The organism is Verrucomicrobiia bacterium, assembly GCA_036268055.1.
Taxonomy (GTDB): Bacteria; Verrucomicrobiota; Verrucomicrobiia; order Limisphaerales; family Pedosphaeraceae; genus DATAUW01.
Genome location: DATAUW010000036.1, coordinates 57,672 through 146,831, shown reverse-complemented (window position 1 = coordinate 146,831; position 89,160 = coordinate 57,672). Strand labels below are relative to the sequence as shown.

77 protein-coding genes and 1 tRNA gene (1 of these 78 cut by a window edge) are annotated in these 89,160 nt (G+C 55.8%); 38 read left to right on the top strand and 40 right to left on the bottom strand.

Annotated elements, in window-relative coordinates:
- Positions 1-520 precede the first annotated feature (520 nt).
- The 4 genes from VH413_18905 to VH413_18890 all read left to right on the top strand — a co-directional run bounded on the left by VH413_18905 (position 521) and on the right by VH413_18890 (position 11,217).
- Complete coding sequence (locus VH413_18905) at positions 521-2,044, top strand: terminase family protein (protein HEX3800771.1); 1,524 nt, start codon at positions 521-523, stop codon at positions 2,042-2,044.
- 744 nt (positions 2,045-2,788) lie between these two features.
- Positions 2,789-2,965: a hypothetical protein gene (locus tag VH413_18900; GenBank protein ID HEX3800770.1), complete on the top strand. Its 177-nt coding sequence runs from the start codon at positions 2,789-2,791 to the stop codon at positions 2,963-2,965.
- A 286-nt stretch (positions 2,966-3,251) separates the two neighbouring features.
- Positions 3,252-8,990, top strand: coding sequence for an immunoglobulin domain-containing protein (locus tag VH413_18895; GenBank protein ID HEX3800769.1), 5,739 nt, complete (start codon positions 3,252-3,254; stop codon positions 8,988-8,990).
- Between the two features lie 1,243 nt (positions 8,991-10,233).
- On the top strand, positions 10,234-11,217 hold the full coding sequence (locus VH413_18890; GenBank protein HEX3800768.1) for a hypothetical protein: 984 nt from the start codon (positions 10,234-10,236) through the stop codon (positions 11,215-11,217).
- A 25-nt stretch (positions 11,218-11,242) separates the two neighbouring features.
- Here VH413_18890 and VH413_18885 read toward each other — a convergent pair whose 3' ends face one another.
- The 7 genes from VH413_18885 to VH413_18855 are packed head-to-tail and all read right to left on the bottom strand — an operon-like array spanning position 11,243 to position 15,970.
- Entirely contained in the window at positions 11,243-11,566 is a 324-nt protein-coding gene (locus VH413_18885) for a hypothetical protein (GenBank protein ID HEX3800767.1), read from the bottom strand.
- 5 nt (positions 11,567-11,571) lie between these two features.
- Positions 11,572-11,976: a PEGA domain-containing protein gene (locus tag VH413_18880; GenBank protein ID HEX3800766.1), complete on the bottom strand. Its 405-nt coding sequence runs from the start codon at positions 11,974-11,976 to the stop codon at positions 11,572-11,574.
- A gap of 43 nt (positions 11,977-12,019) precedes the next feature.
- A complete protein-coding gene (gene miaA / locus VH413_18875) occupies positions 12,020-12,952 on the bottom strand; it encodes a tRNA (adenosine(37)-N6)-dimethylallyltransferase MiaA (protein HEX3800765.1) in 933 nt (310 codons plus the stop codon).
- Positions 12,953-12,983: 31 nt separating this feature from the next.
- Positions 12,984-13,763 (bottom strand): prolipoprotein diacylglyceryl transferase, encoded by a 780-nt coding sequence (gene lgt, locus VH413_18870; GenBank protein HEX3800764.1) that lies wholly within the window; start codon positions 13,761-13,763, stop codon positions 12,984-12,986.
- A 54-nt stretch (positions 13,764-13,817) separates the two neighbouring features.
- Positions 13,818-14,807: a DUF3106 domain-containing protein gene (locus VH413_18865; GenBank protein ID HEX3800763.1), complete on the bottom strand. Its 990-nt coding sequence runs from the start codon at positions 14,805-14,807 to the stop codon at positions 13,818-13,820.
- Between the two features lies 1 nt (position 14,808).
- Entirely contained in the window at positions 14,809-15,315 is a 507-nt protein-coding gene (locus VH413_18860; protein ID HEX3800762.1) for a hypothetical protein, read from the bottom strand.
- A gap of 43 nt (positions 15,316-15,358) precedes the next feature.
- Complete coding sequence (locus tag VH413_18855; protein ID HEX3800761.1) at positions 15,359-15,970, bottom strand: sigma-70 family RNA polymerase sigma factor; 612 nt, start codon at positions 15,968-15,970, stop codon at positions 15,359-15,361.
- Between the two features lie 386 nt (positions 15,971-16,356).
- Between VH413_18855 and glnD the strand changes: the two genes are divergently transcribed.
- From glnD to VH413_18840, 3 genes are all read left to right on the top strand, one after another.
- A complete protein-coding gene (glnD, locus tag VH413_18850) occupies positions 16,357-19,110 on the top strand; it encodes a [protein-PII] uridylyltransferase (protein HEX3800760.1) in 2,754 nt (917 codons plus the stop codon).
- Between the two features lie 242 nt (positions 19,111-19,352).
- The gene (locus tag VH413_18845) at positions 19,353-20,471 is read left to right on the top strand and encodes an aldo/keto reductase (GenBank protein HEX3800759.1); all 1,119 of its coding nucleotides are present in this window, start codon (positions 19,353-19,355) and stop codon (positions 20,469-20,471) included.
- Between the two features lie 2 nt (positions 20,472-20,473).
- A complete protein-coding gene (locus VH413_18840) occupies positions 20,474-21,556 on the top strand; it encodes an aldo/keto reductase (GenBank protein ID HEX3800758.1) in 1,083 nt (360 codons plus the stop codon).
- A gap of 182 nt (positions 21,557-21,738) precedes the next feature.
- Here VH413_18840 and VH413_18835 read toward each other — a convergent pair whose 3' ends face one another.
- Positions 21,739-21,903, bottom strand: coding sequence for a hypothetical protein (locus tag VH413_18835; protein ID HEX3800757.1), 165 nt, complete (start codon positions 21,901-21,903; stop codon positions 21,739-21,741).
- Positions 21,904-21,991: 88 nt separating this feature from the next.
- Positions 21,992-23,833, bottom strand: a complete 1,842-nt coding sequence (locus tag VH413_18830; GenBank protein HEX3800756.1) for a sialidase family protein — start codon at positions 23,831-23,833, stop codon at positions 21,992-21,994.
- Positions 23,834-24,042: 209 nt separating this feature from the next.
- On the opposite strand from VH413_18830, the gene VH413_18825 reads away from it, so the two are divergent.
- Complete coding sequence (locus VH413_18825; protein HEX3800755.1) at positions 24,043-25,224, top strand: DUF262 domain-containing protein; 1,182 nt, start codon at positions 24,043-24,045, stop codon at positions 25,222-25,224.
- Here the strand turns inward: VH413_18825 and VH413_18820 are convergent.
- Positions 25,221-25,409 (bottom strand): hypothetical protein, encoded by a 189-nt coding sequence (locus tag VH413_18820; GenBank protein ID HEX3800754.1) that lies wholly within the window; start codon positions 25,407-25,409, stop codon positions 25,221-25,223. The two genes, VH413_18825 and VH413_18820, sit on opposite strands and share 4 nt — an antisense overlap.
- A 55-nt stretch (positions 25,410-25,464) precedes the next feature.
- Here VH413_18820 and VH413_18815 point away from each other — a divergent pair, with 55 nt between their 5' ends.
- Positions 25,465-25,830 (top strand): hypothetical protein, encoded by a 366-nt coding sequence (locus VH413_18815; protein HEX3800753.1) that lies wholly within the window; start codon positions 25,465-25,467, stop codon positions 25,828-25,830.
- A 417-nt stretch (positions 25,831-26,247) separates the two neighbouring features.
- On the opposite strand, the gene VH413_18810 is transcribed toward VH413_18815, so the two are convergent.
- Entirely contained in the window at positions 26,248-26,901 is a 654-nt protein-coding gene (locus tag VH413_18810; GenBank protein HEX3800752.1) for a S24 family peptidase, read from the bottom strand.
- A 92-nt stretch (positions 26,902-26,993) separates the two neighbouring features.
- On the opposite strand from VH413_18810, the gene VH413_18805 reads away from it, so the two are divergent.
- Both VH413_18805 and VH413_18800 read left to right on the top strand, forming a co-directional pair.
- Positions 26,994-27,668 carry a hypothetical protein gene (locus VH413_18805; GenBank protein HEX3800751.1) on the top strand — a complete coding sequence of 225 codons (675 nt, stop codon included), beginning with the start codon at positions 26,994-26,996 and terminating at the stop codon, positions 27,666-27,668.
- Positions 27,669-27,757: 89 nt separating this feature from the next.
- Positions 27,758-28,318: a host-nuclease inhibitor Gam family protein gene (locus VH413_18800; GenBank protein ID HEX3800750.1), complete on the top strand. Its 561-nt coding sequence runs from the start codon at positions 27,758-27,760 to the stop codon at positions 28,316-28,318.
- A 3-nt stretch (positions 28,319-28,321) separates the two neighbouring features.
- Here the strand turns inward: VH413_18800 and VH413_18795 are convergent, their stop codons facing one another.
- Positions 28,322-28,807, bottom strand: a complete 486-nt coding sequence (locus VH413_18795) for a GNAT family N-acetyltransferase (protein HEX3800749.1) — start codon at positions 28,805-28,807, stop codon at positions 28,322-28,324.
- Positions 28,808-28,910: 103 nt separating this feature from the next.
- Positions 28,911-30,680, bottom strand: coding sequence for a sigma-70 family RNA polymerase sigma factor (locus VH413_18790; GenBank protein HEX3800748.1), 1,770 nt, complete (start codon positions 30,678-30,680; stop codon positions 28,911-28,913).
- Between the two features lie 162 nt (positions 30,681-30,842).
- On the opposite strand from VH413_18790, the gene VH413_18785 reads away from it, so the two are divergent.
- The 3 genes from VH413_18785 to VH413_18775 all read left to right on the top strand — a co-directional run bounded on the left by VH413_18785 (position 30,843) and on the right by VH413_18775 (position 33,790).
- Positions 30,843-32,459: an excinuclease ABC subunit UvrC gene (locus tag VH413_18785; protein ID HEX3800747.1), complete on the top strand. Its 1,617-nt coding sequence runs from the start codon at positions 30,843-30,845 to the stop codon at positions 32,457-32,459.
- Between the two features lie 137 nt (positions 32,460-32,596).
- Positions 32,597-33,250 (top strand): D-alanyl-D-alanine dipeptidase, encoded by a 654-nt coding sequence (gene ddpX, locus VH413_18780; GenBank protein HEX3800746.1) that lies wholly within the window; start codon positions 32,597-32,599, stop codon positions 33,248-33,250.
- A 129-nt stretch (positions 33,251-33,379) separates the two neighbouring features.
- Positions 33,380-33,790 (top strand): hypothetical protein, encoded by a 411-nt coding sequence (locus VH413_18775; GenBank protein ID HEX3800745.1) that lies wholly within the window; start codon positions 33,380-33,382, stop codon positions 33,788-33,790.
- Here VH413_18775 and VH413_18770 read toward each other — a convergent pair whose 3' ends face one another.
- Positions 33,791-34,582, bottom strand: coding sequence for a glucosamine-6-phosphate deaminase (locus tag VH413_18770; protein HEX3800744.1), 792 nt, complete (start codon positions 34,580-34,582; stop codon positions 33,791-33,793).
- A 283-nt stretch (positions 34,583-34,865) separates the two neighbouring features.
- Here VH413_18770 and VH413_18765 point away from each other — a divergent pair, with 283 nt between their 5' ends.
- The 5 genes from VH413_18765 (at position 34,866) to VH413_18745 (ending at position 39,711) form a co-directional block, all read left to right on the top strand.
- Positions 34,866-35,852 carry a hypothetical protein gene (locus VH413_18765; protein HEX3800743.1) on the top strand — a complete coding sequence of 329 codons (987 nt, stop codon included), beginning with the start codon at positions 34,866-34,868 and terminating at the stop codon, positions 35,850-35,852.
- A gap of 73 nt (positions 35,853-35,925) precedes the next feature.
- Positions 35,926-36,837, top strand: coding sequence for an SDR family oxidoreductase (locus VH413_18760; protein ID HEX3800742.1), 912 nt, complete (start codon positions 35,926-35,928; stop codon positions 36,835-36,837).
- A 227-nt stretch (positions 36,838-37,064) separates the two neighbouring features.
- Positions 37,065-37,439 carry a BlaI/MecI/CopY family transcriptional regulator gene (locus VH413_18755; protein ID HEX3800741.1) on the top strand — a complete coding sequence of 125 codons (375 nt, stop codon included), beginning with the start codon at positions 37,065-37,067 and terminating at the stop codon, positions 37,437-37,439.
- A gap of 118 nt (positions 37,440-37,557) precedes the next feature.
- The gene (locus tag VH413_18750; GenBank protein ID HEX3800740.1) at positions 37,558-38,694 is read left to right on the top strand and encodes a DUF3300 domain-containing protein; all 1,137 of its coding nucleotides are present in this window, start codon (positions 37,558-37,560) and stop codon (positions 38,692-38,694) included.
- A gap of 39 nt (positions 38,695-38,733) precedes the next feature.
- Entirely contained in the window at positions 38,734-39,711 is a 978-nt protein-coding gene (locus VH413_18745; GenBank protein ID HEX3800739.1) for a DUF2950 domain-containing protein, read from the top strand.
- Between the two features lie 3 nt (positions 39,712-39,714).
- On the opposite strand, the gene VH413_18740 is transcribed toward VH413_18745, so the two are convergent.
- From VH413_18740 to dnaK, 9 genes are all read right to left on the bottom strand, one after another.
- Complete coding sequence (locus tag VH413_18740; protein ID HEX3800738.1) at positions 39,715-40,047, bottom strand: DUF5615 family PIN-like protein; 333 nt, start codon at positions 40,045-40,047, stop codon at positions 39,715-39,717.
- On the bottom strand, positions 40,048-40,260 hold the full coding sequence (locus VH413_18735) for a DUF433 domain-containing protein (GenBank protein HEX3800737.1): 213 nt from the start codon (positions 40,258-40,260) through the stop codon (positions 40,048-40,050).
- A gap of 86 nt (positions 40,261-40,346) precedes the next feature.
- Positions 40,347-40,682: a toxin-antitoxin system HicB family antitoxin gene (locus tag VH413_18730; GenBank protein HEX3800736.1), complete on the bottom strand. Its 336-nt coding sequence runs from the start codon at positions 40,680-40,682 to the stop codon at positions 40,347-40,349.
- The gene (locus VH413_18725) at positions 40,679-40,873 is read right to left on the bottom strand and encodes a type II toxin-antitoxin system HicA family toxin (protein HEX3800735.1); all 195 of its coding nucleotides are present in this window, start codon (positions 40,871-40,873) and stop codon (positions 40,679-40,681) included. Before VH413_18725 ends, VH413_18730 begins: the two co-directional genes overlap by 4 nt.
- Before the next feature lie 128 nt (positions 40,874-41,001).
- Positions 41,002-42,654 carry a chaperonin GroEL gene (groL, locus tag VH413_18720; GenBank protein ID HEX3800734.1) on the bottom strand — a complete coding sequence of 551 codons (1,653 nt, stop codon included), beginning with the start codon at positions 42,652-42,654 and terminating at the stop codon, positions 41,002-41,004.
- Positions 42,655-42,683: 29 nt separating this feature from the next.
- Positions 42,684-42,977: a co-chaperone GroES gene (groES, locus tag VH413_18715; GenBank protein ID HEX3800733.1), complete on the bottom strand. Its 294-nt coding sequence runs from the start codon at positions 42,975-42,977 to the stop codon at positions 42,684-42,686.
- A 94-nt stretch (positions 42,978-43,071) separates the two neighbouring features.
- Positions 43,072-43,740: a hypothetical protein gene (locus tag VH413_18710; GenBank protein HEX3800732.1), complete on the bottom strand. Its 669-nt coding sequence runs from the start codon at positions 43,738-43,740 to the stop codon at positions 43,072-43,074.
- Between the two features lie 13 nt (positions 43,741-43,753).
- On the bottom strand, positions 43,754-44,434 hold the full coding sequence (locus tag VH413_18705) for a hypothetical protein (GenBank protein ID HEX3800731.1): 681 nt from the start codon (positions 44,432-44,434) through the stop codon (positions 43,754-43,756).
- Positions 44,435-44,469: 35 nt separating this feature from the next.
- Positions 44,470-46,422 (bottom strand): molecular chaperone DnaK, encoded by a 1,953-nt coding sequence (dnaK, locus tag VH413_18700; GenBank protein HEX3800730.1) that lies wholly within the window; start codon positions 46,420-46,422, stop codon positions 44,470-44,472.
- Positions 46,423-46,994: 572 nt separating this feature from the next.
- On the opposite strand from dnaK, the gene VH413_18695 reads away from it, so the two are divergent.
- From VH413_18695 to VH413_18675, 5 genes are all read left to right on the top strand, one after another.
- Positions 46,995-47,543: a YcxB family protein gene (locus tag VH413_18695; GenBank protein HEX3800729.1), complete on the top strand. Its 549-nt coding sequence runs from the start codon at positions 46,995-46,997 to the stop codon at positions 47,541-47,543.
- Positions 47,544-47,938: 395 nt separating this feature from the next.
- Complete coding sequence (locus tag VH413_18690) at positions 47,939-48,616, top strand: helix-turn-helix domain-containing protein (protein HEX3800728.1); 678 nt, start codon at positions 47,939-47,941, stop codon at positions 48,614-48,616.
- A gap of 40 nt (positions 48,617-48,656) precedes the next feature.
- Positions 48,657-49,829, top strand: a complete 1,173-nt coding sequence (locus VH413_18685; GenBank protein ID HEX3800727.1) for an efflux RND transporter periplasmic adaptor subunit — start codon at positions 48,657-48,659, stop codon at positions 49,827-49,829.
- A gap of 11 nt (positions 49,830-49,840) precedes the next feature.
- Positions 49,841-53,026: an efflux RND transporter permease subunit gene (locus tag VH413_18680; GenBank protein ID HEX3800726.1), complete on the top strand. Its 3,186-nt coding sequence runs from the start codon at positions 49,841-49,843 to the stop codon at positions 53,024-53,026.
- Positions 53,027-53,400: 374 nt separating this feature from the next.
- Positions 53,401-54,807, top strand: coding sequence for an efflux transporter outer membrane subunit (locus VH413_18675; GenBank protein ID HEX3800725.1), 1,407 nt, complete (start codon positions 53,401-53,403; stop codon positions 54,805-54,807).
- 434 nt (positions 54,808-55,241) lie between these two features.
- On the opposite strand, the gene VH413_18670 is transcribed toward VH413_18675, so the two are convergent.
- The 4 genes from VH413_18670 to kdpA all read right to left on the bottom strand — a co-directional run bounded on the left by VH413_18670 (position 55,242) and on the right by kdpA (position 60,161).
- Positions 55,242-55,466, bottom strand: a complete 225-nt coding sequence (locus VH413_18670) for a DUF433 domain-containing protein (GenBank protein ID HEX3800724.1) — start codon at positions 55,464-55,466, stop codon at positions 55,242-55,244.
- Positions 55,467-55,674: 208 nt separating this feature from the next.
- Positions 55,675-56,244: a potassium-transporting ATPase subunit KdpC gene (kdpC, locus tag VH413_18665; GenBank protein ID HEX3800723.1), complete on the bottom strand. Its 570-nt coding sequence runs from the start codon at positions 56,242-56,244 to the stop codon at positions 55,675-55,677.
- A 27-nt stretch (positions 56,245-56,271) separates the two neighbouring features.
- Positions 56,272-58,356 carry a potassium-transporting ATPase subunit KdpB gene (kdpB, locus tag VH413_18660; protein HEX3800722.1) on the bottom strand — a complete coding sequence of 695 codons (2,085 nt, stop codon included), beginning with the start codon at positions 58,354-58,356 and terminating at the stop codon, positions 56,272-56,274.
- Positions 58,357-58,382: 26 nt separating this feature from the next.
- The gene (gene kdpA, locus VH413_18655; GenBank protein HEX3800721.1) at positions 58,383-60,161 is read right to left on the bottom strand and encodes a potassium-transporting ATPase subunit KdpA; all 1,779 of its coding nucleotides are present in this window, start codon (positions 60,159-60,161) and stop codon (positions 58,383-58,385) included.
- A 579-nt stretch (positions 60,162-60,740) separates the two neighbouring features.
- On the opposite strand from kdpA, the gene VH413_18650 reads away from it, so the two are divergent.
- The 3 genes from VH413_18650 to VH413_18640 all read left to right on the top strand — a co-directional run bounded on the left by VH413_18650 (position 60,741) and on the right by VH413_18640 (position 65,758).
- Positions 60,741-61,439: a response regulator gene (locus tag VH413_18650; GenBank protein HEX3800720.1), complete on the top strand. Its 699-nt coding sequence runs from the start codon at positions 60,741-60,743 to the stop codon at positions 61,437-61,439.
- A 334-nt stretch (positions 61,440-61,773) separates the two neighbouring features.
- Entirely contained in the window at positions 61,774-63,321 is a 1,548-nt protein-coding gene (locus VH413_18645) for an ATP-binding protein (protein ID HEX3800719.1), read from the top strand.
- Between the two features lie 115 nt (positions 63,322-63,436).
- Positions 63,437-65,758, top strand: coding sequence for a PAS domain S-box protein (locus tag VH413_18640; GenBank protein HEX3800718.1), 2,322 nt, complete (start codon positions 63,437-63,439; stop codon positions 65,756-65,758).
- A 122-nt stretch (positions 65,759-65,880) separates the two neighbouring features.
- Here VH413_18640 and VH413_18635 read toward each other — a convergent pair whose 3' ends face one another.
- Entirely contained in the window at positions 65,881-67,905 is a 2,025-nt protein-coding gene (locus tag VH413_18635) for a PAS domain S-box protein (protein ID HEX3800717.1), read from the bottom strand.
- 149 nt (positions 67,906-68,054) lie between these two features.
- Positions 68,055-68,828 (bottom strand): SDR family oxidoreductase, encoded by a 774-nt coding sequence (locus VH413_18630; protein ID HEX3800716.1) that lies wholly within the window; start codon positions 68,826-68,828, stop codon positions 68,055-68,057.
- A gap of 320 nt (positions 68,829-69,148) precedes the next feature.
- Between VH413_18630 and VH413_18625 the strand changes: the two genes are divergently transcribed.
- A complete protein-coding gene (locus VH413_18625) occupies positions 69,149-70,021 on the top strand; it encodes a hypothetical protein (protein ID HEX3800715.1) in 873 nt (290 codons plus the stop codon).
- A complete protein-coding gene (locus VH413_18620; protein ID HEX3800714.1) occupies positions 69,993-71,042 on the top strand; it encodes a DUF481 domain-containing protein in 1,050 nt (349 codons plus the stop codon). Before VH413_18625 ends, VH413_18620 begins: the two co-directional genes overlap by 29 nt.
- Positions 71,043-71,776: 734 nt before the next feature.
- Here the strand turns inward: VH413_18620 and VH413_18615 are convergent.
- The 4 genes from VH413_18615 to VH413_18600 form a co-directional block, all read right to left on the bottom strand.
- Positions 71,777-72,316, bottom strand: a complete 540-nt coding sequence (locus VH413_18615) for an HAD-IIIA family hydrolase (protein ID HEX3800713.1) — start codon at positions 72,314-72,316, stop codon at positions 71,777-71,779.
- Between the two features lie 486 nt (positions 72,317-72,802).
- Positions 72,803-73,858 (bottom strand): family 16 glycoside hydrolase, encoded by a 1,056-nt coding sequence (locus VH413_18610; protein HEX3800712.1) that lies wholly within the window; start codon positions 73,856-73,858, stop codon positions 72,803-72,805.
- A 643-nt stretch (positions 73,859-74,501) separates the two neighbouring features.
- Positions 74,502-75,110, bottom strand: a complete 609-nt coding sequence (locus VH413_18605; protein ID HEX3800711.1) for a DNA-processing protein DprA — start codon at positions 75,108-75,110, stop codon at positions 74,502-74,504.
- 178 nt (positions 75,111-75,288) lie between these two features.
- Positions 75,289-76,332 (bottom strand): hypothetical protein, encoded by a 1,044-nt coding sequence (locus tag VH413_18600; protein ID HEX3800710.1) that lies wholly within the window; start codon positions 76,330-76,332, stop codon positions 75,289-75,291.
- 157 nt (positions 76,333-76,489) lie between these two features.
- On the opposite strand from VH413_18600, the gene VH413_18595 reads away from it, so the two are divergent.
- Positions 76,490-76,744, top strand: a complete 255-nt coding sequence (locus VH413_18595) for a recombinase family protein (protein ID HEX3800709.1) — start codon at positions 76,490-76,492, stop codon at positions 76,742-76,744.
- Positions 76,745-76,751: 7 nt separating this feature from the next.
- Complete coding sequence (locus VH413_18590) at positions 76,752-77,105, top strand: hypothetical protein (GenBank protein ID HEX3800708.1); 354 nt, start codon at positions 76,752-76,754, stop codon at positions 77,103-77,105.
- A gap of 343 nt (positions 77,106-77,448) precedes the next feature.
- Here VH413_18590 and VH413_18585 read toward each other — a convergent pair whose 3' ends face one another.
- The 3 genes from VH413_18585 to VH413_18575 are packed head-to-tail and all read right to left on the bottom strand — an operon-like array spanning position 77,449 to position 79,571.
- Positions 77,449-78,132, bottom strand: coding sequence for a phosphoribosyltransferase (locus tag VH413_18585; protein HEX3800707.1), 684 nt, complete (start codon positions 78,130-78,132; stop codon positions 77,449-77,451).
- Positions 78,133-78,142: 10 nt separating this feature from the next.
- Positions 78,143-78,895, bottom strand: a complete 753-nt coding sequence (locus VH413_18580) for a DNA-processing protein DprA (GenBank protein ID HEX3800706.1) — start codon at positions 78,893-78,895, stop codon at positions 78,143-78,145.
- A gap of 7 nt (positions 78,896-78,902) precedes the next feature.
- Positions 78,903-79,571 carry a DNA-processing protein DprA gene (locus VH413_18575; GenBank protein ID HEX3800705.1) on the bottom strand — a complete coding sequence of 223 codons (669 nt, stop codon included), beginning with the start codon at positions 79,569-79,571 and terminating at the stop codon, positions 78,903-78,905.
- 222 nt (positions 79,572-79,793) lie between these two features.
- Here VH413_18575 and VH413_18570 point away from each other — a divergent pair, with 222 nt between their 5' ends.
- From VH413_18570 to VH413_18560, 3 genes are all read left to right on the top strand, one after another.
- Positions 79,794-80,474 carry a hypothetical protein gene (locus tag VH413_18570; protein ID HEX3800704.1) on the top strand — a complete coding sequence of 227 codons (681 nt, stop codon included), beginning with the start codon at positions 79,794-79,796 and terminating at the stop codon, positions 80,472-80,474.
- A 12-nt stretch (positions 80,475-80,486) separates the two neighbouring features.
- The gene (locus VH413_18565; protein ID HEX3800703.1) at positions 80,487-81,023 is read left to right on the top strand and encodes a hypothetical protein; all 537 of its coding nucleotides are present in this window, start codon (positions 80,487-80,489) and stop codon (positions 81,021-81,023) included.
- 138 nt (positions 81,024-81,161) lie between these two features.
- Complete coding sequence (locus VH413_18560; GenBank protein ID HEX3800702.1) at positions 81,162-82,319, top strand: acyltransferase; 1,158 nt, start codon at positions 81,162-81,164, stop codon at positions 82,317-82,319.
- 5 nt (positions 82,320-82,324) lie between these two features.
- On the opposite strand, the gene VH413_18555 is transcribed toward VH413_18560, so the two are convergent.
- Genes VH413_18555 through VH413_18545 form a run of 3 tightly spaced genes read right to left on the bottom strand, consistent with a single transcriptional unit; the run spans position 82,325 to position 85,303 of the window.
- Positions 82,325-83,632, bottom strand: a complete 1,308-nt coding sequence (locus VH413_18555) for a hypothetical protein (protein HEX3800701.1) — start codon at positions 83,630-83,632, stop codon at positions 82,325-82,327.
- 4 nt (positions 83,633-83,636) lie between these two features.
- On the bottom strand, positions 83,637-84,425 hold the full coding sequence (locus VH413_18550) for an ATP-binding cassette domain-containing protein (GenBank protein ID HEX3800700.1): 789 nt from the start codon (positions 84,423-84,425) through the stop codon (positions 83,637-83,639).
- Positions 84,425-85,303 carry an ABC transporter permease gene (locus VH413_18545; protein HEX3800699.1) on the bottom strand — a complete coding sequence of 293 codons (879 nt, stop codon included), beginning with the start codon at positions 85,301-85,303 and terminating at the stop codon, positions 84,425-84,427. The genes VH413_18550 and VH413_18545 overlap by 1 nt, the downstream gene beginning before the upstream one ends.
- 328 nt (positions 85,304-85,631) lie before the next feature.
- Between VH413_18545 and VH413_18540 the strand changes: the two genes are divergently transcribed.
- Both VH413_18540 and VH413_18535 read left to right on the top strand, forming a co-directional pair.
- A complete protein-coding gene (locus VH413_18540; GenBank protein HEX3800698.1) occupies positions 85,632-86,165 on the top strand; it encodes a ribonuclease H-like domain-containing protein in 534 nt (177 codons plus the stop codon).
- A gap of 72 nt (positions 86,166-86,237) precedes the next feature.
- Positions 86,238-86,313, top strand: a tRNA-Arg gene (locus VH413_18535).
- On the opposite strand, the gene VH413_18530 is transcribed toward VH413_18535, so the two are convergent.
- On the bottom strand, positions 86,292-86,543 hold the full coding sequence (locus tag VH413_18530) for a hypothetical protein (protein ID HEX3800697.1): 252 nt from the start codon (positions 86,541-86,543) through the stop codon (positions 86,292-86,294). The genes VH413_18535 and VH413_18530 overlap by 22 nt on opposite strands.
- 114 nt (positions 86,544-86,657) lie before the next feature.
- On the opposite strand from VH413_18530, the gene VH413_18525 reads away from it, so the two are divergent.
- Both VH413_18525 and VH413_18520 read left to right on the top strand, forming a co-directional pair.
- Positions 86,658-87,812, top strand: coding sequence for a four-carbon acid sugar kinase family protein (locus tag VH413_18525; GenBank protein ID HEX3800696.1), 1,155 nt, complete (start codon positions 86,658-86,660; stop codon positions 87,810-87,812).
- A gap of 715 nt (positions 87,813-88,527) precedes the next feature.
- Positions 88,528-89,160 carry the beginning of a DUF6600 domain-containing protein gene (locus VH413_18520; protein ID HEX3800695.1) on the top strand. 1,455 nt of this gene lie beyond the right edge of the window, so 633 of the gene's 2,088 nt are visible here — the first part of the coding sequence; the start codon lies at positions 88,528-88,530; the stop codon falls past the right edge of the window.

Here is an 89,160-nt window from a genome sequence, read left to right as displayed (position 1 = left end):
AATTTTCAACTCAAACTCCATGTCGGTAACAGCCCCCACCTTCAGCTTGCCCGCATAAAATATGAAGATTATGACCACCCTTTCAATTATAGCTGGACACGAGTGCGCTGCCGCGCAGCCGTCCCAAGTCCCGCAGGGACGACAGAAATTTGCCCACCACTTTAGTGGTGGGTTTACATCTCATCCAACTCAAGTCCCGACCGGGACGACAGAAATTCCTAAATGGAACCATCCCTTACCCACTCGCCCAACGCTTCTCATTAACCCCCAACTTCAGTTGGGGGGGAAATCCTCAAAAAGCCATCTTATCTATATCGAGCAACGCGAGGCGAGCCCCAGCGAGCATCTCCGCCTCACATAAAACCAAAATATTCATCACCGCATCCACCTTACCATCCCCAATTCCGCACTGCCCCGTTCCCGCTGAAACTTGAAACTAAAAACTTTTCCCCCAATTTTCAATCCCCCTCTGCGCCTCTGCGTCAAAAGATAAAACCCACCGCTCACAAAGTAGAACCAAATGAACCTCTCACCAAAAAAATCTCCTCGCCCCATCTCCGCGCCTCCGCGCCTCCGCGGTAAAAAGCAGCCTTCCCCAAAAGTCATAGCCATCCACTTCCGCCCCTACCAACAACCCATCTTCGACGACCGCACCGCCGGCGTCATCGTCCTCCACTGGTCGCGTCAAATCGGCAAATCCTTCATCCTCGCCGCCTGGGCCGTTGACCGCCTCATGACCCGGCCCGGACGCCTCGTCACCGTCCTCTCCAACTCCCGCGATAACGGCGCCGAATTCCTCAACCAATGCAAAGAAATTTGCCGCCTCAACAACACCGCCTTTGAAGACATAGACAATTCTTTAAATCTCGACTTTGAAGGCATGCGACTCGAACTCCGCATCCGCGTAAAAAAGAAAACCAGCCGCATCAAAGTCCTCGCCGCCAACCCCCGCACCGCCCGCGGCTTCTCCGGCGACCTCATCCTCGACGAATTCGCCTTTCACGAAAACAGCGCCGAAATTTGGGAAGCCGCCGAACCCATCCTCGCAAGCAATTCCGATTTCCTCTGCCGCATCGCCTCCACCGGCAACGGCAAACACAACATGTTCTACCGCCTCGCCGCCCCGGCGAAAGACGGCGTCAACCACCTCGGCCTTGGCCTCAGCCAAAGCGGATTCGTCCTCAGCCGCGTCAGCCGCACCCTCGCCTATTCGCACGCCACAAAAATTTTCGATCCCGTCACCCGCGCCGAAATTTCCCCTGAAGCCGCCCGCGCCGCCGCGCTCGATAAACGCGCCTACGATCAAAATTACGAATGCTCCTTCGCCGATGAAAACCTCACCCTCCTCTCCCACGAACTCATCAGCGCCGCCGAACACGACGACACCGGCGAAATCGCCGAACGCGATTGGACACCCTCCCAACTCGCGCGACTCCACGCCGCCACCGGCCAGCTTTATCTCGGCTTCGATGTCGCCCGCAAATCCGACCTCTCCGTCATCACTGTAATAGAAAAATCCGGCCAGACTTTTTTCATCCGCGCCATCCTGCGCATCCGCGACATGCGCCTGCCCGACCAGCAACTGCGCCTCGGCGAAATCTGCCGCCTGCCCAAATTCCACCGCGCCGCCATAGACATGACCGGCCTCGGCTTGGGATTATTTGAATACGCCCAAAAAGAATTTGGCGTTGGAAGAATCCACGGCATCAACTTCGCCACCACCGTCCCCGCCACCCGCGCCATCCAGGCCGAAGGCAGAAAACACGAAACCGTCCGCGTCACCGAAGCCCTCGCCCTCGAACTCCTGCAAGCCTACGAACACCGTCGCATCCACCAACCCGCCGACGCTCTGCTCCGCGACGACCTGCGAAAACCCGAACGCATCGTCACCCCCGGTGGTCGCGTCAGCATCGCCGCCACCCGCGACACCACCGGCCACGCCGACCATTTCTGGAGCCTCGCCCTCGCGATAGAAGCCGCCGCCACCTCCACCGGCCCCTTCGCCTACGAACCCCTAACCCTCCGCCGCCCCAACTCACTTTAAAAGGGAGGGCGAGCGTACCCGCGAGCCGTGACCTCATTTCGGCATAAATACCGTCAAAACCAAAACACCTCCCAACGCATTCCATCCCTCTCTTCCCCAAAACTAACCTGGCAGGACGGATCTGCCACCCCGCCGCCCGCAGTCCCGCAGGGACAACCGAAAATCCAGCGCAAGGTAGGGCTGCGCTGCCGCGCAGCCGTCCCAAGTCCCGCAGGGACGGCAGATCTTAGCCCAGCAATTTATTGCTGGGTTCCTCTCCGTCGCAATTCGAGTCCCGCAGGGACGAAAGAAATCACCGATTCAACAAACGCCTTTCCTTCGTCAATGCACAATCGTCAACCGAACGCACTCGGCCCCTCTCGCCCCACGACAACGTGGGGAGAGAGCCGGAGAGAGGGGCATCTTATCCCATAACCATCACGTCAAAATGACAGAACTACCGCTCCGCCGTCCCCGTGAGTCCCCATCTGAAAACCTCAAAGAGGTTTCGCAACAAAGCCCAGGGTTGGTTCGTCCCCGAACCAACCCTGGGTCACTCACAAAAAATCCCCCCACTATATAGAGCGAAGCGAGTCGCGTCCCAAGCGCGTTACCGCCTTCCTCCCGCAAGCGCCTCAATTTTTCCACCACATCCATCATCTCACCGCCTAACCCATCACCCATCCGAATAATTGACACGCTTCTCTCCGCGACTAATGTCTATCCTCGATGGGAATAGAAAACGCATTAAACGTCGTAAATCAAATGCAAAGCCAAATAATGGACAAAATGCTGGCACTAAAAAAAGCCCGCCGCGCCGAACTCGCCGCTTTGTCCTTCACCGAAAAAATCGCCATCATCGAAAAAATGCGCGACCGCAGCCTCCAACTCGCCAACAACCCCCTGCGCCGCCGCCCCGCACCCAACGCGCGTAAATCGTAAATCGTAAATTCCCCCGTTCCGTCGCCTTTTCTTACACTTTTGTAAAACCTGCTACCCCGCCTTCTCCTCCTAAAAATCCGCCCATCAATCTGATTCTCAAATATTTAACCGCCTTTTCCTTCTTCCCGCCCTTCCCTCGGCAACCATCCTGCTCTCACCCACGTATATAAGAATGCCGGTCGCTGACGTTTCCCAAACCAGGAAAACGCCGCGCCAATTTTTTATCGCAATATGACTAAATCTCGAATCTTCAGCAATTCGTGATACAGTAACGCGCCGTTTCACGATGATGACGTTGATCCAACGCCTCTGTTCGCCGCCTCCCTCGCGCGGCCGATTTTTCTCCCCTGCGTTTTTCAGCCTCCTGTTTATTTTCCTCTGCCACATCGCCACCGCCCAAACCACCGACACCCACAAAATCCAAACCTCCAATCCCGCCCTCGCTCGCCAACTCGAATCCCGCGGCGCCCGCCTCATCGCCGATTACGGCAGCTATAAACTTTACGAATCCTCCCAACTCACCGCCGCCGACCTCACGAACGCCGCGCTCGAACTCCGCGATTCCTATAACGAAATTTCCCTCCACGCCGCCCGTCTCGATACCCGCCGCGCCGAAGTCCGCGCGCTGCGCCAGGCCGGCGGAAATTTTTCCGGCCGCCACCTCCACCTCGTTCAATTCGCCGGTCCCGTCCAAAATGATTGGCGACAGGAACTCCTCGATGCCGGCGCGCAAATCGTCACCTACATCCCCGAGAATACCTACCTCGTTTACGCCGATGCCTTCGCACTCGCGCAAATCCAAACCTTCGCCGCCGTCAAACCGCATTACCAATGGGAAGGCGCCTATCTCGCCAACTACAAAATCCATCCCCTCGCCCGCACCACCGATTCCTCCGGCAACCCGCGCGTCATCGGCACCGACCTTTTCGACGTCCAACTCGTCGCCGACCCCAACGCCAACCCCGCCACCCTGCAACTCCTTGACCGCCTCAAGCTCGCCCCCATCAAGCGCCGCCTGGAAGTCATGCAATACCTAAACCTCGTCGTCCCGCTGAACCCCAAAGACCTTTCCCTGCTCGCCGCGCAACCCGACGTCGTTAGCATCCTGCCCTTTTTTCCGCGCAAAGAACTCGACGAACGCCAGGACCAAATCGTCGCCGGAAATCTCACCGGCGGCATTCCCAACGGCCCCGGCTACCTCGCGTGGCTCGAAAGTCTTGGTTTCAATCAATCGCAATTTACCAACTTCGTAGTGGACGTCACCGACAGCGGCCTCGACAACGGCTCGACCGCGCCCAATCACTTCGGCCTCTACGCCGGCGGCGATCCCGCCAATCCCAGCCGCGTCGCCTACGCGCGCGTCGAAGGCTCGCTCAATCCCGGCGGCACGCTCGAAGGTTGCGATGGCCACGGCACCATCAACGCCCACATCATTGCCGGCTACGATGACTTCCCCAATTTCCCCTTCGCCGACAGCAGCGGATTTCATTACGGCCTCGGCGTGTGCCCCTTCGTCAGCGTCGGCTCCTCCGTGATCTTCGATCCAAATTACACCTTCCCAAATTTCACCAACCTCCAGGCCGATGCCTATCAAAACGGCGCGCGCGTCAGCAACAACAGTTTCGGCGCCGGCGCTTCCCAAGGCATCTACGACAGCGAAGCCCAAGTCTATGACCTCCTCGTGCGCAATTCCCACTCCCCCGGTTCCACCGAGCCGGGCAACCACGGCATGGTCATCGTCTTCGCCGCCGGCAACGACGGCCCCAACCCTCAAACCATTGACAGTCCCGGCTCCGCCAAAAATGTCATCTCCGTCGGCGCATCCGAAAATGTCCAACTCTTCGGCGGCTCAGACGGCAGCGACATCAGCGACGGCCAAGCCGACAACGCCAACGACCTCGTTTATTTTACCAGCCACGGCCCCTGCGCCGATGGCCGCTTCAAGCCCGACCTCGTCGCCCCCGGCACGCACATCAGCGGCGGCGTTTTTCAAGCGCTGGACGATTCCGTGGATTTTCCTAACGGCCTCGCCGATTCCTGTTTCAGCGGCAACGGCATTTCCGGCGGCCCATCCGGACCCTTCTGGCCGTTCAATCAGCAATTCTACACCGCCTCCTCCGGCACCAGTCATTCCACCCCGGCCGTCGCCGGCGGCGCCGCGCTCGTCCTCCAATATTTTTACAATCAGTTCACCAACTTGCCCAGCCCCGCGATGACCAAGGCGTTCCTCATGAACTCCGCCCGCTACCTCACCGGCCTCTATGCCGGCGATACTCTCCCCTCCGCCTCGCAAGGCATGGGCGAAATGAATCTCGGCCTGGCCTTCGACGGAACCCCGCGCATCCTTCGCGATCAACTGCCCGCCGACCTCCTCACCGCCAGCGGCCAATCCCGCACTTATCTCGGCACGATTCCCAATTCCACCAACGGCTTCCGCGTCACGCTCGCGTGGACCGATGCCCCCGGCAATATCGTCGGCAACGCCTACAATAATAATCTCGACCTCACCGTCACCATCGGCGGCGCGACTTATAAAGGCAACGTCTTCAACGGCGCCTACTCCGCGCTCGGCGGCTCGGCCGATGTGAAAAACAATGTCGAAAGCGTTTTCCTTCCGCCCGGCGTCACCGGAAATTTTTCCGTCACCGTCACCGGCACGAGCATCAATTCCGTCGGCGTGCCCAATCCCAGCAATTCCCTCAGCCAGGATTTCGCCCTCGTCATTTACAACGCCAACCTCCTGCCCGTGCCCAACCTCATCGGCGCGGGCTATCAAGTCGCCGCCGAAAATTGCTTCCCCACCAACGGCGCCATTGATCCCGGCGAACTCGTCACCGTGAATTTCTTTCTCGAAAATATCGGCACCGGCAGCACCTCGAATCTCGTCGCCACGCTCCTGCCGAACAGCGGCATCCTCCTGCCCGGTGGCGCGCAATCCTACGGCGTTATTCCCGCCGATGGCTCGATCATTAGCATGCCGTTCACCTTCACCGCCGGCGGCACTTGCGGCGGCAGCCTCACCGCCACGCTGCAAATCCAGGATGCCACCGGCTCGCTCAGCAATATTAATTTCACCCTGCCGCTCGGCCAGCTTGTCTCCTTCACCAATTTTTCCGAGAGCTTCGATGCCTTCCCCGCGCCATCGCTTCCCGGCGGCTGGGTCACGAGCAGTTCCGGCGCGCAATCCCGCTGGATCACGTCCACTACCAACAAAGATTCCCTGCCCAACGCCGCCTTCGCGGGCGATGCCTCGGGCATCGGCGAAGCCGATTTGATTTCACCGCCCATCGCCATCGTTTCGACCAACGCCCAACTCACTTTCCGCAATGCGTACAATTTGCAGAGCAGCGGCAGCGCTACCGGCGATGACGGCGGCGTGCTCGAAATTCAAATCGGCTCGGGCGCCTTCACGGACATCATCACCGCGGGCGGCAGCTTCGTCACCGGCGGCTACGTCCGCACCATCAGCAGTTCGCGCAGCAGTGGCATCGCCAACCGCCGGGCGTGGAGCGGCAATTCCGGCGGCTTCACCACCACCACCGTCACACTGCCCGCCGCTGTCGCCAGCCAAACCATTCATCTCAAATGGCGTTGCGTGACCGACGTCAATACTTCCGCCAGCGGCGGCAACATCGGCTGGTTCATTGATACGATTTCCCTGCTCGACAATATGTATGTCTGTTGCAACGACACCGCCGATGTGGCCATCAGCCAGCAAGCCTCGCCCGTCCCGGTCGCCGTCGGTTCCGATTTGAATTTTAATCTCACCGTCACCAATTCCGGCCCCATCACCGCCACCAACGTCATCGTGTCTGACACCATTCCCTCCGGCACATTCGTCATCGCAAGTCCCGGCTCAATCACCAATGGCGCGAGCATCTCCTGGAACCTTGGCGATCTTCCCGCGGGCGCGGCCACTATTCTCACGCTCACCGTCGCGCCCGAAAACCCCGGTCTCATCATCAACACCGCTGCCGTTTCGTCATCCACGTTCGATACGAACTCGCTGAACAATACCTCCACCGCCACCAGCATAGCGCAGGATCCCGTCGTCCTCACGGGTTTCGCCACCAACCAAACCGTCAACGCCGGAGCAGATGTTCAATTCGAATTCACCGCCACCGGTGCGCCCGTGATTTCTTACCAATGGTATTTCGCGAATGACCCGCTCCTTGGACAAACCAACGCCACGCTCAATCTCTTCGACGTTCAATTCACCGACTCCGGCGCTTACACCCTCGTCGTGTCGAACCTTGTCAGCGCCACCAACGCCACCGTCAACCTCACCGTCTTCGCGCCGCCCGGCATCAGCACGCCCCCGGCAAATCAAATCGTCAACGTCGGCGACAACGCCACTTTCCAGGTCACCGCCAGCGGCGCCACGCCCTTGTCTTATCAATGGTACTTCGGCACCAATCTTTTGGTCGGTGAAACAAATTTCTCGCTCACTATTTTCGACGCCCAACCCGCTCAGGCCGGAAATTATTTCGTCGTCATCTCCAACTCCATCACCAGCATCACCAGCGCGCCCGTCAGCCTCACCCTCCTCGTCGCGCCCGCCATCATCGCGCAAACCACCAACCAAATTGTCGTCGCCGGTTCCGACGCCACCTTCCAGGTGAGCGCCAGCGGTTCAGGCTCACTCAACTTCCAGTGGTATTTCGGCACCAATCTCCTCGTCGGCGAAACAAATTTCTCGCTCACCGTCTTTGCCGCCCAACCCGCTCAAGCCGGAAATTATTCCGTCATCGTTTCCAATTCAGTTGGCGTTGCGATAAGCGCGCCCATAAATCTCACCGTCCTCGTTGCGCCCTCCATCATCGCGCAAACCACCAACCAAACCGTCATCGCCGGTTCCAACGTCACCTTTCAGGTGAACGCTCTCGGCTCCGACCCGCTCAATTTCCAATGGTACTTCGGCACAAATCTTTTGGTCGGCGAAACAAATTTCTCACTCACAATTTTCTCTGCCCAACCCAGTCAGGCGGGAAATTATTCCGTCATCGTTTCCAATTCAGTTGGCGTTGCGCAAAGCGCGCCCATAAATCTCACCGTCCTCGTCGTGCCCACCATCATCGCGCAAACCACCAACCAAACCGTCATCGCCGGTTCCAACGTCACTTTCCAAGTGACTGCTCTCGGCTCGAGCCTCAGCTTCCAATGGTATTTCGGCACGAACGCCTTGTTCGCGCAAACGAACGCCACCCTGAATCTCTTCACCGTTGATCCATCGCAAGCCGGAAATTATTTCGTCATCGTCTCCAACCCCGTGAACGCCGCCACCAGCGCGCCCATCAATCTCACTGTCCTCGTTTCTGCCAGCATCACTACCCAACCTACGAACCAAATCATTCCCCTCGGCTCCAACGCCATATTCCAAGTCACCGCCGCCGGCACGTCGCTGAGTTATCAATGGTATTTCGCTGGCACAAATATTTTCGGCGCGACCGATCCCACCCTGTCCATCACCAACGCGCAAACCAATCAATGCGGCAGTTACTACGTCGTCATCACCAACACCGTTAATGTGATCACCAGTTCGGTCGCCCGCCTCATTGTCGTCACGCCGCCCGCCATTCTCACCTCGCCCACGAACCTCACCGTCTTCGTCGGCAGCAACGCCGCTTTCCAAGCCACCGCCGGCGGCATCCTCCTCAGTTACCAATGGTCCTTCAGCGGCACGAATATTAGCGACGCCACCACCAACACTCTGACCCTCACCAATATTCAACCCGCCCAATCTGGGCCGTACACTTTAACCGTAACCAACCTCGCCGGAGCCGCCACCGCCACCGCCCAACTCATCGCCACCCTCCCGCCGCTTAACATCACCGCCACCAACGGCGCCATAAACATTTCCCTCCCCAGCCAGCCCGGCCTCACCTACACCCTCCTCTACAAAGACAACCTCACCGACCCCGCCTGGACCCCGCTCTCCTCCATCCCCGGCACCGGCGACCCCATCACCCTTCAAGACCCCTCGCCCTCCACCACCGCCCGCTTCTACCGCGTCACCACCAATTAATTCCCCCCGCTCAAAAGCCGCAGGGACGAAAGAAATCGAAATCACTCCACCGGCGATGCCACCCTCCCGGCATCCTCAACCAAGGGAGGGCGAGCGTACCCGCGAGCCGTGACTAATCAAAAACCTGCACCCCTGCAAGCCGCAAAACAAAACCAAACGCATTCATCTCCCGCCCACGCGGTGCGACCGCGCAGCCGTCCGAAGTCCCGCAGGGACGACAGAACTTAGCCCAGCCATTTATGGCTGGGTTTGCATCCGTTCCACCCAAGTCCCGCAGGGACGAAAGAAATCGCAAGCACTCCACCAGCATGCCACCATCCCGGCGCCCTCAACCAAGGGAGGGCGAGCGTACTCGCGAGCCGTGACTAATCAAAAACCTGCGCCACAGCAAGCCGCATAACAAAACCAAACGCATTCATCACCCTCCCTCGCGGTGCAACCGCGCAGCCGTCCGAAGTCCCGCAGGGACGACAGAACTTAGCCCAGCCATTTATGGCTGGGTTGAATCCTCCTTCAACCAAGTCCTGCAAGGACGAAAGAACCGCTCGCCTTTTTTCCAGATCATCCACAGAATCCAAAACTTCTCATTAACCCCTAACTTCAGTTAGGGGAATAACGCCCCCAAAACCTCCCTCTCTCTATCGAGCGCAGCGAGGCGAGCCCAGGCGAGCATCTCTGGGCACCCCGCCGCCACCCAACGAACCCGCCCCTATCCATCACCCAAAGAAAAAAATTCATCACCCCTTCCGTGTTCGCTCCGTGTTCCATCCGTGGCTAAGAAAAATCCTTCTCCTAATAGCCGTCCGCAAGAACCTCCGTGTCTCCGCGGTTAAAATCCACCTCCACTCCGCAGCAAAACCACCCTCCCCACAATTATCAAAAATAATTTCTTCACCCCTCAAAATTTCCCCACTTTTTCATTCATCAAAAATCCCCCGCCAACATTGCCCCAAACCCACATTCCTCCTCTCAAAAATCGAAAATAAAAAAATCGTGTCAATCCTTCCATAGGTTACAAATTCGCGACTCCTTTTTGAGATAACAGGAGCATGACAAAACGTCATAACGTGAGAGTCGAAAGTCAGACGCCCCCGCCGGGCGCCTCCTCCGCCAGCCCTTCGCTCCCGCGTTTTTCCACCGCGCCGGACGGTGCCCATCCCACCCGGGTCCCCACCGAGTCCGCCCTCCCGACCAACCCCGCCCGCCGTCCGGCGCATTCAATTTTTCAATAACCACTCATCCCATGAACGTCCCCCAACCCACCGACCTCATCACCCCCGAGCGCATTCAACTCAGCATCCGCGCCCGCTTCAATCCCATCCCCTCGCTCACGCCCCAACTCCTCAGCGCCTACCTCGAATCCTTCCGCGTCGGTTTCTTCCGCAACATCGCCCTCACCTGGGACGCCATCGAACGCCGCGACTACAAAATCCAGGCCGTCGCCCCCAAGCGCAAAAAATCCGTCGCCCGCAATGGCTGGGAAATTCTCACCCTCGACAATTCCCCCGCCGCCCAGCAACAAAAAGCCGCGCTCGAATATTTTTACAATCACCTCACCGCCACCACCGCCCTTGAGGAAAACGAAACCGGCGGCTTGACGCCCACTTCCGCGAACGTGGAAACCGCGCCGTATCTGCCTTTCCCTTACACCGGCTTGACGCCCAGTGTCGAAGGCTCCGTGTGGCAGGTAAGCGAAGATCATTATATCCACACCGTGACCGATCCCAATTTCGGCATCGTCGTTACCGTGGATGTCCAACTCTCGAATCAATACACACTCACAATGCTTGAGAGTGATACCGACGATTTGCTTGCGACAATTGATGTCAGCCAGGTTAATTGGTTCACCCTCGTCAGCACACAAAATGGCGCGCTCGACGATCCCACGCGCCTGCTGCCCCCGCAATACACCTACGGCCCATCGCAATTCCCCGGCCCGGTTTCCATTCCGCAGTTGGGCGCGGCCGCGTGGTCCGTGCTCGTGCCCGAGCCAGTCGGCAACACCACCTGGATTCCGAACGTCTATGCCAAAGCGGTCGGCTATTTCGCGATGGCGGGAAATTATTGCGAAAAAACCTTCCTGCTGGATTACAACGGCGCGCCACTGAGCAATTCCTGTTCAAGCGGCGTGGGCACTTGCGCCGGCGAATTTATGGTTCAACCGCCGCCGCTCACCGATAGTGAAAATGCCTACGTGCTCATCGTTCCGAATTGCGTCTGTGGTTGATGCGGCACTTTAAAACTTTGTGGTGCTAATGCACTGCGCGTTTCATTATGATATCGTCGTTGGAAATCCCGGCAAACTCATAACCTTCCTTAGCTAGCGCGTTCATGGTGACATTCATGTAGAAAGAGCGATCGTCCACACGGTCAGGCTTCTTTAATTTTGCGAGTTGCGGGCCAATAAATTCAACCTGGCCGCTTGGCCTGATTATATAGCTGTTATCACGCCCGGACCATCTTATGGTGGCATACTCTGAATTTTGCCGGGGAGCTACATCGGCAGCGTCGTCTTCTTGAATGAAGCCGAGGCAAATAATCGCTGTAAAAAGGAAGGCCAATAAATACTTTTTCATTTTCTTCAATGAGTGATCTGTGCGGGTTGGCTAAGGTTGATTTGATCGGTCTTCAAATGCATATCAAAAAATACCTTTTCGGGAATATGGTCGCCTTGTTGAAAAAAGGCGCTTGGCCTAAAAAGTTTTCTTTGTACGAAGAGGTTGGTTTCTTGTGCTGAAGGCGTGGCAACTAATTCGATCATCGAGCCTTGCACCCAGCTTCCATTAAAGGAACGGTCGCCATTTCCAGCGATGGTATAAGATGTTGGGGTCTTACCGATATATTCGTTATTGATTTCGATTCTGGCTCCTTGCGGATCAGAATCTATTGCCATTTGGAATTTTTGAAGCCCGCCGCATCCGGAAGCAACTCCACAGAGTAGGCCTGAAAAGAATAAAGCAACAATTTTTGGGTGGGAAAGCGCCATCCCCTTGTATAGCCAATGAGAAAATATTCGCAACGAACATTTTCTACTGGCCGTGCGGAAAATCTTTCAGTGCAATCATTCTACTCGCGACTGCCTCCGCCGTTTCCCGCGCTTCGCACTCAATCCAATTCATCGGCAACTGCCGCCGAAACCACGTCAACTGGCGCTTGGCAAACTGTCGCGTGCGGATTTTCACCAGTTCGATGGTTTGCGCCAGGGAATGTTCGCCGCGCAAATGCTCTACCACTTGACGATAACCAATCGCCTGCATCGCGGCGCGGTTTTGTTCCAGGCCTTGCTCCAATAATTTTTTCACTTCGGCGACGAGTCCGTGCTCGAACATCCCATCCACTCGTTCGTTGATGCGCGCGTGCAAGTCCGCCGGCTGGCGCGCCAAACCCCAGATCATCGGCGGCGCTTCGCCAGTTTTATTTTGCTTTGGCCATTCGGAGCGTTGCGCGGAAAACGGTTTGCCGGTGAGCCGGATGACCTCCACGGCGCGAATCACGCGGCGCGGATTTTGCCGGTCAATTTTTTCAAACGTCGCCGGGTCTTTCTGCGATAACTCATCGAGCAACTCAACCAGTGGCGTGGCTTCCAGTTTTGCGCGCAGCGCGGCATCCGCGGGCGGCGCTTCGCCGAGGCCATCGAGGAAGGCTTTGAAATAAAGTCCCGTGCCGCCGCAAAAAATCGGACGACGCCCGCGCGCCTGAATTTCTTTCACGGCTTCGTTGGCTGATCGAACAAATTGCGCGGCATCAAACGGCTGAGTGAGTTCTGCGACATCAATCAAATGATGCCGCACGCGGCGTTGGTCGGCGGCATTCGGCTTGGCGGTCCCGATGTCCAGCCCGCGATACACCTGCATGGAATCCACTGAAATGATTTCGCCGTGGAGATGTTCGGCGAGGAGAATAGCGACCGCAGATTTACCCGTGGCCGTCGCGCCGGCCAGCCAAAGCGGACGTGTGCTCATGCGCAGATTGCGTGTTGCGCCGCCACGCGGTTCACGCCGGTTGTCCGGGTTTGATCATCACGCGCGGCAGGAAATATAAAAGCAGCAAGCCGCCAGTCACGATGCCCAGGCTGATGACTTGCGCGGGAGTCGCCACGCCCCAGAGATAATGAACCGGGTAATCGCCGCGAAAATATTCCACGAACGAACGGAGGATCGCGTAACCGACGAGATAAATCGCAAAGATTTGCCCGTCGAATTTCCGGCGATAAAACAGCCACGTGAGAAAAAAGAAAAATAGAAAGTTCAGCGCGGAATCATAAATCTCCGTGGGATGCACCGGCAGACCGTGAGTCTCGTGGTCGGCGGGAAAACGGATCGCCCACGGCAGGCTGCAAGCACGTCCGTAGCAGCAGCCATTCATCAAACAGCCGATGCGCCCGAACGCGGAGCCCAGCGCAATGCTCGGCGCCATGATGTCCGCGATCGTCCACACCGGAAGTTTTTTGCGGTAAAGATAAAACATTCCGAGCGCTATAGCCCCGATCAATCCGCCGTAAAAAACCAGTCCGCCATGCTGAATCATGAAAATTTCCGGGAAGGGATGTTCGGCGAATTGTTCGTGCCAATAGGAGATGACGTAAAGAATTCGCCCGCCAAGGATGCCGCCGACGATGAGCCACGGGCCGAAATCATAAATCACTTCGGGAGAAATTCCGACGAAGCGCGCGCGCCGCGCCGCCGTCCAAAGGCCCGTCAAAAAACCGATGGCCACGAGAATGCCGTACCAGTGAACGGTCAGCGGGCCGACTGTAAATGCAATGCTATGCACGGGCTCAACTTAATGACGGTCCCGCAGGGTGACAAGGGCGATTCGGCGAATTCTTCACGGCGAAGAATTTGTGACTTCCACGGTGCTGGCCTGCATGGCTGAGCGCGGCGGCATGGGGGGAAAAATCATTCCGGGCGGCAGCGGCGGCGAAGGCGGAAGCCGATGCACCAGACTGCGCCAGGCGTCGCGTTCGGCGGGAGATAACTCGCGCCAGCGTTCGGCTTTCTTCATGAACTCGGCGCGATCGGCGTCGCTCATGCTCGACAACCTTGCCAGCGCGTGAAAGCGTTCGGCACGATCCGCCGGGGGCAAATCCTTGAACGAGCGCAGCAACGCGGCCATTTGTTCGCGCTGAGTGTCCGGCAGCAAACCCACGGCCTTTTGTTTTTCGGCATCGGTCAACTCGAAGAAACGCTGGAAGCTCCCATACATCTGCTGGCGCTGTTCGGGCGGCAGTTGCAAAAAATTATCGAGGCTCTTGAGCGCGCCCGGCGGCATGGGCGGCAAAGGCGTATTCAAAATATTGGTGGCCGCGAGGTGATGAGTCAGGCTTTGGTCCACGAATTGTTCCATGCTCTTTTCGTATTTCAAAATATCCTTCTGCTCATCCGCTGGCAATTTGTCCCACTGCTGCAAGCGATCAATAATGGGCTGGCGTTCCGCGTCCGGCACGGCGGCAAGCGTGTTCGTGCGCATGCCCGGCGGTTGATTCATGAGCGAGAGCAGAAACCAGCGAAGCTCCGTGACGCGCAACCGCGAATCGCGGTCGTCAGGCTTCATCGCCGCATATTCCTGGAGCTTGGCGAGAATGCGTTTGCGAATTTCCGGCGGACGTTTCGACAGTTGAAGCTCACGCTCCTCGGGAGTCATCGCTAGCAATTTCCGAAACACATCCACCGGCGAAGTCACGCTCGGCATGGGCGGCAGAGTGACGGAAGCCGTGGGTGAAGGCGGAGCGGGCGGCTGGGCTTCGAGCAGCGGGGCGAATCCCGTCGCGGTGAGCGACACCAGCAGCAAAAGCAAATGGCGAACCCGCGAGGTCATTTTATTTCATCAACGCGATCAACTCGACGTCCGCCTTCGGCTGGGCATCGCTTAGTTGACGGATGGGTTCGATGTCGCCAATCGCTTCGGGATCAGACGCCGCCACGGCTGCGGTGAATTCCACGGCATTTTTCGCCAGCGCGGCGTGCGTGTTGACTTCGTGCATGTGATAACTGGCAATGCCTAAAGTAATGGCGAGCGCGGCGACGGCGGCCTTCGGCAACCAGCTTCGCAAATAGTCCCAGCCAAACCCGGCCCGCCCATTCGTGCGTTCCCGCGCCGCCTTTTCCAAGGCTGCCATCTGCAAAACGCGCGCGGTGAAATTCGATGACACCGCTGGCGCCGATGGCAAACGCTCCATCAGCCGGTTCAAGGCCGCGTCATTCTCCCACTCCTCGCGCGCCGCGGGATGCGCCGCCCAATACTTCTGCAACTCAGCGGTTTCGCTTTCCGTGAGGGGACGCCTCCAACCGCTCTCGCGTAATTGGTTGTAATCCTGTTCGTTCATAACGTCTTAGATAGGTAAAACCAGTGGGCCGACAAAGTTGCGTTCAATTTGGCGTTTTTTTCCAATCGCCGCTGCGCAGGTAAGGTTTTAGTTTTTGTTTCAGCGTCTCGCGCCCGCGATGAATCAGCGATTTCGTGGCCGAAAGCGAGGTTCCGAGCACCTTGGCGATGTCCTCGTAACTCAGGTCGTCGCGGCGGCAAAGCAGGATGGCCGTGCGTTGCAGCTCGGGCAATTCCGCCAGCGCCTGCTCGATTTTGTTTTCCAATTCCGAGTGCAAAAGATTTTCCGTCGGCAGAAAATTTTTGGTGTCCTCGAATTGCCGCGCTGGCTGGTCCTCGGATTCCGAATGCGGGGCTTCAATCGAATCGGCCGGATGACGGGACCGGCGGCGGATTTCGTTGAGGCAAAGATTTCGCGCGATGGTGAAGAGCCAGGTGGAAAAGCGCGCCGTCACTTCGTAGCGATGCGCGGATTTATAGACCTGCAAAAAAACATTCTGGGCGAGGTCCTCGGCTTCGGTGGCGTCGTGGAGGATACGATACACGAGGTTCATGACCGGCTGCTTGTATTTCTCCACCAATTCGGCAAAAGCAGTATCATCCCCGCGCTTGACGCGGAGCATGAGGGCGGCATCGGGGTCTGGCTCGTGTGCCATGCGTTCGGTGACTCTAGCAAACACCGGCAGCGCCACAAGGTTTTGGATTATTTGGAAGTATAACCATTTGAAAGTTTCCGAAGGTAGTGCGCTCTATGAGCGCTGAATTCCTGCGGACCGCGGGTCTATGACCCGCAGCAAGGTCCATAAGGTCAAGCCGCTCGGACTCAGCCCACTGCAAAATCATGAACTTTGATTTTAAATATGTGTGCTAACCGAAAGCGGCGATCTTTGCGAGAGTTGCTGCGGGTCATGGACCCGCGGTCCATAGGGAGGCGCTTTTTGTGCCGTGAAAATTCCCTAAGTCGGCGGCGGAATGCGCCCATGCTTGCCTTCAAACTGTTTTCGCACCACTCTGTGTCAGGATGCCTACGTTGATTGAAAGAATGGAAGCCAACGCCGCGGTGCGGCTCGCTTATCCAGCCGGCCACGTTCCAAACGAAGAACTCGCGCGCTTCAAAACTTTTTTGAAGGTCGAGACGCATCGTTTGAAAATCCTGCACCGGGCCGGCGCGGGCGGCCTCGAAATTTGCCGCGCCCGCGCCGCAATGCTCGACCTCATTTTACGCCGGATGTGGGATTCCATCGTACTGACTTTCAGTCCCGAATCGCAAAAAAATTTCCCGCCCATCGCCCTTATCGCCATCGGCGGCTATGGGCGCGCCGAACTCAATCCGCAAAGCGATATTGATTTCATGTTCCTGCACGAAGGCCAGGTTTCGGCCGGGAACAAGCCCCTGCTCATTCTTTCGCGGATGATGGACGGCATTCTTTATCCGCTGTGGGACCTCGGCCTCAAGGTTGGTTATTCGGTGCGCAATATTGACGACTGCGTTTCCAACGCGCAGGAGGACATGCTGTCCAAGACGGCATTGATCGAGTCGCGCCTGATCGCGGGCAGCGAGGATCTTTACAAGAAATTGCAGAAGACGATTGTGCGGAAGCTCGTCGAGGGAAACGAAAATAAATATATCGCCGCGCGGCTGGAAGACCAGGCGGCGCGCCATACGAAATTTGGCAACTCGCCCTCGATGCAGGAGCCGAACATCAAGAATGGCTGCGGCGGTTTGCGCGATCATCAGAATCTATTGTGGATGGCGTATTTCAAATATCGCACGCGCACGCTGGCGGAATTGCAGGAGCGCGAACTCATCACCGAGTCCGAGCGCAAGCAGCTTGAAACCGCTTACGATTATTTATTGCGCGCGCGCAACGAATTGCATTACCACGTGGGCCGCCCGGTGGATGCGCTCAGCAAAAATGTGCAGCCCGCCGTCGCGCACAATCTTGGCTTTCACGATCGTTCGCCCAGTGTGCGACTGGAGAAATTCATGCGGCAGCTTTACACGCACTTCCGCAATATTTACATCATCAACCGCACGCTCGAACAGCGCCTCGCCCTGTTGCCGGCGCCGAAGCGATTGCAATTTTTTCGCGGGTTGATCGGCCGCAAGAAACGCGAACTTGAGGTAAACGTCGTGGATGGTTTTAAGTTCATTGACGGTTATATCCACGCGGCGAATCCGCGCGTCTTCCGGGATCAACCGCGCCGCCTGATGCGCGTGTTTCTGCAAGCGCAGCAGCGCGGTCTTCAGTTGCACCCCGATCTGGCGCAATTGATCCGCAGCCAGCTTTCGCTTGCCGATCGCGCGTTTCTTTACGACGAACACGTGCGCGAAACTTTTCTGACGATTCTCAACCAGCGCGGCAATGTCGCGCCCGTCCTGCGCCAGATGCACGAAGTCGGTTTGCTCGGCAAATATATTCCCGAATTCGGCCGGCTCACCTGCCTCGTGCAGCACGAATTTTATCATCAATACACCGCCGATGAGCACACGCTGATGTGCCTCGAAAAACTTGACCGCATCTGGGAGGCGAGCGAGGAGCCGTATGCGCATTACGCGCAACTTTTCCAGGATCTCGGCCAGCCGTTCCTGCTTTACCTCGCGCTGCTGCTGCATGACGTCGGCAAATCCGATGGCCACGGCAAACACGCGGTGATCGGCGCGCAACAAGCCACGCGCGTCGCCAAACGCCTTGCGCTCGATGGTGCGACGACTCATTCGCTGCGGCTCATCATCGAAAACCATTTGACGATGGCGAACATTTCGCAACGCCGCGATCTTGACGATAACGCTGTCATCCGCGCATTTGCGAAGGAGATTCAAACTCCCGCGAATCTCGCCATGCTCACGCTGCATACGTTCGCGGACTCGATGGCCACGAGCGATAAATTGTGGAACGATTTCAAGGACGCGCTGCTGTGGACGCTTTATCGCAAGACGGTGCATGAGCTGGCCGGCGGCACGGACTTCATTCGCGCCGAGGCGCGCCAGCGCGAATTGCTCGCCGAGGAAATCGGCCGTTCGCTGCCGGGGCGGATCACGGCGGAAGAATTGCATGCCCATTTTGGCGCGTTGCCGGGACGCTATTTCCAGATTCACACCGCGCCGGAAATCACTCGCGACCTCGTGCTCTCACATCGGTTTTTGCATGTGCAACTGTCCGATAACAATCATCCGCTCGAGCCGATTGTGGATTGGCACAACGAACCCGATCGCGGTTTTACCGTCGTGAAAATTTGCACGTGGGACCGCGCCGAGTTGTTCCATCACATCGCCGGTTCGCTAAGCGCCAGCGGTTTGAACATTCTCAGCGCGCAGATTTTCACGCGCTCGGATGCCATCGTGCTCGACACTTTTTTCGTGACCGATGCCCGCACCGGCGCGATGGCGAACAAGGAGGAGCGAGAAAAATTCGAGAAACTGCTGGCGAAAGTTTTGACCGGCGGCGACGTGGATTTTCCCGCGCTGGTGGCGAAACAAAAAGGCAATCGTCCGCCGTATCAATCCTACGAAGGCGACCGCATGCCCACGTGCATCCGTTTTGACAATGAAACGTCCGACAGCCGCACCGCGATTGAAATTGAAACGGAAGACCGCGTCGGTTTGCTGTATGTGATTTCGCTCGCGCTGGCGGAACTGGATCTGAACATCACCGCCGCAAAGATCGTCACCGAGCGCGGCGCGGCAATTGACACGTTCTACATCAATGAACAGGATGGCGGCAAAATCCTGGATGCGGGCCGCCAGGAATTCATCGAGCGCAAGATCCGCGACTCCATTCAAAAGCTGGGTTGAGGCCGAAAGAGATAAGGGGTGCTGCCGCGTTACCAAATTCCACCAAGGCGGCAGAAAACTTATCCACCTCTGAATCCGTCTCGCGCATTTTGCATACTCTTATTCGTTGGTTGTTGCATAAAACGAGAATCAGTTCTTATCCGTTCGCGAGTTCTGCATCCCCCGGCAAAAACTGGCGGCGGCATATTTGCTGCTGAAATTGGCTGACATTCGGCTGCGTTGAGCGCTGTCGAGATGCACCTATGAATTTCGCCGCTGCTAATCCGGCTTTTGCCCGCCGTGATTTTTTGAAAACCGCCGGGCTTCTCAGCCTCGGCGCCGCCATCAATGCCGGTGCGCAAACCAATTCACCCGTTTCGACAACGAACCTTCCGCCCGCATCCGTACCCGGCACCATGCCCATGCGCAAGTTTGGCCGCGCGGACACACAAATCTCCGCGCTGGGCTGTGGCGGGCATCATCTCGGCGATTTGAAAAGCGTGGATCATGCGATTCGCCTGGTTCAAGAGGCGGTGGATGGAGGCATCACGTTTTTCGATAACTGCTGGGAATATTGGAATGGCAAAACGGAAAATATTCTCGGGCGCGGGCTGGAAGGCCGGCGCGATAAGGTTTTTTTGATGACGAAGGTTTGCACCCACGGCCGCAGCGCGAAACTCGCGATGCAAATGCTCGAGGAATCCTTGCGCCGCCTGCGCACCGACCATTTGGATCTCTGGCAAATTCACGGCGTGGTTTATGACAATGATCCTGATCTGGCTTACGCCACCGGCGGTGTGCTGGAAGCGCTGGATCAGGCGAAGCAACAAGGCAAAACGCGTTTCGTCGGTTTTACCGGCCACAAAGATCCCGCTATTCATCTGCGCATGATCCAAATGGGTTACGCGTTTGATGCCGTGCAGATGCCGCTCAATCCGTTCGATGCGAATTTTTTTAGTTTTGAAAAAGTTGTTTTGCCCGAAGCGATCAAACGCGGCATCGCCGTTCTGGGAATGAAGCCCATGAATGGCACCGCCGAGGCGGTCAAGAAAGGCGTCTTCAAGGCGGAAGAAATGTTGCGCTACGCGATGAGCCTGCCAGTGGCAACGACCATCAGCGGCATGGATTCGCTGGAGTTGTTGCACAAGAATCTTCACGCCGCGCATCATTTTACGCCGATGACAGAAACGGAGATGGAAGATTTTCGGCGCCGCTGCGCCGATCCCGCCGCCGATGGCCGCTTTGAACCTTATAAAGTTTCGTTGAAATTCGACAACCCCATGACGCGCATGCCGCATGGCTTTCCGATTGATAAAGAGCAGAAGGAAGTCAAAGACATGTTCAAGAAAGGCAACGGCGGATGGGAACCGATCGGAATGTGATTATGAATTCTGTTGAAACCGTCACCGGAAAAAATGCGGGCGCCAGCCGCCGCAATTTTCTGCAAACCAGTTTGGTCAGCGCGGGTGCGGTTCTCGCGGGGCCGTTTCTACGCAACGCCACCGCAGCCGCGCTCGCACCGCTTGAGATGATCACGACCGGTCCGGACAGCATCCCGCGCAAGCCGCTTGGGAAAACCGGCGAACATATTTCTGTAATCGGCATCGGCGGATTTCACATCGGGACCATGGACTCGGCCAAAGACGCGGCGCGCCTCATCCATGAAGCGATAGATGCCGGCGTGAATTTTTGCGACAACGCCTGGGAATATAACGACGGCAAAAGCGAGCGCTGGATGGGCGAAGCTTTGCGCGGATACCGCGACAAAGTTTTTCTCATGACCAAAGTCTGCACGCATGGCCGCGATAAAAAAGTTGCGATGCATCAGCTTGAACAATCGCTCAGCCGCCTCAAAACTGACCATCTCGATCTCTGGCAGGTGCATGAGTGTGTTTATTATAATGACCCCGAGCGGCACTTCGCGGCAGGCGGCGTCATCGAGGCGCTCGACGAAGCAAAACGCCAGGGCAAAGTGCGGTTCGTGGGATTCACCGGCCACAAAAATCCGTCCATCCATCTTAAGATGCTTTCGTATAATTATGCGTTCGACACGGTGCAGATGCCGCTGAATTGTTTCGACGCAACGTATAAAAGTTTCGAGCAACAAGTCCTGCCGGAAGCTCTGCGCCGGGGCATGGGCGCGCTGGGAATGAAAAGTCTGGGCGGCGATGCCCAGCCGATTCTGCATGGGGCAGTGACGGCGCAAGAGGCTTTGCGATACGCAATGAGTCTGCCGGTTTCAACGACGATCAGTGGCATGGATTCGATAAATGTATTGCATCAAAATCTGGCTATCGCGCGCGGCTTCAAACCGATGAGCGCCGAAGAAATGCAGGCGCTTCGTGAGCGTTGCGCGCCGCTCGCCGCCGACGGCCATCTCGAACTTTACAAGTCCACGAAGAAATACGACGCCGACGTCGGCCGCGAACAACACGGCTATCCGTCCATGGAAGAACTTCCAATTTAAAAAACATTTTAACCGCGGCGCGGACGCGCGGAGAAAACAAAAATTTTAGCCACGGATGGAACACGAATAAAACACGGTTAAGGAAATTTTGTTCCGTGTTCCATCCGTGGCTTTTCTCTCATTCGCCCTCCGTAAGGACCTCCGCGCCTCTGCGTCTCCGCGGTTCAATTTGATTTAGCGCCTTACCGGGAGACGAGCGTGATAAATTTTTTTGCGGCAGATTCCACATCGCGCGGAATGGCTCGCTCGCGCAGGTTCAGCGCCCAGCGGAAGGTGAGTGGCAGGTCGTGTGGAGAGCGCGGGTCCACTCGTTGCACGGCGCGCAGAAATTGATCTTTTTTGGACATGGATAACTCCTTTGTTCAGGCGGAGTTTCCAACCAGGCGTGGGACAAAGCATGTCCCAGTGAATAAGTCGTCGGGAGAACGGAGAACTTCAAAACACCGTAAACACGCCGGAGAATGCCAGCGGCATCCATTGGCCATTGCCGATGTATTGCAATTCGACGCTCGAATATTGTTTGCCCATCAACACACCGTTGGTTCCGACAGTAGTCGCGGCAATGGACGTGTAGAGAGTGCCGTTGTTGACCGCAGCGACGAGCCGCGAGCCATCGCCGGATGAGGTGACTGCATCCCACGCTTTCGTCAACGAACCAAAACTGTTAGTGCGGATTATCCAGGTCTGCCCGCTGTCGCTCGAAGTATAAAGATATCCGAGGCTGGAGGCCGCCGCGAGGTTCACGCCGCTTGCGGAAGACGTGACGCACGTCCACGCGTTATTCGTCGTGCGCGCGGTCCACGTCGTGCCGGCGTCGCCGGAAGTGTAGATTGCGCCGCCGTTTATCGTGGCGACTATTTTGTTGCCGTCCGCCGAGCAGGCGATGGCGCTATAGGAACCGAATGGGCCGTTCGTCGCCCACGTCACGCCCGAATTTTTGGAAATGTAAAGCGGCGCAAAGCCGCTCGCGCATGCGGCCAGCGTTGTTCCGCTGGCTGATGACGCGATGCCCGTCCAGTTCTGTCCGTTCGTGCGCGAAATCCAATTTGTGCCACCGTTGTTAGAAGTATAAATCGCGCCACTCCCGCTGCCGACCGCGACGGCCAAATTGATCCCGTCCGCCGATGAAGCCGCGCAGCTATACGATGTGTTCAGCAATCCGTTGATCTGGCCGACCCAATGCACGCCACCGTTCGTGGAGGTGAAAACGTATCCGCCCACCGCGCCGCCACTCGGAGCCGCCAGCATGTGCAAACCATCCACCGAACTCGCGAGGCCCTTCCAATTTAAGCCAGGCGCATCGCTCTTTGTCCACGTGACCCCGCCATCCGCCGAATAATAAATGAAACCCAGCCCGCCGTAACCCGCGATCAGGCGCAGCCCATCGCTCGACGAAGCCAGGGTCTGCCACTCTTGCGACGCCATGCTATTCGACGACCAGTTTTGTCCCGCGGGCAAGCCCAGCGGACTGACGATGATGGATTGACCTGCCGTCTGGCCAATCGTCCAGCCATTCGCCCCCGAGCCGGAAAAGCGCAAGGTACTCCCGGCCGTTACGCCCGTGGCGGGCAGGAGCAGCGTGACGCTGGCGCTGTTCGTCGTGAGATAATTATTGGCGACGACCGCCTGTTGCGTCCCCGCTTGCACGAGTTGGAAATTCGGATTGCTCTGCACCACGCCAACGAGATTCGTGATATTCAAGTTCGTGATCAATCCGCCGTTGCCGATGAAGGTTCCGGTATTCGTGCCGGCCGTAACGCCGTTGAACATCCCATTGAATCCGCCGATGGCCTGGGAAAAAACGACCTGGTTCGTGAACGTCACTGTATTCGTGAGGGTGACGATGTTGCTCGAAAGTTGCGCATCGGAAATTGTGCCGTTGAAATTCGCCGCGGTGAGCGCCTGCACCGCGTAAGGCGCGGAAGTGATGAGTTGATAAGGGGCGAGCGCGGTGAACGCGCCGGTGCTGCCGTTTGGCCGCACGCCGATTTCCAGATAAAGCGGGCTTATCGGAAAAGTATAACTGAAATCCACAACGGTGGTGAACAAGCCATTGGTCACGGCGACGGCAGTATTCGTGATCGTATTGGCAACCTGATTTGTCAGTCCCAGCGCCGGATGGAGCTTGAATTGAAAATCATACACGCCGCTGGTGGTGGCGCCGTTCAAATTCAGGTTCCCCTGATACGTGAACGCGGTTCCCTGGGCGAAGGTGGAATTCGGCGCTGTGAGCCAGCACAATACCCCCAAAACAATTAACCAGATACGACACTTCATGATCTATTGACCGCCGGTGTTACGACAAAAACTTCGCGCCGCCGCGTCATGGCCCCGGCTTGCCAACCGTGATTTAGCGACTCGTCCAGCTAAACATATTTGCCGCCATTGGCGAGAAAAAACGGTAGTGTCCTAATTTGGAAAAACGGCAATTTCTGCCTAGCGAATGCGTTTGACGCAGGGAAAGGTGGTGATGCATGATTCGCCGCGTGAAATTCTCCCTAAGCCAATGGAAAATCGAACAACTTGTTGGATCGTTTAACGACGAGGTTATTGATTTAACGCCGCCTTTCCAGAGGGGGCGAGTTTGGCCTTCAAAACTGCGCCAAGGTTTGTTGAAAAACATAATTGAGGGAAAGCCTGTTCCTGCCGTTTTTTTATACAAAACGCCCGTTGGCTCAAAAAACAATTTCGTTATTCTTGACGGAAAGCAAAGGCTTGAAAGCATATTGCTTTTTATTGGACACGACCGAGACGATTTGAGAATTCCTAAATGGACGTCCTATATCCACAGTCGAAAGGACAGAAAGCAGGTGGGTTTTAAAACGACGGTCGCGGGGAGCCAAAAAAGCTTAAAAGAGCTTTCCAATAGCGAAGTGATAAAGTTTAGAGATTATCCATTATCAATTATTGAAATTGATTTTGATGACGAGGTAACTCTCGAAGAAATCATACAGCTTTTCGTGGACATCAATCAGTCTGGAATCAAAGTAACTCGCTTTGACATCGTAAAAGCACTTTATCTGAAAGACGCTTTTTTCAAGCAGCTTTTCCATTTGATTGCCATTCAAGAAAAGCGAGGTAGGGACACAAACATAAAAATAAAATCGTCTTCGTTTTCGAGGGTGATGAAGCATTTAGACATAGTCAATCGGGTTGATGATGCGCAGAACCGCGTAGATGTTATGTGGGAAAGACTATGTGAATTCGCTTTGTTTGCCGCCACTTCGCAACATCGCAAACCGAGCCAAATTCTTAAAGATTTGATAAGCCGCAAACAAAGCCGCCCCAAAACCCCCAAATTGACATCACTCCAGGTTGATCAAATCAGCCGCGTTTTTTCATTTTTGGAACGCGCTTACAAAAGTTCTAATCTTGGCAAAACCAGATGGGCTACAGATCAAACGCATTTCTATATTTTGGTCACCGCATTAATTGAGGAGATTCGACATGTTTTGCCTATAAATTATGTGACGGCATTTCCCCCTGCGCGCGTTGATAATTTGATTAAATTTGATGCTGCTATTACAGGAAATAGTCCTTACGGCATCACCCCCACAATAGCAAAAAAGATTAAGAGCTATATTGACCTTTCGGAAAAGCAAACGACAGACGCCGCAAAAAGGCAGGATAGAGTAAAATTGTTTAAGGAAATCGTAAGTACGATTTAATGCGAAATCGCCGCATCAATAAGAGTCTTTCTTGCCCATTCTGAAATATCCTTACCCGCTGATTTAGCGGCATTTTCAAAGGATTTGTATTCAGACGGAGTGACGCGAGCGCGAATCAGCTCACTTTTGGCTTCCCCTTTGGGGAGCTTCGGCCTGCCCATTTTTTTATTTTGTTTTTGTGCCACAAATAGTATTTGACAAATATACTTTCTGTGGCACAACAAGTCCAGAATAAATTTTATGGCAAACAACCTTGAAACCGGAAAGAAAGTAATGGCGGTATCCATGCTGGCAGAAGGCAACAGCATTCGCAGCATTGAGCGCATGACGGGAATTCACCGCGATACGGTGATGCGTTTGGGTGTTCGCGTCGGCGAAGCGTGCGCCAAGATTCAAGATGAAAAGATGCGCGGCTTGACCTGCCCGCAAATCGAAGTGGATGAAATTTGGGGATTTATCGGCAAAAAGAAAAAAATGCCAGCGCACTCGAAGCCATTGACAGTATGGGCGATGTCTGGACGTTCATTGCGATGGATGTCCCTTCCAAGCTCATTCCCTCGTTCGTTGTCGGCAAGCGCGATTCCTACCACGCCAAGACGTTTATGAGTGATTTGGCGAGCCGCATCACCAAATAAGCCGCAAATCACGTCCGACGCAATGGCGGCGTATCCAGAAGCGATTGACCAAGCGTTCGGTGCCGAAGTGGACTACGCACAATTGATTAAAACCTACGCCGTCACAAATCTTAATAAACATGCTGCCAGCCGTTATAGTCCTGCGGACGTGGTTAAGACAGAGCGCAAGCGGGTAGTGGGAAGGGGTGGGCGGCGCGGTTGCGCCGCGAGGGTGGGAGATGAATGCATTTGGTTTTGTTATGCGGCTTGCGGGGGCGGGGATTATTGATTAGTCACGGCTCGCGAGTACGCTCGCCCTCCCTTGATTGAGGGCGCCGGGAGGGTGGCATCGCTGGTGGAGTGCTGCGATTTCTTTCGTCCCTGCGGGATTGCCATACAGCGTGTGTTTTTATCGCCACACATTTTTTGTCACCTGCGCCACTGGGTAAATCCAAATGAAATCGTCCTTCTTGCATTCCATGACGGGATAAACCGGATTGTAACTCGAAAGCCGGAAGATTTTGCCGTCGTTGGACTGGTGGAACAACTTGAAGAACACGCCTTCGTTTTTCAATTTGCAAACGACCAGACAACCGTTGCGCGGCTCGACGTTCGGCATCAGGATTGCGATGTCGCCCGCGCCATATTTGGGCTCCATCGAATCGCCCTCGATGATCACGGCGAAACAATTTTCGTCGCGGCAAGTGGTGGCGGTGTATTCGTGCCACGAGGCGTCAAGGTCGGTGTAAGCCACCAGTTCGCCGGCGTGCGCCCACGCCACGATGGGAACCTCGCGAATTTCCGCGCGCGAAGAAGCGTTGGCCGGGGGCGCGGTGTTGTCATTGCCAAGCAGGTAATCAATCGTCACGCCAAGTTTTTTGGCCAGCACCGCCAGTTTCGTAGGCGTCGGTGAATTCTGGCGGCTCTCCCAATTCCCAATGGCGCTCAGCGAAAAACCGGTCAATTTAGCGAGTCCCTGCTGAGTCAGGCCCAAGCGCAGGCGGCAAATTCTCAGCCGTTCTGATAATATTTGCTCTAAAGATGCTTTTTTTGGTTGACGCATAGGCATTAATTCCCTAAAGATAGCTTCAGTATGGAGGTTTTGGTGCCAAACGCAAGGAGATATTCCCAGCAATGCTGTCTTTACAAGCTGCCATGAAGCGACATCGCACCATTCCACTTGGCCAATGCCAAACCGCCCGCCGCCGGGGACGCCCGCCGCGCCCGGTCGTCGCGCCGATTCCACGTCCGTTCGATTTTGGTTTCACGGCGAGGCGTCCGCTGGTTCCAATGCCCGCCGTTTGCATGTTCCTGAACAAAAAACCGCGCGAGGTGCTGGCCTTGATCGAAGATGGACATTTGCGCTGGGCGTTTGATATTCGCCGCCCGGACGCCGAGCGGCGTGAGGTGCGGGTGCTACGCCAAAGCTTATTTGAGTACACGGGTCTTTGGGCTCCGCCGCAAAAACCGCGGCGTGATGAAGCGGCGGAATTCGCTGAGATCATCGAAAGGATTTTGCCGGCGGGCATGGTGGTGAAACCCAACGTCGCGCCCGGAAAAGATTTTCGCGCGCGCAGCCAGGCAGCGCGTCAGTTTCAAATCAAGATGCGGCTTTCAGCGGCGACTTTTCGCCAGACACTTTTTCCGCACGAGCCGATTTTGCGCGGCACGGAGATTGCCCAATGTTTTTCGTGCCTGAGCCAGCATGTCGTTAATTTGCTGAAGGCCGGGGCGTTCGCGGCAGTTAGTCTGCGGCGTGGTCCGAAGGCATCGCCATTGATCACGCGCGCGAGTGTCGTGGAATTTTTAAAGCAACGAAGAATGGCATAATCTCCTGGTAGCGGCGGTCTATGAGCGCCGAATCCGGGTCAACGCAAGGAAGAATTTTTCAAACAAAAACCAACCCGCCGCACTTATGTGTGGCCAGCACGAAAGGCTCCATGAACAACCGCATCAAACTGAAAACGCCCGTCCTCAAAACCCGCGCCGAAATGGAATTGCTCATGCGCGAAATCGCCGGTCTGAAACTCAATGAAACCTTGCTCGCCGCGAATATGGATGCCGAATTACAGGGTGTACGCGACAGTTATGAGGGACGCCTCGCTTCGCTCGCGCAAGTGTTGGAAGAAAAAACCGCGACTGCGCGCGAATGGGCCGAGGCGAACCCGGCGGAGTTCGGCCAGCGAAAATCCATCGAGTTCACGCACGGCATCGCGGGCTTTCGCACGGGCACGCCGAAGTTGAAAACGGTTTCCAAATGCAAGTGGGATAGCGTGTTGCAAACGCTCCGTGATTTGGCGTGGGGCCACGCCTACATCCGCGTGAAAGAGGAAATCAATAAGGAGCAGATTTTGGCTGACGTCGCCGCGCAGATTTTGAACGAGGCTGATTTGCGGAAGGCCGGCGCGCAAGTGGTTCAGGAGGAGTCGTTTTTCGTGGAACCGAAGTTGACGCGCGTGGATGCGCGCGAAGTCGCGTGAATGTCACGAGGTGCGCTTGAAATCGCGTTTCGGCGAAATTGTTTTGCGCAGGAGAAATTCGGAAGCGCCCGCGATGACGTAGTCCTTGAGTTCGCCGACGCGTTCGTAGCCGAGCCGGGCATACAATTTTTGCGCGCGCAAATTGAAATCGGACACGCACAGGAACACATTTGGGCTGTCGCGAAAAATCCGTTGCTCGGCAAAATGAATGAGCGCCTCGCCGATGCCCTGGTTCCTCCACGCGGGCGCGACGGCGATGGTCTGGATGTAACCCGCGAACGCGCCACTCATGTTGATCTGAATGTGCCCGGTGAATTCGCCGTTGAGGCGCGCAAGATACACTTCCGTCGTTGGCCCATTGAGCACGGCCACCACGGCGGCGTGATTGAATCGAAGCGTAAGCCACGGTTCGGATTCCGCCATGAGCGTGGCGCACGCCTGCGCTTCCTCCGGCGTGCGCAGACGTTCAATCATCGGTTGCGCGGACACGAGTCGTGTATGGGCAGTGGCGCAAATTTTGTCAACCGGATTGATAAAAACCAAGGGGCAGGGATACGCCAGATGTGCCTGAAAGATTAATTTGAGTGCGAAATTATTTACCGGTTTGGGCGGCGGACTTTGAGGGGTATTGGGCGATGATTCGCTGAAGCGCCGCTTTTTGTTCGGGAGTGGTGATATAAGGCATCAAGCCAGCCGGGTCTTCCGGTTCTTTTCCGTTGTTTTGATCAGCGTAGGCTTTTAGCGCGGAGCCTAATATAATCACATCCGATGGCGGACGATCGGCGGCCATTTGGTTCAAATATTTTTGCACGGTCGCCGCGTCCACCGTCCGGGAAAGATAAGAAGTTATTTGTGAAGGGTCAGTAGGCAGTTGGCCATTGTTATCGCCAGCATACGCAGTCGCGGCGGTTTGAATGGCTTGCTGAACCCGGTTGAATCCGCCGCCCCATGCGCCGTTGATGGACATGCCGTGGTTTGAATCGTAGTCGGGATCCGTTTCGCCGGTGAGTTCCACGAGGGCGGCCGCATTATCCACCTTGCCAGTTTGAACCAGCTTATAGCGCTGCAACATATCGTCCGTGACCGGCACATCGAAGAATGGCTCAAGCTGAAGCAGGCTCGCGGGCAAAATGTCATTGTTGGCCGCGAGATATTTTTTCATCGCCGCCTTCATCATCTCATTCAGGAACGTGTTCTCGGCCATGCCGCGCAGGTTGCTCAAGGCCACGCGGATTCCGTCCTCGGTATCGAAATCCGCGTCCCACGAGGCGTCGCCCCAATCCTTCTCGGTCAAAAATTGCATCTCGGGAACCCGCTTGTCGGGCCTCTCCTGGAGAATCTTTTTGAGCTTCACGATTTTGTTGAGCCAAATTTTTTCCGCAGCCGCACTTGGCTCACTTGATGCCCCTGTTAATTGCGTCACCTCGCCGCGAAGCTTGAGCAACTCCGCATCGTTGCGCCGGTTCTTCGCCAGCTCACCCGTCAACGATGCGATCCGGTTGGAGGCGTCGGCGCGGTTGTGTTGTAATTGCTCGAGTTGACTGGCGAGCAATGCCTGTTGTTGTTGGAACGCTTCATTTTGTTCGCGCAACCGCGAGTTCAGCCGCACGGCGAAAATTCCCGCGCCGACGATGGAGACGACGGCCGCGGTGATGATGGCTTTTTGCAGAGTGGTCATGGCAATGACTTTGGTCGCGGTGAAAATGGACGTGGCAGCTTCAGAAAATGCGGCGGCAGAAATCGTGCCCGCAAGCGCGGCGGGCGCGGCCTGGATGGAGTTAGTGGAAATGGCTCCGGCGATGCTGGCCGCGCTCGAAACCACGCCGCGCTTCGTGAAAAACTTTCTCAACTTTTCCAGCGCGCGACTCACCCGCATCTTGGCTGCGTCTTCGCTTACGCCCAGCGCGACGCCGACGTCCTTGAAATTGCGGTTCTCGAAAAAACGCAGCACGACGGCGTCGTGATGTTGCTGGCCGAGCTGGTCCATCGCGGCATCGAGCAGCGGGGCGATTTGCTGCCAGGCATCGTGTTCCGGCCCGGGTTCGTTCAACCGAGATTCCATATATGCCTTCTGTTCGCGATGTTGCCGCCGCCGTTGAAGAGTGAGCGCATTGGCCGCGACATTTCGCGCGGTGCGGCAAAGCCAGCCCGGTAAAATGACTTTCGATCCCAGTGAATCGGCCTTGCGCGCGAGCAGGATGAAAACCGCTTGGGTGATTTCCTCGGCGAGATGCGGATCGCCTGTTTGCCGCAGCGCCACTGAATAAACAAGATTCACATAGCGTGTGACGAGCGCGGCGAAGGCATCCTCGGAACGGTCCCGGGAATAATCGCGCAGCAAGGTTAGATCGTCATTCGACATTTCACTCCATATATTTACGCGGTGGCTTAAAGGTAACAAATTTTTTTGCGGGCGGGCGTTTAATCCGATAAATTTGTCGGGCTCGCCCCAAGCCTTCCCATTGGCGAGGATTGTATTACTTTAAAAGCGGGTTACATATATGGATTCGTCCGTTTGAAGAATATGTCCACGCCAGAATCGTTGCGAAAAAAATTGCAGGAGTTACCGCATAAGCCGGGGATTTACCTGATGAAGGACCGGTTCGGCACGGTGATTTACGTGGGCAAGGCGCGGGATTTGCGCAAGCGCGTCAGTTCGTATTTCCAACCGTCGCGGCGGTTCGGCTGGGACTTGAAATTCAAGGCGCTCGTGGAAGCGATCCACGATCTGGATGTCCACATCGTGCGTAGCGAACCCGAGGCGCTGCTGCTCGAAAGCAAACTCATCAAGGAATTTCATCCGCGTTACAACATCAGCTTCCGCGATGACAAACGCTTTCTCATGCTCAAGTTGAACCTGAATGATCCCATCCCGCGTTTCGTCCTGACGCGTTTCAAGCAGGAGGATGGCGCGCGCTATTTCGGGCCGTTCGTGCATGCGTCGGCCTTGCGCAATACGCTGAACATGGTGCGCCGGCAATTTCATTTGCGCGGCTGCCGTCCGCTCACGCCGACCGAACGCGATTACAAACATTGCCTCTACGGCAATTTGAAATTTTGCACCGCCCCATGCATCAACAACGTCACGCGCGAGCAATATCTCGAGCAAGTGAAGGCCGCGTGCGATTTTCTCTCCGGCCAATGCGAGGAGATGCAGGAGCAACTCACCGACGAAATGCGCAAGGCGGCGGCGGCGCAGGATTATGAGAAGGCCGCGATGTATCGGGACGCCATCGCGGATTTGAAACAGACGACGAGCCGCACCAATAAATTTGAGCGGCTGCCTTACACGCTGCCGGTGGCGATTGAACCCCAACGCGATCTCGCCGAGTTGGGGCAAGTGTTGAATCTGCCCGGACCGCCGATGCGCATTGAGGGTTTCGACATTTCAAATATCAGCGGGACATTCGCCGTGGCGTCCATGGTGAGTTTCAAAAATGGGCGGCCCGACCGCTCGAACTATCGCAAGTTCAAGATGAAGACTGTGGTCGGGCAAAACGATTTTGCGTGCATGGCGGAAACGGTGCGACGCCGGTACTCACGTCTGTTGAAAGAAGGCGCGCCGCCGAAAATTTCTGAAACGCAAACAACTTCTCCAGGCGCCACCGGAGAATTGCTTCCCGTCATCGAAGAAACAAAAAAAGGAAAAGAAAAATTACCGGCGCAACTCAATCCCGTGCCGCGAAACATGCCGGACTTGATCTTGATTGATGGCGGCAAAGGACAGTTGAACGCGGCGTGTGAGGAGTTGGCGAAACTCGGCTTGAACGCGATTCCTATCGTCGGGCTGGCGAAGGAATTTGAGGAGATTTATCAACCGGGAAAGAGCGAGCCGTTGCGGCTTTCGCACGACACGGGCGCGCTGAAATTGTTGCAACGCGTCCGCGATGAATCGCATCGGTTCGCGAATACCTACAACGCGGCATTGCGGCTGCGGAAAATTTCGGAGAGCATCCTGGATGAATTTCCAAGCATTGGCGAACGGCGCAAGGCGGCCTTGTTGAAAAAGTTTGGTTCAGTTCAGCGGCTTCGACTGGCCACCGTGGAACAAATCTCGGAAGTGCCGGGCTTTGGCGGCAAAGCGGCAGCGGAGTTGAAGACATTTCTGGAAGCGCGCTCGGTGACGGGGGAGAAGCAATGAAGTGCGGAATGCGGAATGCGGAGTGCGGAATAAAGACGCGGCGTGATGCTCTTGCGTTGTCACCGGCTATAACGCCGCGCCCCATTGGCAGGACGATCGTTCACGCGAGCCCTCTTTTCAAACTCCGTGTTTCGTCCGTGTTCCATCCGTGGCTGAAAAATCTGCGCCGCGAATTTTTGGTGATGGCGGGATTTTTATTGCTGCTCACCGGTTGCGCAACGGCTCACAAAAATGCGGCGGACCTCGTGGATGTAAAAGCCTACGTTCCCGGTGTGGTGCTGGATATTCGTTACGCCACGACGAATAATTTCACCGGGCAACAACTTTATCCCGTGGCGCGCTGCTGTCTGCGACGCGAGGCGGCGGAACGATTGCGCGAAGTGGAGACGGAATTGCAACCGCTCGGTTATAAGCTGAAAATATTTGACGGGTATCGGCCGTTGTCGGTGCAGAAAAGGATGTGGGCGATTTATCCGCACCCCGGGTTCGTGGCCGACCCGGCGAAGGGCTCGCGGCATAATCGCGGCGCGGCGGTGGATTTAACTTTGATCAGACTTGATGGCTCGGATGTGCCGACGCCCACGCCGTTCGACGACTTCACGGAGCGGGCGCATCGCGGTTACATGCATCTACCGACGGAGGCGATTCAAAATCGGGAGTTGCTGCAACGCGTGATGACGAAGCACGGTTTCACGGGACTGCCAACGGAATGGTGGCATTTCGACCTGAACAACTGGCGTGAGTACCCGATCATGGACGTGGATTATTCGCAAATCAAAGCGGTGCAGTGAGGCAAATTTTTTGGGTACGGATCGAACTCGGATTTTGAAAAAGTAGGCTCGCGAAACGCTCGTCTTCCCATTGACCGCAGGCGTTCGCTAAAGCTCGCTTTCGGCGCGAAGCCATATTAAACTTCCGACATGGATATACAAATCGCGGTGGTGTGCGACGCCGCCACGGACAGCAACGGACGGCTGAATCTGCTCGGCGCTTTCGATACCATCCACGCGGCGCAGTTGCCGGTGGTGCATCCGCATTGCTCGATCGTGTTGCGGATGACGTTCAGCAAGGTCGAGGAAGGCGAACACAAGTTGCGTTTGAATTTCGTGGATGAGGACGGCAAATCCATCATGCAGGGGACGCATCTGCCCGACCTGCCGTTTCAAGTGCGCGTGACGGATGACACGCTGTTCATGACGACGAATTTTATCGTCAGCATCCAGCAGTTGCGCTTCGACAAGGCGGGCCACTACTCGATTGATGTGGCGGTGGATGGGCGGCAGGAAGCGAGCATTCCGCTGCTGGTCAAGACCGTGACCGTGAAGGCCTGATCAGAGCAGGCTGGTCGAATCGGTATCCACCAGGAGCGTCGCGTGCGGGTACCGTCGCAGGACGGACGCCGGACACGCCGTGCTGATGGGGCCGTGCAACGCGGCTTTGATGGCGTGGGCTTTGCGTTTCTCGGGAGAGATACAAATCACTTTTTTCGCAGAGCACAGCGTAGGAATGGTAAGCGTCAAGGCGTATTGCGGGACGGCATCGAGTCCGGGGAAATGGCCTTCGCCGACTTGCTGCTGGCGGCAGGCGTGATCCAGTTTCGCGATGGTGACGGTACGCGCATCTTCAAAATTTGCGATCGGCGGATCGTTGAAAGCCAGGTGACCATTTTCGCCAACGCCCATGCAGCATAAATCAATCGGCTGCGCGCGCAGCAATTTCGTGTAGCGATCGCATTCGTCCATCGGCAGCAAGGCATCGCCTTCGAGATAATGAAACGCACGCGGCTTCACGAGGCTGGCGACGCGTTCGCGCATGTAACGGCGGAAGCTCGCCTTGTGGTCGCCGTTGATGCCGAGATATTCGTCCATGTGAAAGAGCGTGATCTTCGACCAATCCACTTGACCCAGGCGAATCAGAGCCTCGAGAAATTTGATCTGCGAATTTCCCGTGGCCAGGATGGCGGCGGCAGAGCCTTGCTTCGCGAGCACTTCGAGCAAATATGCGTGGACAAGCCGCGCGGCGTCCTCGGACAAATCTGCCTGGCTGGCATAAACCCGGATGGGCAGGGCGTCCACTTGAAAAGTTTTAATCGGCGCGGCGGCCACGGAAGATACGTTGCTCATGTGAATCATTTAAATAACCGGGGCAGTCTAAGTAACTCGGCTGCGGGATGCAACCTTGGGATGGAACATAGATTAGAATTCCTCGGATTATCTCGTGTCATTCGAGGATTGATCGCTCAAGATGGTCCGTGGCAGCGGAGAAAGACCGATGCAAAAGGTGGAAAAACACCGCAAAAAGACTTGCAAAGTTATGGGGGAGGAAGAGAGTCACTGGAAGCAGCGCACGGGGCGCTAAGGCAAGGTTTTTCGATGGTGAATGTCGTTTCAATTCGAATTCAAACCCATGAACTCACTCCTGTTTTTATCACGCAAATTGCGTTGGGGATTTCTCACTGGCATTCTTTGGTTTTCCACCACCGCAGTTTTTGGCCAGGCGCCGATCTTCACCAATGCCGCGATCGTGGGTGGATTTTTTCAGGTGCAGATATTGATCAGTTCAAACACCACTTTTACCATCCAGACCTCCACGAATCTTGCCACCGGCTGGACTTCGGTGGGTTCCATGAAGGCCACAAATAATTTGATCACCCTGATTGACAATCGCGGGATGGCGGGTATGAATCGGCAATTTTATCGCATTTTCCTCGGCAGCACGGCTTCGTTCGATTTCAATTTTCTTGAATTTGCCGACGCGGGTGGTTTTGGGGGCAACTTCACGCCGAGCGTGACTTTTCCAGTGGCGCTGGACAATTACTCCGCAAATTTTGGGGTGAAGGGTGACACCAATTTGCCTGCGGCCCCGAATGTCTTTTTCACCGGCCCCGCGGGTTCGGGTCTCGCCAATTCGCCGGCCGACCCCGCCAACTCAAGTACCAATAGCGATCACGGAAACGGGGGCAATTATCAATCTGCGATCATCTCCAGTCCCGCGATTGCGCCGGGCGGCACTTGGACGGTCAATTATAAAGGAAGCAATGTGATGTTCAGCGTGCCCGATCCGCAGGCCGCCAGTCATCTGGTGATTCCTTTTCCGACCGCCACCGTATCGAGTGGAATGTTGCAAAGTGTGAGCTGGGTTTATCGCGATGCGACCACCGGCGCGACGCTCGCCGGGCCGCCCGTCTTCATGACCAGCATCCAGCTTCAAGTCCATGGCAACAGTTCGGCCAATGAACTTTTTGATTCAGATAATCTGCCACCCGGCACAACGAACAGTGCAGTGACTTCTTCGGTAACGTGGTCGGATGTTTCTGGCGTCAGCATGGCTTATAACGATTCGCTGGGTAACAATTACATCATCAACTTTGTCGGGCCTATCTTCGGGCATTAAGGCAGACCGCCTGCGTGGGATAAATACGACTTTGAAGATGGCGTGGAGTGGTTTGCCCGGTTAAGATGCCCGGATGCGCATATTGATCGTCGGTTGTGGATATGTCGGAGTGCCGCTGGGTGCGGAGTTGGTGCGGCTGGGGCATGAAGTCCACGGTATGCGCCGCTCGGCGGAGGGCGAGGCGGAATTGAAAGCGGCGGGAATCAAATTGGTCGTCGCAGATGTGGCGAAAACTTCAGACCTCGCGGCATTGCCCGGACCTTATGATTGGGTAGTGAATTGTGTGTCTTCGACGCGCGGCGGGGCGGAGGAATATCGCGCGGTGTACTTGCAGGGCGCAAAAAATCTCGTTGAATGGCTTGCGGCAGCGCCGCCGAAGAAATTCGTCTATACGAGCAGCACGAGTGTCTATGGGCAGACAGATGGTTCGCAGGTCAAGGAGACAAGTCCGGCCGAACCGGCCAATGAGACGAGCCAGATTTTGGTCGAGACGGAAAAAGTTTTGCTGGCGGCGGCGCAGGAGAAAAAATTTCCCGCAGTGGTTTTGCGCGTGGCGGGAATTTATGGGCCGGAGCGGGGGCATCTGTTTTTGCAATATCTGAAAAATGAAGCGAAGATTTCCGGCCAGGGTGAGCGATTGATCAATATGATTCATCGCGACGATTTGGTGGGAGTGATCATCGCGGCATTAAAGAATGGGCGCGCGGGCGAGATTTATAATGCGGTGGACGACGAGCCGATCGCGCAGGTGCATTTTTTCCGCTGGCTTTCGGAAACACTGGGCAAATGGATGCCGCCGTTCGCCACCGAGGAGGAAACCGCCGGGCGCAAGCGCGGGCTGACGCATAAAAAAGTGCAGAATCGCAAGTTGAAGATGGAACTCGGCTACCAGTTTAAATATCCGAACTTTCGCAAAGGTTACACGGCGGAAATCCAGCGGCTGGATGAAGCGGGGCAGTTAAACATCGAGCCGGAGCCGAGGTGAAAAGTGATTGGCGGCATTATTATTCCCGTCGGACCGCGGGTCTATGACCCGCAGCAATACGCAAAGAAGATTGCCGCGCAAGGCTAAGCCGGGAGCGGCTTGACTGGATGGACCTTGCTGCGGGTCGCAGACCCGCGGTCCGTTAAGAATGTTTTTATTTTTAAGCTTGCATTAATTGACTACTGTTGTAGGTAGTAGTGTGTTGTTTTTAATTTACTGAAATTGACATGGCGCGAGTCCCGGTAATATCCGAATCGGAATGGAAGGTGATGAAGGTCCTCTGGGCCCGTTCACCCCTGCCCGCGATGGAGATCATCGAGGCGCTGTCGGGCACGGAAGACTGGCATCCGAACACGGTGAAGACGCTGCTGAGCCGTTTGCACAAGAAGAAAGCGCTGGGAGTCGAGAAGCATAAGAATCTTTATTTATATCGCCCGCTGGTTTCGGAAGCGGATTGTGTGAAGACGGAGAGCGAATCTTTTTTGGAGCGCGTGTTTGGCGGCGCAGTAAAGCCGTTGCTGTTGCATTTCGTGGAGAAGCAGCGGTTGTCATCGCAGGACCTGGACGAATTGCGCAAGGTTCTGCGGCAAAAGCAAAAGTAGTTTTTTTATTCGGCCTTGGAGGTGGGTGTGGGGATGACAGGTGATTAACGGAGGAGCTTTGTCTTTATCTGCTTCGCCGCTATTGACCGCGGGACAAAGTCGCGTCATGGTGACGCTAATGAAGAAAGCTCTTGTCACTGCCTTGCTGATGGCTGTGGTCAGCAGCGCCGGCCTGGCTCGCGCGCAATACGCCACCCCGCCGCCCGCGCCCAATGGGCAGATACTCGACGGCGACCAGCTTAATCAGCTTCTCGGCCCCATCGCGCTTTATCCCGACCCGCTTATCGCGGAAATTTTACCGGCTGCCACGCAACCTTCGCAGATTGCCCTTGCGGAAAATTACGTTTCACAAAACGGAGACCCCAACGGAATTGATTCGCAACCGTGGGACGGCAGCGTGAAAGCCATTGCGCGTTATCCCGACGTTTTGAAAATGATGTCGGACGATCTCGCGTGGACATCGGAACTGGGTCAGGCATTTTTGAATCAGCCAACCGACGTGATGAACGCGATCCAAAGTTTGCGCGCGCAGGCGCAAGGCCTCGGCAACCTCGCGTCGGGTCCGCAGGAAACGGTCGTGACAGATGATGGAGATATTGAAATTGTGCCGACCGATCCGGATTTGCTTTACGTGCCGGAATATGATCCGGGAATTATTTTTTATCAGCGCGGTTATGGGCGCAGCTTTTTTAGGTGGGGAATTGGTTTTCACATCGGCGCGTGGCTGAACCACGACTTTGATTGGCACGATCATCATGTGGTGGTGTGGGGTCACGATCATCCGCGTCCGGCAAATTGGTGGCGCGAACCTGCGGCGCGGCGTCATGAGGATATCGCGCATAACACGGTATGGCACGGCGGTGCGCGTGGGCCGGGTCGTCCCGGCTATGTGGCTCGCGGTGATCGTGGATTCGCGCCGCGTCCGGAACCGGCGCGTCCGGCCGAACCGCCTCGCGGAGTGCGGCCCGGCGCGTCCCAGCGTCCTGAGCCTGTTCGTTCGGAACCTGTCCGCCCTGAACCCGCGCGTCCAGTTGCGCCACGTCCCGAGCCAGCCCGGCCGGTGGTGCAAGCTCCGCCTCGCGTGGTTGAACCGCCGCGTGCGCCGGTGGTCATTCATTCAGCGCCGGTGGCTCCTTCGCGGCCAAGTGCATTTGGTGGCGGTTCGAGCGCGCAAATCCGCGCGGCTAGCAGCCGGGGCGCAGTCAGCCGTGGACCCGCTGGCGGTGGCGGTGGCCGGTCGCCTGGCAAACGGTAAACAGTCGTTGAGCGAATTTTCACGAAACTTTATCAGCCAATGAAATTAAATTTTTCAGCTTTGCGCCGAAGTGCGAATTGGGCTTGCGGGCTGGCCGTCGCCGGTATGTTTTTGGCCGCGCCCGACATCGCGTGCGCCGCCGGCGAACAACAATTCGATTCACCCGATGAAGCCGTTAAAGCTTTAACCGATGCCGCAAAAGCGCGCGACACCAATGCGGTTCACGCCATTTTTGGGCCCGAAGGCGCCGAGTTGATGTCGCCCGACATCGTGCAGGCGACCGAAGGTTTTAATAAATTCGTTGACCGGTTGAATGAAAAAACGACCTGGGTCAATGAGTCCGATACCAAGGCCGATTTGGAAATCGGCAACGACGCGTGGCCGTTTCCGATTCCGCTGGTGAAGGCCAATGGCAAATGGTTTTTCGACGTGGCGGCCGGGCGCGAGGAAATTTTAAATCGCCGCATCGGCGGGAATGAGTTGGGCGCAATGGACGTTTGCCGCGCCTACGTTGATGCCCAGCGCGAATACGCCTCCCAAGACCGCAACGGCGATCAGGTGCTCGAATATGCCCAGCATCTTTTCAGCACACCGGGCACGCACGATGGATTGTATTGGCCCGCGCCCGGCGAGAACGATGAGTTAAGTCCGCTGGGCCTGCTCGTCGCGCAAGCGCGGGACGAGGGCTATCATCATCGCAGCGGTTTGCTCGCGGAAAAGGACGATGCCTTCCATCAGCAGACGCCGTATCACGGTTATTATTTCAAGGTTTTAACGAAGGAAGGCAAACACGCGCCGGCGGGGAAATATTGTTACATCGTGAATGGGCACATGATCGGCGGCTTCGCGCTCGTCGCGTGGCCGGCGGAATGGGGCAACACCGGTATCATGACCTTCATCGTGAATCAGCAGGGAAAAATCTACCAAAAAAACCTCGGCAAAAAATCTTCCGCCTGCGCCAAAGCGATGACGACTTACGATCCCGATTCAAGCTGGACAGAAGTGACGGATAGGTAAAATCTAATCGGCCTTGGAGAAATAGTAAACATGGCCGGGCTGAAAGCTGGTAAGCGCGCGTAAAACGTCAGGCATAATAGGGTGAGTATCCTCCAGTGTGTTGGACTTTGCGCGCAATACCACCACCGCAAATGGTAAATCTTTGACCCTTTGCTGATATTCCATGTTTTTATCCATCGTGACAAAAACATCAAACGCTTTGGATTGAGAAATCAATTTGAGCAGCTTGCCATTACTGATTCCACCCCATCCTGCGCGAGGCACTGTCTGGACCTCATGGCCAGGAAAATCCTGCGTCAACTTTTTCGGCAGACATTCGTCTATCAGGATTCGCATTTAGGCAGGGCGAAGCAATAATGCACTCGCTTCTTCTAATAAAGCCACTGCCTGTTCCCGGCTCACGGTAGGAAAATCATCCAAAAAATCGTCCAGTGAATCGCCGCCTTCGAGATAATCAATCAATGTGCGAACCGGAACACGCGTACCGGAAAAACACGGAGTGCCTCCCATAATTTCCGGGTCAATCTGAACGACTGAGTTCGATTTCACGACTCTAGTTAACCCATATTTGAAGAAATAACAACTTCACAATCGGGAAAAGATTCCAAGTTCGGTGCGCGCGCCCAAAATAAGCCTTAAGCTTTCGCAAGCTGTCGCGCGACATATTGATTGAGACTTTCGCCCTCCACTTTGGCTTTCGCTGCCAATCGCCGGTGCGCTTCAGGTTCAATTCGGACAATGAACTTTCCCGTGAACTTTTTCTTCTCCATTTCCGGGAAAGGCGTTCCGTCCTTTTTGAAAATCGCGATCCATTCGTCCACGATTTCCGTCAACTCCTTGAAAACCTTGGCCTCGTTTTTTCCGTGACAGCATGGGCCGATGAGCGGTGGCGCGCTTCCCACATAACATTTGTCCGCGTCGCTCCACTCGATGATCTTCAAAAAAAATGGCGTTGAGCGGTTGTCTTTCATTTTTGGCTCTCCTCAATCTTCCTGCGAACTTGTCGCTCCTGATAATGTTTGGCGCCGTCTCCGGGATTTCCCGAGATGGTACAATAGGGACCTTTCGGATGTTTAAAATTTCGATGACTGCCCTTGCCGCCGCGATTCACGAAACTCGCCTTTTCAAGCTCAGCTATTAGTTGGCGAACTTTTCGCGGCATCTAGTATCATTATGATACTAACCCTGCCGAAATGTCAAGAATGATTTCTCGCCGCCAAAATAAAAAAGCGGGCGCAGATTTCTCCACGCCCGCCAATGTTCAGTTCCGCTCTACCAGCGGAGGCTTGCTTAGTAGTCCATGCCGCCCATGCCGCCCATGCCGCCAGGACCGCCGTGGCCGCCGCCAGCAGGCGCGGGCTTTTCCTTCTCCGGCAATTCCGTGATCAGACATTCAGTCGTCAGGAGCAATCCCGCGATCGAAGCCGCGTTCTGCAGCGCCGAACGGGTCACCTTCTTCGGATCCACCACGCCGGCCTTCACGAGATCAACGTATTCGTCCGTCGCCACGTTATAACCTTCGTTGCCTTTGCGTTTCTTGACTTCCTGAATGACGATCGAGCCTTCCACACCGGCGTTGTGCGCCAGCGTGCGGAGCGGCGATTCCACCGCGCGCTTCACGATGTCCGCGCCGATCTGTTCGTCGCCGTGCAACTTCAACGCCTCAATGGCCGCGAGGCAACGGATCAACGCCACGCCGCCGCCAGGCACGATGCCTTCTTCGACTGCCGCGCGAGTCGCGTGCAACGCGTCTTCCACGCGCGCTTTCTTTTCCTTCATTTCCGTTTCCGTCGCAGCGCCAACATTGATGACGGCCACGCCACCGGCGAGCTTCGCCAGGCGTTCCTGCAATTTTTCACGGTCGTAATCCGAAGTCGTCTCTTCGATCTGGCGGCGGATTTGATTCACGCGCCCCTGGATTTCCGAGGACTTGCCGGCGCCTTCGACGATGGTCGTGTTTTCCTTGTCCACGACGATGGATTTCGCGCGGCCGAGGTCTTCCAAACCGATAGACTCAAGCTTCAAGCCCAAATCTTCGGTGATGCATTTGCCACCGGTCAGGATGGCGATGTCTTCCATCATCGCTTTGCGGCGATCGCCAAAGCCGGGGGCCTTGACCGCGCAAACATTGATCGTGCCGCGCAGCTTGTTCACGACCAAAGTCGCGAGCGCTTCGCCTTCCACGTCTTCCGAGATGATCAGGAGCGGGCGGCCAACCTTGGCGACCTTTTCGAGCACCGGCAGCAAATCCTTCAAGCTGCTGATTTTCTTCTCGTAATTCAGGATGTAGGCGTCGTCGAGCTTCGCTTCCATCGCTTCCGCGTTGGTGACGAAGTAAGGCGAGAGATAACCCTTGTCGAACTGCATGCCCTCGACCACGTCGAGCGTCGTTTCGATGGACTTCGCTTCTTCGACCGTGATCGTGCCGTCTTTGCCGACCTTATCCATCGCGTCAGCAATGATCTCGCCGATCGTGTTGTCCCAGTTGGCAGAAACCGTCGCGACCTGCTTGATCTCTTCCTTGTCCTTGACCTTCTTGGCAATTTTGCCGAGATGTTCAACCGCTGCGTCAACGGCCTTTTGAATGCCGCGCTGCAGGCTGATCGGGCTCGCGCCCGCGGTCACGTTCTTCAAACCTTCGCGATAAATCGCTTCGGCCAAAACGGTCGCGGTCGTGGTGCCGTCGCCGGCGGTATCGCTGGTCTTGCTCGCGACTTCGCGGACCATCTGGGCGCCCATGTTTTCATAAGCGTCTTCCAGTTCGATTTCCTTGGCGACCGTCACGCCGTCCTTGGTGACGGTGGGAGAGCCGAATTTTTTGTCGAGGACGACGTTGCGGCCTTTCGGTCCGAGCGTGGCCTTGACGGCGCGGCTGAGCTTCTCCACACCCTTGAGCAGGGCTTGGCGTGCTGCCTCGTCGAATACTAATTGTTTTGCTGCCATAATATTATTTTCCTTTAGTTGAGTTGCGATTATTCGATGACGGCGAGAATGTCATCCGAGTTCAGGATTTTGTATTCCTTGCCGTCCAATTTGATTTCCGTGCCGCCGTATTTGGAGACCAGCACGCGGTCGCCCTTCTTCACTTCGAAGGGGACTTTCTTGCCGTTGTCATCGGTCTTTCCGGTGCCGAGGGCGACGATGATGCTTTCCGTGGGTTTCTCTTTGGCGGAATCGGGAATGATGATGCCGCCCTTTTTGGTTTCCTTCTCTTCGACAGCTTCCACGAGGATGCGGTCACCGAGAGGCTTTACATTTAGTGCCATATTTCAGTTATGTTTTTTGGTTTGTTGATTTGTTTGAATCAAGTCCCGCCACACTCGCGGTCGGGAAAATTTGAAAATCTTTAGCCAGATCTGGCTAGCCACGTCTTTCTTTTGCTTTTCGGAAAGCCTCATTTGTTTTAATCAAAAGTACATCTAAAAAGCCGTTATGATTTGTTTTTGAAACTTCCTCAAGTTGATATGCAATACTCTCACTTAGTCCATCTTCCTTTAGCTGTTCCATATTCAGCTTGGGTAATATTTTATCAGATAAAATATTGAGAATCGTGGGTAAATTGCTACCATTATTACACTTGCAATAAGACCTAGCGGCGGCCAAGTAATCAATACAAGATTGAACATAATCACCACGCTCAATGTTGCCGTTGCCCTGAAGTTGAAAAACGTATCCTTCTGCTTTAGTCGCACGCTTTTCGATCAAAGTGACATTTTCCGCCAATGACGATGCTATAGTTTTTTTTTCTTCCTCAAATTTTTTGTCCATTTCGGCCACAAATTTTTTTGTCTTTTCTTCTACAAGCCGTTTAAGCTCAAGCGCTAACTCTTTTTCGCGAATCTTTAATTGATTTTTTTGATACCACTGGGCGAGTATTGGAATAACAACACATCCAATCGTGCTAACTATTGAAAAGAAAACCAATAATTGGGTAAAGGATGTCGAGTAAAAATCGTTTACCTGTTTGACCACATCCAACCCATTGATAGGGGTGATCGCATTTGTAATCTCTGGAATTATGTTTGTCATTAGAGATCACTTCTCAGATAGTATCCCATCGCGCAGCAATTTCTTGGCAAGCCGATTCAACATCTTGCAATTTCCTGGACATTAAGCGAGGAGAGCAAAAAATCCTTTCTCCAAATACGTCTAACACGCTGCAATTTCGATAATTTACCTGGCCTTGGGACATCAAATATTCTTCAGCATAACGCCGAACCAGCGCGGCCACATATGCACCCGAATCTTCAGTTAGCCGATTATTCTTAGAAAAATAAATTTTCTCTATTCCAATTTCAGATTGGCCATCCTTCGAACGTCTTAGAATAAATTCTGGCCTGACACTGATTTCCACTCCCGCTATTAATAGTTTTGAAGCTCCGTGCCGACATTCAATAACCTCAACATCGGCCAAATCCAAACCGTCAGCGATTTTTCCAAAGGCGATAATCGCTTCGACGCAATTTTGATTTCTTTGTCGTTCTTGTTCCTTTAAAGCTACTAATTGGCCGATTTGGTTAATATGGTTTGTAAGAATTGCTTTGTCGTGTGTTGGACTTAAAAACCAATCTGAAATGGCGTGGTCAGCTTGAGAATACCAAGATACGCGATAAGCGGCCGGATATTTTTGTTCCTTTATAATAGCCCGGCGACGGCTGGGAGTCGCAACCAAGTACTCACCTAGCTTGTTGATGGAAATTCGGGGGACTTGTCTTTCGGGCATATTATCAGTTCATATGTTGTGCTGCTTGGGTTTAATTATTTCTTTTCGTCAACGACTTCGGCGTCAATGATCGGACCTTCATCCGGCTTGCCTTCGGCGTGCGGCTGTCCGTCCGCGCCCGGCTGCGGTCCAGCCTCGGCGCTCGGGGCCGCGCCCTTGTTTGCCTGCGCCTTTTCAGCGGCGGCTTTGTAGAGTTCCGCGCTGACGGTCTGCCAGGTTTCATTGAGCTTGTCGCTCGCGGCTTTGATCGCGCCGGCATCGGTTCCCTTCAACGCTTCCTTCACGCCGTTGACGGCTGTCTCGATGTTGCTGCGGTCGCCGTCGGAAATCTTGTCCTTGTTGTCCTTCAACATTTTTTCCGAACGATACACCGCATTGTCGGCCTCGTTGCGCGCCTCGATCTCTTCCTTGCGCTGGCGATCTTCCTCCGCGTGGAGTTCGCCGTCCTTGCGCATCTTCTCGATCTCGTCCTTCGAGAGGCCACTGCTCGCCGTGATGGTGATCTTCTGCTCTTTGCCCGTGCCCAGGTCCTTCGCGGTCACGTGCAGGATGCCGTTGGCGTCAATATCGAAACCAACTTCGATCTGCGGCATGCCGCGCGGAGCGGGCGGAATGTCATCGAGCTTGAACTTGCCAATCGTCTTGTTGTCCTTCGAAAACTGGCGTTCGCCTTGCAACACGTGGATTTCCACGCCCGGCTGATTGTCCGCCGCCGTCGAAAAGATTTCCGATTTGCGCGTCGGGATCGTCGTATTGCGCTCGATCAATTTCGTGAACACGCCGCCGAGCGTCTCGATGCCCAGCGAGAGCGGGGTCACGTCGAGCAACAGCACGTCTTTCACTTCACCCTTGAGCACGCCGCCCTGGATGCCCGCGCCGATCGCGACAACTTCATCCGGGTTCACGCCCTGATGCGGTGGCTTGCTGACCAGCTTGTGCGCGGTTTCCACCACGCGAGGCATACGGGTCATGCCGCCGACGAGCACGAGTTCATCAATTTTCTCCGCCGCAATATCCGCGTCCTTCAAGCAATCTTTCACCGGCTTGATGGTGCGCTCGAAAAGATCATCGCAAAGCTGTTCCATCTTCGCGCGGGTCAGCTTGACCTGAATATGCTTCGGCCCGCTGGCATCCGCCGTGATGAACGGCAGATTGATGTCATAAACTTGCGAACTGGACAGCGCGATCTTCGCTTTCTCAGCTTCTTCCTTGATGCGCTGGAGGGCGTCCGGCTGCTTGCGCAAATCCATGCCCTGTTCCTTTTTGAATTCGTCGAGGATGAAATCAATGATCTTATTGTCCCAATCATCACCGCCGAGATGCGTATCGCCGTTGGTCGCCTTCACTTCGAAAACACCATCGCCGATTTCCAGCACCGAAATATCGAACGTGCCGCCGCCCAAATCATACACGGCGATCTTCTCATCCTTTTTCTTGTCCAAACCATACGCCAGCGAAGCCGCCGTCGGTTCGTTAATAATGCGCAACACTTCCAGCCCCGCGATGCGTCCCGCATCCTTCGTGGCCTGGCGTTGCGAATCATTGAAATACGCGGGCACGGTGATGACCGCTTGAGTGATTTTTTCACCGAGACGCGTTTCGGCGTCGGCCTTGAGCTTGCTCAAGATCATCGCGGAAATTTCCGGCGGGCTGAATTGCTTCGGCTTGCCGTCCACTTCCACTTCCACCGCGGCGTCGCCATTCGATGCGCGCACCACTTTATAAGGCACGCGTTTGATTTCCTCCTGGATTTCATCAAACTTGCGGCCCATGAAACGCTTGATGGAATAAATCGTATTGCGCGAATTCGTGACGGCCTGCCGTTTGGCGGCATCACCGACCACGCGTTCGCCCGTCTTCGTGAAAGCCACGACCGATGGTGTCGTGCGTTTGCCTTCCGAGTTTTCCAAAACCGACGGCTCGCCGCCTTCCATCACGGCCATGCAGGAGTTCGTCGTTCCTAAATCAATTCCTAGTACTTTAGCCATAAATTCGTTTTAAAATTGTAGTTAAACAGTCGAGGAAGTTAGAGCAGCGGCAATGCCACAATCGGCAGGAAAGTCACAGTAGATTGATGACTAACAGTTTAGATAAATTTTAAGGCCATTCATCGAGTAAAAATAACTCTCAGAATAGAGCCATTATGGCCCAAGCAGTGTGACATGGCACACTCAGTGGCACACAAAAGTTTACCCGCTCTTAAGCGAACTTATCCGAACTTATCCGAGCCAACGCGAATTTATCCGAGCCAAGGCGGACTTTTGGCTCGCTTACGAGCGCCTAAATCGCCTTGGAGGAACCTTGCTTCGGCGACGCCATTTTCCACGTCCCCAACCGCCAAGTCCTCCTTCAAAGAACCAGGAAACCCTACCACACCCCATCACCCCGCGCCATCAAAGTTAGGGGAGAAAGAAACCCAATCCCTCCACCGCCGTCTCCGCCCACCGATCGCGCCCCCACTAAGGGAGGGCGAGCGTACTAGCGAGCCGTAACATTCCCCCAACGCCTCGCAACAACACTATTGACCACCTCGTTCCCCACTGCTTTCGTGAACGCCGCTATGAATCCACCACCCACGCCTTCGACTGCTCCGGCGCCTGTTTCAATCACTTTCAATTTAAATCGCTGGGATCTTTTGCAATGCCGTCTGTGGGGCATTACCCAGAACCGCTTCCTCGTCGGCATGATTTTATTTTTTAGCATAGCGCTACCGGCCATCAATCCACCCGGACCAGGGAAGTCACCCAACCCAATTTTGTTCGAAACATTTTTCTTTATAATCGCATTCTGCGGAATACTGGGTTTTATGATAGCGTTGCAAATTGTTGTTCAGATCGCCTTGCTCTTTTCCAGCCAATCCTTGGGAGTCCTGGGCAAACAAGAAATTATAATTCGTGAGGATGCCTTGGTCGCCCGATCGGAAACCAGCGAATCCATTCATCTGTGGAAAGGTTTTCATAAAATGCGCGACGCAGGAGGATTCATATTTTTATACGTCGGTGGAAATATCGTTCATTACATTCCTCGGCGTTGCTTCCCATCACCCGCCGCCGCCGCAGATTTCAAAAATCAAATCAAGGCCCACGTTTCGCCAAAACAAAATTTTTAGGACCCGAGGCCGCGCTGCAAATGTCCTTTCAACGATGACTTTACCTGCTGACTAATTCACGCATCCCTAAACCTACCCCTTCTCATTAACCCCCCGGCCTAAGCCGGGAGGATCCACAATTCCTTCTAAAAAACTATCCCGAGCGCAGCGAGGCAAGCCCATCCCCCAATCAAGGGAACAAATATTCCCAACCGCATCCACCACCGCCTCCCATTGAAAACTCCGCCCCCATTTTTAATTCCCCTTCTCTCCGCGCCTCCGCGTCTCCGCGGTAAAAAATCCCATCCGTGTTTCTCCCGTGTTCCATCCGTGGCTAAAAAAACCGCCAAAAAAAAATCTTTGACACCCAAGTTAGCACGCACTAACTTACGCGCCGCTTGAAAAATAAACGGCGCATGACAGCAAAAGATCGGAAGGTGGCCATCGTGAAGGCCGCGCTCCCGCTTTTTGCGCGCCAGGGCTTCGCCGAGACCACCACCAAGGAACTCGCCCGCGCCGCCGGTGTCTCCGAGCCGCTGCTCTACAAACATTTTCCCGGCAAGGAAGCGCTCTACACCGAGATCCAGAATTACAGTTGCCAGGCCACCGACGCCATTTCGCAACGTCTCGCCGACCTCAAGCCCTCTGCTTCCACGCTCGTGCATCTCGTTTATTTTCTCATGCGCGCCCTCGTGCTCGGCCGGCCCGCGGGCAAGATCGAATGGGACACGCGCCATCGGCTCATGCTTAAAAGCTTTCTTGAAGACGGCACTTTCGCGCGGCTCGCTTACAAAAATCGATTCGGCTGTTTCTTCTCGCAGATGGAAGCCTGCCTCACCGCCGCCGTCCGCGCGGGCGATGCCGTCCCGAGCCCCGTCAGCAAAAGCAACAGCGCGCTCTTCGCCTATCACGTTGGCGCATGGCTCGCGCTCGTGAATTTGCCCGCCAAACCGGCCACCGATTACAAAGCCTCGCCCGAAGAACTTTTGAACCAAGTCGTCTGGTTCGCCTTGCGTGGCATGGGCCTCACCGATAAAGCCATCGCCACCTATTACAACCCCAACGCGCTCGCGCTGTCCTTCAGCGAAGCCTGATTTATTTATGACACCAGTGAGTGACCATTCACCATTTACTATGAAACAACGACTCCTCTTTGCCATTTTGGCTACTTTGGCCACCATCGCGCTCCTCGCCGCCGGTTGCTCCAAGCCGCCACCCGCTGCCGAACGCCCGCCCGCCGCCGTCACCGCCAATCAACCCATCCAGCGCGAAGTTGTGGAGTGGGATGAATTTCCCGGCCGCCTCGAAGCCGTGGACATGGTCGAGGTGCGCGCCCGCGTGAGCGGCTACCTCGAGTCCGTGCATTTCAAGGACGGCGCCGAAGTCAAAAAAGGCGACCTGCTCTTCGTCATTGATCCGCGCCAATACCAGGCCGAAGTGGACCGCACCGCTTCCGACATCGCGCAAATGGAAAGCAAACTCGAACTCGCCTCCAACGACCTCGCCCGCGCCGACCGCCTGTTGAAAGCCAAAGCCATTTCCGAAGAGGAAGCCGATTCGCGCAGCAAAATGGTCCAGCAAATGGACGCCAGCCTGCAATCCTCGCGCGCCATGAACGAGACCGCCAAGCTCAATCTCGAATACACCCACATCACCTCGCCGATTGATGGCCGCATCGGCCGCAAGCTCATCACCGAGGGCAATCTCGTCAATGGCAACCAGGGCCAATCCACCTTGCTCACCACCATCGTCTCGCTCGACCCCATCTATTGTTACATTGATGCCGACGAAGGCGCGGTCCTCAAATATCGCCAACTCGCGCAAGACGGTAATGAAAATTTCAACGGCGGCAAAGTCGCCTGCGAACTCGAACTCCAGAATGAAACCAATTATCCGCACAAAGGCATCATTGATTTCGTGGACAACATGGTTGACCCCACCACCGGCACGTTGCGCATCCGCGGCACGTTCACCAATCCCGGCCCCGAACATATTTTGCAGCCCGGCTATTTCGCCCGCGTGCGCATTCCCGGCAGCGCGAAACATTCCGGCCTGTTGATTCCCGACGAAGCCGTCGGCACCGACCAAGGCCAAAAATTTGTCTATACCGTCAGCGAGACGAACACCGTCGAATACAAAAAAATCACGCTTGGCCCCATCATTGATGGCCTGCGCCTCGTGCGTGACGGTCTCGCATCCAACGACTGGGTCATCGTGAACGGCCTCATGTCCGTGCGTCCCGGCGTGAAAGTCACGGCCACTCGCGCTACCCCCGGTGCCACGGCCACGCCCGTTGCCGCCCAATAATTCGAGGCATCATGAAATTCTCCCACTTCTTCATCAACCGCCCGATCTTCGCGTCGGTGCTCTCCATCGCGATCGTGATCGTCGGCGCGCTGGCCATTTTCAAGCTGCCCATCGCGCAATTCCCCGACATCGTGCCGCCCACCGTGGTCGTCAGCACGACCTATCCCGGCGCGAACCCGCAGGTCGTCGCCGAGACCGTCGCCGCGCCCATCGAACAGGAAGTCAACGGCGTCGAAAACATGCTCTACATGTCCGCCCAATGCGCCGCGGACGGCAGCATGCAACTCACCGTCACCTTCAAGCTCGGCACGGACATTGACAAGGCGCAGGTGCTCGTCCAAAACCGCGTCGCCGTCGCCGAACCGCGTTTGCCCGAGGAAGTCCGCCGCGTCGGTGTGACCACGGAAAAGCGTTCGCCCGACATCACGCTCGTGGTCAATCTCACGTCGCCCGATGGCCGCTTCGACAAACTCTACATTGATAATTATGCGTACCTTCAAGTGAAGGACGCCATCGCGCGTTTGCCCGGCGTGGGTCTCGTCACGGTTTTCGGTGCGCGCGATTATGCGATGCGCGTGTGGCTCGATCCCGAAAAAATCGCCTCGCGCAACCTCACCGCTGACGACGTCATCAACGCCATTCGTGAACAAAATGTCCAGGTCGCCGCTGGCACCATCGGCCAGCAACCCATGGGCAAAGGCGTCGCATTTCAACTCGCCGTGAGCGCGCAAGGCCGCCTTGCCAATGAGGAACAATTTGGCGACATCGTCATCAAGAGCGGCGCAAATGGCGAGATCACGCGCATCCGTGACGTCGCCCGCGTGGAACTCGCCGCGCGCGATTACAGCATGGACAGCAAGCTCAACGGCCAGCCCACGTCCACCATCGGCATCTTCCAGTTGCCCGGTTCCAATTCGCTCGAAACTTCCGACGCCGTCCACGCGCTGATGGAAAAGTTGAAGCAAAATTTCCCACCCGGCCTTGATTATAAAATCGTGTTCGATACCACCGGCTTCACCCGCGATTCCATCCGCGCCGTGTTTCACACGTTCATGGAGGCGATGATTCTCGTCGTGCTCGTGGTCGTCATCTTCCTGCAAAGCTGGCGCGCCTCGATCATTCCCTTGCTCGCCGTTCCGGTTTCGTTGATCGGAACTTTCGCCGCGATGGCGGCGATGGGTTTCTCGCTCAACAATCTTTCGCTCTTCGGCCTCGTGCTCGCCATCGGCATCGTCGTGGATGACGCCATCGTCGTCGTCGAAAACGTCGAGCGTAATATTGCGCTTGGCTACGAACCGCACGAAGCCACGCGGCGCGCGATGGACGAAGTCAGCGGCGCGGTGGTCGCAGTCGGCCTCGTGCTTTGCGCGGTGTTCATTCCCACGGCGTTCATCAGCGGCATCACCGGCCAATTCTATCGCCAGTTCGCGCTGACGATTGCCGTCTCGACGCTCATCTCAACTTTCAATTCCCTCACGCTCAGTCCCGCACTGTGCGCCATCCTGCTCAAGCCGCACGATGCCAAACCTGATTGGTTCTCAAAATTCCTCAACACAACTTTCGGCTGGTTCTTCCGCGGCTTCAACCGCGTGTTCACGAGCACCACGAATGGTTATGGCCGCATCGTCGGCGGACTCATCCGCTTGAGCGCCGTCGCGTTTGTGGTTTATCTCGGTTTGCTGTGTCTCACTTATTTTGGTTTTAAGACCGTCCCGACCGGTTTCATTCCGCCGCAGGACAAGGGCTACGTCGTCATCGTCACGCAGTTGCCCGATGCCGCCTCGCTTGAACGCACGGAAGCCGTCGTGGATCGCCTCAGCGCGATTGCCCGCAAAGTTCCCGGTGTGCTGGCCACGATTGATCTCGCCGGACTTTCCGCGAGCAGCCTCACCGCCAGCCCCAACGCTGGCACGATCTTCCTCATCCTCGATCCGCCCGACGAACGTCTCGGCAAAGGTTTGTCGAGCGATAACATCGTCAATGAATTGCGCAAGCGCTTCGCGGGAATTCAGGAAGGCGTCGTGCTCGTGTTCCCGCCGCCAGCCGTCAATGGCCTCGGCGTCGTCGGTGGATTTAAATTGCAGGTCGAAGACCGCTCCGGCGCGGACCTGAACGCGCTGCAAGCCGCTTCTTATCAACTCATGGGCGCGGCGAATAACGACAAATCGCTTGCTGGAACTTACACCACCTTCCGCGCCAGCGTGCCGCAACTTTACGTGGACATCAATCGTTCCAAAGCCAAGACGATGGGCGTCCCGCTCAGCGATGTTTTCGATACGTTGCAGGTTTATCTCGGCTCGCTTTACGTGAACGATTTCAATTTGTTCGGCCGCACCTATCAGGTCACCGCGCAGGCCGATTCGCAATTCCGCCGCGAACCCAATGACATTCTCAATCTCAAGACCCGCACCGCCGATGGCCAGATGGTTCCGCTCGGCTCCTTGGTCACGGTCAAGCCAATCACCGGCCCCGACAAAATTGTCCGTTATAATATGTATCCCTCCGCCGAGATGAACGGCAGCGCTGCGCCGGGCGTGAGTTCCGGCGAAGCTGTGACCGCGATGGAACGCATCGCGCGCGACAACCTGCCGCCGGGCATGGCCATCGAGTGGACCGAACTGACGCTCCAGGAAATTCTCGCGGGCAACACCGCCGTGTTCGTCTTTCCGCTGTGCGTGTTGTTCGTGTTCCTCACGCTCGCGGCGCTTTATGAAAGCTGGTCGCTGCCGCTCGCCATCATCTTGATCGTGCCGATGTGTTTGTTGTGCGCGCTCACTGGCGTTTTCTTCCGCGGCATGGATAATAATATTTTCACCCAGGTCGGGTTCGTCGTGCTGGTCGGCCTCGCGTGCAAAAACGCGATTCTCATCGTCGAATTCGCCAAGCAGCGGCAAGACCACGGACTGTCGCGACGCGATGCCGCGATTGACGCCAGCCGTCTGCGTTTGCGTCCGATCTTGATGACGTCGTTCGCGTTCATCTTCGGCGTCGTGCCGCTCGTGCTCGCGAAAGGCGCCGGTTCGGAAATGCGCCAGGCACTCGGCACCGCCGTGTTCAGCGGCATGTTGGGCGTGACGTTCTTCGGCATCTTCCTCACGCCGGTATTTTATTATGTCATCCGCTGGTTCACCGACCGGAGAAAATCCGCCGCTCCCGCCGTCGCCGCCAATCCCGGCGCTGCGCCCACCCACTCGTAACCGGCACGCCTATGAACTTCCATTCCATCGTGAAAAATAAAATCTGCCCGGAGTCTGAACCTAATTTGTCCCGGAGAAGTAAGCATAGCTTTACCTTTTTTGGATCGCGTTTAAGGAAAGCGGCAAAATCGTTGGTGACGTCCAAAGCAAGCGGTTTCCGCCATTCCCGGGGAGCGCACGCGCCCTCGCGTGCTCTGACTGGCGCCCTCGCCAGTCAGTCCGAAAGGCCTATTCTATTTAAGGACGTATCCGCCTTTCCCCAGGATGTGTCCGGCGAGGGCGCCGACCACTGCACGCGAGGGCGCGTGCGCTCCCCCAAACAATCTTGGTTGCACGATTCGCTCCGGAAAAGTTTTCAACTCAGTGGAATTATTTTGTTGATTGTTTTGCTCGCGGGTTGCGCCGTCGGGCCGAATTATCATCCGCCGAAAATCAAGGTGGATTCCGCATTCGAGAACGGCGCGCAAACCAATCTTTCCACCAACGAAACTGCCATCGCCTGGTGGCAGGGCTTCAACGATCCCGAACTCACGAAACTTGTGGAAATGGCCCGCGCCGGCAACCACGACCTGCGCATCGCCACCGCGAATCTTCGCGAAGCCCGCGCGTTGCGGAACAGCGCCGTGTTTGATTTGCTGCCGGTCGCCAACGGTAATGCCAGTTATACCGACACCCAATACAGCCGCGCTTTCGTGCCGACCGGCGGCACGAGCACGTCCCGCCATCTTGAACTTTACGACGCGGGTTTCGATGCCACCTGGGAACTCGACATCTTTGGCCGCGTCCGCCGCTCGGTCGAGGCCAGCAGCGATGAAGTGCAAGCCGCCGTGGCCAATCGCCGCGATATTTTGGTCTCGGTCATCTCCGAAGTCGCGCGAAATTATTTCGAGTTGCTCGGCGCGCAAGGCGAACTCATCACCGCCGAACAAAATGCCGACAACCAGCGGCAGACTTTGAAGATCACCGAGGACACGCGCGACGGCGGCCGCGGCACGCAACTCGACGTGGACCGCGCCCGCGCCCAGTTGAACAACACCCTCGCCGACATTCCGCCGTTGCAGGCCGAAGTTGCGCGTGCCACGCACCGCCTCAGTGTTCTCACTGGGCAACCGCCAACCGCGCTCACGGCTGAACTCAAAGACCCGCGGCCTTTCATGGAAATGCCGTCGCTCATCGCCATCAGCAACCCCGAAACTCTCCTGCGCCGCCGCGCCGACGTGCGCTCTGCGGAACGCTCGCTCGCCGCCGCCACCGCCCGCATCGGGGTCGCCACCGCCGATCTTTTTCCGCGCGTGACTTTCAACGGCAACTGGTCGCTTGAAGCCACCAAGCTCAGTGGTCTCGTTAAAGGCGGGGCGGACACCTGGTCGTTCGGCCCGAGCATCACGTGGTCAGCCTTGGATTACGGCCACGTCCGCGCCCGCATGCTCGCCGCCGATGCCCGCGCCGACGCCGCGCTTGCCATGTATCAACGCACCGTATTGACGACGCTTGAAGAAACGGAAAATGCCCTTGTCAATTATTCGCGCGAACAAGCCCGCCGCGATTTTCTCCGCGAATCGGAAGCCGCCAGCCGCAGCGCTGCGTCACTCGCGCGCCAGCGTTATGAAAACGGCGCGACGGATTTCCTCACCGTCCTCGACGCCGAGCGTGTGCTTTTCCAGGCGCAGGACCAACTTGCGCAAAGCAACACCCGCACCGCCACCGCCCTCGTCGCTCTGTACAAATCTCTCGGCGGCGGCTGGGAAATCGAACTCAAACCCGGCGAGAAGGTGAAGTAGTTTTAGTGGGCAATGGATTTCGACCATTTCCATTTAACGCGGAGCAGCGAGGGAAAGAATTGAAGGCCGGTTGGAAAGCGTTTGGTGAAGTAACCGTGTCTTGAATTCTTAGCGAATTTCCACGACCCGAAAGGCCTCATCAAAGGCTCTGACTATTGCCGGCAACTCCTTTTCCAAAGCTTGCAACAGGGTTTGTTTCCGGCAGTTGCCAATTCGCACCCAAAGCAATTTTCCCGTTTCGCCCTGCCGGTTGGCAAGATGGAGAAAATCCTCGTCCTTGGTGACGACGATCCAGTTGCCAGCAATGGCGTAGCTCCAAATTTCGAGATCGGACGCTTAGTCTAGGTGAAGGCTTAACACATGGCTGGATTGATGGCCGTGCGCGACAAAGAAACGGCAAAGAGCTTCCGGAAGCTGATTGTCCACCAGGAAATTCACGCGCTCGTAAGCACGACATGGTCCGTCAAGCGAGAGGCGTAAGCGATGGCGGCTAAAATGTCTTCCGGTTCGAGAAAGGAATAATCCTCCAGGACTTCCTGGTGACTTGCGCCGTGGCTTAACAGGTCAAGAATGTCGGTGACGCGCATCCTCTTGCCGCGGATGCAGGGCTGGCCGCCGCACTTGCCGGGTTCCACTGTAATCCGCTCCAATAATTTCATGGTTCCAGTTTACTTCATTCCCGGTCATACAACAAGCTAGGAAAAGATTTCGCACAGGTGAAACACGCATTGAACGTCGAAAAGGACAACTTCAAAAATCAATGTTCCATCCGTGGCTCCTGTCTTGTTTTTCTCTGCGTCTCTGCGCCTTTGCGCCTCTGCATCAAAAAAGAATAAACCCCAGACGTTCACAACATCCGCGGCACGATCATTTCTTCATCTGATCCAGCGCGAGGTTGAGCATCAGAACATTCACCCGCGCCTCGCCGAGGAAACCCCATTGCGGCGGCTCGACAAATTTCTCGACCAAGGTTTTCACGTCTTCCTCCTTCATCCCGCGCGCCGCCGCGACGCGTGCGATCTGAAACCGCGCCGCTTCCGGGCTGATGTGCGGGTCCAATCCACTCGCGGACGTGAACACCAAATCCGCCGGCACCGGCGCGTTCGTCGGCAAGTTGTGGGCCGTCTGCATCGCCGCAATATTATTCATTACGTTCGTGCGCAGTTGCCCGCTGGTCGGCCCGAGATTGCTCGCGCCCGATGGCACCGTACCATACGAGCCCGCGCTGGGACGCGGCCAAAAATAATTCGTCCCCTGGAATTGTTGCGCGAGCAATGCCGAGCCCATCACTTTTCCATCGCGAGTGACAAGACTGCCTTCCGCCTGATCTTTAAACGCCAACTGCGCGACGACGGTGACGAACAGCGGATACACCACGCCGACGGCGACTGTCCAGACCACAATCTGGCGGATGGATTGCAAAATAAGTTTCAACATAAATTTCCTTTCGCTTTGTTTTAAAAATCACGGGGCCAGATGAATTGCCACCAGCGCCATATCAATCAACTTGATCGCTACGAAGGGCACGATGACGCCGCCCAATCCGTAAATCAGCATGTGATTGCGCAGGATGACCGCCGCGCCGAGCGCGCGATATTTCACGCCGCGCAACGCCAGCGGAATCAGCGCCACGATGATCAGCGCGTTGAAAATCACCGCGCTCAAAATCGCGCTCTCCGGCGAATGCAGATACATGATGTTCAATTTATCCAGCGGCCCGCGCCCGCCGATCTGGGTCGCGTAAAGCACGCCGAACATCGCCGGCAGAATCGCGAAATATTTTGAAACATCATTAGCGATGCTGAAGGTCGTCAGCGCCCCGCGGGTCATCAGCAGTTGTTTGCCGATCTCCACGACTTCGATGAGCTTCGTCGGATTGCTGTCGAGGTCCACCATGTTGCCGGCCTCGCGCGCGGCTTGGGTGCCGGTGTTCATCGCCACGCCCACGTCGGCCTGCGCCAGCGCGGGCGCGTCGTTGGTGCCGTCGCCGATCATCGCGATCAATTTCCCGCCCGCCTGTTCCTGGCGGATGCGCGCGAGCTTGTCCTCGGGCTTGGCTTGCGCGATGAAATCGTCCACGCCCGCCTCTGCCGCGATGGCCGTCGCCGTCAACTGATTGTCGCCGGTGATCATGATCGTCTTCACGCCCATTCGGCGCAGTTGGCCAAAGCGTTCCTTGATGCCGCCTTTCACCACGTCCTTGAGGCAGATCACGCCCAGCACACGCGGCCCGTCGGCGACGAGCAAGGGCGTCGCACCTTGCCGCGCGATGGCGTCCGCCTGATCGGAAACGGACTTGTCCGCCTTGCCGCCGTAATCCGCGGCGAATTGTTTCACGGCGTCGGCCGCACCTTTGCGAATGCGCCGTTTCACCGCGCCTTTACCATCGCCAAAATCCAGGCCGCTCATGCGCGTCTGCGCCGTGAAGGGCACAAACACCGTGTTCGCTTCCGCCACGTCGCGCCCGCGCAAATTATATTTCTCCTTCGCCAGCACGACAATGGACCGGCCTTCCGGCGTTTCATCGGCGAGCGACGCCAGTTGCGCCGCGTCCGCCAATTCTTCCACCGTCACGCCCGGCGCGGGCACAAATTCCGTCGCCATACGATTGCCCAGGGTGATCGTGCCGGTCTTGTCGAGCAGCAACACATCTACGTCGCCCGCCGCTTCAACGGCGCGGCCGCTCGTCGCCAGCACATTGCGCCGCATCAACCGGTCAATGCCCGCGATGCCGATGGCGCTCAACAAACCGCCGATGGTCGTGGGAATCAGGCACACGATCAGCGCGAGGAGAACGGGAATGCTCGTGAGCACCACGTCGTGCTGTCCGGCGGCGCGTTCGTTGTAGCGCGCGAACGGCGGCAACACCGCCACCACGACGATGAACAGCGCCGTCAAGCTCACCAGCACGACGTTCAAGGCGATTTCATTCGGCGTCTTTTGGCGGCGCGCGCCCTCGATCATTTGGATCATGCGGTCGAGAAACGAATTGCCTTGTTCCGCGGTCACACGCACGACGATGCGGTCGCTGATCACGCGCGTGCCCCCGGTCACGGCGCTGCGGTCGCCGCCGCTTTCGCGCACGACCGGCGCGGACTCGCCCGTGATGGCCGATTCGTCCACCGTGGCAATGCCCTCGACGATTTCGCCGTCCGCCGCGATGGTGTCTCCCGTTTCGCAGACGAACAGTTCGCCAATTTTCAATTCATGCCCGGGCGCGGAAACTTCCTTTCCGTTGACGAGTTTGCGCGCCATCGTTTTCGTGCGCATCTTGCGCAAGGCATCCGCATGCGCCTTGCCGCGCCCCTCGGCCATGGCCTCCGCGAAATTTGCGAACAGGCAGGTGAACCAAAGCCAGAAACAAATCTGCCCGTTGAACAGGTTGAACTGGTGCGGCAGGAACAAAAACACCGTCGTGATGATCGAGCCGAGATACACCACGAACATGACGAGATTTTTTAGCTCATCGCGCGGATGCAGTTTCTTGAACGACGCCACCAGCGCACTGGTGATGAGTTCGGAATATTTGAAGTCGGTTTTGGCGCTCATAAAAATTCTCCGTGAAAATTTGGTGATTAAAATGTCCGCCCCGCCAGCATCAACCCGTGCTCGACGATCGGTCCCAGGCACAACACCGGGAAGAACGTGAGCGCGGCCACGATGACGATCACGCCCGCGAGCGTGAGGCCGAACGTCCAGCCGTGCGTCGGCAGCGTGCCCGCCGAGGCTTCAACCGTTTTGCGCGAAGCCAGCCGCCCAACGATGGCCAGGGCCGCAACGATCGGCGCGAAACGTCCGATTACAATCGCGATGCCGAGGGCGACGTTGTACCAGGGCGTGTTCGCGTTAAGTCCGGCGAACGCGCTGCCGTTATTGTTCGCGGCCTCGCCGAACGCGTACAGAACTTCGCTCAAGCCGTGCGGCCCGCCGTTGTTCATGCTCGAAAGCCCGGCGGGAATCATGCACGATATGGCCGCCGGGATAAGGCACGCGACGCTCGGCAGAAGCACCCCGACCACCGCCCAGCTTGCCTCCCAGGCGCCCAGTTTTTTGCCGAGATATTCCGGCGTCCGGCCGATCATCAACCCGGCGATGAACACCGCGATCAGAATGTGGAACAGCAGGCAATACATTCCACAACCGATGCCGCCGAAAATGATTTCGCCGACGAGGATGTTCCACATGGGCATCATGCCCGCCAGCGGCATCCAACTATCATGCATGGAATTCACGGAGCCGTTGTCAATCGCCGTGCAGGCCACGCCCCACAACACACTGTTCATCACGCCGAAGCGCTGCTCCTTGCCCTCCATCGGCGGCGAAAGATTTTGGACGATCGGATTGGGCCGCGTCTCCGCGTACCAGCCGATGGCAAACGACGCCACGAAAAATGTGAGCATGACCGCATACAGGCACCACGCATGGCGCACATTGCCGATGAGCAAACCAAACATGTAAACCTGCGCCATCGGGAAAACGATGATCGCCAGCAGCTCGAGAAAATTCGAAAGCGGCGTGGGATTTTCAAGCGGGTGCGCGCTGTTGACGCCGTAATAACCGCCGCCATTGGTGAAAAGCTGCTTGCACGATTCAAATGAGGCGACCGGGCCCGCGGGAATGCTTTGCGTCGTCACGCGCTGGTCCACCATGACGGCGACGCCATTGGTCAAGACGGGCTGACCCTTGTCATCGAGCTTCGCGACTTGCGTCGTGTAAGGCTCGACGAGTTGCGCGTCGGTATAAGGCTTCCAGGTTTGCGGAACGCCTTGCCACGCCAGCGGAATCGCCCACAGGATCGAGAATGGGATCACGATGTAAAGCAGCGCGCGGGTGAGGTCCACCCAGAAGTTGCCGATGGTTTTTGCGCTGGCGCGTTTGAGCGCGCGCCCGACCGCGACCAGCACCGCCAGACCGCCCGCGCCGCTGAGGAATTGATGCACGGAAAGCCCGATGGTCTGGGAAAAATAACTCATCGTGGATTCGCCGCTGTAGGATTGCCAATCAGCATTGCAGGCGAAACTCCACGCCGTGTTGAAGGCGAGGTGCCAGGTGCAGTTCGGGATTTTTTGCGGGTTGAGCGGCAGCCATTGTTGCGTCATCAACAAAACCATCAGCGACGCGAACCCCACGAGCGTGAAAACCAGCACGGCCCAAAAATAATTGAGCCAATGCATCTCCTCGGCGGGGTCCACCCCGCTCAGCCGGTAAATGAAATTTTCCACCGGCGCGAGCAGGGGATGGAGAATCGTCCGCTCCCCTTTGAACACCCGCGCCATGAAGCGGCCGAGCAAGGGCGTCAGCGCGATCCCGATTCCGAAGAAGAGCACGATCTGAATGATTTCATTTACTTTCATGGCCGCAACGTAAGCGCGGTTGGAGGGTCTTCGGTAGTTAAAATCCCGGCTGGAAGCGTAAAAAGATTATTAAAATAGCATTAACTATGATTATAGAGTAAAAAACCAACTCTATTATTTTCGTGAATGAAATCGAAGTAGGTTTGAGGTAGCGCCCGCGTCCCGCGTGCAATGTTCGGCGTCCCGCCAAACACATTTTTTTCTCCTCCGCAAAATGATTTCTATAAAGCAAGCCGTCTTCTAATAACTGCTCTTTAGCCTCGGTTAGCCAGGTTGATCCCTGGATTTCCAAACCATTAAATATCCAGCTTTCGGCGTGTCGTTAAAATTATTTCTTGAGCCGGACTCACTTCAGGCGTAACAACGCCTTGGAAAAACGTGTTTTATTAGTAGTGCGTTTAAGAGTTATTGGAATGAGCGGAGATCCAGGGTGGGAAGCATTTCCAATTTCGTGCGCTTAACCGGTCCGTTAAATCGCGAATATCATGCGATCACCTAAAATTCAATTTCGTCACTTATAGTCTGTAGATGCGCCTCGTACAACTCCCTAAACTCATGGCTCAGCGATAATTGCCTACGATGCACATCCTGGAAACCAAAAAAAAATTCGGTGCAGCGGTGCGGTTTGAGCGCACCCGGCAAGGTTTGTCCCAAGAAATCCTCGCCGAGCGCGCCAGTTTGCATCGTACTTATATTACCGACATCGAGCGTGGCGCGCGCAATCTTTCGCTGGAAACGATTTACAAGCTCTCGACAGCGTTGGGCATTTCGATCGAGGCGCTTTTTGCCCGCGCGGAAGTCCGCCGCCAGGTTGAGCAATACGTCACGCTCCCCGGCCAGCTTGTGGATGTCCTGCTCGTCGAGGACAACCCCACTGATGCCGAACTCACGCTCGAAGGGCTCCGGCGCGATGGCTTGAGCAACCGCGTTCTCGTCGTGCGCGATGGCGCCGCTGCGCTGGATTTTGTATTCTGCCGCCGCCAGTACGCTACCCGTCGTATTGAGCAAAGTCCGCAAGTGCTTTTGCTGGATTTAAATCTTCCAAAAGTTCACGGCCTCGAGGTGCTTCGCCAGATCAAGGAAGATGCCCGCACGCGGCACATTCAAGTCGTCGTCCTCACGATTTCTCGCAAGGATGAACACATCCAGCGCGCCTTGGAATTGGGTGCCGCTGCCTACATCGTCAAACCCGTGGATTTCCAAAACCTCAGCAAGATCGCACCCAAACTAAGTTATCAATGGGCCTTGCTGGATTCCACTTCTCCCAAGCCTGCATGAATATTGCGTCTAACTGGAATGTGACTGCGGCAGTTTCACGCCGGGTTTTTCCAGTTGGTTCGCCTCGCCTTCGGAATGAAAAAACCGATGTCACTTTAAGCCGGAATCCGGTTTTCCGGTTTCATTTTTTGACAAACAAACTGTGGAGGACTATTTTATTTTTCGAAAATCTCCACTACTTATTGGTGCACGCCCTCTCCGCGAGAGGAAATGAAATGGTGGTCGTGGATAAAAATTTTAAGGAAGCTGGTCGTGGTCCGGGAGACACGCTCGACGGTTTTTGCGGTGAATTTTTTCCAGGTTCTGCGCGAGGCGTAACCACGGAAGGCCACGCATGAGCGAGCTTGACCCAGCGCAAAAACGGCCGCGGACGGATAATCCCGCCGATGACCGGATGCGCTGGCTGGCTTCCTTCCCCGAACAAAACCCCAATCCGATCATCGAACTGGATTTGTCCACCGGCGAGATCCATTACCTCAACCCCGCCGCCGTCGAGGCTTTTTCAGATCTGCCCGCGCTCAAGCTCCAGCATCCCTCGCTCATTGGGTTGTCCGAGGCGTTGAAACCGATGATCGAAAAAGGCTTGAAAGTCACGCGCCGCGAAATCGCTGTCGGCAAATTTGTTTTCCTGCAAACCATCACGCTCCTGGAGAATCAGCATATCCGTATTTACAACGCGAACGTCACCGAGCAGCACCGCGCCGACTTCGCCCTGCGCAACACCCAGGCGCTCTACCATTCGCTCGTCGAGCAGATTCCCGCCGGGGTTTTTCGCAAGGACACCGAAGGCCGCTACGTCTTCGTCAATTCCAGCTTTTGTGATTTCTTTGGCCGCAAGCCCGCCCATTTTCTGGGGAAAACGCCGCGGGAATGCGCCCTGGCCGACATCCGCGCCGGCGACACCGCTTTAAGCGAAAAGAAAATCCGCGAACTGGCCGATGCCGCTGATCAACATCACTCGTCCATTCTGGCTACGGGCGAATCCATCGAGCTTGAGGAGGAGCGTCTATTTACTGGCGGACGCAAACAATACTTTCACGTCGTCAAGGCGCCCGTGTTCCGGTCCGACGGAAAAATCATCGGCAGCCAGGGCGTGATGCTCGACATCACCGCGCGCAAGGCCGCGGAGGAAAAGGTGCGCGAGCTAAACGCCGAACTCGAACAGCGCGTTTCGCTGCGCACCGCCGAGTTGCAATCGGCGATCAAGGAACTCGAAGCTTTCAGTTATTCCGTCTCCCACGATCTGCGCGCGCCGCTTCGCGCCATCAACGGGTTTTCCGCGATGGCGCTCGAAGATTTCGGCCCGCTGCTTCCCGAAAAAGGCCGGCGCTATTTAAATATCATCCACCAGGACGGCTTGCGCATGGGGACTTTGATTGATGACCTGCTGGCTTTTTCGCGACTGAGCCGCGAGCCACTCAAGCCGCAACCGGTGGACACTGATCAACTCGTCCGTCAAACGCTGGGTGAACTGTCCGCCGAAAAGAACGGCCGCGAACTGGAGATCCGGGTCGGCGAATTGCCCGCATGCGAAGGCGATTACGCGCTCCTGAAACAAGTCTGGATGAACCTGCTTTCCAACGCCCTTAAATATTCGCGCCATCGCAAGCCCGCGAACATCGAGATCGGCAGTTCCGTGGAAGCGGGCGAACGGGTTTATTTCGTCCGCGACAACGGCGCGGGCTTCAACATGGAATATGCCGGCAAACTTTTTGGCGTCTTCCAGCGCCTGCATCATCAGGACGAATTTGAAGGCACGGGCGTCGGCCTGGCCATTGCCCAGCGCATCGTCAACCGCCACGGCGGGCGCATCTGGGCCCAGGCCAAAGAACAGCAGGGCGCGACTTTCTATTTCACCCTCACGCCGGGAGGAAAAAAATGAACCGGAATCGGGCAGCCATTCATTATGCCGCGTACGGCGAAGCTGGCCGGGGAAACCCACACCACGCGCATGGAAGCGAGACCAAAACCCCGTTCCATCGTGAAAGGAGCCATTCATGATCTCCGACACCAACCCACCGTTCCCCGCGCACCCGGCGCAACCGCTCAACGTCCTTTACCTCGAGGACAATCTTAGTGACCGCGAATTGGTCGAGGCGAAATTGCGCGCGGGCGGGATTGATTGCAATTTTTTCCACGCGCGGACGCGGGATGAATTTGAAGGCACGCTCACCGGTGAACCGCTGGACCTCATCCTCTCGGATTTCGCGCTGCCTGCCTACGGCGGCAACCTCGCGTTGACCGCCGCGCGGCGGCTGCGCCCGGAAGTGCCGTTTTTATTTGTCTCCGGCACGATCGGCGAAGAGCGCGCGGTGGAAAGCCTCAAATCCGGCGCCACGGATTACGTCATCAAGGACCACCTGGAACGGTTGATTCCCGCCGTGCGGCGCGCCCTGCGCGAGTCGCGGGACCGTTCGCGCCGCCGCATCGCCGAACAGGAATTGCGCGCGAGCGAGGAACGCTTTCGCATGGTATTCGAGAACGCGCCCATCGGCGTGATCAATGCCGATGCCGGCGGGACTTTTCTCAGCACCAACCGCACGCTGCGTTTCATGCTCGGCTACACCGAGGCGGAATTGCTCGGCATGTCCTTCAAGCAAATCACCCATGAAGAAGACCAAATCGTGGGCGCGGAGGAATTCGTCTCCCTGATGGTCGGGCGGGTGTCGCGCGTGCGATTGGAAAAACGCTTTTACCGCAAGGACGACTCCGTTATCTGGGCGCAAATCACCACCTCGGCAATTCGCGACAACCATAATCAGTTCCAATATTTCGTCACGCTCGTCGAGGATTTGTCCGAGCGCAAACAGGCCGAGGAACGCATGCGCGACCAGGCCACCTTGCTCGACATGGCCGCCGATGCGATCATCGTGCAGGACGCCGAATCCCGCGTTATCACCTGGAACCACGGCGCGGAACGGCTCTACGGCTGGACGGCGCAGGAAGTCATCGGCCGGCGCATCACGGAGCTTTATCCGGCGCACGCCGGGTTCGAGTGGACCAGGGAAGAACTGCTGGCCGACGGTGATTGGAGTGGCGAACTGCGCCAGTTGACCCGGGAAGGCAAGCTGCTCGTGGTGAGCAGCCGCGTTACTCTGATGCGCGATACCAACGGTCTGCCCAAGTCCGTGCTCATCATCAACACCGACATCACGGAAAAGAAAAATCTGGAGATGCAATTTCTTCGCGCGCAACGCATGGAAAGCATCGGCACGCTGGCCAGCGGCATCGCGCATGACCTGAATAATATCCTCGCGCCCATTTCCATCGCTTCGCAAATCCTCCGCATGAAGCCGCTCGACAAGGAGGCCCAGGAACTGGTAGATCGCATCGAGGCCAGCGCGCACCGCGGAGCAGGGGTCGTGCGGCAAGTGCTTACTTTCGCGCGCGGCATCGAAGGCGAACGCGCCCTGCTGCAACCGCGCCATTTGATTAAAGAGATCATCAACATGGCGCAGGACACTTTCCCCAAAAATGTTTCCATCACGTATTCGGTGGCTGAGGATTTGTGGCCCGTCATTGCGGACGCCACGCAACTGCACCAGGTCTTGCTGAATCTTTTCGTGAACGCGCGCGACGCCATGCCGTCCGGCGGCCAGATTTCTTGCACGGCGGAAAATGCGCTGATCGAGGACACACGCATGTTGCTGCCCGGCGCGAAGGCCGGGCCGTACGCTTTGATCCAGGTCAAGGACACCGGCGTCGGCATTCCCGCCGACATCATGGAAAAAATCTTCGAGCCGTTTTTCACGACCAAGGAACTCGGCAAGGGAACCGGTCTCGGGCTTTCGACCGTGCTGGGAATTGTGAAATCACACGGCGGTTCGGTGATTGTCTATAGCGAGCCCGGCAAAGGCGCGACATTCAAAATTTATTTGCCTGCCACGGCCGATGCCATCGCCACCCTCGCGCCGAAACAGCAACTGGGCGTGCCGCGCGGTCGCGGTCAGTTGATCCTGCTGGTGGACGACGAAAGCGCCATCCGCGATGTCACGCGCCGCATCCTCGTGCGCCACGGTTACAACGTCGTCACCGCTGTGGATGGCGTGGAAGGCCTGGCTGTGTTCGCCCAGCAATCCGGCAAGATAGACTTGATCATCACCGACATCATGATGCCGCGCATGGAAGGCGTGGCGACGGTGCGCGCGTTGAAAAAATTGGATCCCAACGTGAAAATTCTCGCCTCCAGTGGCATGACCGGCATGACCGACCACACCGCGCGCAACGAGGAATTGAAATCGCTCGGCGTGGTCGAGATTTTGCCCAAGCCCTGTTCCGCCGAAAAATTGCTCTCCGCCGTCCACCAGGTTTTCGCGTAGGGATTTTAGTTGGAAAGTATCAGTCTCACTGTAGCGGCGGTCCCTGGCTGGATCCGTCACAGAACGGCGCTCATAGAGTGCCGCCACAGGGCGAACTTTCCAACTGATTCGCCTGACCTCCTTCAAGCTTTTCCCGCCGATTCGAGCATTTCGCGCATGCGCTGGGAAAGATCCACAAAGTCCAGCGGCTTGCGCAGCACGGCGCGGCGCGCGGCGAAGTGCGAACCGGCAAAACTCGGCGGCTGGTTCAGGCCGGTCATCAGAATCACCGGCACATCGGCGCGGATCTGGCCGAGGCGTTCGGCAAGTTCAGCCCCTTGCATGCAGGGCATCGTGTGATCCGTAATGACGAGGTCGAACTTTTCCGGTTCAGCCTGGAAGGTTTCCAGCGCAGTCGTGCTGTCGGCGCGAGTCGTTACGCGGTAACCCACCTTGCGCAGGCGTTGTTGCAACATGTCGAGAATGGGAATTTCATCGTCCACGACCAGGATGCGTTCCCGGCGTCCGGGCAGGAGAAATTCTTTCCTGGGCGCCGCCACCACCGCGTTCTGTGGCGCGCGCGGCAAATAAATTTGAAACGTCGTGCCCGTGCCCAGTTCGCTTTCCACTTCAAGATGCCCGCCGCACCGCGCGACGATCCGCTGCACCAGCGTGAGCCCCAATCCCGTGCCTTCACCCGCCGGCTTGGTCGTGAAAAACGGATCGAAAATATTATCCATCGTCTCGCGAGTCATGCCGTGGCCGGAGTCGCGGGCGGTGAGGCAAAGATATTTTCCCGCGCGCAAAGGCGAGAGCCGGGCCGCTTGCGCCCCGTTCAAATCCAGTGAGCGCAACGTATATTCCAACTGCCCGCCGGTGCGTTTCATCGCATGCGCGGCGTTGGTTCCGAGGTTCATGATGACCTGGTGCATCTCCGTGGCATCGGCGATGACGGTGTCGTCATCCGTTTCGATGTTCAAAACAATTTTGATGGAGGACGGCAGCGAGGCGTTGAGCAGCTTCACGCATTCCTTGAGCAGCAGGCCCAGGCGGATCGGTGACGATTCATTTTCACCGCGGCGGCTGAAGGTAAGAATCTGCCGGATCAAATCTTTCGCGCGGCCGGCGGAACGCAGGACGGCTTCGAGATTTTTCCGCGTCACCCCCGTCACTTCTGTGCTGGTCAAGGCAAGCTCCGTGAGGCCCAGCATGGCGCACAGGATGTTGTTGAAATCATGCGCGATGCCCCCGGCGAGCGTCCCGATGGCTTCCATTTTTTGCGCCTGGATCATTTGCTTTTCGAGCCGCGCGCGGGCGACCTCCGCTTCCTTGCGTTGCGAAATATCCTCGATGAAACCTTCGTAGTAACGGGTGCGGCCATCGGCGTCGCGGACGGCGCGGGCGCTTTCGGAAATCCAGATGATGCTGCCATCGCGGCGGCGCACCTGGTATTCAAAGCCGCGAATCTGGCCGTTCTGCTCGACTTCGCGCTGGAACCGCTCGCGAAAAACCGGGTCCACGTAAATCTGCTGGCTGATGTCACAAACGCGATGCAGCAATTCATCGGTGTTGTCATAACCGTACATCCGCGCCAGCGCGGGATTGACGGCAAGATAACGCCCATCCGGCGTGCTTTGATAAATGCCTTCGACGGCGTTTTCAAAAATGCCGCCGTAACGCGACTGGGCATCGCGCAAAATCTCTTCGCGTTCCTTGTGGTCGGAAATGTCCGTGATCAAGGCGATGAAATGCGTCGGCGTTTCTCCTCCCGCGAAGACCGGCGTCAAATTTAATTCGCACCAGATGGGTTCGGCCTGATGGCGGCGGCAACGAAATTCCTCCTGGGAGGCTGCGCGTCCGGCGAGCGCTGCTTCGATCCGGGCGCGGGCTTCGGGATCTGTTTCCGCGCTGATGATGAAAGCAAGTTTCTGCCCGAGAGCATCCTCGGTCGTGTATCGGCTGATGACAGAAAAACCCTTGGAAACGTATATAATTGGACAGTCTGGCGATTTTGCTTCACAAAGCAACACGCCCGCGCCGAGCGCATCCATAGACGCCGCCAGCAGACGGCCTTCGATGGCCGCAGGTGGCGACGATTGTCCGATGACCTGGGCAATTTCATTAGCCAGGCCGCGATTTGCGTCCAAATGACTCAAGTCATTACTCATCGCAATCTACGGTTTGATGCTCGGCTTGCAACCATGCGGGCGCCTCGATCCTGCGTTTATAAGGGATAAGGTGGCGCCCACCGATCCACGATGAGCAGGAAAGTTGCCAGAAATTTTGAAAGAATGAAACCGAACTGGTTCAGCCTTTTTTATCGCGCCGGCCCATTCACCTTCGCTGCGATCCGGCTCAACCACCGCGCCGGAATCAACTTCATCATCACCACCGAAATCCAATTTATCCAGCCCGCCACCACGACCGGTTTGCCCGCCATCATGGCTCGATAACCAATATGCGCCACTGCCTCCGCGCTCATGATGATGAATTTCATATTCCGTTTCAGTCCCGCGCGCGAATGAAACTCCGATTCCGTCACGCCCGGGCAAAGCGCCGTCACCGTCACGCCGCTGCCGCCCGTCTCCACCGACAACGCGCGCGAAAATGAAATCACGAACGCCTTGCTCGCATAATACATCGCCATGAACGGCCCCGGCAGGAACGCCGCCGTCGAAGCCACATTCAAAATTTTTCCGCTGCGCCGCGCCAGCATCCCCGGCAAAAATAAATGCGTGAGCTGCACGAGCGTCGTGATATTCACCTGCGCCATGTCCAAATATTTTTGCAACTCCGTCTCCGCAAAAATTCCCTGCACGCCAAATCCCGCGTTGTTGACGAGCGCAGAAATCTCGATGCCTTCACTTTTCAGTTCCTCAAAAATTTCCTGCGCCGAGGAGATGCGCGCCAAATCTTTCGTCAAAATTTTCACGCTGACCCCATGACGCGCGGAAAGTTCCGCCGCGATCGCGCCCAATCGCACCCAATCGCGCGCAACCAAAATTAATTGCCACCCATTCGCCGCAAAAACCTTCGCCAGCTCGTGGCCGATGCCCTGCGACGCTCCCGTGATCAAAACCCATTGCTTCATCGCAGCACCTTAGCACAGAAAAAAATTCGCGCGGAAAATAACCTGTGACCACTTCGGCCTCGCGCGGTCTATAAATGGAGAGAACTGCAATTATCGAATCGCTGAATAAACCATGCCCCCGTGCGTCCATTCCAGAGTGGTTGCCAATTCATTTAAAGTCGAGTGTCGCCGCCCCGCCGCTGCGTCATTCGCGTGTCCGGCCAAAGCAAATTGGGCCGCCCGGCAGCACGGCCCCGCCACGTTTGGGTTTGCGTCCCGTTGCGCCGCGTCGCCCCCGTTTTGTTGCTTGCCTGATGGCCCCGGCCCTTTAAAGTGGCAGCATGAAGAACACAGCTTTATGGCTCACGTTATTGCTGGCTCTCGCTCGCGCCGCGAGTGCCCAGGTAACCGTGGAAGTGTTGTTGGAGCGTAATCAATTTTTACCGAACGAAACCATGAATGCCAAGGTGCGCATCGTCAATAATTCCGGCCAGACGCTCCACTTCGGCAAGGACGATTGGCTTTCCTATTCCATCGAGGCGACCGACGGTTTCGTCGTCATCAAAAATGGCAACGCCCCCATCGCCCACGATTTCGATGTCAAATCTTCCGAGGTAGCCACCGCGCGCGCCGATCTTTCCCCCTACTTCGATATCTCCAAACCCGGCGGTTATTCGGTGACCGCCACCGTGCGCATCAAAGATTGGCAGATGCAGGTCAGCAGCACGCCCAAACATTTCGACGTCGTGCGCGGCGTGAGTATATGGGAACAATCCTTCGGCGTGCCGCAATCCCCCGGCGATCACAGCGAACCCGAGATCCGCAAATATATTTTGCAACAAGCCACCTTTTCCCGGCACTCGGAACTTTTCCTCCGCCTCACCGATGGCGGCACGCACACGCTTCGCCTCCTCACCATCGGGCCCACCATCTCCTTCAGCGCGCCGCAGATGCGCCTCGACCCGGCCAGCAACCTCCATCTGCTTTACCAGCAGGCCGCGCACGTTTATGATTACAGCGTGATTAGCCCCTCCGGTGAGATCACCAAACGCCAGACTTATTACTACACCAGTTCCGCCCCGCATTTGCGCGTGGATGACACTGGAAATATTTTCATCGTCGGCGGGGAGCGTCACATCGCGGAAAATGATCTGCCCTCACCACCAAAATACATCGTTCCCACCAATGACATTCCGTTGCCCGTACCTCGTTGACCCGCGCGCTCTCGCTCTCGCGGCGTTCATGTTTCTGCTCGGCTGGTCCGCCTCCGCGCAAAGTATAATCCTGCACCTGCGCAACGGCGACCGCATCGCCGGCACCGTCCTCTCGGAAAACACCAGCACCATCCACCTTTCCACCGCGTGGACGGACGACGTCACCATCCCCGTCGCGCAAATCACCGGCCGCGAAATCGTTCCGCCCGCCACCAATGCCGTTGCCAATTCCGCCACCAACCTCCCCATTAAAGTCGTGAGCGGCCAGGAACTTTTCGGCGTGCAAAAAAAAGCGGTCGTCCTCGTGGACACCAATTCGTGGTGGCGTCGCTGGAAAGGCGAGGCCTCCGTCGGCGCCAACCTCGAGCGCGGTGCCGCCGACAGCGAACTTTTTTACGCCAAGGCCACGCTCACTTACGCCCAACCCTACAAGAGCGACCCCAAGGAATTTTTTCGCAACATTCTGACCTACGACACCGCCTATGGAAAAACCGGCCCGCCGCCCGGAACCACCAATTCGCCCTCCGTCGTTTCGGATAACCGCATGGGCGGCAGTTCCAAGACCGATTTCGACCTCTCACGAAAATGGTATATTTACAATCTCGGCGCCGCTTTTTACGACCACGTCCGCTTGATTAACCGCCATTATGAAGATGGGCCCGGTATCGGCTACCATTGGTTCACCGGTTCAAACTTCGTCGTCAATCTCGAATTGGGTGCCAACTACCAGGTGGAAGACCGCGCCGACGGCACGCGCACCGAAAATTTTTATACCCGCGTCGGCCAGGACTTGACGTGGAAGATCAACAAACAAATGAACCTGACCGAGAAGGCGGAATATTTCCAGCAGGCCGACTACGCCACGCAATACCGCGCGCAATTTGAAAGCACCCTCAGCTACGCGTTGCTCCTCAATGTTTCGCTGAACCTCTCCGTCATTGACCTCTACGACACCCGCCCCACCGCCGGCGTCCCGGACAACGACCTCCAACTCCGAACCTCCGTCGGCGTAAAATTCTAGCGAAGAAATTTTAGCAGAAAATTTTCAACCGCCGCCGATACGCACCCCCCCCACGGACCGCGGGTCTATGACCCGCAGCAATTCACAAACAAGATTGCCGCCCCCGCTTATTCCACAACTCCTAAGTTTGCAACAAACCAGCAGCAGCAAAAAACCGAAACAGTTCAAACCAGAATTAAAGTCGAAGCCTCAAAGGGCGCATCTTGACACTGCCCCGGGATAAAACCCTGCCAGCGCGGTCGAAGTCCCGCAGGGACGAAAGATCTTAGCCCAGCCATTTATGGCTGGGTTTTAGTTCGCTTCTAATTGAAGTCCCGCCAGGGACGAAAGAATTTGATGAATGGACGCGGCGTAGGCTGGATGATTTGAGAAATATTTCTTTCGTCCCTGCGAGACTTCGGACGGCGCGCCATCCTGCCATTTGGGGGCAGTGCGCGGATGCGCCCAGCCTCAAAGAAGTCGCCCCTTCCGTGATCAATCCGTGTTCCATCCGTGGCCAAGAAAAATCCTTCTCTCAGTGACTCTCCGCGCCTCCGCGCCTCCGCGGTTAACCTCAACCCCAAATATAATATGCGTGTGGAAACATTAAATGGCTGAGGACATGATTTCCCCGCAGTTCCAACGCGTTTTTCCCTCCCACATCCGTGATCAACCCGTGTTCCATCCGTGGCTAAAAAAATCCTTCTCTCAGTGACCCTCCGCGTCTCCGCGCCTCCGCGGTTAACTTTAGCCTCTTAAGCCGCCAAATGCCGCGTCTGCAGTTGCAAAATCTTCCCCGCAATCGCCGAGATGCTCGACAGCACAAAATCGTGATGGCCTGATCCCACCCAGGGTGATTGCAACAACATGGACGTCGCGCCGACGGAACGAGCCGCGCGGGCATCCGGCCATTTGTCGCTGATCACGAAAGAGCGTTCCAAATCCAGGTGATGTTTGAACGCCGCCTCCATGAATAACCCCGGCAACGGCTTGCGGCAGGAACAATTATCCGCCGGGTCGTGTGGGCAGACCAAAATATCATCCAAAGGGAAAGTCTGGCGCAGCAGCATATTCATCCGATCCAACTCGCGGCGTGAAACCGTGCCTTGCGAAAGCCCCGGCTGATTGCTCGTGGCGATGAGCGTGAAGCCCGCGGCCTTTAGCGCTTCGCACGCCGGCAAGGCGGCCTCATTCACGTGAAAGTCGGCCAGCGTCAACGGCGGCACCTGATATTGGCGTTCAACCTTGGGCAAATTCAGAATGCCATCTCGTTCGAAGAAAATCGCGATCTTCATAATTCCGAGACAGCATAAAGCTCGCCTGATTTTGGCGACCCCAAAAAATTCTCACCCCACGCGAAAAACCCAATAATTTTACGCTTCCCTGTCGCAAATTTGAGAGAAGCCCCCGCAAACCTTTGACCAGCGCGGCCAAAAATAATCACGCCCCTTGTCTCGTTGCGAGGCACTCGCGTTTTGCCCGGAAGCACAAAAGATCTTGGAGCACCCCGACAACTTGGAGAGTTGAGGAATCTTAGCCAGGATAACCTCCCCGGAATACCTCAAAACAAAATAATCCGCCCCGGCAGGAACGGCGAAGCCCAACCCCTACATCTAACATGCGCGTAAAACCCTAATCCGTCAAAATCATGATTTTCCCGCGTCCCATCCGTGACTAAAAGTTGCTTCTCCCAGTGTCCTCCGCAGGACCCTCCGCGCCTCCGCGCCTCCGCGGTTAACCTCACCTTCCAAATATAATATGCGTCGAGAACATGGGCGCCTTCAATAAAGCTTATCCACCGACGACGCCCGCAGTTGCAAAGCCTTGAGAATCGGCGTGGCGCGCTCCAAGGCATTGTCCTCCGTCTGGCCGGGAAAAGTTTTCATTGCAAAACGCACGGCCGCCACCGTGTCCCCATTGCGATCGCGCAACGGCATCGTGACGTATACCGCGCCCTTGTCCCGCAGATAATAATTCACATTCTTATTGATGACATCCAGATCGGTGGCCTCGCCCGGCTTGCCGATCTCCTTTTCATCCGTGCTCGCGATCATTCGCGCGTCCTTCGCATCCGGCGGCACCGCCACGATTTGCAGGCCAAGCAGCTTCGTGGAAAATTCCTTCATCGCATCGCGCACCATGGATTGCGCGAACGGCTCGCGCGGCGTGTAATTCACCCGCATATCCGTGAAATAACTGATCGAATCAGACTTCGTCCACAACGCGATCTTGCCCGACGAATACGTTGGGTCCGTCAACTCCGGCAACGCCTCCTTGCCATCCAGCAAAATGCGAATCTTCGCCCCCTCGCATTGGATGGATAACGTATGCCACACACCTTTTTCAATCGTCATTTGGTTGCCGATGGGATTCGACCGCACGCCCTTCGTGACCGTGTAAAAATAAAACGTATTCCCTAGCGCGCTCGCGCGGACATAATAATAATTGCGCTCATCCTGCAACCGAAACGCCACCCCCGCCATCTGCTCCGTCAAGCCGTCCACGATCTTGAACCGCGTGGTAAAAGTAAAATTCGCGTAAGTATCCTTCCCCAGCACCAGCATCGGGAAATGTTCATCCGTGGCCTCCCACGCGAACTGCCCGACGACCGCCTGCGACCCCGTTTTAGGCGCACCCGGATTGATCGGCGCAATCGGCAGCGGCACCTCATCCAGCACCACCTTCCAATTCCCCGGCTTGCCCTCCCCGCCGACGATACTCGTGCAATTCGTCGGCGGCAGATTCGTGGGCATGTCACTGAAATTAAAAGACTGCTCCGCCGCCCACAACGGCGCGGCCAACAGCAACGCAACCAGCCCCACAATTAATCTTTGCATACACTTTTACCCTAACAAAAAAACCCCTGCCGACAAGGGGCATTCAAAACGCATTCCCTTAATCGCGCATGCGCCAACCATCCGTATGCAGGGCTGCGCTGCCGCGCAGCTGTCCGAAGTCCCGCAGGGACGACAGATATTAGCCCAGCAATTTATTGCTGGGTTGGCCTCCACACCAAAACCAAGTCCCGCAGGGACGAAAGAATTTCCTCTTGGAACCAACCCTCACCCACTCGCCCAACGCTTCTCATTAACCCCCAACTTCAGTTGGGGGACTCCTCATCGAAACCACTCACTTCTATATCGAGCGCAGCGAGGCGAGCCCAGGCGAGCATCCTCCCATCATCCGCCCGAATTCACCCGCGTCAAAAGTTTCTCCAGCAATTTGCCCGATTGGATTTCTTTTGAACCAAATCCCGCAGCAACAACCGATAATCTAGGACACGGCAGGACTGCGCCACCGCTCCGCCGCCCGAAGTCCCGCAGGGACGACAGATATTAGCCCAGCAATTTATTGCTGGGTTTGCATCCGTTCCAAACCAAGTCCCGCAGGGACAAAAGAATTTTCCTCTTGGAACCAAACCTCACCCGCTCGCCCAACGCTTCTCATTAACCCCTTCTTCAATTAGGGCCACAAACCCGCTCAATTATTCCTCACAAAAATCTTCCCCGGCAACTGCTTGATCAACCGCTTCATCTCCAACCCCAATAACGCCACCGACACAGCCGAACTCGGCAACCCACTCCGCCGAATCACCTCGTCCGTATTCGATTCCTCCACCACCGCGTCATAAACTTTTTGTTCGTTCTCGGACAACGTCAACGCCGGCAAATTTCCCGTTTCACTCGCGCCGGGCGGACGATTGCTCGCGGGAAATAAATATTCGAACTCGCTCAAAATATCCTCCGCCCCTTCGCAAAGCTTCGCGCCCTTCTTGATCAACTCATGGCAACCGCGGCTGCGCGGCGAATCAATCCGCCCGGGAACCGCGAACACCTGCCGCCCCTGTTCCACCGCCATGTTCGCCGTGATCAACGCCCCGCTCGTCAAATTCGCCTCCACCACCACCGTCCCCAGCGTCATCCCCGCGACAATGCGATTGCGAATCGGAAACGATTGCTTGTCCGCCTTGCGATTAAACGGAAATTGCGTGATGACCGCCCCGCTCGCCGCGATGCGCTCGAACAATTCGCGATTCTCCGAAGGAAAAATAATATTGACGGCCTTGCCAGTTACCCGAACATCTAATATACTTCGATTTTCTTTTTTAACAAGAGAACCACAAGCATCACCATCGCCGTTATTTGCGAAATCGCATAAGTGAGCGACGTGTTTGAAATGCGAAGCAATTCAGTGATAACAAGATTCAGAAACAAAAAAACACCTGAAAACATGACCATCAAGACCGCTATTTTGCGAATCACGCGTTTCACGAATGACCGTCCTTACTGTCTTTGACATCTTTGTTGATATGGTCTAACACCTTAGTAATATCGTCGGGATTCTTGATTTTTAAAGCCTTAACTTTCTCATTTATCGTGTCGAGCAGTTGACGTTTCTTTCTGGCATTCAAAAACTTGGTGAGCGCAGTGATTAGGCCATCAGTGTGAATGTTAATATTCATACCAATTTTTTTCTCATCCCCTTTGAATGTCCCGCCAGTCAAACCTACCACAATAAGGCCCGTAACAAAAATATACTGAGCGGCGGTCGTTATGAGTTCAATCTCTCCCGGAGAATTAAGATTGATTCTTGTATCAATATCTCCCGAGTCTTCCTTGATGCCAAGTTCGGCCGCAAATTCATCTCCAAGTTCAAGCAGCCCAGAACCCGTTGAAAACAAATCCCGTGCATTGATATTGCCGGAACGAGCGACATCCAAAACAAAATGATATTTGGCTCCCTTTCTGAAAAAGTCATACAAGAGCGTATCTATCCATTGCGAGCACTCAGTAATATTAGTTATAGTCTGATGCGAAAAAAGAATCTTGTAGAGATTGGGGTTTACTGTGCTCCGCGGAACACGTTTTAACCACCTAACACCACGCCGCTTGTTGAAGTTGGGATTCGGTTTTCCACCAACCTGAACTGGTCCCTCAAAAGGCTGTTTGTTTGTCAGAACGCCAATGGTTAATTGACGCGAACCATGCGATGGAATGATTACATAATCGCCCGATTTCATTTCGTGGACAAATCTGAGCAATTGCGACGCGGATAGCCCCGGAGTGCTATTTGTGGGCTCATTCGCTCGAATTTGTCGCGATAACTTCTTTCGGTCTCCATCATCCAAGGTAAGCCCTTTAATCGTATCCAGCGTGACAGACGGATGGCCGATGGCTATGCAATTTTGGCTTATGAACGATTCGTATAAATAGCCTCCCTCCGTGCGAAAGAACCAGTATGCTGCTGTGTCGGAGATTACGGGACATTGGGAAAGACAGGCGGCTAATTCATCAAAAAGTATATTTTCCATATAATTGGCCTACTTGGGGCGTGTCGTGGCACTAAAAGCCGCAAATGAGTCGAAATGTCAACTATTTCTTCGCCGTTGCCAGTTGTCTGCCCGATTGATACACACCACATATTGAGTTGCCAGCTACATAAATTGTTAGTTTGCCAACATTATTTCCATGAAATTGCCAGTTTCCCACACAACCGGGTCCGTGAAATTTTCCACGGACGAAAACGTGAAAACCGCATACTCATACGTTCGGTTCTCAACCCCTCAACAGAGTCTTGGTGATTCGACGCGCCGTCAAGTTGAAGCAGCAGAACAATTCTGCAAGGAGAATGGATACGCCTTGGATAAATCCATCACCCTACACGATAAAGGGGTGTCCGCTTTCAAAGGGGCGAATACGTCATTACGAAACAGCGAAAGGTAAAATCAGTATGAGCGAAACATTGACAGCATTCCAAACAGCGAAAACCAACCTCCTTAAAGAATTCCAAACCAAACTCGGCGAAGTCGAATCCCTCAAGGCCGAATTGATGTCTGTCGGGTTTACGGAAGATGATTTGAAGGGAAAGGCGAAATCATCACGCCGTCCGGCAATCCCCATTACGGTTGAAAGTGTGGCCGCGATTATCAATGAATTCCAAGGAAAGGCCAACCAGAAGTTGTTGGCCGAACGTCACGGATGCAACGGGTCGAAGATTTCCGAAGTCTTGGGAACGACCGAATTCAAAAAGGTGTTCGCCAAGAAAAAAGAAGGTCTGTCGTGGCAATACAGTCTTAAAGCGTAATCCAGCCTTCCGAACTGTCACCCCTCACCCGCAACGGTGAGGGTTTTTGTTTGATTTTTAAAAATGCGCCACTCCTCTAAATAATAAAAAAAATCTCCAAACTGTTTTCAATAAACGCGTTAAAGTTCTGGCAAAGAAGTAGCTAAAGAAATAATAGAGTCTTTTTTTTTATCCAAGCGACAATCTCTGGATTTTGCGCGGCGGTAATAAGCGCCACAATCAAAGCAACGAAGGAGGTAAGCAACGCCAAGAAAGACGAGCCAAGTTTCACAGATTCAGTTAAATCCGCGTGCATGAAGCAACCAATCGCATAACCGATTGATTTGTCAAATTCCTACTGCGCTCAAAAATTCCAAGACTGCTGCGCTCCACCGCCAGTATCTCTCCATAGCCTACCAGATGGGTAACGAGTGATAGTTCCCTGAACGGGTAGAATTATTTTATCAACCTCACCTTCGCTAAGCGTTTGAATCAATGCGAAACAACGAATGGTTCGATTCGGAAATGCTTCGGCTAAGCGTCTGAACATGCCAACAAAACTCGAACCACGCGTTACAACATCATCAACCAGCGTTATTGGCTTTTCAATAAGAGCTGGCACATCATTGTCAATAGCCGTGCTGTCGTAATGGTCTTCGGGAGTTGCACGCATTCCCTTTGGTGCTGTAGCTGATTTCTGAACCGCGTGCGAACGAATTAATAAAGGCGATATTTCCGAACCAAGACCGGCGGCTAAGAGGGCTTGGCATATACGCAAAGGCGGCCACAAAGCGTCTTTTGTTTTTAACGGTGCGCTTCGAGGTATTGGCACCAATACCACATCTCCATTCAAACAATCTTTAAGAAATGGATATTGCTGAATCGCTGCAACTATCTTTGCAGCTAAAAATTCAATTCCGTTAACGCTTTCGGTTTTGCCAGCGTTTGTGAACGAAATGTATGTGTCATTTTTAACGGCACTCCGAATCACTCTTGAAACTTGTGAAAGGTGTGTCTCTCCTTTGGGCGAATATTTTGCAAACGCCACGTATGATAATTTAGAAGGAAATCCCATTCAGTTCAAAAGGGAGAATCCGAACGGGTAAAGACGAAAAGAAAGCATCCAAGGACTTGTCTGAAAGCACTTCTGCACCATGTGCCAACATTTCATCTGGCCATGTCAACGAACGATTATCCACAACCGCTTTTGATATGAACAAACCCCTTCCCAATCTCAACGCTTCCCATCCCTGCGAAATTGCACCGCTTTTTTCTCCCGCCTCAATGATAACTGTCGCATCTGAAATCAACGCCATTGTTCTGTTGCGAATTGGAAAATTTTTCGGTTGAGTAGGATACCCTTCTGGAAATTGAGAAACACACAGATGCTCCCGTTGAATCAAAGCTTGCAATTCCGTGTTTTCACGAGGATATGATTTACTCAAAGGAGTTCCAATTACTGCGGCAGTAAATCCGTTTGAGTTAATTGCAGATGTATGGGCAGCGGTGTCAATTCCGGCAGCCAAACCGCTCACAACCAGTCCGCCTTGTTGGACGACTAACTTAGCCAGCTTCCTTGCACGTTGAATTCCTTCCGCTGAAGCCTTCCGACTTCCTACGATTGAAACTCGCGGACGATTATTGAGAATGTCTCGACGCCCGACGACGAATAGCATTTGGGGTGCATATTTTTGTTCCACCTCGTTGAGTTGGCCAAGTAATTCGGTCGGCGTCATTTCCACCGGCACGTTCATACTTACATTATGACAGCGTTCTGAATCCATGTCACGGGCAAAAGCGTTTAAATTCATAAAACCCTTAATTCCATTGGGAATTATTGATGTTGCCGGTTGTTCGTTGGACTGGATACATTAGGTTGATGCCCGTGCCCAACACCGCGACCGTCCGCCCCTTCGCACTCATCGCCCCCTGATGCGCCGCCGTATCAATCCCGCGCGCGCCGCCGCTCACCACCGTCACGCCGACATACGCGAGTTGATACGCCAGCTTGCGCGCCGTCTCCATGCCGTACGGCGTCGTCATCCGCGAGCCCACCATCGCCACGCCATTTTTATCGCGCTCAGTCAAACGGCCTTTGACGTAAAGCACAACCGGCGGATCATAAATCTGCTTGAGCAACTCGGGATAATCCTCGTCCGAGCCGATGAGAATATGGCAGCCGAATTCGCTGATGCGCTTCAACTCCCCCGCCAGGTCCACCTGCTTCTCCCAATTCGCGATCGCCTCCGCCGTGTCCTCGCCAATACCGCGCACCTGCCGCAACGCGCTCCGCGACGCCCCCAAAATCGCCGGCGCCTCGCCAAAATGTTCGAGCAACTGCCGCACCCGAATCGGCCCCACGCCCTCGACCATATTTAGTGCCACCAGCGCTTCGCGTGAATCCATGCCGTTGCATACTCCATTCGCCCCCGCATCCGCAAGCCATGATTGGAGGCCGCGCCCATTCCCCACGGAAATCTTCGGCAATATTTATTGCCGCCGCGCCTTTCTTCTCCCTCGCCTGCACCGTTAGGTGCGGGAGAGGGCTGGGGAGAGGGTGTGGTTATTAACAAAATCCGGCTGCACATTTTATAGAAATTCGAAAATTTTACCTTTGAAAAATCGGGGGGCCGCGCTTGGATTCACTCAATTTAAATCTCTCGCAACAGACTTCTTTACACTCCCCATAACCGGGACTAGAGTGCATTTATGTCAGCAGAATATGATGCGACAGAATTTGTGGACAACGATTTTCAATCATCCCACAAGGCCGCTTACACCGGCGCAGTAAATCCCGCACCCGCTCCCGCCGTGCGCGCGCCCTCGCGCGAAGAAGTGGATTCCAAGGTCGGCGAGACCCAGCAAAAACTCGCCGAACTCAAGCGCATCCAGGAAGAGTTGGAACGCGAACGCGCCGGCCTCGAGGAAACCCGCCGCCGCCAGATCGAATTCCAAACCGGCCGTCAGGAAACCATCCAGAACCTCACCCGTGCCGTCGGCCTCCTCACCAAATCCGAATTCGCCCACCGCCGCGACGCCGAGCAAATGTCCAAGTCCCTCGTCGAACTTCAAGCCGCGCTCGTGAAAGTCGAAGCCACCAACGACCAAACCTGGACCAGGGACAATTTCAACGTCGAACTCACCCGCGCGCTGACCGCCATCGAAAACGCCCGCATGGAATGGAACTCCGCCCGCCTCAAATTTCCCGTGCTATCCGGCGAGGCTCGCGAAGAAAGCGCAACGCCCACGCGCCTGCAAAACTCCGCCCCATCCCTCCTCGGCACGCAAGACCTCGGGCAACTTTGCAAACTGGGTCTCGCGCTGACCTGGCCGCTCGCCGTCGTCGCCCTCGTAGTTGGCCTGTTGCTCGTGTTCTACGCGCGACACTAAACCCTTTGCCGTATGGGGTTTTTTAAGAAAAAAACCGATCCCCTCACTGACCGCGCCCGCGCGTTGAACGCCGAGATCGCGGCCCTCGAAGCCCAGATCAAAAAACTCGACGGCAAACCCGAGGCTCCGTCAGCCGGCCCAAGTTCACCCGCCCCGCGCCTCCGTTCCACCGCCCTGCCGCACGGCGCCGCCACGGCCACCCATCCGCCGCAACCCCCCGCGCCCACCCATCGCGAACCCATCTTCGAGGACGTGGATCAAAACCGTCTGCAAGCCAAGCTCGACGCCGAATCCACCAAGGAACATTACAACGACCTCGGCGTCCGCAAATACGACCTCGCCGCATTTTTCCGCCGCATCAAAAATCATTTTCGCGGCCCGTCCACGGCCAACCCCAAGCTGGTGAATTACCTCGCCGCCGGGAGCATCCAGGGCCTGCGCCCGATGCGTTACGAAAAACGCGTCGCGCGAAATCGTTTTCTCTTCGTCGTCCTCGGCCTCCTCGCCATCCTCATCGGCATCTTCGCCGTGATCCGCGGGCGGCATTAAAATAGGCGAGACTGGTTCAAGGGACGTTGGCAGCGGTCAAAGCGGTAAGTCAGAATCGAGCATGGTTAATGGCTCGGATGGTCATTTTAAATAAGGAGGATTGTTAATTCTAAATCAAGAAAGATTATTGAATCCAGCATGCACGAGATAAATGCAACTGAGCCCGGCACGGAGTCGAAAGGCGTTGCGGGCAATTTCCCGGCGACTCAGCCAAGCACACGCCTCGGCCATGTGCCCGCGCTCGACGGCTTGCGCGGCATCGCCATCCTGCTCGTCATGGGCAACCACGCGCCGCTCCGTTCCTTCGAATCATTGTTGCCCGGCGGATTTGCCGGCGTGGATTTATTTTTCGTCCTCAGCGGTTTTCTGATCACCACCTTGCTCGTCCAGGAATTCGACCGCACCGGTTCCATCCGTTTGCGGAATTTCTACCTCCGGCGCGCGTTGCGGCTCGGCCCCGCGCTCATCGCCATGCTGATCGTGTATTGTATTTTTAGCTTATTGATTTATGACAAGGATCGCGCCAGCCAAAATTGCCTCGACTCGCTCTACGCCCTTTTCTACCTCACGGATTGGATAAGGGTATTCGCCGGCAATCAAATGGGAATGCTTGCCCACACCTGGTCGCTTTCCGTCGAAGAACAATTTTACATCCTCTGGCCCATCATCCTGCTCACGCTCCTGCGCGCCTCAAAAAAACGAATATATATCGCCGCCGGAGCCGTCGTGATCGGATTGCTATCGTGGGCTGCCGGCATCTTTCTTACCGCGAAGGGAGCCACGTTTATTCGCCTGTGTTTCGGGCTCGACACCCGGGCGGAGACGTTGATGGTCGGTTGCGTTCTTGGGGTTGTGTTCTCTTCGGGATTGATGACGGAAAAAGCTGCAAACCTCGCCCGGAAAATTCTTGCGTTTCTGGCTCCAGCTGCGCTGCTATGCCTGATTATCTTTTCCATAACCGGCGACTTCCTCGGGCGCGGGTTATTTACTTTCGGGTTTGTCGTCATCGCATTGCTGGCCGCGACCTTGATCCTCGATGTGATGATCAATCCGCGAAGCATGCTTAAAAAGTTGCTCACCGCAAAATGGCTCGTTTGGCTCGGCGCTATTTCCTACGGACTGTATCTCTGGCACTGGCCGATCTATTGGGGAATGCATGGCTTCGGATACAAAGGCTGGACCGTGGTTCTCATCGGCACGCCTCTCACTTTTCTGGCCGTCCTGCCGTCTTATTATTTTTTGGAGAAACCCATTTTGAAATTAAAGCGCCGCTTTATGGATGACCGCCACGCATAGCGCTTTTAACGCGCTCCACTCCGCAGTTTCGGCGACAACGCCTCCCAATTCGTGCTCGCCGGTGGCGCAGCGGGAAAAACATATTTCGGCTTCTTCGCCGGATGCGCCGCGAACAAATGGCGGAACAACCAGAACTTTTTCAACCCCTGGATGAATTCATCGCTGTGCACGATGATGTCCGAGACGTGCGTCACGATATTGCTGTTCGCCTGCACCTGATTATTCAAATTGCTCGTGATGTTCGCGACGTTGTCCAGCGTCATATTCAACGTGAGCAAGTTGGTATTGAGATTCGTGATCGTGGTGTTCGCGCTGTCGAGCGTCGTGCCAATTTTTTGATTGATGTTCGTCGGGATCAACCATTCGCCGAGCGAACCTTCCGGATTGGTGAGCGAGCCGGTGATGATCGCGAGATTGCTGACAATCGGCCGCGCATTGCCGGAAATGTCGGTGAGGTTCGCCGTGAGCCGCGTCGCGTTGGAAAGCACGATGCCGAGCTGATTGGTGATCTGCAAAAAGCTTGGCATCGCCGCCTGGATTTGGGCAACCATGGTCTGCAAACGATCGTTCAACGCAATCTGTTCGTTGCGTTCCAGGCCATAGATATTCGTATGATGAAAATGTTCGTAGTAATGCTTGCTGGGATTCCAAACCGCCGTGATATGCCGGGAAATGCTATTCGTATCAATGATATGAATATGTTTGGTTCCCAGCACCGCCTCCGCCTTGGTGAGCAATTCCGGCGTCAGCGTCTGCCACGGCGAGCTGACCAAATTCGTCCCGTCCAGGATTTCTTCACCTAGCTTCCAATTTTTCAAATCCGGCAGCGCCTGTGCCTCGGTCGCGGTCAAGTCATCGCGCAACGCCTGGCGAATATAAGTGGCATGACCCTTGGAACCTTTGGTGATGTCCAATTCGCGTTTGCCGAGGAAGCCCGAACTATTGAATTCCACGTGCGAACCTTCAGTCCAGATATAACCAAAGTTTGGCTCGACCACTTCAAATTCGATATACACATTGTTGGAAGTCACTTCGCCCCATTTCGGACTTTCAGGAATGATCTTCGTGATCCGCCCTGCGTCAAATCCCATCAGCCACACCGGATCACCGATGGCAATGCCCGCGCCACTTTGCACATAAGTATAAAACGGCGCCTTCGCCTTGAACCAGCCGCGCTGCTTGGCGGCATTGTAGATGTAATAGCCGAAACCAAAAATCAACAGCACCGTCGCGATCAGAATGAACCAGCCGACACCGCGTTCCATGCGGTTCAAGCGGGTGCGAAGTTGGGGTGTGAGGTCTTGCAGTGGCATAAATTCAAGTAGTGAAAGGTTCCGCGAGCAGTTCCTTCACGAGCGGTTCGGGATGACAGGTCAACTGCGGGCGATGGCCCACGGTGAATAACTGTTTCTCTTTTACAAACGCGAAATGACAATGCGGGTTGCGCCACGGCCGCAAATCCTCCGCGGTCGCAATCAATGTCATCGGGCGTTTCTGGCAAAACTCATGCCCGGCGGAAAGCTGGTCGAAAAATTTCAGGAACCAATTCGACTGGCGAAAATCCAAGCCGCTCAACGCATGGTCCACGAGCAGCACCTCCGGCTCAAGCATCAGCGCTCGCGCCAGCCCGGCGCGTTTCTGCCAATGATGATCCAGCGCGCCGGGCATCGTTTTTTCAAACGGCGTCAACTCCGCCAGCTCCAGCATCGTCTTCACGCGTTCCTCGATTTCCTGCCAGCCCAGGTCGCGATGATACCGCAACGGCAGCGCCAGATTTTCGTGCACGTTGAGTTGATGCAACAGATTGCCGTTATCAAAAACCATCCCAAGGCGCAGACGCTGGGCAAGTTGTTCGTCGCCGTAAAGCGGCATCTCAGAACCAAACAAACGATACGTCCCGCGCAAAGGCGGCATCAGTCCCGCGGTCAATGAAATCAAATCGCGCTTGCCCGAGCCATGCATGCCTCCGACCACCCAATATTCGCCCGGCGCGACTTTCCAATTCACATTCTCCATCACCACGCGTTCCACGTCCTGCAACGTGCCGAACGCGACCTCGTTCATTTCGATGACCGGCGAACTGGAATTGGCGGGTGGGTTTTCCATTAGAGCGTGCGGTAAACGAAAATGAAAATCACGTCAATGACCACGCAGGCGATGATGCACTGCGCCACCGCGCCGATGGTCGCGCGGGAAACTTCCTCCAGTTGCAGCGGCCGCGACAGCCCGTGATAACACGTGATGACGGCAATGCTCACGCCAAACGCCGAGGACTTCACCGCGAGAATCGCAAAATCCAGGCTCGTCAGCGCCGCGCTAAGCTGGCGGAAATATTCTCCCGGTTGCAGCGGGACGTTTTGTAAAAACGCCCACAGATAACCGGTTAGCAACGCGCCCATGATGAAATAAATCGAGAGCGCAAAAACCCCGAGCGCCATGCCGATCACGCGCGGCATCACCAGATAATGAATCGGATCAACGCCCAGCGCTTCGAGCGCCTCGACTTCGCCTTGCGAACGTGCCGTGCCGAGTTCGATGACATTGGCCGTGCCCGACCGCGAGAGCACCAGCATCGCCGTGAAAAGCGGGCCCAGTTCGCGCACCACCACCGCCACCATGATCGTGCCGAGATAAGACGTCGCGCCGTATTGCGAAAGCAGCGTGACCGCCTGGCCAATCGTCGCGAAACCCAGCGCCGCCGACATGAACAAAAACAACGGAATCAAGTCCATGCCCGACCGTTTCATCTCGCGAAAGATCAGCGGGAACGTCACGCTTTGCGCGACATTCATTTTCGTCAAAATCACCCCGAGCGTGATGAGCGCAAACGCCAGCAACCCCTGGACCGTGAGCAACAACCGGAAGAGGCGATGCCCGAGATAATCCGTGTACGAGCGAGGCAGCGGCGCCTCCATGAAGGCGCGGGCTCGCGCTGCGCTGATCGCGCTGAATGACCCTTTGTCCACGAGGCAGCCTAAATTCATTGCGCCATGCGGTCAAAGGGGTTTTTACAAAGCAAATTTAGCCAACAAAATTTGAAAATTTTCCCTCCCCCGGACCGCGGGTCTGCGACCCGCAGCAATTTTAGAAAAGATTGCCGATCGAGATTTGCCGATCGTTTTCGATAATGCTTTTGTATTTTGAATGTGGAACGAAAAGCTGAGCCGCAAGCGGTTTGACCTCATGTACCTTGCTGCAGGTCGCAGACCCGCGATCCGCCCGGATGATGCGCCTCGATTCGACCTCCGCAAAAGCGCGAATTGACTTACGCGCAGCTTGTGGAGTTATATAACAAGTGGTCATCCATGCCGCATGAAGAACATTGTTTATTTTGATCTCGAAACGCAAAAATCCGCCGATGAAGTGGGCGGCTGGGACAAAATCGGCCTGATGAAAATGAGCATCGGCGTGACCTACAGCACCACGCGCGGTGATTACAAAATTTACGGCGAGCAACACGTGGACGATCTGCTCGTCGAGTTGCAGCGCGCCGACCTCGTCGTGGGTTTCAATCATCTCCGCTTTGACTACGAAGTGCTGCACGCCTATACCTCGATGGATTTGCGCCAGCTTCCCACGCTCGACATGCTTGTCGAACTGCAAAACACCCTGCAACACCGCCTCTCCCTCGACTCCATCGCAACCGCCACCTTCGGCGTCGAAAAAACCGCCGAGGGCCTGCAAGCCATCCAATGGTTCAAGCAAGGCAAGCTATTGGAAATCGCCGAATACTGCTGCTACGACGTAAAGCTCACCAAGCTTGTCCACGAACACGGCGCGAACCACAAGCAACTGCATTACCACAACCGCTTCGGAAAAAAACTGACCGTCCCCGTGGCGTGGTAACGCGCGCAGTTGGCGTTTTGCGGCATGCGCTTGTCATTTTTAGAAAAACCGCTAAGATGCTGCCGTTCGGCTGGCCCCATAGCTCAAATGGATAGAGCTCGAGTTTCCTAAACTTGAGATTCAGGTTCAATTCCTGATGGGGTCACCAAATACCAACCGACACTTTTCAATATCATTCGCGAACGCTTTGGCTTCGTCTGAAGGAAGCTTTGCCAATGCATTCCAGCGATCAGCCAACTGACTGCAGGTTGCCGCCGGACCCGGCGTCGTTTCGTCAAGTAAAGTCAATAAGGCATGAGCTTTGGATGGCAGTATCTCCGCGCCAGAAGGCCGCACGGTGCCGTTTTCAAGTTCGACTTCAACCGTTTTATAGCTCATACAGGTATTTTATCAGGTAGGATGTGAACGGCAAGTGTGAGCTTTTTATTTCTCGGGGAACAAAAGTAGCCGTGACGATCCACGGCCTTCCCATCATTTGAACTTCCTTTGACTATGATTGGCGTGATCGCAGACGATTTATCAGGCGCGGCGGAACTGGCCGCCGTCGGCTGGCGCCACGGCCTGCGCGCGGAAATCCTCTTGAATGGACGTTGCGATGCCACGGCCGATTTGGTTTGCGTGGATACCCATTCGCGCGGATGTGATCCCACGGAATCCGCCGCCCGCGCGCGCAACGCAGCGCGGACTTTGCGCGATGCGGGCGCAGCGTCGATTTATAAAAAAGTGGACTCCGTGCTGCGCGGCCAGGTGACTGCCGAAGTGCAGGCGATCATGTCGGAACTCAATTTGCCGCACGCGCTACTCGTGCCCGTGAATCCTTCGCTCGGCCGCATCATTCGCGGCGGAAATTATTTTGTGCGCGGAAAATTATTGCACGAAACCGAATTTGCGCATGACCCACACCATCCACGAACTTCGTCCGTCGTAAATAAACTCCTAAGCCTGGACGCGGCACAGATGCGCAAACTCGGTGAGCCACTAACAGAAAACGGCATCCTCGTCGGCGAAGCCGAAACTGCGGAAGATCTGCGCGCCTGGGCATCGCAGGTAAACGAGAACATTCTACCGGCGGGCGCGGCGGAATTTTTCGGCGCATTGCTCGCGATGAAAGGATTGCGCAAAGCTGTCGAACCTTGTGAAAGTTCGCGCGAAGAAAAACGAGGCGCGGAATTATTCGTGTGCGGCAGCACCAGCGAATCATCACGATTATTTTGCGAAGCGGCGGCGCAATCCGGCGCAACGATATTTTCGTTGCCCAAAAAACTCATTGCCGGCGCACCATTCGATTTGGCGGATATGGAACCCATTGCTGCGGGCGCGATTCACGCGTTGAAAAACGAACGGCGCGTCATTTTAAAAATCGGTTTGCCGCTCGTGCGGGACATCGCCATCGCCCGTTCGCTCGCGGAGAATTTAGTGCGGCTCGCGGAACGCGTGCTTGCCGCTTCATCCGTGGATAACGTGTATGCCGAAGGCGGCGAAACCGCCGCTGCCCTGGCGCGCCGCCTGGGATGGGGGCGGCTTGCGATTGAACGGGAACTGGCCCTCGGCGTTGTGAGCACCTTGGTTGACGGCCCGCGAAATGTGCGTTTCACCCTCAAGCCCGGCAGCTACGAATGGCCCGAATGCGTGCGGAAAGTCATATAGGAGGTCAACAGTTTTTCTGATACGAATATCATGATGACACGTGATAATTAGAAGACATAAGGAACAAAGTCCCAGTGTTACAACGAATTTACAATCATGCGAATTTCGTGTTAATAAGTTTTACTTGATTAAAAACTTCGTTGAGAGATTCTCATCACGCTTGAACATGGCAATCTGCATCTGTTGTTCCGAGCCCATGCCGCGCGGGGGAAACGCCCTTTCGCGGAATCCGAATGTTTGCGCCTCGTGCTCGAGTATGATGGACGGAATGGGCGATTCGGACCCCGTCGCAGAATTGCAACCGCTTCCCGGAACTGCGCCCGCCAAAATGATCATCTCACCCGGTAAATCATCGAAGGAAGTACAACCCGCCGCAGCGCACGCCACGAAGAACTGATTTTTTTCGCGAGCCGAGCGTCTCTATTCCCATCAGTCCTCTTTGGCTGCGAGCCACCGTCTCGTAAAATATTTCTTTCGCCGCCGCCGCGCCGTTCTGCCTTCGCGCCGGTTAGTTGCGAGGTTGAAGTGTGTAAGTTGCTAGTTGCGAAGGGTTATGGCGGGATGGCTGGATGATGAATAGCGGCCCCAGCGCGTGAGTCTGAGTATTATAAGTCACACGCACCTGCCTGGTGATTTTGGAGGTAACTGATTTGGCGGTTGTGGTATCATTAATAATGATGGCAAGTGACGGAACGCGAAAGGCGAGTTTATGCGTATGAGCATGCTAAGGGGTGGGGCGCTGGCGGCAATCCTGATCGGATTGACGCTGGCGGCGGGGCGGATAACCAACGCAGATACCGCCGCGATTCCAGCGGCGACGAACGCAGTGCCGGACATTTCCGCAACACCGGCGCCCAGCGCAAGCACCGAGGTCAATTCACCAACCGCCGATCTGACGCCGCCAAGTCTTTCGCTCAACGAACAACAACCCGCACCGCCCGAAGTGAAACTCTCCAAAGCCGCGGCGGAAATCGTGCATCTCGCGCAATCGGGAGTGGCCGAAGACGTCATGCTCGCCTACGTGGCCACCGTCGCGAGCAAGTTCAATCTTGGCTCCGATCAAATCATTTATCTCAACGACCTCGGTGTGTCGGGCGCGGTGGTGAAGGCGATGATCCAGCGCGACTCCGCGATTGACGCCACCTCCGCCGCCGCGACGGCGAGCCTGCTCGCGCCCCAACCGCAACAACCCGTTCCCACATATCCGTCCCCCGCGCCGACCGACCTCGCGAACACACTCCCCCCTGAAGTGGACACGGTGATTGCCACCAATCCTCCGGACGTGGATACCAGCGACACCGTCACGGACGATTCCGATTATTTTTACAATTCACTCGCGCCGTACGGC

Coding starts and splice junctions, on each gene's coding strand:
- VH413_18905 (HEX3800771.1), top strand. CDS start 521: ATGAACCTCTCACCAAAAAAATCTCCTCGCCCCATCTCCGCGCCTCCG.
- VH413_18900 (HEX3800770.1), top strand. CDS start 2,789: ATGCAAAGCCAAATAATGGACAAAATGCTGGCACTAAAAAAAGCCCGC.
- VH413_18895 (HEX3800769.1), top strand. CDS start 3,252: ATGATGACGTTGATCCAACGCCTCTGTTCGCCGCCTCCCTCGCGCGGC.
- VH413_18890 (HEX3800768.1), top strand. CDS start 10,234: ATGAACGTCCCCCAACCCACCGACCTCATCACCCCCGAGCGCATTCAA.
- VH413_18885 (HEX3800767.1), bottom strand. CDS start 11,566: ATGAAAAAGTATTTATTGGCCTTCCTTTTTACAGCGATTATTTGCCTC.
- VH413_18880 (HEX3800766.1), bottom strand. CDS start 11,976: ATGGCGCTTTCCCACCCAAAAATTGTTGCTTTATTCTTTTCAGGCCTA.
- miaA (HEX3800765.1), bottom strand. CDS start 12,952: ATGAGCACACGTCCGCTTTGGCTGGCCGGCGCGACGGCCACGGGTAAA.
- VH413_18865 (HEX3800763.1), bottom strand. CDS start 14,807: ATGACCTCGCGGGTTCGCCATTTGCTTTTGCTGCTGGTGTCGCTCACC.
- VH413_18860 (HEX3800762.1), bottom strand. CDS start 15,315: ATGAACGAACAGGATTACAACCAATTACGCGAGAGCGGTTGGAGGCGT.
- VH413_18855 (HEX3800761.1), bottom strand. CDS start 15,970: ATGGCACACGAGCCAGACCCCGATGCCGCCCTCATGCTCCGCGTCAAG.
- glnD (HEX3800760.1), top strand. CDS start 16,357: ATGGAAGCCAACGCCGCGGTGCGGCTCGCTTATCCAGCCGGCCACGTT.
- VH413_18845 (HEX3800759.1), top strand. CDS start 19,353: ATGAATTTCGCCGCTGCTAATCCGGCTTTTGCCCGCCGTGATTTTTTG.
- VH413_18840 (HEX3800758.1), top strand. CDS start 20,474: ATGAATTCTGTTGAAACCGTCACCGGAAAAAATGCGGGCGCCAGCCGC.
- VH413_18835 (HEX3800757.1), bottom strand. CDS start 21,903: ATGTCCAAAAAAGATCAATTTCTGCGCGCCGTGCAACGAGTGGACCCG.
- VH413_18830 (HEX3800756.1), bottom strand. CDS start 23,833: ATGAAGTGTCGTATCTGGTTAATTGTTTTGGGGGTATTGTGCTGGCTC.
- VH413_18815 (HEX3800753.1), top strand. CDS start 25,465: ATGGCAAACAACCTTGAAACCGGAAAGAAAGTAATGGCGGTATCCATG.
- VH413_18810 (HEX3800752.1), bottom strand. CDS start 26,901: ATGCGTCAACCAAAAAAAGCATCTTTAGAGCAAATATTATCAGAACGG.
- VH413_18805 (HEX3800751.1), top strand. CDS start 26,994: ATGAAGCGACATCGCACCATTCCACTTGGCCAATGCCAAACCGCCCGC.
- VH413_18790 (HEX3800748.1), bottom strand. CDS start 30,680: ATGTCGAATGACGATCTAACCTTGCTGCGCGATTATTCCCGGGACCGT.
- VH413_18785 (HEX3800747.1), top strand. CDS start 30,843: ATGTCCACGCCAGAATCGTTGCGAAAAAAATTGCAGGAGTTACCGCAT.
- VH413_18775 (HEX3800745.1), top strand. CDS start 33,380: ATGGATATACAAATCGCGGTGGTGTGCGACGCCGCCACGGACAGCAAC.
- VH413_18770 (HEX3800744.1), bottom strand. CDS start 34,582: ATGAGCAACGTATCTTCCGTGGCCGCCGCGCCGATTAAAACTTTTCAA.
- VH413_18765 (HEX3800743.1), top strand. CDS start 34,866: ATGAACTCACTCCTGTTTTTATCACGCAAATTGCGTTGGGGATTTCTC.
- VH413_18760 (HEX3800742.1), top strand. CDS start 35,926: ATGCGCATATTGATCGTCGGTTGTGGATATGTCGGAGTGCCGCTGGGT.
- VH413_18755 (HEX3800741.1), top strand. CDS start 37,065: ATGGCGCGAGTCCCGGTAATATCCGAATCGGAATGGAAGGTGATGAAG.
- VH413_18750 (HEX3800740.1), top strand. CDS start 37,558: ATGAAGAAAGCTCTTGTCACTGCCTTGCTGATGGCTGTGGTCAGCAGC.
- VH413_18745 (HEX3800739.1), top strand. CDS start 38,734: ATGAAATTAAATTTTTCAGCTTTGCGCCGAAGTGCGAATTGGGCTTGC.
- VH413_18740 (HEX3800738.1), bottom strand. CDS start 40,047: ATGCGAATCCTGATAGACGAATGTCTGCCGAAAAAGTTGACGCAGGAT.
- VH413_18730 (HEX3800736.1), bottom strand. CDS start 40,682: ATGAAAGACAACCGCTCAACGCCATTTTTTTTGAAGATCATCGAGTGG.
- VH413_18725 (HEX3800735.1), bottom strand. CDS start 40,873: ATGCCGCGAAAAGTTCGCCAACTAATAGCTGAGCTTGAAAAGGCGAGT.
- groL (HEX3800734.1), bottom strand. CDS start 42,654: ATGGCAGCAAAACAATTAGTATTCGACGAGGCAGCACGCCAAGCCCTG.
- groES (HEX3800733.1), bottom strand. CDS start 42,977: ATGGCACTAAATGTAAAGCCTCTCGGTGACCGCATCCTCGTGGAAGCT.
- VH413_18710 (HEX3800732.1), bottom strand. CDS start 43,740: ATGACAAACATAATTCCAGAGATTACAAATGCGATCACCCCTATCAAT.
- VH413_18705 (HEX3800731.1), bottom strand. CDS start 44,434: ATGCCCGAAAGACAAGTCCCCCGAATTTCCATCAACAAGCTAGGTGAG.
- dnaK (HEX3800730.1), bottom strand. CDS start 46,422: ATGGCTAAAGTACTAGGAATTGATTTAGGAACGACGAACTCCTGCATG.
- VH413_18695 (HEX3800729.1), top strand. CDS start 46,995: ATGAATCCACCACCCACGCCTTCGACTGCTCCGGCGCCTGTTTCAATC.
- VH413_18690 (HEX3800728.1), top strand. CDS start 47,939: ATGACAGCAAAAGATCGGAAGGTGGCCATCGTGAAGGCCGCGCTCCCG.
- VH413_18685 (HEX3800727.1), top strand. CDS start 48,657: ATGAAACAACGACTCCTCTTTGCCATTTTGGCTACTTTGGCCACCATC.
- VH413_18680 (HEX3800726.1), top strand. CDS start 49,841: ATGAAATTCTCCCACTTCTTCATCAACCGCCCGATCTTCGCGTCGGTG.
- VH413_18670 (HEX3800724.1), bottom strand. CDS start 55,466: ATGAAATTATTGGAGCGGATTACAGTGGAACCCGGCAAGTGCGGCGGC.
- kdpC (HEX3800723.1), bottom strand. CDS start 56,244: ATGTTGAAACTTATTTTGCAATCCATCCGCCAGATTGTGGTCTGGACA.
- kdpB (HEX3800722.1), bottom strand. CDS start 58,356: ATGAGCGCCAAAACCGACTTCAAATATTCCGAACTCATCACCAGTGCG.
- kdpA (HEX3800721.1), bottom strand. CDS start 60,161: ATGAAAGTAAATGAAATCATTCAGATCGTGCTCTTCTTCGGAATCGGG.
- VH413_18650 (HEX3800720.1), top strand. CDS start 60,741: ATGCACATCCTGGAAACCAAAAAAAAATTCGGTGCAGCGGTGCGGTTT.
- VH413_18645 (HEX3800719.1), top strand. CDS start 61,774: ATGAGCGAGCTTGACCCAGCGCAAAAACGGCCGCGGACGGATAATCCC.
- VH413_18640 (HEX3800718.1), top strand. CDS start 63,437: ATGATCTCCGACACCAACCCACCGTTCCCCGCGCACCCGGCGCAACCG.
- VH413_18635 (HEX3800717.1), bottom strand. CDS start 67,905: ATGAGTAATGACTTGAGTCATTTGGACGCAAATCGCGGCCTGGCTAAT.
- VH413_18630 (HEX3800716.1), bottom strand. CDS start 68,828: ATGAAGCAATGGGTTTTGATCACGGGAGCGTCGCAGGGCATCGGCCAC.
- VH413_18625 (HEX3800715.1), top strand. CDS start 69,149: ATGAAGAACACAGCTTTATGGCTCACGTTATTGCTGGCTCTCGCTCGC.
- VH413_18620 (HEX3800714.1), top strand. CDS start 69,993: ATGACATTCCGTTGCCCGTACCTCGTTGACCCGCGCGCTCTCGCTCTC.
- VH413_18615 (HEX3800713.1), bottom strand. CDS start 72,316: ATGAAGATCGCGATTTTCTTCGAACGAGATGGCATTCTGAATTTGCCC.
- VH413_18610 (HEX3800712.1), bottom strand. CDS start 73,858: ATGCAAAGATTAATTGTGGGGCTGGTTGCGTTGCTGTTGGCCGCGCCG.
- VH413_18600 (HEX3800710.1), bottom strand. CDS start 76,332: ATGGAAAATATACTTTTTGATGAATTAGCCGCCTGTCTTTCCCAATGT.
- VH413_18595 (HEX3800709.1), top strand. CDS start 76,490: ATGAAATTGCCAGTTTCCCACACAACCGGGTCCGTGAAATTTTCCACG.
- VH413_18590 (HEX3800708.1), top strand. CDS start 76,752: ATGAGCGAAACATTGACAGCATTCCAAACAGCGAAAACCAACCTCCTT.
- VH413_18580 (HEX3800706.1), bottom strand. CDS start 78,895: ATGAATTTAAACGCTTTTGCCCGTGACATGGATTCAGAACGCTGTCAT.
- VH413_18570 (HEX3800704.1), top strand. CDS start 79,794: ATGTCAGCAGAATATGATGCGACAGAATTTGTGGACAACGATTTTCAA.
- VH413_18565 (HEX3800703.1), top strand. CDS start 80,487: ATGGGGTTTTTTAAGAAAAAAACCGATCCCCTCACTGACCGCGCCCGC.
- VH413_18560 (HEX3800702.1), top strand. CDS start 81,162: ATGCACGAGATAAATGCAACTGAGCCCGGCACGGAGTCGAAAGGCGTT.
- VH413_18555 (HEX3800701.1), bottom strand. CDS start 83,632: ATGCCACTGCAAGACCTCACACCCCAACTTCGCACCCGCTTGAACCGC.
- VH413_18550 (HEX3800700.1), bottom strand. CDS start 84,425: ATGGAAAACCCACCCGCCAATTCCAGTTCGCCGGTCATCGAAATGAAC.
- VH413_18545 (HEX3800699.1), bottom strand. CDS start 85,303: ATGAATTTAGGCTGCCTCGTGGACAAAGGGTCATTCAGCGCGATCAGC.
- VH413_18540 (HEX3800698.1), top strand. CDS start 85,632: ATGAAGAACATTGTTTATTTTGATCTCGAAACGCAAAAATCCGCCGAT.
- VH413_18530 (HEX3800697.1), bottom strand. CDS start 86,543: ATGAGCTATAAAACGGTTGAAGTCGAACTTGAAAACGGCACCGTGCGG.
- VH413_18525 (HEX3800696.1), top strand. CDS start 86,658: ATGATTGGCGTGATCGCAGACGATTTATCAGGCGCGGCGGAACTGGCC.